This is a genomic window from Tessaracoccus zhenghani, from assembly GCF_055326325.1.
Genome location: NZ_JBUZNQ010000003.1, coordinates 456,251 through 569,895, shown reverse-complemented (window position 1 = coordinate 569,895; position 113,645 = coordinate 456,251). Strand labels below are relative to the sequence as shown.

At 68.8% G+C, this 113,645-nt stretch carries 105 protein-coding genes, 1 tRNA gene and 1 pseudogene (2 of these 107 running past the window's edge); 72 read left to right on the top strand and 35 right to left on the bottom strand.

Going from position 1 to position 113,645, the window contains the following annotated elements:
• The 3 genes from ACZK4S_RS09795 to serA form a co-directional block, all read left to right on the top strand.
• Positions 1–159 carry the end of an ATP-binding cassette domain-containing protein gene (locus ACZK4S_RS09795; RefSeq protein WP_463644103.1) on the top strand. It extends 669 nt beyond the left edge of the window, so 159 of the gene's 828 nt are visible here — the last part of the coding sequence; its start codon lies beyond the left edge, outside the window; it ends in the stop codon at positions 157–159.
• On the top strand, positions 156–929 hold the full coding sequence (locus ACZK4S_RS09790) for an ABC transporter ATP-binding protein (protein WP_143571030.1): 774 nt from the start codon (positions 156–158) through the stop codon (positions 927–929). Before ACZK4S_RS09795 ends, ACZK4S_RS09790 begins: the two co-directional genes overlap by 4 nt.
• 90 nt (positions 930–1,019) lie before the next feature.
• Positions 1,020–2,210 carry a phosphoglycerate dehydrogenase gene (serA, locus tag ACZK4S_RS09785; RefSeq protein ID WP_076063219.1) on the top strand — a complete coding sequence of 397 codons (1,191 nt, stop codon included), beginning with the start codon at positions 1,020–1,022 and terminating at the stop codon, positions 2,208–2,210.
• Here serA and ACZK4S_RS09780 read toward each other — a convergent pair whose 3' ends face one another.
• From ACZK4S_RS09780 to ACZK4S_RS09765, 4 genes are read right to left on the bottom strand one after another with little or no spacing between them, the layout of a single operon-like run.
• A complete protein-coding gene (locus ACZK4S_RS09780) occupies positions 2,211–2,999 on the bottom strand; it encodes an inositol monophosphatase family protein (RefSeq protein WP_076063217.1) in 789 nt (262 codons plus the stop codon).
• Positions 3,000–3,021: 22 nt separating this feature from the next.
• A complete protein-coding gene (rsgA, locus tag ACZK4S_RS09775) occupies positions 3,022–4,005 on the bottom strand; it encodes a ribosome small subunit-dependent GTPase A (RefSeq protein ID WP_076063215.1) in 984 nt (327 codons plus the stop codon).
• Positions 4,002–5,258, bottom strand: coding sequence for a 3-phosphoshikimate 1-carboxyvinyltransferase (gene aroA, locus ACZK4S_RS09770; RefSeq protein WP_076063213.1), 1,257 nt, complete (start codon positions 5,256–5,258; stop codon positions 4,002–4,004). Before aroA ends, rsgA begins: the two co-directional genes overlap by 4 nt.
• The gene (locus ACZK4S_RS09765; RefSeq protein ID WP_182766566.1) at positions 5,255–5,815 is read right to left on the bottom strand and encodes a DoxX family protein; all 561 of its coding nucleotides are present in this window, start codon (positions 5,813–5,815) and stop codon (positions 5,255–5,257) included. The genes aroA and ACZK4S_RS09765 overlap by 4 nt, the downstream gene beginning before the upstream one ends.
• Before the next feature lie 26 nt (positions 5,816–5,841).
• On the opposite strand from ACZK4S_RS09765, the gene ACZK4S_RS09760 reads away from it, so the two are divergent.
• Entirely contained in the window at positions 5,842–6,540 is a 699-nt protein-coding gene (locus tag ACZK4S_RS09760) for an SOS response-associated peptidase (protein WP_076063208.1), read from the top strand.
• On the opposite strand, the gene ACZK4S_RS09755 is transcribed toward ACZK4S_RS09760, so the two are convergent.
• On the bottom strand, positions 6,533–9,469 hold the full coding sequence (locus tag ACZK4S_RS09755; protein ID WP_463644102.1) for a S8 family serine peptidase: 2,937 nt from the start codon (positions 9,467–9,469) through the stop codon (positions 6,533–6,535). The genes ACZK4S_RS09760 and ACZK4S_RS09755 overlap by 8 nt on opposite strands.
• Positions 9,470–9,601: 132 nt before the next feature.
• On the opposite strand from ACZK4S_RS09755, the gene abc-f reads away from it, so the two are divergent.
• Positions 9,602–11,200, top strand: a complete 1,599-nt coding sequence (gene abc-f, locus ACZK4S_RS09750) for a ribosomal protection-like ABC-F family protein (RefSeq protein ID WP_076059345.1) — start codon at positions 9,602–9,604, stop codon at positions 11,198–11,200.
• Positions 11,201–11,281: 81 nt separating this feature from the next.
• Positions 11,282–12,709 carry a phosphoglucomutase/phosphomannomutase family protein gene (locus ACZK4S_RS09745; protein ID WP_076059342.1) on the top strand — a complete coding sequence of 476 codons (1,428 nt, stop codon included), beginning with the start codon at positions 11,282–11,284 and terminating at the stop codon, positions 12,707–12,709.
• A gap of 2 nt (positions 12,710–12,711) precedes the next feature.
• On the opposite strand, the gene ACZK4S_RS09740 is transcribed toward ACZK4S_RS09745, so the two are convergent.
• The 5 genes from ACZK4S_RS09740 to ACZK4S_RS09720 all read right to left on the bottom strand — a co-directional run bounded on the left by ACZK4S_RS09740 (position 12,712) and on the right by ACZK4S_RS09720 (position 18,112).
• Complete coding sequence (locus tag ACZK4S_RS09740) at positions 12,712–14,679, bottom strand: alpha-glucosidase (RefSeq protein WP_076059340.1); 1,968 nt, start codon at positions 14,677–14,679, stop codon at positions 12,712–12,714.
• On the bottom strand, positions 14,657–16,015 hold the full coding sequence (locus ACZK4S_RS09735) for a glycoside-pentoside-hexuronide (GPH):cation symporter (protein WP_463644101.1): 1,359 nt from the start codon (positions 16,013–16,015) through the stop codon (positions 14,657–14,659). The genes ACZK4S_RS09740 and ACZK4S_RS09735 overlap by 23 nt, the downstream gene beginning before the upstream one ends.
• 203 nt (positions 16,016–16,218) lie before the next feature.
• Positions 16,219–17,007, bottom strand: coding sequence for a putative RNA methyltransferase (locus ACZK4S_RS09730; protein WP_463644100.1), 789 nt, complete (start codon positions 17,005–17,007; stop codon positions 16,219–16,221).
• Positions 17,004–17,798, bottom strand: coding sequence for an SURF1 family protein (locus tag ACZK4S_RS09725; protein WP_076059335.1), 795 nt, complete (start codon positions 17,796–17,798; stop codon positions 17,004–17,006). Before ACZK4S_RS09725 ends, ACZK4S_RS09730 begins: the two co-directional genes overlap by 4 nt.
• Entirely contained in the window at positions 17,795–18,112 is a 318-nt protein-coding gene (locus ACZK4S_RS09720) for a DUF3099 domain-containing protein (RefSeq protein ID WP_076059333.1), read from the bottom strand. Before ACZK4S_RS09720 ends, ACZK4S_RS09725 begins: the two co-directional genes overlap by 4 nt.
• Before the next feature lie 100 nt (positions 18,113–18,212).
• Between ACZK4S_RS09720 and fabG the strand changes: the two genes are divergently transcribed.
• Genes fabG through ACZK4S_RS09690 form a run of 6 tightly spaced genes read left to right on the top strand, consistent with a single transcriptional unit; the run spans position 18,213 to position 23,434 of the window.
• Complete coding sequence (fabG, locus tag ACZK4S_RS09715) at positions 18,213–18,929, top strand: 3-oxoacyl-ACP reductase FabG (protein WP_076059331.1); 717 nt, start codon at positions 18,213–18,215, stop codon at positions 18,927–18,929.
• Between the two features lie 14 nt (positions 18,930–18,943).
• Positions 18,944–19,717: an enoyl-ACP reductase FabI gene (gene fabI, locus ACZK4S_RS09710; protein ID WP_076059329.1), complete on the top strand. Its 774-nt coding sequence runs from the start codon at positions 18,944–18,946 to the stop codon at positions 19,715–19,717.
• Positions 19,718–19,768: 51 nt separating this feature from the next.
• On the top strand, positions 19,769–20,554 hold the full coding sequence (locus ACZK4S_RS09705) for an ABC transporter ATP-binding protein (protein ID WP_076059326.1): 786 nt from the start codon (positions 19,769–19,771) through the stop codon (positions 20,552–20,554).
• Positions 20,551–21,027 (top strand): NfeD family protein, encoded by a 477-nt coding sequence (locus ACZK4S_RS09700; RefSeq protein WP_233120678.1) that lies wholly within the window; start codon positions 20,551–20,553, stop codon positions 21,025–21,027. Before ACZK4S_RS09705 ends, ACZK4S_RS09700 begins: the two co-directional genes overlap by 4 nt.
• Positions 21,028–21,053: 26 nt before the next feature.
• Positions 21,054–22,241 (top strand): SPFH domain-containing protein, encoded by a 1,188-nt coding sequence (locus ACZK4S_RS09695; protein WP_083665363.1) that lies wholly within the window; start codon positions 21,054–21,056, stop codon positions 22,239–22,241.
• Positions 22,241–23,434 carry an amidohydrolase family protein gene (locus tag ACZK4S_RS09690; protein WP_463644099.1) on the top strand — a complete coding sequence of 398 codons (1,194 nt, stop codon included), beginning with the start codon at positions 22,241–22,243 and terminating at the stop codon, positions 23,432–23,434. The genes ACZK4S_RS09695 and ACZK4S_RS09690 overlap by 1 nt, the downstream gene beginning before the upstream one ends.
• 1 nt (position 23,435) lies before the next feature.
• Here the strand turns inward: ACZK4S_RS09690 and ACZK4S_RS09685 are convergent, their stop codons facing one another.
• Genes ACZK4S_RS09685 through ACZK4S_RS09675 form a run of 3 tightly spaced genes read right to left on the bottom strand, consistent with a single transcriptional unit; the run spans position 23,436 to position 26,711 of the window.
• Complete coding sequence (locus ACZK4S_RS09685; RefSeq protein ID WP_076059322.1) at positions 23,436–24,032, bottom strand: pentapeptide repeat-containing protein; 597 nt, start codon at positions 24,030–24,032, stop codon at positions 23,436–23,438.
• The gene (locus ACZK4S_RS09680; RefSeq protein WP_076059319.1) at positions 24,025–24,996 is read right to left on the bottom strand and encodes a bile acid:sodium symporter family protein; all 972 of its coding nucleotides are present in this window, start codon (positions 24,994–24,996) and stop codon (positions 24,025–24,027) included. Before ACZK4S_RS09680 ends, ACZK4S_RS09685 begins: the two co-directional genes overlap by 8 nt.
• The gene (locus ACZK4S_RS09675; RefSeq protein WP_076059564.1) at positions 24,993–26,711 is read right to left on the bottom strand and encodes a chorismate-binding protein; all 1,719 of its coding nucleotides are present in this window, start codon (positions 26,709–26,711) and stop codon (positions 24,993–24,995) included. Before ACZK4S_RS09675 ends, ACZK4S_RS09680 begins: the two co-directional genes overlap by 4 nt.
• Before the next feature lie 26 nt (positions 26,712–26,737).
• On the opposite strand from ACZK4S_RS09675, the gene ACZK4S_RS09670 reads away from it, so the two are divergent.
• From ACZK4S_RS09670 to ACZK4S_RS09660, 3 genes are read left to right on the top strand one after another with little or no spacing between them, the layout of a single operon-like run.
• A complete protein-coding gene (locus ACZK4S_RS09670; RefSeq protein WP_463644098.1) occupies positions 26,738–27,511 on the top strand; it encodes a TrmH family RNA methyltransferase in 774 nt (257 codons plus the stop codon).
• Between the two features lie 57 nt (positions 27,512–27,568).
• A complete protein-coding gene (locus tag ACZK4S_RS09665) occupies positions 27,569–28,051 on the top strand; it encodes a transporter substrate-binding domain-containing protein (RefSeq protein ID WP_083665361.1) in 483 nt (160 codons plus the stop codon).
• On the top strand, positions 28,048–29,046 hold the full coding sequence (locus tag ACZK4S_RS09660) for a cation diffusion facilitator family transporter (protein ID WP_463644097.1): 999 nt from the start codon (positions 28,048–28,050) through the stop codon (positions 29,044–29,046). Before ACZK4S_RS09665 ends, ACZK4S_RS09660 begins: the two co-directional genes overlap by 4 nt.
• Here ACZK4S_RS09660 and def read toward each other — a convergent pair.
• Positions 29,024–29,629, bottom strand: coding sequence for a peptide deformylase (def, locus tag ACZK4S_RS09655; RefSeq protein ID WP_076059312.1), 606 nt, complete (start codon positions 29,627–29,629; stop codon positions 29,024–29,026). The two genes, ACZK4S_RS09660 and def, sit on opposite strands and share 23 nt — an antisense overlap.
• 92 nt (positions 29,630–29,721) lie before the next feature.
• On the opposite strand from def, the gene ACZK4S_RS09650 reads away from it, so the two are divergent.
• On the top strand, positions 29,722–30,627 hold the full coding sequence (locus ACZK4S_RS09650) for a tyrosine recombinase XerC (protein WP_463644096.1): 906 nt from the start codon (positions 29,722–29,724) through the stop codon (positions 30,625–30,627).
• A 1-nt stretch (position 30,628) separates the two neighbouring features.
• Here the strand turns inward: ACZK4S_RS09650 and ACZK4S_RS09645 are convergent, their stop codons facing one another.
• Together ACZK4S_RS09645 and ACZK4S_RS09640 are read right to left on the bottom strand one after the other, a co-directional pair.
• Positions 30,629–32,302: an AMP-binding protein gene (locus ACZK4S_RS09645; RefSeq protein WP_463644095.1), complete on the bottom strand. Its 1,674-nt coding sequence runs from the start codon at positions 32,300–32,302 to the stop codon at positions 30,629–30,631.
• A gap of 20 nt (positions 32,303–32,322) precedes the next feature.
• Positions 32,323–33,216 carry a M23 family metallopeptidase gene (locus ACZK4S_RS09640; protein WP_463644094.1) on the bottom strand — a complete coding sequence of 298 codons (894 nt, stop codon included), beginning with the start codon at positions 33,214–33,216 and terminating at the stop codon, positions 32,323–32,325.
• A 334-nt stretch (positions 33,217–33,550) separates the two neighbouring features.
• Here ACZK4S_RS09640 and rpsB point away from each other — a divergent pair, with 334 nt between their 5' ends.
• From rpsB to gdhA, 7 genes are all read left to right on the top strand, one after another.
• Positions 33,551–34,567, top strand: coding sequence for a 30S ribosomal protein S2 (gene rpsB, locus ACZK4S_RS09635; RefSeq protein ID WP_463644093.1), 1,017 nt, complete (start codon positions 33,551–33,553; stop codon positions 34,565–34,567).
• Between the two features lie 33 nt (positions 34,568–34,600).
• Entirely contained in the window at positions 34,601–35,410 is an 810-nt protein-coding gene (tsf, locus tag ACZK4S_RS09630) for a translation elongation factor Ts (RefSeq protein ID WP_076059303.1), read from the top strand.
• A 102-nt stretch (positions 35,411–35,512) separates the two neighbouring features.
• A complete protein-coding gene (gene pyrH / locus ACZK4S_RS09625) occupies positions 35,513–36,220 on the top strand; it encodes a UMP kinase (protein WP_233120677.1) in 708 nt (235 codons plus the stop codon).
• A 28-nt stretch (positions 36,221–36,248) separates the two neighbouring features.
• A complete protein-coding gene (frr, locus tag ACZK4S_RS09620; protein WP_076059298.1) occupies positions 36,249–36,806 on the top strand; it encodes a ribosome recycling factor in 558 nt (185 codons plus the stop codon).
• Positions 36,806–37,666, top strand: a complete 861-nt coding sequence (locus ACZK4S_RS09615) for a phosphatidate cytidylyltransferase (RefSeq protein ID WP_463644092.1) — start codon at positions 36,806–36,808, stop codon at positions 37,664–37,666. Before frr ends, ACZK4S_RS09615 begins: the two co-directional genes overlap by 1 nt.
• A 31-nt stretch (positions 37,667–37,697) precedes the next feature.
• Complete coding sequence (gene rlmN, locus ACZK4S_RS09610; protein ID WP_463644091.1) at positions 37,698–38,822, top strand: dual-specificity RNA methyltransferase RlmN; 1,125 nt, start codon at positions 37,698–37,700, stop codon at positions 38,820–38,822.
• A 103-nt stretch (positions 38,823–38,925) separates the two neighbouring features.
• Positions 38,926–40,266, top strand: a complete 1,341-nt coding sequence (gene gdhA / locus ACZK4S_RS09605) for an NADP-specific glutamate dehydrogenase (protein ID WP_076059291.1) — start codon at positions 38,926–38,928, stop codon at positions 40,264–40,266.
• 36 nt (positions 40,267–40,302) lie between these two features.
• On the opposite strand, the gene ACZK4S_RS09600 is transcribed toward gdhA, so the two are convergent.
• A complete protein-coding gene (locus ACZK4S_RS09600; RefSeq protein ID WP_463644090.1) occupies positions 40,303–40,995 on the bottom strand; it encodes a phosphotransferase in 693 nt (230 codons plus the stop codon).
• A gap of 52 nt (positions 40,996–41,047) precedes the next feature.
• On the opposite strand from ACZK4S_RS09600, the gene dxr reads away from it, so the two are divergent.
• From dxr to ACZK4S_RS09580, 4 genes are read left to right on the top strand one after another with little or no spacing between them, the layout of a single operon-like run.
• Entirely contained in the window at positions 41,048–42,250 is a 1,203-nt protein-coding gene (gene dxr / locus ACZK4S_RS09595; protein WP_076059286.1) for a 1-deoxy-D-xylulose-5-phosphate reductoisomerase, read from the top strand.
• Positions 42,247–43,530 carry a M50 family metallopeptidase gene (locus tag ACZK4S_RS09590; RefSeq protein ID WP_076059558.1) on the top strand — a complete coding sequence of 428 codons (1,284 nt, stop codon included), beginning with the start codon at positions 42,247–42,249 and terminating at the stop codon, positions 43,528–43,530. Before dxr ends, ACZK4S_RS09590 begins: the two co-directional genes overlap by 4 nt.
• Positions 43,531–43,552: 22 nt before the next feature.
• On the top strand, positions 43,553–44,695 hold the full coding sequence (gene ispG, locus ACZK4S_RS09585; protein WP_076059284.1) for a flavodoxin-dependent (E)-4-hydroxy-3-methylbut-2-enyl-diphosphate synthase: 1,143 nt from the start codon (positions 43,553–43,555) through the stop codon (positions 44,693–44,695).
• Between the two features lie 42 nt (positions 44,696–44,737).
• Positions 44,738–45,574, top strand: coding sequence for a GNAT family N-acetyltransferase (locus ACZK4S_RS09580; RefSeq protein ID WP_076059282.1), 837 nt, complete (start codon positions 44,738–44,740; stop codon positions 45,572–45,574).
• Here the strand turns inward: ACZK4S_RS09580 and ACZK4S_RS09575 are convergent.
• Positions 45,568–47,583, bottom strand: coding sequence for a spermine/spermidine synthase domain-containing protein (locus tag ACZK4S_RS09575; RefSeq protein ID WP_198928184.1), 2,016 nt, complete (start codon positions 47,581–47,583; stop codon positions 45,568–45,570). The two genes, ACZK4S_RS09580 and ACZK4S_RS09575, sit on opposite strands and share 7 nt — an antisense overlap.
• A gap of 75 nt (positions 47,584–47,658) precedes the next feature.
• On the opposite strand from ACZK4S_RS09575, the gene ACZK4S_RS09570 reads away from it, so the two are divergent.
• Entirely contained in the window at positions 47,659–49,422 is a 1,764-nt protein-coding gene (locus tag ACZK4S_RS09570; protein WP_463644089.1) for a proline--tRNA ligase, read from the top strand.
• Here the strand turns inward: ACZK4S_RS09570 and ACZK4S_RS09565 are convergent.
• Positions 49,419–50,363 carry a hypothetical protein gene (locus ACZK4S_RS09565; protein WP_463644088.1) on the bottom strand — a complete coding sequence of 315 codons (945 nt, stop codon included), beginning with the start codon at positions 50,361–50,363 and terminating at the stop codon, positions 49,419–49,421. The two genes, ACZK4S_RS09570 and ACZK4S_RS09565, sit on opposite strands and share 4 nt — an antisense overlap.
• A gap of 70 nt (positions 50,364–50,433) precedes the next feature.
• Here ACZK4S_RS09565 and rimP point away from each other — a divergent pair, with 70 nt between their 5' ends.
• From rimP to ACZK4S_RS09540, 5 genes are all read left to right on the top strand, one after another.
• Positions 50,434–50,919, top strand: a complete 486-nt coding sequence (gene rimP, locus ACZK4S_RS09560; protein WP_463644087.1) for a ribosome maturation factor RimP — start codon at positions 50,434–50,436, stop codon at positions 50,917–50,919.
• A gap of 1 nt (position 50,920) precedes the next feature.
• On the top strand, positions 50,921–51,904 hold the full coding sequence (nusA, locus tag ACZK4S_RS09555) for a transcription termination factor NusA (protein ID WP_459397527.1): 984 nt from the start codon (positions 50,921–50,923) through the stop codon (positions 51,902–51,904).
• Between the two features lie 143 nt (positions 51,905–52,047).
• Positions 52,048–53,196 carry a resuscitation-promoting factor gene (locus ACZK4S_RS09550; RefSeq protein WP_076059269.1) on the top strand — a complete coding sequence of 383 codons (1,149 nt, stop codon included), beginning with the start codon at positions 52,048–52,050 and terminating at the stop codon, positions 53,194–53,196.
• 91 nt (positions 53,197–53,287) lie between these two features.
• Positions 53,288–54,400, top strand: a complete 1,113-nt coding sequence (locus tag ACZK4S_RS09545; protein WP_463644086.1) for a baeRF3 domain-containing protein — start codon at positions 53,288–53,290, stop codon at positions 54,398–54,400.
• A 61-nt stretch (positions 54,401–54,461) separates the two neighbouring features.
• Positions 54,462–56,327: an LTA synthase family protein gene (locus tag ACZK4S_RS09540; RefSeq protein ID WP_463644085.1), complete on the top strand. Its 1,866-nt coding sequence runs from the start codon at positions 54,462–54,464 to the stop codon at positions 56,325–56,327.
• A gap of 24 nt (positions 56,328–56,351) precedes the next feature.
• Here ACZK4S_RS09540 and ACZK4S_RS09535 read toward each other — a convergent pair whose 3' ends face one another.
• A complete protein-coding gene (locus tag ACZK4S_RS09535) occupies positions 56,352–56,951 on the bottom strand; it encodes a hypothetical protein (protein ID WP_463644084.1) in 600 nt (199 codons plus the stop codon).
• A 120-nt stretch (positions 56,952–57,071) separates the two neighbouring features.
• Here ACZK4S_RS09535 and ACZK4S_RS09530 point away from each other — a divergent pair, with 120 nt between their 5' ends.
• The 5 genes from ACZK4S_RS09530 (at position 57,072) to ACZK4S_RS09510 (ending at position 62,662) form a co-directional block, all read left to right on the top strand.
• The gene (locus ACZK4S_RS09530; protein WP_463644083.1) at positions 57,072–57,317 is read left to right on the top strand and encodes a YlxR family protein; all 246 of its coding nucleotides are present in this window, start codon (positions 57,072–57,074) and stop codon (positions 57,315–57,317) included.
• Positions 57,318–57,496: 179 nt separating this feature from the next.
• Entirely contained in the window at positions 57,497–60,418 is a 2,922-nt protein-coding gene (gene infB, locus ACZK4S_RS09525; RefSeq protein ID WP_463644082.1) for a translation initiation factor IF-2, read from the top strand.
• The gene (gene rbfA / locus ACZK4S_RS09520; protein ID WP_076059256.1) at positions 60,418–60,858 is read left to right on the top strand and encodes a 30S ribosome-binding factor RbfA; all 441 of its coding nucleotides are present in this window, start codon (positions 60,418–60,420) and stop codon (positions 60,856–60,858) included. The genes infB and rbfA overlap by 1 nt, the downstream gene beginning before the upstream one ends.
• On the top strand, positions 60,855–61,733 hold the full coding sequence (gene truB, locus ACZK4S_RS09515; RefSeq protein WP_463644081.1) for a tRNA pseudouridine(55) synthase TruB: 879 nt from the start codon (positions 60,855–60,857) through the stop codon (positions 61,731–61,733). Before rbfA ends, truB begins: the two co-directional genes overlap by 4 nt.
• A gap of 32 nt (positions 61,734–61,765) precedes the next feature.
• Positions 61,766–62,662 (top strand): bifunctional riboflavin kinase/FAD synthetase, encoded by an 897-nt coding sequence (locus ACZK4S_RS09510; protein WP_143570868.1) that lies wholly within the window; start codon positions 61,766–61,768, stop codon positions 62,660–62,662.
• Here the strand turns inward: ACZK4S_RS09510 and ACZK4S_RS09505 are convergent.
• Together ACZK4S_RS09505 and ACZK4S_RS09500 are read right to left on the bottom strand one after the other, a co-directional pair.
• Entirely contained in the window at positions 62,647–63,240 is a 594-nt protein-coding gene (locus tag ACZK4S_RS09505) for a TetR/AcrR family transcriptional regulator (protein ID WP_076059250.1), read from the bottom strand. The genes ACZK4S_RS09510 and ACZK4S_RS09505 overlap by 16 nt on opposite strands.
• A 115-nt stretch (positions 63,241–63,355) precedes the next feature.
• Positions 63,356–63,835 (bottom strand): GNAT family N-acetyltransferase, encoded by a 480-nt coding sequence (locus ACZK4S_RS09500; protein ID WP_076059247.1) that lies wholly within the window; start codon positions 63,833–63,835, stop codon positions 63,356–63,358.
• Between the two features lie 217 nt (positions 63,836–64,052).
• Here ACZK4S_RS09500 and rpsO point away from each other — a divergent pair, with 217 nt between their 5' ends.
• The gene (gene rpsO, locus ACZK4S_RS09495; RefSeq protein ID WP_076059245.1) at positions 64,053–64,316 is read left to right on the top strand and encodes a 30S ribosomal protein S15; all 264 of its coding nucleotides are present in this window, start codon (positions 64,053–64,055) and stop codon (positions 64,314–64,316) included.
• A gap of 56 nt (positions 64,317–64,372) precedes the next feature.
• Here the strand turns inward: rpsO and ACZK4S_RS09490 are convergent, their stop codons facing one another.
• Positions 64,373–67,729, bottom strand: coding sequence for a bifunctional proline dehydrogenase/L-glutamate gamma-semialdehyde dehydrogenase (locus ACZK4S_RS09490; RefSeq protein ID WP_463644080.1), 3,357 nt, complete (start codon positions 67,727–67,729; stop codon positions 64,373–64,375).
• A 248-nt stretch (positions 67,730–67,977) separates the two neighbouring features.
• Between ACZK4S_RS09490 and ACZK4S_RS09485 the strand changes: the two genes are divergently transcribed.
• Together ACZK4S_RS09485 and dapB are read left to right on the top strand one after the other, a co-directional pair.
• Positions 67,978–70,194: a polyribonucleotide nucleotidyltransferase gene (locus ACZK4S_RS09485; protein WP_463644079.1), complete on the top strand. Its 2,217-nt coding sequence runs from the start codon at positions 67,978–67,980 to the stop codon at positions 70,192–70,194.
• 133 nt (positions 70,195–70,327) lie between these two features.
• Complete coding sequence (gene dapB, locus ACZK4S_RS09480; protein ID WP_076059239.1) at positions 70,328–71,068, top strand: 4-hydroxy-tetrahydrodipicolinate reductase; 741 nt, start codon at positions 70,328–70,330, stop codon at positions 71,066–71,068.
• On the opposite strand, the gene ACZK4S_RS09475 is transcribed toward dapB, so the two are convergent.
• Entirely contained in the window at positions 71,069–71,605 is a 537-nt protein-coding gene (locus tag ACZK4S_RS09475; protein ID WP_463644078.1) for a GNAT family N-acetyltransferase, read from the bottom strand.
• A gap of 82 nt (positions 71,606–71,687) precedes the next feature.
• On the opposite strand from ACZK4S_RS09475, the gene ACZK4S_RS09470 reads away from it, so the two are divergent.
• From ACZK4S_RS09470 to ACZK4S_RS09420, 11 genes are all read left to right on the top strand, one after another.
• The gene (locus tag ACZK4S_RS09470; RefSeq protein ID WP_076059237.1) at positions 71,688–73,364 is read left to right on the top strand and encodes a ribonuclease J; all 1,677 of its coding nucleotides are present in this window, start codon (positions 71,688–71,690) and stop codon (positions 73,362–73,364) included.
• Between the two features lie 130 nt (positions 73,365–73,494).
• Positions 73,495–73,803 carry a 50S ribosomal protein L21 gene (rplU, locus tag ACZK4S_RS09465; RefSeq protein WP_076059234.1) on the top strand — a complete coding sequence of 103 codons (309 nt, stop codon included), beginning with the start codon at positions 73,495–73,497 and terminating at the stop codon, positions 73,801–73,803.
• An 11-nt stretch (positions 73,804–73,814) separates the two neighbouring features.
• The gene (rpmA, locus tag ACZK4S_RS09460; protein ID WP_076059232.1) at positions 73,815–74,066 is read left to right on the top strand and encodes a 50S ribosomal protein L27; all 252 of its coding nucleotides are present in this window, start codon (positions 73,815–73,817) and stop codon (positions 74,064–74,066) included.
• Positions 74,067–74,157: 91 nt separating this feature from the next.
• A complete protein-coding gene (gene obgE / locus ACZK4S_RS09455) occupies positions 74,158–75,657 on the top strand; it encodes a GTPase ObgE (protein WP_076059229.1) in 1,500 nt (499 codons plus the stop codon).
• Entirely contained in the window at positions 75,647–76,747 is a 1,101-nt protein-coding gene (proB, locus tag ACZK4S_RS09450; RefSeq protein ID WP_076059227.1) for a glutamate 5-kinase, read from the top strand. Before obgE ends, proB begins: the two co-directional genes overlap by 11 nt.
• A 59-nt stretch (positions 76,748–76,806) precedes the next feature.
• Positions 76,807–77,415 carry an SWEET family sugar transporter gene (locus ACZK4S_RS09445; protein ID WP_463644077.1) on the top strand — a complete coding sequence of 203 codons (609 nt, stop codon included), beginning with the start codon at positions 76,807–76,809 and terminating at the stop codon, positions 77,413–77,415.
• A gap of 29 nt (positions 77,416–77,444) precedes the next feature.
• Positions 77,445–78,686, top strand: coding sequence for a glutamate-5-semialdehyde dehydrogenase (locus ACZK4S_RS09440; protein WP_463644076.1), 1,242 nt, complete (start codon positions 77,445–77,447; stop codon positions 78,684–78,686).
• Positions 78,687–78,731: 45 nt separating this feature from the next.
• Entirely contained in the window at positions 78,732–78,869 is a 138-nt protein-coding gene (locus ACZK4S_RS09435) for a hypothetical protein (RefSeq protein WP_158069036.1), read from the top strand.
• On the top strand, positions 78,866–79,534 hold the full coding sequence (gene nadD, locus ACZK4S_RS09430) for a nicotinate-nucleotide adenylyltransferase (RefSeq protein WP_463644075.1): 669 nt from the start codon (positions 78,866–78,868) through the stop codon (positions 79,532–79,534). Before ACZK4S_RS09435 ends, nadD begins: the two co-directional genes overlap by 4 nt.
• Positions 79,521–79,907, top strand: a complete 387-nt coding sequence (gene rsfS / locus ACZK4S_RS09425) for a ribosome silencing factor (protein WP_076059217.1) — start codon at positions 79,521–79,523, stop codon at positions 79,905–79,907. Before nadD ends, rsfS begins: the two co-directional genes overlap by 14 nt.
• Positions 79,904–80,500 (top strand): histidine phosphatase family protein, encoded by a 597-nt coding sequence (locus ACZK4S_RS09420; RefSeq protein WP_083665357.1) that lies wholly within the window; start codon positions 79,904–79,906, stop codon positions 80,498–80,500. The genes rsfS and ACZK4S_RS09420 overlap by 4 nt, the downstream gene beginning before the upstream one ends.
• A 54-nt stretch (positions 80,501–80,554) precedes the next feature.
• On the opposite strand, the gene hemQ is transcribed toward ACZK4S_RS09420, so the two are convergent.
• From hemQ to ACZK4S_RS09405, 3 genes are read right to left on the bottom strand one after another with little or no spacing between them, the layout of a single operon-like run.
• A complete protein-coding gene (hemQ, locus tag ACZK4S_RS09415; RefSeq protein WP_083665356.1) occupies positions 80,555–81,268 on the bottom strand; it encodes a hydrogen peroxide-dependent heme synthase in 714 nt (237 codons plus the stop codon).
• Positions 81,269–81,282: 14 nt separating this feature from the next.
• Positions 81,283–82,323 carry a ferrochelatase gene (locus ACZK4S_RS09410; RefSeq protein ID WP_463644074.1) on the bottom strand — a complete coding sequence of 347 codons (1,041 nt, stop codon included), beginning with the start codon at positions 82,321–82,323 and terminating at the stop codon, positions 81,283–81,285.
• Positions 82,320–83,606 (bottom strand): glutamyl-tRNA reductase, encoded by a 1,287-nt coding sequence (locus ACZK4S_RS09405; protein ID WP_463644073.1) that lies wholly within the window; start codon positions 83,604–83,606, stop codon positions 82,320–82,322. The genes ACZK4S_RS09410 and ACZK4S_RS09405 overlap by 4 nt, the downstream gene beginning before the upstream one ends.
• Positions 83,607–83,645: 39 nt before the next feature.
• On the opposite strand from ACZK4S_RS09405, the gene hemE reads away from it, so the two are divergent.
• The 10 genes and pseudogenes from hemE to ACZK4S_RS09355 all read left to right on the top strand — a co-directional run bounded on the left by hemE (position 83,646) and on the right by ACZK4S_RS09355 (position 93,004).
• Positions 83,646–84,653 (top strand): uroporphyrinogen decarboxylase, encoded by a 1,008-nt coding sequence (gene hemE, locus ACZK4S_RS09400; RefSeq protein WP_076059208.1) that lies wholly within the window; start codon positions 83,646–83,648, stop codon positions 84,651–84,653.
• Complete coding sequence (locus tag ACZK4S_RS09395; protein WP_463644072.1) at positions 84,650–85,939, top strand: protoporphyrinogen/coproporphyrinogen oxidase; 1,290 nt, start codon at positions 84,650–84,652, stop codon at positions 85,937–85,939. Before hemE ends, ACZK4S_RS09395 begins: the two co-directional genes overlap by 4 nt.
• A pseudogene (hemC, locus tag ACZK4S_RS09390) lies at positions 85,936–86,820 on the top strand (hydroxymethylbilane synthase); the annotation flags it as partial. The gene ACZK4S_RS09395 and the pseudogene hemC (ACZK4S_RS09390), both read left to right, overlap by 4 nt.
• A gap of 45 nt (positions 86,821–86,865) precedes the next feature.
• The gene (locus tag ACZK4S_RS09385; protein WP_369819254.1) at positions 86,866–87,573 is read left to right on the top strand and encodes a uroporphyrinogen-III synthase; all 708 of its coding nucleotides are present in this window, start codon (positions 86,866–86,868) and stop codon (positions 87,571–87,573) included.
• The gene (gene hemB, locus ACZK4S_RS09380; protein WP_527252166.1) at positions 87,570–88,535 is read left to right on the top strand and encodes a porphobilinogen synthase; all 966 of its coding nucleotides are present in this window, start codon (positions 87,570–87,572) and stop codon (positions 88,533–88,535) included. Before ACZK4S_RS09385 ends, hemB begins: the two co-directional genes overlap by 4 nt.
• Positions 88,523–89,806, top strand: a complete 1,284-nt coding sequence (hemL, locus tag ACZK4S_RS09375; protein WP_463644071.1) for a glutamate-1-semialdehyde 2,1-aminomutase — start codon at positions 88,523–88,525, stop codon at positions 89,804–89,806. The genes hemB and hemL overlap by 13 nt, the downstream gene beginning before the upstream one ends.
• Before the next feature lie 35 nt (positions 89,807–89,841).
• A complete protein-coding gene (hemC, locus tag ACZK4S_RS09370) occupies positions 89,842–91,512 on the top strand; it encodes a hydroxymethylbilane synthase (protein WP_463644070.1) in 1,671 nt (556 codons plus the stop codon).
• Positions 91,513–91,683: 171 nt separating this feature from the next.
• Positions 91,684–91,756 (top strand) — tRNA-Ala (locus ACZK4S_RS09365).
• Between the two features lie 385 nt (positions 91,757–92,141).
• Positions 92,142–92,519: a thioredoxin gene (gene trxA, locus ACZK4S_RS09360; RefSeq protein ID WP_182766509.1), complete on the top strand. Its 378-nt coding sequence runs from the start codon at positions 92,142–92,144 to the stop codon at positions 92,517–92,519.
• Entirely contained in the window at positions 92,516–93,004 is a 489-nt protein-coding gene (locus ACZK4S_RS09355) for a hypothetical protein (RefSeq protein WP_463644069.1), read from the top strand. Before trxA ends, ACZK4S_RS09355 begins: the two co-directional genes overlap by 4 nt.
• On the opposite strand, the gene ACZK4S_RS09350 is transcribed toward ACZK4S_RS09355, so the two are convergent.
• The 3 genes from ACZK4S_RS09350 to ACZK4S_RS09340 are packed head-to-tail and all read right to left on the bottom strand — an operon-like array spanning position 93,001 to position 95,491.
• Positions 93,001–93,906 (bottom strand): SDR family oxidoreductase, encoded by a 906-nt coding sequence (locus tag ACZK4S_RS09350; protein WP_463644068.1) that lies wholly within the window; start codon positions 93,904–93,906, stop codon positions 93,001–93,003. The two genes, ACZK4S_RS09355 and ACZK4S_RS09350, sit on opposite strands and share 4 nt — an antisense overlap.
• 53 nt (positions 93,907–93,959) lie before the next feature.
• Complete coding sequence (locus ACZK4S_RS09345; RefSeq protein ID WP_076059170.1) at positions 93,960–94,250, bottom strand: hypothetical protein; 291 nt, start codon at positions 94,248–94,250, stop codon at positions 93,960–93,962.
• Entirely contained in the window at positions 94,247–95,491 is a 1,245-nt protein-coding gene (locus ACZK4S_RS09340; RefSeq protein ID WP_076059167.1) for an inorganic phosphate transporter, read from the bottom strand. The genes ACZK4S_RS09345 and ACZK4S_RS09340 overlap by 4 nt, the downstream gene beginning before the upstream one ends.
• A gap of 157 nt (positions 95,492–95,648) precedes the next feature.
• Here ACZK4S_RS09340 and ACZK4S_RS09335 point away from each other — a divergent pair, with 157 nt between their 5' ends.
• The 4 genes from ACZK4S_RS09335 to ACZK4S_RS09320 all read left to right on the top strand — a co-directional run bounded on the left by ACZK4S_RS09335 (position 95,649) and on the right by ACZK4S_RS09320 (position 99,560).
• Entirely contained in the window at positions 95,649–96,344 is a 696-nt protein-coding gene (locus ACZK4S_RS09335; RefSeq protein WP_463644067.1) for a M48 family metallopeptidase, read from the top strand.
• Complete coding sequence (locus ACZK4S_RS09330) at positions 96,341–97,198, top strand: 3-methyladenine DNA glycosylase (protein WP_463644066.1); 858 nt, start codon at positions 96,341–96,343, stop codon at positions 97,196–97,198. The genes ACZK4S_RS09335 and ACZK4S_RS09330 overlap by 4 nt, the downstream gene beginning before the upstream one ends.
• A 149-nt stretch (positions 97,199–97,347) precedes the next feature.
• Positions 97,348–98,598 (top strand): L,D-transpeptidase family protein, encoded by a 1,251-nt coding sequence (locus ACZK4S_RS09325; protein ID WP_463644065.1) that lies wholly within the window; start codon positions 97,348–97,350, stop codon positions 98,596–98,598.
• A 32-nt stretch (positions 98,599–98,630) separates the two neighbouring features.
• Complete coding sequence (locus ACZK4S_RS09320) at positions 98,631–99,560, top strand: DMT family protein (protein ID WP_463644064.1); 930 nt, start codon at positions 98,631–98,633, stop codon at positions 99,558–99,560.
• Here ACZK4S_RS09320 and ACZK4S_RS09315 read toward each other — a convergent pair.
• Both ACZK4S_RS09315 and ACZK4S_RS09310 read right to left on the bottom strand, forming a co-directional pair.
• Positions 99,535–100,173: a hypothetical protein gene (locus tag ACZK4S_RS09315; RefSeq protein ID WP_463644063.1), complete on the bottom strand. Its 639-nt coding sequence runs from the start codon at positions 100,171–100,173 to the stop codon at positions 99,535–99,537. The genes ACZK4S_RS09320 and ACZK4S_RS09315 overlap by 26 nt on opposite strands.
• 28 nt (positions 100,174–100,201) lie before the next feature.
• Positions 100,202–101,101: a DUF4192 domain-containing protein gene (locus tag ACZK4S_RS09310; RefSeq protein WP_463644062.1), complete on the bottom strand. Its 900-nt coding sequence runs from the start codon at positions 101,099–101,101 to the stop codon at positions 100,202–100,204.
• Positions 101,102–101,214: 113 nt separating this feature from the next.
• Here ACZK4S_RS09310 and ACZK4S_RS09305 point away from each other — a divergent pair, with 113 nt between their 5' ends.
• From ACZK4S_RS09305 to ACZK4S_RS09290, 4 genes are all read left to right on the top strand, one after another.
• On the top strand, positions 101,215–102,138 hold the full coding sequence (locus tag ACZK4S_RS09305) for a carbohydrate kinase family protein (RefSeq protein WP_182766501.1): 924 nt from the start codon (positions 101,215–101,217) through the stop codon (positions 102,136–102,138).
• A 54-nt stretch (positions 102,139–102,192) separates the two neighbouring features.
• Positions 102,193–104,661 carry a leucine--tRNA ligase gene (gene leuS / locus ACZK4S_RS09300; RefSeq protein WP_463644061.1) on the top strand — a complete coding sequence of 823 codons (2,469 nt, stop codon included), beginning with the start codon at positions 102,193–102,195 and terminating at the stop codon, positions 104,659–104,661.
• 120 nt (positions 104,662–104,781) lie between these two features.
• Positions 104,782–105,597 carry a helix-hairpin-helix domain-containing protein gene (locus ACZK4S_RS09295; RefSeq protein WP_463644060.1) on the top strand — a complete coding sequence of 272 codons (816 nt, stop codon included), beginning with the start codon at positions 104,782–104,784 and terminating at the stop codon, positions 105,595–105,597.
• A gap of 22 nt (positions 105,598–105,619) precedes the next feature.
• Positions 105,620–107,923 carry a ComEC/Rec2 family competence protein gene (locus ACZK4S_RS09290; protein ID WP_463644059.1) on the top strand — a complete coding sequence of 768 codons (2,304 nt, stop codon included), beginning with the start codon at positions 105,620–105,622 and terminating at the stop codon, positions 107,921–107,923.
• A gap of 10 nt (positions 107,924–107,933) precedes the next feature.
• Here the strand turns inward: ACZK4S_RS09290 and ACZK4S_RS09285 are convergent, their stop codons facing one another.
• Positions 107,934–108,929 (bottom strand): Gfo/Idh/MocA family protein, encoded by a 996-nt coding sequence (locus ACZK4S_RS09285; RefSeq protein ID WP_076059148.1) that lies wholly within the window; start codon positions 108,927–108,929, stop codon positions 107,934–107,936.
• Between the two features lie 97 nt (positions 108,930–109,026).
• Between ACZK4S_RS09285 and holA the strand changes: the two genes are divergently transcribed.
• Positions 109,027–109,995 (top strand): DNA polymerase III subunit delta, encoded by a 969-nt coding sequence (holA, locus tag ACZK4S_RS09280; RefSeq protein WP_076059146.1) that lies wholly within the window; start codon positions 109,027–109,029, stop codon positions 109,993–109,995.
• A gap of 92 nt (positions 109,996–110,087) precedes the next feature.
• Here the strand turns inward: holA and rpsT are convergent, their stop codons facing one another.
• Entirely contained in the window at positions 110,088–110,348 is a 261-nt protein-coding gene (gene rpsT, locus ACZK4S_RS09275) for a 30S ribosomal protein S20 (protein ID WP_076059144.1), read from the bottom strand.
• Between the two features lie 167 nt (positions 110,349–110,515).
• Here rpsT and lepA point away from each other — a divergent pair, with 167 nt between their 5' ends.
• Positions 110,516–112,345, top strand: coding sequence for a translation elongation factor 4 (gene lepA, locus ACZK4S_RS09270; RefSeq protein ID WP_076059142.1), 1,830 nt, complete (start codon positions 110,516–110,518; stop codon positions 112,343–112,345).
• A gap of 48 nt (positions 112,346–112,393) precedes the next feature.
• On the opposite strand, the gene hrpB is transcribed toward lepA, so the two are convergent.
• Positions 112,394–113,645 carry the 3' portion of an ATP-dependent helicase HrpB gene (gene hrpB, locus ACZK4S_RS09265; protein ID WP_463644058.1) on the bottom strand. 1,235 nt of this gene lie beyond the right edge of the window, so only the last 1,252 of its 2,487 coding nucleotides appear in the window; its start codon lies beyond the right edge, outside the window; the stop codon is at positions 112,394–112,396.

Sequence of the window (113,645 nt, the reverse complement as noted above, 5' to 3'; positions counted from 1 at the left end):
GACGGACGCATCGTCGAGGAGGGGCCCATCAGCTCCGTGATCGCCCAGCCGCAGCATCCCTACACCCAGGGCCTCATCGCCTCTGCGCGCATCGATGCGGTGCCGCCCGGCGAGCGGCTCCCCTCAGTGGCGGATTTCTACCGGGTGGAGGAGGCATGAACATCGTCGAACTCCGTGGCGCAGCCGTGACCTACCGCAGGGCCCGGCGGCCGTTCGTCGCGCTGCACCCGTCGGACGTCGTGGTGGCGCCGGGCGAGCGCGTCGGGATCGTCGGCGGGTCCGGTTCCGGCAAGACGACCATGGCCAGGCTGATGCTCGGCCTGGTGCCGCCGTCGGAGGGGGACGTGCTGTTCGACGGCCGCTCCATCGTCGGCCTCCCGGAACGGAAACGCGGCTGGCTGCGGGCCTCCGCCTCCATGGTGTTCCAGGATCCGAACTCCTCGCTCAACCCGCGGATGAAGCTGCGCGACATCGTCGCCGAACCGTTGCGTTCACCGGTGCTGCGGGGGAGGGGCGATGTGCCTGAACCCTCCGTCGAGGTGGTGGCCCGGGCGCTGGAGGGCGTCGGGTTGAGCGCGGACACGTTGGACCGGTTCCCGCACCAGCTCTCCGGCGGTCAGCGCCAGCGGGTGGCGATCGCCCGCGCGCTGATCTCTGATCCCGCGTTCCTCGTGGCGGATGAGCCGGTGTCGGCGCTGGACGTCTCGGTGCGGGCCCAGGTGCTCAACCTGCTCACCGACGAAGTGCGGGAACGCTCGCTGGCGTTGGTGCTGGTCTCGCACGACCTGGCGATCGTGCGCCACATGTGTGACCGGGTTCTGGTGGTGGAGCGCGGCCACATCGTCGAGGAGGGCGCTGTCGCCGACGTGCTGGACCACCCGCAGCAGCCGTACACCCGGGCGCTGGTGGACGCCACCCTGACGTTGTAAGGGTTTCCGCCGCTCAGGACGGGGCGATTCGCTCATGGCTGATTGGACGGGCGCGACCTCCACGGGTGCGGGCGCGTAAAGTGTCCCATCGTGAAGGCACTCCTCCTTGAGAACATCCATGAAGACGCCGTGAAGTCCCTCGAAGCCAAGGGCTTTGAGGTGGAGCTCCGCCCCGGCGCCCTCGCAGAGCGCGACCTTGTCGCGGCGCTCGACGGCGTTGACTACCTCGGCATCCGATCGCGCACCCATGTCACCCGGAAGGTGCTCGACGCGGCGCCCCAGCTGAAGTCGATCGGCGCCTTCTGCATCGGCACCAACCAGATCGACCTCGAGGCCGCCACGGAGCTCGGTGTCGCCGTGTTCAACGCGCCCTACTCCAACACCCGCTCGGTCGTCGAACTCGCCATCAGCGAGATCATCGCGATGGCGCGGAGGCTGACGGACCGCAACCGCGACATGCACAACGGTGTCTGGGACAAGTCCGCCATCGGTTCGCACGAGGTGCGTGGCCGCACTCTGGGCATCGTGGGCTACGGCAACATCGGCTCGCAGCTGTCGATCGTCGCGGAGGCGCTGGGCATGCGGGTCCTCTTCTACGATGTCGCCGACAGGCTCGCGCTGGGCAACGCCCGGCGCGTCGAGAGCCTCGACGCCCTGCTGGCCCAGGCCGAGACGATCTCGGTGCACGTGGACGGCCGTTCGGAGAACAAGGACCTGTTCGGCGCGCAGGAGTTCGCCAAGATGCGCCCCCGCTCGCTGTTCCTGAACCTGTGCCGCGGTCACGTCGTCGACCTCGACGCGCTCCACGACTCGCTGGTCTCCGGGCATCTGGCCGGCGCTGCCGTCGATGTCTACCCGACGGAACCCAAGAGCAAGGACGAGCCTTTCGTCTCGAAGCTGCAGGGCCTCAGCAACGTGATCTTGACCCCGCACGTCGGTGGCTCCACGCAGGAGGCGCAGGAGGACATCGGCCGTTACGTGGCCGGCAAGATCAACGACTACCAGAACGCCGGCTCCACGTCGATGAGCGTCAACCTGCCGGAGGTCGCGGCAGGTCCGGTGCGCGAGCGTCGCATCGTGCACCTGCACCACAACGTGCCCGGCGTGATGGCCCGCCTGAACTCCCTGCTGGCCAAGCACGACATCAACATCCTGTCGCAGACGTTGTCGACGAAGGGTGCGCTGGGCTACGCCATCACCGACATCGCCGCGGCGGATGTCAACGGGCTGCTCTCCGAACTCGAGGCGCTCGACGAGACGCTGCGCGTCCGCGTGCTCTGATCAGCTGAGGTAGCTGAGGACGGCGTCGTGGAGGAGCCCGTTGGTGGCGAGTGCACCAGGGCCCTTCACGCCGTCCTCGCCACTCAGGTTCGTGAAGCGGCCGCCGGCCTCGCGCACGATGATGTCGAGCGCCGCCATGTCGTACAGTTCCAGATCCGGCTCCGCCGCCACGTCGACGCACCCCTCGGCCACCAGCATGTAGCTCCAGAAGTCGCCGTAGGCGCGGGTGCGCCATGACTCGCGCATGAGGTCGATGAATCCCTGGCCCTTGCCTGAATCGACCCACTCCGCGATGTCCGAGTAGGACAACGACGAGTCCGCGATGTCCTCCACCTTGCTCACCCGCAGTTCGGTGGCGTTGAGGATGGAGCGGCCGGTGTAGGCGCCCCCACCCAGCGTCGCCCACCAGCGCCGCCCCAGGGCGGGCGCCGACACGACGGAGGCGACGATGTGACCCTCGACCTCGAGCGCGATGAGCGTGGCCCAGACCGGTACGCCGCGCAGGTAGTTCTTGGTGCCGTCGATGGGGTCGATGATCCAGCGCCGCGGCGAGTCGCCGCTGTCGGCGAACTCTTCGCCGTGCACCGCGTCGCGGGGCCGGGTGCGTGCCAGGGTGCGGCGGATGGATTCCTCGACGGCGGTGTCCGCCTCTGTGACCGGGGTCGCGTCCGGCTTGGACCGGACCTGGAGGTCCAGCGCCTTGAACCTGCTCATCGAGAGCGAGTCGGCGTCGTCGGCCATGAGATGCGCGAGGCGCACGTCGTCCGTGAGGTCCTTAGTCTGTGCCATGGCACCACCGTAGCGGCAACCGCTAGATGAACGCCGCTTCCATCCGGCGGAAGGACGCGAGCCGCTCCTGGGAGAGCCGACCGTCGGCCACGGCATCGTCGAACGCGCAGTCCACGGCCCCTGTCTCGTGCTTGCAGCCCCGCGCACAGTCCTCGGCGAACTCCCTGAGGTCCGTGAAGGCGCCCACCAGCGACTCCGGGGAGACGTGCATGATGCCGAACGAGCGCACGCCGGGGGTGTCGATGATCCAGCCGCCGCCGGGGACCTCCATCGCCACCGCGGAGGTGGAGGTGTGGCGGCCCTTGCCTGTGAGTTCGCTGACCTCTGCCGTGGCGCGGTTCGCGTCAGGAATGAGCCGGTTCACCAGCGTCGACTTCCCCACGCCCGAGTGGCCCACGAACACAGTCACCCTGCCCTGGATGGCCTCCCGGATCTGCGTCAGGTCCGCGTCCGGCTCCGTGACGACGATGGGCACGCCGAGCGGCTCGTAGGCACGCTTCAGTTCGTCCGGCGAGGCGAGATCTGATTTCGTCAGGCACAGGACCGGCCTGATCTTGGCGTCGAAGGCCGCCACCAGGATGCGGTCGATCATGCCCGTCCGCGGAGGCGGATCAGCCAGCGCGGTCACGATGAACAGTTGATCGGCGTTGGCGACGATGGGCCGCTCGAAGGAATCCGCGTCGTCGGCGCTGCGGCGCAACACCGTGGAGCGCTCGATCACCTCGACGATGCGGCTGAGGCTGCCCTCGTCGCCGGTGACATCGCCGTCGAGGCGGACGTTGTCGCCGACGATGATGCCGCCCTTGCGGTTGATGAGGCGGCCACGCACCGCGGTGACGGGACGGCCCTCCAGCAGGCAGCGGTAGCGCCCGCGGTCCACGGAGATCACCCGGGCGACGGGGAGCGCCGAGTAGTCCGGGTGCTCCTTGGTGCGGGGACGGGTGCGGCGACGAGGCCTGTCGAAGTCCTCGACGTCGCGGTCGTGTTTGTCCCAGCGGCTGCTCAACCGACCAGCCTCGCCCAGTCCTGCGGGAAGGCCGGCATCGTCTTGGAGACACACTGCAGGTCCGTCACGGTGATGCCGGGCTGCTTCAGCGCGACCAGGGCGGCGAAGTGGACCATCCGGTGGTCGGCGTAGGTCTCGATCTCGGCCCGGTTGAGCCCGGTGCCGCCCTCTATGGTGAGGCCGTCGTCGGTCTCCTCGGCCCGGATGCCGAGCTTGCGGAGTTCCGAAACCAGCGCAGCGAGGCGGTCCGTCTCGTGGCCCCGGATGTGCGCCACGCCGCGTACGCGGGTGGTGCCCTCTGCCAGGGCCCCCAGCGCGGCGATGGACGGTGTCAGCTCCGACGCGGTGGTGAGGTCAACGTCGATCCCCTGCAGCTGCGAGGGGCCGGTCACGGTGACCTTGTCCCCGTGACGCTCGACGGTGGCGCCCATGCGTTCGGCGACCTCCAGGAACAGGGCACCCGGTTGCAGCGACTGCTGCGGCCAGCCGGGCACGGTCACCTGCCCGCCGGTGGCCGCGGCCGCCGCGAGGAACACCGAGGCGTTGGTGAGATCCGGCTCGATGGTGGTGTCGCGGGCCTGGATGCTGCCCGGTGCCACCACCCAGGTGCGCTCGTCAGGCTCGCTGACGGCGACACCCCGGTCGCGCAGCATCTGCGCGGTCATGGCGATGTGCGGACGTGACGGCAGCGTGCTCCCGGTGTGGCGGATGGTCAGCCCCTGCGGCAGCAGCGCGCCGATCAACATCAGGCCGGAGACGAACTGGCTGGACCCGGAGGAGTCGATCACCGCCTCTGACCCCAGCGACGCGGGCGGCACCATCCGGAACGGGATGGCATCCGCCGAGATGATGGCGCCGAGCTGGCGCAGACCGTCAAGTAGGGGCCCCATGGGGCGCTCCGAGGCGTGCGGGTCTCCCACGAAGGAGCTGGGCCCGTCCGCCAACAACGCGATGGGCGGCACGAAGCGCATGACGGTTCCTGCCAGGCCGCAGTCGATGTCGGCTGCACCGCGGAAACGGACCGGTGGGGTGACGCGCAGCGCGTCGCCCCGGGCCTCGAGGGAAACGCCGAGCGCGCGCAGCGCGTCGATCATCAGCTGCGAGTCACGCGAGTCGAGCACGCCGCGAAGCGTGCTGGGCCCGTCTGCGAGGGCAGCAAGAACCAGGGCGCGGTTGGTTTCCGACTTGGAACCGGGAACGATCAGTTCCCCGATGACGGGGGAGGAGGCGGAGGGAAGCGAATGGCTGGTCAAGGAGTGACAGCCTCGAGCTTCTTACCAATCCTCTTCGCCTGCTTCCGGGCCTTCCGGCTCACGTCGTTGCTCAGGGCGGAGACCTTCTTCTCCGTGACCTTGGCGGCGTGCGCGGAACGCCAGCCGAGGCTGGGCCTGCCCTGCAGGTCCTGCGTGGCGAGCACCGCGGCTCCGAGGAGGGCCGCGTTGCGCAGCATCTCCGGGCGCGCATGCTCCTTGGCCTCCTTGGTGGCCTGCTTGCCGGGCATGGAGATGGCGAGGTTCAGGACGCTGGCCTTGGCGAGCATGGCTGCGCCGAGACGACGGCCGATACCGGTGGCGAACATGGCGCCGCCCACGATCTGGACCACGCCGGAGATGCGCACCCACGTCTCGGCCTTCTCGGGCACGTAGGACGCAAGGTCGGCCGGCACGATGCGCTGCACGAGCGGGGTGAAGGTGTGGGTGAACGCTTCGGCATCTGGCGCGGTGTCGGCAGGCTTGGTGACCGCCTTGACACCTTCTGAGATGAAGTAGCTGGCGAACAGGCTTCGGGCTACGAATCGCAAGAGACTCATGGAGCAACCCTACTAGCCTTGCTGTCATGTGTGGACGGTATGCAGCGACGGCTCATCCCAGTGAGCTGGTGGAGGAGTTCGAGATCTCCTTCATCGACGAGGAGATGGCCGAGGTGGCCACGCCCCGTTTCAACATCGCACCCACCGACGTGGTGCCCGCCGTCGTCGACAGGGCGGAGGACGACGGGGTCACCAGGAAGCTGGTGCCGCTGAAGTGGGGCCTGGTGCCGAGTTGGTCGAAGTCGCCCGACGGCGGCGCGAGGCTGATCAACGCCAGGGTGGAGACGGTCGCCGAGAAGCCGTCGTTCCGGAAGGCCGCCGCCGCTCGCCGCTGCCTCCTCCCGGCCCTGGGCTACTACGAATGGCGCTCCGAGGACGTGGCGGGGGAGAAGAAGCCCGTCAAGCAGCCGTACTTCCTCAGCCCGCCGTCCGGGCTGATGGTGATGGCCGGCCTCTACGAGTTCTGGAAGGGGCCGGACGGCTGGCTCTCGACGACCACCATCATCACCACCGAGGCGACGGACGAGTTGGGGTGGGTGCACGACCGGATGCCCATGGTGGTGCCGCGCGACAGCTGGGACGACTGGCTCGACCCCGGTTTCACAGATGCGCAGGCCGCCGTCGCGATGCTGACCGCACCGCTGGACATGGGGCACCGGAAGGTGTCGCGGGCGGTGAACAAGGTGGGGACCGAGGGTCCCGAACTGATCGAGCCGGTCAGCTGAACATGACGATGTTGTTGAACACCCACTGGCTGCTCTGCGTGAACGCGTAACCGCCGGTTGCTCCGGGAGTGGCTGCGTACACCGTCGTCAGCGTGTACGAACGGCAGGCGCCGCGGCCCGTGCGGGCGGTGTCGCACTCGGTGCGCCACTGTCGGCCGCCGGAGGCGAAACCCTCCATGTCGTAGTGGGCCAGCGGGTTGGCTCCCCAGGCCGCGCGCGTCATGAGCGGCAGGTACGTCAGGTTGTTGAACGCCCAGCCGTCCCTCCTGACGAACTCCCCGTCCTCGATGACCACCACGGTGGCCCAGATGTCGGTGCGGCAGCGCTCGGTCGCGGAATAGGGCTCACACGAGGTGAACCACCGGCGGCCGTTGAAGAGGTGCGTGCCCGCCTGGGTGTAGGGGGCGGTGCGCAGGAACGGCTTCTTCGCCGGCGGGGTGGTCGCGGGGGGCTTCGGAGCGGTCGACGGGGGGCTCTGCACGACGGAGGGCGCTGGGCTGGGCTCCGCCGGAGGCGTTGGCGACGAGCTGGGGGTCGGGGTCACGGTGGGCGTGATCGTGGGGGTGGGGAGCACGGTGGGCGTCGTCGTGGGGGTCGGGAGCACGGTGGGCGTGATCGTGGGGGTCGGGGTCACCGTGGGTGTCGGCGTCGGCGTCGGGGTCGCCGTGGGAGTCGGGGTCGCCGTGGGCGTCGGGGTCGCCGTGGGCGTCGGGGTCGCCGTGGGCGACGGGACCACGGTGGGCGTCGGGGCGGGGATGGGGGCCGCCTGCTCGCCCCAGGTGAAGGCGGGGGAGGTCCAGTGCTGGACCCGACCGTCGCCGTCGGGCGCCTCTGCGGAGACCCGCAGCACGTAGTCGCCCGGTGGCGCGGACGTGGGGCCGGTCGGGGAGGCCACCATGCCGTCCCAGAAGTAGAGGGAGACCTGCTCCGAGCGGCCCATGCGGTTCCAGCTCAACAGGTTCTGGCGGCTCGCCTCGACGGGGCGGCCCAGGGCGTCGGCCCGGTAGACGGACACGACCATGCTGAGCGTGGGGTAGGCGAGATGCACGGCCACTGCGGGGAGATCGGCCGGATGGTAGGCGACGTCACCGGTGGCCGGTTGCCAGGCCGGCTTCTCGTCGAGGCAGATCGAGTCCCACCGCGACTCGCACGTGGCATGGGCCAGGGTGGTGAGGCCACGGTTCATGGAACCGAGCAGGTCGACGTTCCCGTAGTCCCCGGCCATCCCCGCGAACGGCACGCGTCGTGCCTCGCCGACATCGGGGGTGAGTACCACGAACCCGCCGTAGACCGTGCCTTCCACGCCGTCGGACGGCGCGTCGACGGTGACGGTGAGCTGCGCGGTTCCCCGGGGCGGGACCGTGATCGAGCCCCGGCCGAACGTGACGCGGGCGCGCTGGGTGCCGTACAGCAGCGTGTTCTGGGTGTTGCCGGACTGCGGGACCGGGCGCGTGGTGGTGGCATGGGCGAGGCTGGGGGTCCACGTCACCGCGGAGGTCGTCGGGTTGGAGATGGTGAGCGTGGTGGTGTGCGGGCCGTCCGTTCCCTCTCCCGCCGAGATCTTCGACGGCGTGACCAGCGCCTCAGCCGCCGCCGCCTTGTCGACGCGGAGGAGCCCAGCGCCCTGGCGCTGGATGGGGTCCAGCGCGGTCGACACCGAGGAAGAGGGGAACTGCGCCGGTGAGGCGGTGTTCTGCAGCCGGGTCAGCGCCTGCGTCGCCGTGAGACCGGGGTGGGCCTGCATCAGGAGCGCGACGGCGCCGGCCACGTGGGGGGAGGCCATCGAGGTGCCCGACATCGCCGCGTACGGGTTGCCGTCCCCGAGCGGCACGGTGGAATAGATGCCGACGCCGGGGGCGCCGATGTCGGGCTTCAGCTCGAGGTCGGCGGCCAGTCCCCAGGAGGAGAACCAGGCAGCGGGGGGAGTGGTGTTGCTCTCGAAGGCGGCGACGGCGATGACATCCCGGCCGCTGGCCGGGGCCCCCAGCGACTGGCCGAGGTTCGCACCGTCGTTGCCCATGGCCGCCACGACGATGACGCCCGAGGCCGCCAGCCGGTCCGCCGCAGCGGCCGTCGGGTACTGCGCCCAGGCCTGGAAGGACGCGCCGAGGCTGAGGTTGACCACGTCCATGCCGTCGGCCTGCGCCCGCTCCATCGCGTCCAGGATGACGGCGGTGTCGGTCCCGCCGCTGCAGCCGAACACCCGGTAGGCGCCCAGCGTGGCCTTCGGGGCCACCCCCGTCACTCCGCCGTCCGCAGCGACGATGCCGGCCACGTGCGTGCCGTGGCCGGCGCAGTCGTCGGGGCGTGCATCCGGCACGGCGGGGCCGGAACCGTAGTCGTCGCCGACGAAGTCGTAGCCGTGCGCCACCTTGGCCGAGGGGAAGGCGGTGCCGCCGGGCACGCCGTTGCCGCCCAGATCCGGGTGGTCGAGGTCGATGCCCGAGTCGATGATCCCCACCTTGACGCCCTCGCCCGTGAGCCCGAGGGCGGACTGCGCGGCGGCGGCCCCGGTCACCTCCAGCGGTGAGACCGCGCTGGGCGTGGCTGACCGCGCCTCAGGGGCGGAGACCGGGAAGACGGGATAGATGGCCCGGACGCCGGGCAGCTCGGCCACCTGCGCGATGTCCGCGGCGTCGGCCCGCACGGAGAAGCCGTTGAACAGGCTCTGGTAGGTCCGGCCGATCACCGCGTCCGGCACGGCGCGGCGCACGGTGTCGCGGAAGCTGCCCTGTTGGCGTGCGACGGCGGCCCCGCTACCGCCGGAGGTCGTCGGCTGCGAGGTGAGTTCCACGAACCACTTGGCCTCGTGCCGGGGCGTGCCGGCGGGCGCCGTCGGTTCACCGAGCGCGGGAAGGGATGCGGTCGCCAGCAGTACCGCTAGCCCCACGGCGGTGGCCGCAGCGAAGTGTCGAAGGGGCCTGCGCATGGTGGTGGTCTCCTCGGCTGGGACGCAATGACGCTGCCATTGAACAGTGACCGTCCCGGATGGCCAAACTCCACGCGACAGTTCTGCGCATCCGGTTTGGCCGATCCGGGTCCGGCGGGGAAGACTGGGCAGGTGCTGCAGGTAAAGGACGTCGAAGTGCGCGCGGGAGCGCGTTTGTTACTGTCCCCGGTGAGCTTCCAGGTGATCAACGGTGACCGGATCGGCCTCGTCGGCCGCAACGGTGCCGGAAAGACCACCCTCACCAGGATCCTGGCCGGAGAGGGCCAGCCGGCCGCCGGCGCCGTCACCCGCGCCGGTCAACTCGGCTACCTGCCGCAGGACCCACGCTCAGGCGACCCAGAGCAGCTGGCCCGTGACCGGGTGCTCGGCGCCCGCGGCCTCGACGTGGTGGTGCGCCGGATGCGCAAGGCCGAGGAGAGCATGGCCACCGCGGAGGGTCGCGTGCGCGACGACGCCATGGAGGCCTACAGCCGGGCCGAGGCCGCCTTCGTCGCGGCCGGCGGCTACGCCGCCGAGTCCGAGGCCGCCCGCATCGCGGCCAACCTCGGGTTGGCGGACCGGATCCTGGCGCAGCCCCTCAAGACCCTGTCCGGCGGCCAGCGCCGCCGCATCGAACTGGCCCGCATCCTCTTCTCCGACGCAGACACCCTCCTGCTCGACGAGCCCACCAACCACCTGGACGCGGATTCCATCGTCTGGCTGCGCAGCTACCTCCAGGGGTTCGCCGGCGGCCTCATCGTGATCTCCCACGACACGGAGTTGCTCGACGCGGTGGTGAACAAGGTCTTCCACCTTGACGCCAACCGGGCAGAGCTCGACATCTACTCGATGAACTGGAAGCGCTACCTCATGCAGCGCGAGACCGACGAGCGTCGCCGCAAGCGGGAACTCGCCAACGCCGAACGCAAGGCCGGCCAGCTGATGATGCAGGCCGACAAGATGCGGGCCAAGGCCACCAAGGCGGTCGCGGCGCAGAACATGGCGAAGCGCGCGGAGAAGCTCCTGGCCTCCGTCGAGGGGGAACGGCAGGTGGACGCGGTGGCCAAGATCCGCTTCCCGGAGCCCGCCCCGTGCGGGAAGACTCCGCTGCGCGGCTTCAACCTCAGCAAGTCCTACGGATCGCTGGAGGTGTTCACCGCGGTGGATCTGGCCATCGACAAGGGCTCCAAGGTCGTCATCCTGGGCCTCAACGGCGCGGGCAAGACCACCATGCTGCGGCTGCTCAGCGGCATGGAGGAACCCACGGCGGGCCGCATCGAACTGGGCCACGGCGCCAGGGTGGGTTACTACGCGCAGGAGCACGAGACGCTCGACGTCAACCGCAGCGTGCTGGACAACATGGTCTCGGCCTCTCCCAACCTCGGCGACACCGAGGTGCGCAAGGTGCTGGGCTCCTTCCTCTTCACCGGCGACGACGTGGCCAAGCCCGCCAAGGTGCTCTCCGGCGGCGAGAAGACCCGTCTGGCGCTGGCCATGCTGGTGGTCTCCGCGGCCAACGTGCTGCTGCTCGACGAGCCGACCAACAACCTCGACCCCGCGTCGAGGGCCGAGGTGCTCAACGCGATCAGGACCTATGCCGGGGCGGTCGTCCTGGTCACGCACGACCCGGGGGCGGTGCATGCGCTGGAACCGGACCGGGTGCTGATCATGCCCGACGGCGTGGAGGACCTGTGGACCGATGACTATGCCGAATTGATCGATCTGGCCTAGAACGTTCACACTTTCTGTTCATTCGCTCGCAATCCGGGCACTGTTCCTGGCTCATCTGATGCGCGGGTCTAGGGTGAAGTCGTGGCGAGAATCAAGTTTGGTACCGGCGGATGGCGTGCGATCATCGGCGACGAATTCATCCGTAGCAACGTTCGACTGCTGTGTGGGGCACTCGCGCAGCGCATCAGGGAAGAAGGGGCTGCGGACACCGGCATCGTGATCGGTTATGACCGCCGTTTCCTCTCGGATGTCGCCGCCCACTGGGCCGCAGAGGTGTTCGCGGGCGAGGGCATCCGCACGCAGGTGATCAAGGTGGCGCAGGCGCCCACCCCGATGATCATGTGGACGGTCAAGGACCAGGGCCTGCCCTACGGGATGGCCATCACCGCCTCCCACAACCCCGCGCTCTACAACGGCATCAAGGTGTTCACCGCCGGCGGCAAGGACGCCGACGAGGAGATCACCCAGGACGTCGAACGCCGGATGGGGCTGCTCGAGGGCGAAGGCGAGGACGCCATCGGCCACATCGCCTATGAGAAGGCACTCGACGCCGGGAAGATCACCGAGATCAACCCCTTCAACGGCTACATCGACTCCATCGTCGAGCAGGTCGACATGCTGGCGATCAAGAGGGCGAACCTGAAGATCGCCCTGGACCCCATGTTCGGGGTGTCCAAGACGTCGCTCCAGACCATCCTGATGACGGCCCGCGCAGACGTCGAGGTCATCCACGACAGGCACGACACCCTCTTCGGTGGCCGCATGCCGTCGCCCACCAGCGCGACGCTGGAGTCCCTCAAGCGCTACGTCCTCGACAACAAGTGCGACCTGGGCATCGCGACGGACGGCGACGCCGACCGCATCGGCGTCATCGACGACAAGGGCAACTTCCTGCACCCCAACCAGTTGCTCGTGATCCTCTACTACTACCTGCTCAAGTACAAGGGCTGGAAGGGCGCCGTCGTGCGCAACGTGGCCACCACATCGCTCCTCGACGACGTGGCCGAGCAGTTCGGTGAGCAGTCCTACGAGGTGCCCGTCGGCTTCAAGTGGATCTCCGGCAAGATGCTCGAGACCGACGCCATCATCGGCGGCGAATCCTCCGGCGGCCTGACCGTGCGCGGCCACATCTCCGGCAAGGACGGCATCTACGCGGCAGCGCTGCTCGTCGAGATGATCGCCGTGGTGGGCAAGCCGATGAGCCAGATCTACGAAGAGATCACCGGCCAGTTCGACCCGCACTACATGGCGGAGACCGACTTCAAGTTCCCGCAGGAGCGCAAGCCCGAGATCCTCAACACCCTCATGGTGGAGAAGAAGCTCCCCGAATTCACCGAGAAGGTCGTCCACGTGTCCTACCGCGACGGCGCGAAGGTGTACTTCGAGGACGGTTGGATCATCGCGCGCTTCTCCGGCACTGAGCCGCTGCTGCGCATCTTCTGCGAGCTCCCCTCGCAGGAGCGTGCCGAAGCCGCCTGCGAAGAGATGCGTGCCTTCCTGGGCCTCTGAGGTCAGTAGATCCGGCTGACGGTCGCCTCCCACGGCTCCATCACGGGGCCGCGGGGGCCGCCCAACACCGGCACGATCGTGCCCCGCACGTGCGGCCGCTTGATCTTGCGCCCCGTGGTGTTGCACTCGATCAGGAACCGCTGAGCGCCCAGCGTGCGCTGGTAGGCGAAGTAGTACTTCTTCTGCCGGTGGACCCACCGCAGGTCACCGAGCGTGAGGGCGCGGAACTTCCGGCGCAGCGAGATCAGCGCGCGGTGCCACGCGAACACCGAATCCGGGTCCTCCATCTGCTCCTTCGCGGAGAATCCCGGTGTGGTGTCCGTACCTGCCAACCACGCGGGGGCCTCGCTGAACCCGCCGTCGGGATCCCAGCGCATGGGAACCCTGGCGTGGTCGCGCGTTCCCGCGAGGATCTGCTTCCACGCCTCGACCTTGCTCATGCCCGCGGTCAGTAGATCCGCGTGCCGGTTGATCGACTCGACGTCGCGGAGTTGCTCGACGCCCTCGAAGGCGTGGTTGGTGGCACCCAGTTCCTGCCCTTGGAAGAGGAACGGCGTGCCGCGCATCGTGAGCTGGATGGTGGCCAGCATTTTGCCGATCGCCGTGCGCACGGCCGGGTCGGCCTCGCGGCCACCCCCGAACTTGGACAGCATCCGCGGGTTGTCGTGGTTGTCGAGGAAGACGGCGATCCAGTCGTTGGGGGCCAGGTGCCGGTCGTAGGCGCGGTAGAAGCGCTTGAGGTACCAGAGCTTGTAGTCGTAGGTGTGCCACCTGGTCTGGCCGGGGTTGTCGAGCACGTCGAAGTTGAAGATGAGGTCAAGTTCGCCGCGCCCGTAACCGCTCAGCAGCCGCCCGAGTTCCATGCCGATGCCGGGGGTCTCGCCCACCATGATGCCGATCATGTCCGGGGGCAGTGGGTCGCCGAGCTCGCCGTCGGGCAGTTTCCGACGGGGGGTTGAGACCGGCGCCTCGCGGCGGGTGAACCCCTCCCGGCGCAGCCCCCGCAGGAACTCGTGGAGGCGCGGGCCGTAGAAGTAGTGCTCCACGCCGATGAACTCGAGCAGCTCGCCGATGAACGGATGCCCGTCCGGCAGCCCCGGCTTCTTGGAGATGTAGTTGATGACGTCCAGCCGGAAGCCGTCGATGCCGCGCTTCATCCACCACGTCACGATGTCAGCGACCTCGGCGCGCACCTCGTCGTTGTCCCAGTTGAGGTCCACCTGCCCCTCGGCGAAGAGCCGCAGCGCCCAGCGTTCGGCCTCGGGGAACCAACGCCAGGCCGGGCCGGAGAAGAAGGAGCGCCAGTTGTTCGGCGGTTGGTCCGGGGAGCCCCTCTCGAGGAAGTAGTAGCCGCCGTACCTGCCGTCGGGGTCCTTCAGCGCCTTCTGGAACCACTCATGATGCGCGGAGGTGTGGTTGACCACGAGGTCGAGGATGATCCGCAGCCCGCGGTCGTGGCATTCGGCGATCAGCTCGTCGAGGTCCTCAAGGCTGCCCATCTCCTCCATGACGGCCCGGTAGTCCCGCACGTCGTAGCCCATGTCCTCGTTCGGGGAGTCGAACACGGGGGACAGCCACAGGCAGTCGACGCCCAGCTGCTGGAGGTAGTCGAGTTTGCCGATGATGCCGCGGATGTCGCCGACCCCGTCGCCGTTGGAGTCGGCGAAGGAGCGCGGGTAGACCTGGTAGAAGACCGCTTCGCGCCACCACGGCGTCGGGTCCGGGGCGCGGCCCCTGCGGGGGCGCTCCGTCTCGCTGTTGACCAGGCCGAGGATCATGTCCACCATGCCCGGACCGCTGATGGGCTCCGTCAGTTTCTCCACGACTCCGATGGGCAGGCCCGCGAAGAGGTGGATCAGGCGTCGGGGGAGGCCGGTCTGGAGGAAGAGCTTGTCCACGATGTCGCGCCCCATGGGGTGGCGGTAGAGGTCGTGGATGGTGCTGCGCTTAGTCAGCAGCTTGTAGGACATGGCGCTCCTTCACTTCTCGCACCACACGGGCGTAGAACTCTTCGTCCAGTGTGTACCTGGCCCGGAGGATGAGGTAGCTGACGGTCATCAGGATCATGGGGAGCACGAGCATCGACAGCCGGACAGTGGTGGCGCCGCTGACGCTCACGTCTGCGGCGCTGGTGGCCTCGTCGATGCCGGAGATGATCACGGTCGCCCCCACCACGCCGCTGGCGATGGCGTTGCTGAGCTTGTAGATGAACGGCTGCAGCGAGAACGTGATCGATTCGTTGCGGCGGCCGAGCTTCCACTCGCCGTACTCAACGGAATCAGCGATGAACATCACCATGAGCAGCTGGATCGCGCCCTGACCGCTGAACAGCAGCACGCCGGCCACCGCCACCAGCGGCAGCGAGGTGCCGGAGAAGAGGAACACGACGTAGCCGGCGAGGCACAGCACGGTGGCGAGCAGGTGGATCTGGCGGCGCTTCAGCACCCTGGAGACCAGCGGGAAGAGGGCGAGGGCGGCGATCTGCGTGACGCCGAGCACAGCCGCGAAAATGGGGTAGGCGCCCTCGTCGTCGAAGATGTACTTGAAGTAGTAGAGGCCGAACGACGTGGTGGTGATGTAGCCGGCCATGTAGGCCACCATCGCCAACGTGACCCACATCAGCTGGTCGTTGCGGAAGATGACGGAGAAGAGCTCGCGCAGGGGGGTGGCTTCAGGCCTGGTGGTGACCCGCTCGCGCGTGAGGATGAGGTTGACCGACTGGAACGCCAACATGATCACGACCAGTGCCACGGCCAGTACGAACCAGGCGGTGCGCTCCGAGCCGAACACGTCGGTCAACCAGCGCGTGAGCGGTACCAGGCCGACGGCGATGGAGAACAGGCCGACGTTGGCGCAGATCCTGGCCACCACACCGATGCGTTCGCGCTCCTTCTGATCACGCGTCAGCGAGGGCAGCATGGACCAGTAGGCGATGTCATTGATGGTGAACGCGATCTCCCACACCAGGTACAGGACGGTGAACAGGATCACGTAGTTCCAGCCGTCGACGCCGGTGTCGAAGAAGATCATCAGAGTGGCGATGCCCCAGAGCAGCCCGCCCCAGAAGATCCACGGCTTGAACTTGCCCCATCTGGTGTGGGTGTTGTCCACGATCACGCCCATGAAGGGGTCGTTGACGGCGTCGAAGATGCGCATCACCACGAGGATGACCGTCACGACGGCGAGCTGCGCGCCGCTGACGTCGAGCACGTCGGTGAGGTAGAACAGGAGGTACATCGACACCAGAGCGGCGACCATGTCGCGCCCCAGAGTGCCCAGGCCGAAGCCCCAACGGTTACGCGTCATTGTGGTCAACCCGGAAGCTGCCCTGGTCGGGGTCCAACGTCATGCTGCACACCCTAGTGACGCAGATGGGCCATAGACCCCGGAAAAGGGCCATGCTGCAACCCATTGGAACCCCCAAGTACCTCGAACGTAGTAGATCGAGAGCCTACCCCCACCGTTGCAGGGGCCAGGAGGGTCCGCCCTTGGTCTCTGGCCGGTGTGCCTCAGGGCCGGGTCAGGCAGAGCACCGTCACGGCGATACTGCACGTGCCCGGGGCGACCTCCGCAGGGGAACCGTGAAAGGCGTTGGGGCCCATGGCGATGAGGTCGTGCGTCTGCTCGGCAGTGAGGTCTGCGGTGCGCTCCACCGTCGTCGTGCCGGCGTCCCAGCCCGGGAAGGCGGCGGTGACGGCTTCGGCCTTGTCCTCCGGCACGTCCAGTAGCCCGTGGCGTGCCCTGATCTCGCGGAGGTGGGTGGGGAGGGGCACCACCACCACCAGCCGGCCCCCGGGCTCGAGGACCCGCCCGAACTCCGCGGGGTTGCGGGGGGCGAAAACGCACAGCAGGGCATCGACCGCGCCATCGGCCACCGGTAGCCCAGCCCAGGTGTCCGCGACGACGGCCCCGGCGCGGGGATGGACGCGCGCGGCCCGCTTAGCGGCCGCGACGGAGACGTCGGTGGCGAGGCCCTGCGCGTCGGGCAGTGCGTCGAGGGTGTGGGCCAGGTAGTACCCGGTTCCCGCGCCAACCTCCAGGACCCGCGTGGCGCCCGCTGCCGCGTCGGCCACGGCGTCGGCGATGGGGCCGAAGAGGCCGCTGCCCAGGAAGCGCGCCCGGGCATCAAGCATTGCGGGCGTATCGGCGTTCTTCGGCGCGGCGTGGCCCAAGAGGTTGACGTAGCCCTGACGTGCGATGTCGTAGGTGTGGTTGCCCGGGCAGCGCAGGGCGCCGTCGTGCCGGTTGAGTGGCTGGCCGCAATGGGGGCAGGTCAGCCAGTCGAACGGGTGCGTCATCCGTGTTGCTCGTCGGCGCGTGGCAGGTCGACAGGGCTGACGACGCTGGCGGGTGCAGCCTGGGCCTTCTTCCGCGCCTTGCGACGATCGCGGATGTCGCCCCGGATGAGCACGACCAGGCCGATGATGCCGATCACCGTGAACGCGAACCACTGCAGCGCATAGGAGAAGTGGCTGCCCTCGTCCAGCGGCGGGGGGCCGATCGGGGTGAGGCCGGACGAGTCCGCGGGGCTCGACTCGATCACCGACACGAAGCCGTTGACCAGCTCAAGACCCATGACGTCGCCGAGGACGTCGGAGTTGATCAGGCGGAGTTGGCCGTCGTGAGGGGTCATGGCGCCCACGTCGCCGCGCTGGTTGCGTTGCACGAAGCCCGTGATCGTGACGGTGCCGGTGGGCAGCGTCGGCTTCTCGGCCTCCGGTGCGGCGCCCTGGCGGGGGAGGAAGCCGCGGTTGACCAGCAGGTGGTCACCCTGGTCTGTCTCCAGCACGGCGAGGAACTCGGAACCGTAGACGCCGTCGAGCGAACGGTAACGGACCTGGAACTGCTGGGGCACGTATTCGCCCGTGGCGGTCACGCGGTACCACTGGTCGTCGTCGCCGATCTCGCCGGTCATCACGTCCGGGTAGGGCCGCACCTCCAGCGACTCATGGGCCACGACCGTCGCGTTGCGCTCGCGCCGTTGGTCGAGGCGGTCGAGCTGCCAACGGCCGAGCTGGACGAAGGTGAAGGCCAGCAGCACTCCGATCAATGTGATCGCGACGTAGCGGATGACCTGTGTGCGGGTCACGAATCGTCCTCCTCGAGGGTGCCCTTGACCACGTCACCTGTGGTGAGGGACTTGGCGTCGGCCGACGGCTCTGCGGGGGCAGGCGGGGGCGGCCGGTGGTCCACCTGGTTGGCCAGCAGTACCGCAGCGAGCGCGAGCACGGCCGCCAGCACCAGAGTGACGACCTTCCACCACCCCGGCACGATCAGGAAGGCCACGAACAGCGCCGTGCGCACGCCCATGGTGATCAGGTAGCGTTTCTGCCGCTCCGCCAGATCGAGGCTGCGACTTCGCCCGGCGCTGGTGATCAGCGCTGCGTCGTCCGTCTTGGCCATGCTTCGAGCATAGTCTCCGCCTCGCTTCGAACTCGAGTGGCGGCACGCGCGACCCGGGACACGGCGACAAGCCAGACTGCCGTCGGGTAAGTTGCTCTCCGTGGCTGAAGAACAAGGACGCGTAGTACTCATCACCGGCGGCTCCAAGGGAATCGGCCGGGCGATGGCAGAGGCATTCCGCGACGCCGGGTACCGCGTCGCAGCGACGTACCGCTCCGGCGGCGTGCCCGATGGCGTCCTCGGCGTCACCTGCGACATCACGGACCAGGGCCAGGTGGATCAGGCCTTCGACCACATCGAGGCTGAACTCGGCCCGGTCGAGATCGTCGTCGCCAACGCCGGCGTCACGAAGGACACCCTGCTGATGCGGATGTCGGACGACGACTGGAACGCCGTCATCGACACCAACCTCACCGGCACCTTCCGCGTCGTGCGCCGCGCCACGAAGAAGATGACGCGGGCCCGCTTCGGCCGGGTCATCCTCGTCTCCTCCGTGGTGGCCCTCCTGGGCTCGCCGGGACAGATCAACTACTCCTCGTCGAAGGCCGCGCTCGTCGGCATGGCGCGCAGCCTCACCCGCGAACTGGGCACCCGCAACATCACCTCGAACGTGATCGCGCCCGGCTTCATCGAGACCGAGATGACCGCCGTGCTCGGCGACGATCTCATCGCCGACTACAACAAGCGGATCCCCGCGGGCCGGCTCGGCAGCGTCGACGACGTGGCCAGGGCCGCGCTCTTCCTCGCGTCCGACGGCGCGGGCTACATCTCCGGTGCCGTGCTGCCCGTTGACGGCGGCCTCGGCATGGGTCACTGAGGAAGGAACGGACAATGGGTCTGCTCGAAGGAAAGAACATCCTGGTCACCGGTGTGACCATGCGCACCTCGATCGCCTACGCGGTGGTCGACATCGCCCAGCGGGAAGGCGCCAACGTCGTGGTGTCCGCGGCCGGTCGCGCGGTCGGCCCCGCGCAGCGCGCCGTCGGCAAGCTCGATACCGTGCCGCCGCTGATCGAACTCGACATCACGGACCCGGAGCACCTGGCGGCGCTGCCGTCCATGCTGGGCGAGCATTTCGAGGGCGGGCTGGACGGCATCGTGCACTCCATCGCCTACGCGGACCCGGAGAAGGCGCTCGGTGGCGCGTTCCTCAGCACCGACTGGGAGACGGTCGGCAACGCGATGCACATCTCGGCCTACTCCCTGCAGTCGCTGACCATGGCGGCCAAGCCCATGCTCAACCGCGGGGCAGGCGTCGTCGGGCTCACCTTCGACGCGCGTTACTCGTGGCCCTCGTACGACTGGATGGGCGTGGCGAAGGCCGCCCTGGAATCCACCTCGCGGTACCTCGCCCGCTACCTTGGCCCGGACGGCATCCGCGTCAACCTCGTGGCCGCCGGCCCCGTGGACACGGTGGCGAAGAAGGCCATCCCCGGTGCGTCGTCGTTCAACGACATCTGGGCCGAGCGGGCCCCGCTGTCGTGGGACGCCTCCGACGCGGTGCCCTCGGCGAAGGCCGTCGTGGCGCTGCTGAGCGACTGGTTCCCCGCCACCACCGGCGAGATGGTGCACGTCGACGGCGGGCTCCACTCAACCGGCGCCTGACACCGCGCGTCCCGCATCCCTGGGGATTCGTCGGCCGGTAGGGTTGGTGCCATGGCAACGGTGGCAGAACTGGCAGGCGTGACGATCAAGCGCGGCAACAATGTGCTCCTTGACCGCATCTCGCTGATCATCCACGAGGATGAGCGCTGGGTGGTCGTCGGGCCCAACGGCGCGGGGAAGACAACCCTGCTGCAGGTGCTCTCCGCACAGATGTACCCCAGCGACGGTGTCGTGGGGCTGCTCGGCGAAGTGGTCGGGGCCGTCGATGTGTTCGAACTGCGTCCCCGCATCGGGTTCACCTCACTCGCACTGGCGGAGCGGATCCCGGCGCGTGAAAAGGTGCGCGACGTGGTCCTGTCTGCCGCGTATGGCGTCCTCGGCCGCTGGCGCGAGGAGTACGACGTCTACGACGAGGCCCGGGCAGACGACCTGCTCGCCTCCCTGCGCGTCGACCAGCTCACCGGACGCACCTTCGGCACCCTCAGCGAGGGCGAGCGCAAGCGCGTCCAGATCGCCCGGGCCCTGATGACGGATCCCGAGATGCTGCTCCTGGACGAACCGGCCAGCGGCCTCGACATCGCCGGCCGGGAGGCCCTCGTCGACACCCTCTCCGAGATCTGCCTCGACGAGGACTCACCGGCCACCGTGCTGGTGACACACCACTTGGAGGAGGTCCCTGAGGGAATCACCCACGCGCTGCTGCTGCGCGGCGGTGTCGTCGTGGCTTCCGGGCCCGTCGAATCAACGCTGACCGACGAGAACCTGAGCGCCACCTTCGACATGCCGCTGGCCGTCACCCGGCACGACGGACGCTGGGCCGCCCGGAGCCGGCGATGAACGAGTTCATGGACTGGTTCCGCGACAACCTCTGGGCCGGGTGGGGGTTGCTGGCCATGGGGCTCGCGGCCGCTGAACTCCTCACGCTCGACCTGACGTTGCTGATGCTCGCCGCCGGCGCGCTCACCGGCGGCGTCGTGGCACTGGTGTTCCCGGGGCTCGTGTGGCTCCAGATCGCCGTTGCCCTGATCACCGCCGTCGCCACCCTCTTCCTGCTGCGGCCCACGCTGTTGGCCAAGGTGCGCGCCTCCAAGGGCTACCGCTCCAGCCTCGACACCCTCGTCGGCTCCAAGGGCCGCGCCACCGCCATGGTCTCCGGGATCGCCGGCGAGGTGAAGGTGGACGGCCAGATCTGGGAGGCCCGCTCCTTCGATCCGTCCATCACCATCGAGGCCGGCGAGGAGATCGAGGTCTTCTCCATCGACGGCGTCACCCTCAGCGTCTATCCCAGTAACCGCCCTCTCACGCAGTAGCCACAGCCACCATCTAAGGAAAAGCGATGCCTGACCCGTCACTGTTCATTCTCATCGGCGCGGCGGTGGTCGTCGTGCTGATCCTGGCCGCCACGCTGAAGATCATCCGGCAACAACAGGTGGCGCTTGTGGAGCGGCTGGGGAAGTTCCGCAAGGCCCTCGAACCTGGGCCGCACCTCGTCGTGCCGTTCTTCGACCAGATCCGCTACACCCTCGACATGCGCGAGGAGGTCGTCCCGTTCCCGCCGCAGGGCGTGATCACCGAGGACAACCTGATGGTGTCGATCGACTCTGTCATCTACTTCCAGATCGTCGACCCGGTGCGCGCCGCCTATGAGGCACAGAACTACCGCGCGGCCATCGAACAGCTCACCATGACCACGCTGCGCAACATCATCGGCGGCATGGACCTCGAGGCTGCGCTGACGTCGCGCGAGGAGATCAACCAGCGGCTGCGCGCCGTGCTGGACGAGGCCACCGGCAAGTGGGGCATCAAGGTCAACCGCGTGGAACTCCGTGCCATCGAGCCGCCGCCCACCATCCGTGACGCGATGGAGAAGGGCGCCCGCGCCGAGCGCGACAAGCGGGCCCAGATCCTGTTGGCCGAGGGCCAGCGGCAGTCGCAGATCCTGTCGGCCGGCGGTGACCGCGAGGCCGCGATCCTCCGGGCCCAGGGCGACCGTGAGGCCCAGGTGCTGCGCGCCCAGGCCGAGCGGCAGGCGGCCATGCTCCGCGCCGAGGGCGAGGCGCAGGCCATCACCAACGTGTTCGAGGCCATCCACGCCGGGCAGCCGGACCAGGCGCTGCTGGCGTACCAGTACATGCAGATGCTGCCGAAGCTCGCCAACGGCGACGCGAACAAGATGTGGATCGTGCCCAGCGAACTCAACGACGCGCTGAAGGGCCTCGGCCAGATCGCCGGCGGGGAGGCGCAAGACGTCCGCGACTACGTCTCGCAGGCGACCACGCGGTTCCAGGCGCCCAAGAAGGTCGACGTGCACGCGGAGATCGAGGAGCAGGCCGAGAAGGACAAGCAACGCTCGGACGAGACGGTGGAGAAGGCCATCGCCGACGCGAGGGCCCTCGAGCAGAACAAGCTCGCCAAGCGGCAGACCGGAGGCCGGCCCGCGCTGTCCCAGGCTGCCGACAACCTCCCACTGGGAGACCCGCAACACATGGAACAGCCGGCCGAGCAGACCGACGACCACCTCTGATGCGACCCATCACCGCGCTGCGCAACGTCCGCGTCCGCAGCGACGGCATCACCACGCGCGCCATCGACCTGGTGTTCGACGGCGGCCTGATCGCTGCCGTCGAGCCGGCTGCAGACCTGGATTCGGCCGGCCCCGATGAGGTGGACGGCAGGGGACTGCTGGCCATGCCCACCGTCATCAACGCTCACGCCCACGTCGACAAGTCGTGGTTGGGACTCGATTGGCAGTCCTACGGCGGGGAGGGCGGCACCGACGGCCGGATCCGCCACGAGCGGGCGCGCCGGGATGAACTGGGCATCCCCAGCGTCGAGCGCACCCGTGAGGTGCTCCAGGCGTTCGTGGAGCACGGCACCACGGCGATCCGGACCCACGTCGACGTGGACCTCGGCGTGGGGCTCCGTGGCATCGAGGCGGTGCGCGAGGCGGTCGCCGAATGGGACGGCGCGCTGCAGGCGGAGATCGTCGCCTTCCCGCAGGACGGGGTGCTGAGGCGCGACGGTGTCGCCGATCTGCTGCGCCGGGCGGTCAGGGCCGGTGCCGAACACGTCGGCGGCCTCGACCCGGCCGGGATCGACCGCGACCCCGTCGGCCAGATCGACGTGCTGCTGGGCATCGCGGCCGACGAGGGGTGTGGCATCGACATGCACCTCCACGATTCCGCGGATCTGGGCGCGTTCCAGATGGATCTGGTCATCGAGCGGGCCGCCCGCCTCGGGCTGCACGGCCGGATGAACTTCGCCCACGGTTTCGCCATCGCGCAGGTAGGGCCGGCCCGGCGCCGCGACCTCCTCCAGGCGATGGGTGAACTCGGCATGACGTTCACCACAGTGGCGCCCCTCCGCCTGCCCCAGTTGCCGCTGCACGAGTTCGCGGAGGCGGGCGTGCCGTTCGCGTTCGGCACCGACGGCATCCGCGACCTCTGGTCGCCCTACGGCACCGGCGACACCCTCGGCATCGCGTGGCAGTACGCACGGTCGTCGTCGATCGTTCGCGATGAGGACCTCCAGCGGGTGATGGACCTGGCGACGCGCGGCGCCGCGTCCTTCGTGGGCCGGGCGACGCACGACCTGGTGCCGGGTGCGCCGGCAGATGTCGTCCTGGTGGAGGCCGAACACGAGATGGATGCGCTGGTGCGGGTGCCACGCCGCGAACTGGTCATCGGCGGGGGACGCATCCTGCACACGGCGGGCTGAGTCAGTCGAACTGGATGCCGAACTGCCTCAGGAGGGCGAGGGCATCGTCGTCCGGGGTCAGGCGCAACCCCTTCGTGCGGCACGACGCCAGGTCGATGCCGTAGCCGTAGCTGCCTTTGAGGTTGACGTCACGCAGATCCGCGTCGGCGAAGCGGGCCCCGGTGAGGTCGCAGTCGGTGAAGCGGGTGCGCATCATCTTGGTCTGGGAGAAATCCACGTCGGTCAGCGAGCACCGCTCGAACACCCACCGCTCCGCGGTGGCCCGCTGGAAGCTGCTCAGGTCCAGCTTGCACTCGGTGAAGTACGGCTGCCCGAGGCCCGACGCCCCGAGTTTGCCCCAGGCGACGCCCACGAACTTGCTGCGCTCGAAGGTGCACGAGACGAACGAGGTGTTCGTCAGGTCTGCCAGGGAGAGGTCGCAGTCGACGAAACGGCACTCCGTGAACATGGCCCCGAAGAGCCGGCCCTCGAGCATCGAGGCGCCGGTGAACGTGCAGGAGTCGAATTCCATGGCCTTCAGGGCCTTGTTGCCCAGTGAGCCGGAGAAGGTCTCCTCGACGAAGACCTCGTCGTCGCCGAGATCGCCCAGGTCACGCATGGCTGTCCTCCTGTCGGTGTCGTCCGAGCCTGTTGGCCAGGACGGAACTCACCAGCAGTTGCACCTGGTGGTAGAGCATCAGTGGGATGACGACCACGCCGACGGTCGCTGTGGGGAACAGCACCATCGCCATCGGCACCCCGGTGGCGAGTGACTTCTTCGTGCCACAGAACATGATCGCGATGCTGTCCGGTCGGTTGAAGCCCAGCCGGCCCGCCAGGTGCCAGGTGAACCAGAACGTGAAGGCCAGCAGCCCCATGGTCACCGGCAGCACCCAGGCGACATCCGCCCAGCCGAGGGTGCGCCACGCGCCGGAGGCCCGCAGATCGGAGAACGCGCCGTAGACGATGAGGACGATCACTCCTTGGTCGACATACTTGAGCCCCTTGCGGTGCCGGGCCATGAAACCGGCCGTGACGAACCGCGAGAGCTGTCCCAGGATGAAGGGCAGCAGCAGTTGAACCATGACGTTGTAGATCTGCTGCATGCCGATGGACCCTCCGCTCGAGGACTGGATGAACAGCACCGTCAGCAGTGGGGTGATCACCACGCCCAACACGTTCGAGGCGGTGGCCGACACCATGGCGGCCGGGATGTTGCCGCCGGCCAGCGACGTGAACGTGATCGACGACTGCACCGTCGAGGGCACCAGGCACAGGAAGATCAGGCCGATCTTGATCGGCTCCGACAGCCACCCCTCCGGAACGGGCAGCAGCGGCACAGCCAGCAGCGGGTACATCACGAAGGTGATGGCCAGGATGGTGAGGTGGAGCTTCCAGTGCCTGATCCCGGCCACCGTCTCCTCCGTCGACAACCGGGCCCCGTATCCGAAGAAGAGGAGGAAGATCGCGACCTTCGTCACGCGGTCGAGGACCTCGGCGGCGCCGCCCTCCAGCGGCAGGAGCAACCCCAGGGCGAGGCTCCCGAGGATGGCGATCATGGTCAGGTCGAGCTTCAGCTTCATTCAGTGGTCTCCAGGGTCGCTTCGAGGCAGCCGCGCAGGGCGTTGGTCACGATCAGTCGCTCGGCTCCGAGGAGGCGGTCGACGGTGAACTCAGCTTCGCCGATCTCGTCGGCGCCGATGAGGCCGGGGTCTGCGAGGACGGCGGCCCGTTGCACTCCGTCGAGGATGCCCAGGGCGAGCGGCGGCGTCACCCACCGGCCATTCAGGAGCGCGAAGACGCTGGTCCGGGCACCCTCGAGCACCCGGCCCCCGCTGTCGAAGCCGATGGCGTCGAAGGCCCCGCGCTCCCGGGCTGCGGCCGAGGCCCGGTCGAAGTGCGACCGGTCACTGGTCTTGAACCCCGCGAGCGGGGTTGGTTCCCACGGCTCACCGCACAGGATGAGCGTGACCGGCGTGGCGACGGCTTCCAGCGCAGTGACCTCGACGGCGACCACACCGTCTGGCGCGAGGTCCAGGCTCAGCCGCCATCGGCCCCGGCTGGGAACCCCTCGCGCAGCGTCGTCGACGACACCCGCGACCGGAGGGAAGCCGAGGGCCGCGGCGGAGCGCGAAAGCCGTTCCTGATGCCGGTCTGCGAGCGGCGCGACCCCGTCGACGACGCGGATGGCCTCCCGGAGATGAACGGTGGGCAGCAGCGAGCCGGCGAACGCGGCCTTGGCCTGGCATTCGGCCCATTCGGCGTCAGCGGTGCTGTCGGCCACGACGCCGGAGCCGATGCCGAGCCTGGCGGTGTCGCCGTCGATCTCCACGGTGCGGATCGCGATGTTCAGCGTCATGTGCCAGCCGAGCGGCCCGTCGTCGGGGGCGATGACGCCCATGCTCCCCGTGTAGAGACCTCGGCGGTCGCGCTCCAGCGCACGGATGAGGTGCATGGAGGCGATCTTGGGTGCCCCGGTGATGGAGCCGCAGGGGAAGGTGGCGGCGAGGAGGCGGCCCGGCGTGGTGTTGGGGACGAGTTCCGCGCGGACGGTGCTGGTCATCTGCCACAACCGCCCGACCCTCTCCACCTCGAAGAGCTTCGGCACGTCGACGCTGCCCGGCACCGCCACCCGGCTCAGGTCGTTGCGGAGGAGGTCGACGATCATGAGGTTCTCGGCGCGGTTCTTCGGGTCGCGGCTGAGCGTGGTCGGGTGTTCGGTGACCGGTGCGGTGCCCTTCATCGGCTTGCTCAGCGCGTGGATGCCCTCGACGGCGATGAACAGCTCTGGCGACAGGCTCAGCGTCCATGGGGCGGCCGGTGCGGGCAGGTGCGCCAGGACACCGAACGAGACGGGTTGGCGCGAGCGCAGCCGGCGGTACAGCGCGCGCGGATCTCCCACGGCCCTCGAGAGGATGCGATGGGTGTAGTTGACCTGGTAGGTCTCGCCTGAGGCGATGGCCTCCTTGACCGCCTCGATGCCGCGGTCGAACTGGTGGCGGTCCACGTCATGCCCGGTGCCGGTCAGCCACGCGGGGGAGCGGGGCAGGAACTCCTCGGCATCGACGTCAGAGCGGTGGGCGAACCAGAACAGGGCGCCGCTCGCTTCACCGCCGACACCGAGGGCGGCCTCGCCCAGGTCGTACGGCAACCACGCGAAGGCGTGCAACCCCTCGCGCCAGCCGGCGTCCAACGAGGCGTCGATGGTGCCCAGGGTGACGCTGTCCGTCCGGGCGAGACCCGTCATGAGCGTCGCCCGCCCGGCGAGGGCGTCGTCGAGCAGCACGAACGGGTCCATGACGAGCAAGGCTATAGCCTGACACGGTGATCATCGAGGTGAGTGACCCCGCCGACGGGCGCCTGGCGGACTTCGTGGCCCTGCGCGATGCGCAGCTGCGACGATCCGAGGACCGGTTCATCGCGGAGGGGCTGAAGATCATCGAGCGGGCCTTCACCTCTGGCGCGCGGCCGCGCGCCTTGTTGCTGCAACCGCGGTGGCTCGAGCAGCTGGCCCCCCTGCTGGCCGCGCATCCCGACGTGCCTGTCTACCTGGGCACGGAGAAGATGATCGAGGAGGTGAGCGGTTTCCATGTGCACCGCGGTGCACTGGGCTCGTTCGACCGGCTGCCTGAGGCGCCCTGGGACGCGCTGCTCGCGGGGCGGCGGCTGATCCTGTGCGAAGAGATCGTCGACCACGCCAACCTCGGCGTGATCATGCGGCTGGCCGCCGGGCTGGGCTGGGACGGCGTCGTCGTGTCGGAGCGGAGTGCCGACCCTCTCTACCGCCGCGCCATCAAGGGCTCGATGGGCGCCTCGCTCGTGCTGCCCTGGCGGCGGATGGGCGGCGACGCGGACCTCGAGCGGATCCGCGCGGCCGGGTTCACCGTCGTGGCCTCGAGCATCGCCCCTGGGGCCGTCGAACTCGACGCCTTCGAGGCTCCAGAGAAGGTTGCCCTGATGCTGGGGACCGAGGGCCAGGGTCTGAGTCGTTCCTGGCTCGCCGCAGCAGAGCACCACGTCCGGATCCCCATGACGGACCGCGTCGACTCGCTGAACGTGGCCACAGCCGCGGCGATCCTCGCCTACCTTCTGCGCTGACCGCACGTTCGGCCCCATCGGCCGCCGAATGCCCCCCGGTGCTGGCAGACTGCGGGCATGATGGCGCTGCTGCGACTGCTGACGTTGGTGACGGCGCTGCTGCTGCTGGCCGGCTGCAGTGAACCGGAGTACCCGCGTGACCCCGAGGACACCCTGCTGCGGGCGATGGACGGTGGGCTCACCGTCGGTGTCTCGGCACACCCGCCCCACATCGACATCTCGGACGAGGGTGAGGTCACCGGCCCCGAGGCCGAGATCCTCACCGGGTACGCCGAGTCGATCGGCGCGGAGATCGAGTGGGTCGAGGGCGCCGAAAGCGAACTCATGGAGAAGATCAAGCTCGGCGAACTCGACGTGGTGGCCGGGGGCCTGACCGCGAAGTCGCCGTGGACGACGCACGCGGCCATGACGCGGCCCTACGGGAAGGCTGCCGGCCCGGACGGCAAGGAGCAGAAGCTCGTCTTCGCCACGCGCCTGGGGGAGAACGCACTGTTGTCCAGCCTGGAGCGTCACCTGATCGAGGAAGGGCTGAAGCCATGAAGGGCCGGGGATACTCCGCGCTGCCGCCGGACAAATCGGAGGCGCTGCACAAGGCGATCCGGCTGCAGTGGATCTCGCTCGTCGTGATGGTCCTCATCATCGTCGCCGTGGGCCTGGTGGCGGGCCAGTCGCAGGCCATGCGCACCGCCTTCGTCGAGGACATGTTGGCGCTGCTGCCGCCCATCGCGTTCCTGCTGGGAGTGTGGCGGGCGAGTAAGAGCAGGTCCCCGAAGCATCCCTATGGCCATCACCGGGCGATGTCGGCCGGCCATTTGGTGGCCGCCGTCGCGCTGCTGGTGTTCGGCCTGTCGCTGCTGTACAACGGCGCCAGCGCACTGGTCATGGGGGAGAGGCCCCCGGTGGGTGTCATGTCGCTGTTCGGCCAGACGTTCTGGGCCGGCTGGCCCATGATGATCGTGATGTCGATGACTGTGGTGCCTGCCGTCATCCTCGGCCGCCTGAAGATGAAGCTGGCGGAGGAACTGCACGACCAGTTGCTCTCGGCGGACGCGGACATGCTGAAGGCCGACTGGTCCACCGCGCTGGCCACCGTCGCCGGCGTCGCGGGCATCGGCTTCGGGCTCTGGTGGGCGGATTCAGCCGCCGCCATCCTGGTGTCGGCCAGCATCGTCAAGGACGGCGTGACCAACCTCCGGATCGCCGTCGCCACGCTCCTCGACGAGAGGGCCACGCCCATCGCCTCCCGGGACCCGCACCCGGTGATCGGCAAGCTGCGTCAGAAGGCGCTGAGCCAGGCGTGGGTGGGGGAGGCGGCGGTGCGGGTGCGCGACATGGGACACGTCTTCCACTCCGAGGTCTTCGTCGTGCCCGCCGAGGGCCACCACCCGGGCATCACCGAGCTCGACGCGCTGCGCCATCAACTGTGCGACACGGACTGGAAGGCGCTGGACACCGTCGTCGTGCCCGTGAAGCAGCTTCCCTCCGACATCGACGAGCCGTCCACCTCCGAGGTCAGTCCTCGCTCTGGGGCATAGGGACCGCTGCGCGCTTGGGGGAGACCGGCCAGTCGTCGGGATAGCGCCACGCCAGCTCGTCGACCTTCTTGTCCAGTTGGCGACGGGCGCGAGCGGAGAGGCGGTCGCCGAAGACCGTGCCGCCCAGGTGATCCGTCTCGTGCTGCAGGCAGCGGGCGAGCAGGCCGGTGCCCTTCACCGTGATCTCGTTGCCGTAGGCGTCCTGGCCCGTGCAGGTGGCCAGATCCGGGCGGGCCACGCTCTGGTAGCCGCCCGGGTAGGACAGGCAGCCCTCTTCAGCGGCGTCCAGGTTGCGGTCCTTGCCTTCAGGAAGCGTGACGACGGGGTTGCACACCACGCCGCGGTGGATCCTGTCGTCCGCATCAGGGCATTCGTAGACGAACACGGCGGTTCCGACGCCCACCTGCGTGGCGGCCAGACCAACTCCCTCAGCGGCCCTCATGGTGGCCCACATGTCGCGGATCAACTGGTGGAGTTCCTCGCCGAACTCAGTGACTGGTTCCGTCTGCTTGTGCATCACCGGGGTGCCCCAACGGGTGATAGGCAGAACTTTGCCGCCCTGGGTGAGATCGGCCTCAGCCATTGTGCTCCTTCAAGGTTCGGGTACGACGGACAAGTATGCCGCACCGGGTGTCGCTGGCGCGCGGCTGCCGCTGCCGGGGGAGGATGGCAGGTATGGAACTTGCCCACGGCTGGTCGGCGCTGCTCGACGACTACGCCGCGCACCTCGGCGCGGAGCGCGGCCTCAGCCCGCACACCGTGCGGGCCTACGGGACGGACCTCCGAGACCTGGCCACCTTCGCCGACATCGCGCCCGGCGAAGTGACGCTCTCGACGCTGCGGGCCTGGTTGGGCGTCATGCGCGACGACGGCGCGGCCGCGTCCACCCTCCAGCGCCGCGTCGCGTGCGTCAGGGGGTTCTTCGCCTGGGCGGTGCGGGAGGGCGTCATCTCGGTTGATCCGGCCGTCCGGCTGAAGGCTCCCAGGCGGCAACGGCGGCTGCCGAGGGTGTTGGCCACCGGTGCCGTGTCCGAGACGCTGGCCGCGGCCGAGAACCGCGCCGCCGAGGACGGCGACCCCATCGCGGTGCGCGACCTCGCGCTGGTCGAGGTGCTCTACTCGAGCGGGTTGCGGGTCTCCGAGGTGTGCACGCTCACCCTTCGCGACGTGGACCGCGAGCGTCGCTCCGTCAGCGTGCTGGGCAAGGGCGGGAAGCAACGCACCGTGCCGTTGGGGCTCCCGGCCCTCCGTGCGGTCGAGGCCTGGCTGCGGGTGCGCTCAGCAGTCAGCACACCGTCGAGCCCCGACACCGTCTTCCTGGGCGCCAGGGGCGGTGCGCTCGACCCGCGGGTGGCGAGGCGGGTGGTCCACGAGGCGACGGCGGCCGCCGGGCCGGGGGCCGAGATCGGCCCCCACGGGCTGCGCCACGCGATGGCCACCCACCTCCTCGAGGGGGGCGCGGACCTGCGCAGCGTGCAGGAGATGCTGGGCCATGCGTCCGTGGCCACCACCCAGATCTACACCCACGTCACCTCGGAGCGCCTGCGCCAGGCCTTCCGGCAGGCGCACCCGAGGGCGTGATTCAGAGCAGCGGACTGATCTGGTCGCGGACCTGGCCCCGCAGCACCTTCCCGATCATGGAGGTGGGCAGTTCCCCCACCGTGACCACGCGGCGGGGCACCTTGTAGGCGGACAACCGCTCCTTGGCCCACGCACGGATCTCCGCCTCATCGATGGGGGCCTTGGCCACGACGGCGGCCGTGACCTGCTCGTCGCCGCGCTCCTGCTTGACGCCCACGACGGCGACATCCTCGATCGAGGGGTGCTGGCGCAGCACTCGCTCCACCTCACTGGGCGACACGTTGAAGCCGCCGGTGATAATGATCTCCTTCAGCCGGTCGACGATGGTGGCGAAACCGTCCTCGTCGAGCGTCACGACGTCGCCGGTGCGCAGCCATCCGTCCGGCGTCTTCGTCTCGGCGGTGGCCTCTGGCCGGTTCCAATAGCCCTGGAACACCTGCGGTCCCTTGACCCACAGTTCGCCGGCCTCGCCGGGGCCGACGTCGCGGCCGTCCTCGTCCACCACGCGGCGCAGCGTCGAGGGGAACGGGATGCCGATCGTGCCGGTCTTGCGCGTCTCGTTGAACGGGTTGCCCATGGCGATGGGCGCGCACTCGGTGAGGCCGTAGCCCTCCACCAGGAGACCGCCCGAGACGGACTCCCACAACGCCACCGTCTCGTCTGGCAGCGTCATGGCACCGGAGATGCACCACTTCACACCGGAGAGGTCGATGCCCTTCGCCTTGGCGCCGTTGGCCGTCTTCTCGTAGATGGGCGGCACCGCGCAGTAGATCGACGGCGGGTTTTTCTTCATCTCCGCCAGCGCCATGTCCACATCCGGGCGGGGGAACAGGACCTGGTGGGCCTGTTTGTAGACGCCGAACGTCACGTAGAGCACCATGCCGAAGGCGTGGAACATCGGCAGCATCGCGTAGCTGACCTCGCGCCCGGTCTGGGCACCGTGCATCCAGGCCGCTCCCATGAGGGCATTGGCGTACATGTTGAGGTGCGTCAGCATCACGCCCTTCGGCACGCCCGTGGTACCGGAGGTGTACTGGATGGCGCCGAGGTCGTCGATGGTGGGCCGCGGGTGGGCGGGGTCCAGCGCGGGCCCGGCCAACAGCTGCTTCCAGGTGAGGTCGCCCGTGCTGCCGTCAGTGAGCTGCGCCCGCTTCTGGCGGAGCGAGGGAACGGGGAGCCCCAGCAGGAGGCGCTTGACGGTGGGGAACTCGTCCAGCAGGTTGACGCTGACCACGAGCGGCTTGGTGGAGAGGGTGCGCACCTTCGGCAGCACCCGGTCCAGGGCGATGGCGACCTTCGCGCCGTGGTCGATGAAGACCTCCTCGAGCTCCCGCTCGGTGGACAGCGGATTGTGCTCGCACACGACGGCGCCGAGGCGCAGGATGGCGTAGAACGCAACGAGGTGCTGCGGGCAGTTCGGCAGCAGGATCGCCACCCGGTCGCCGGCCACCACCCCCAGGCGCCGCAGGCCCTCCGCCGCGCGGTCGATCCGCTCGCCCAGCTGCGTGTAGGTCATGGTGCCGCCGAAGAACTCGGTGGCCACCTTGGAGGCCCCTTCGCGGCAGGACCGCTCGCACATGTCGGTGAGGGACTCGGTGGGCAGCTCGATCTGGGCGGGTACTCCCGGCTGGTAGAAGCGGGTCCAGTCAGGGGCGGGTAACGGCGTCGTGGTCATGGTGCAACGGTAGTGCTCAATCACCCGAGGAGCGTGAGGGGATCGATGAGGCCCCCGTCCTGCCAGGCCATCCAGTGGAGATGGCACCCGGTGGACAGCCCCGTGTTGCCCACGACGCCCACCGTCTGCCCGGCACTGAGCCGCTGCCCGGCCGTCACCGTCACGCGGGGGAGGTGCGCATAGGCGGTGCTCAGGCCGCCTCCGTGGTTGACGATGACCCGGTAGCCGTAGCCGCCGTGGTAACCGGCCGACCGCACCGTGCCTGCCAGGGGCAGGCTGATGGCGGTGCCGCACGGAGCGCCGAAGTCTGCCCCGTCATGCAGTTTGGTGACACCGGTCACCGGGTGGCGGCGCATGCCGTACCTGGAGGTGACGGGCCCGTCGATGGGGGCTCCACCCAGGGCCGCGGTGCGGGCCGAACTGATCGACGGAGGGCGGACGGGCACCGACCCCCTGGGAAGCAGCCGCACCACAGGCGTCACCAGATAGGCGCCGGGGTCCGCATACCGCTCCCCGTCGGTCAGTCCCCAGTGGAGACAGGCCGCTTCGTCGCAGTGACCGGCCAGCAGGGTGCCGATCCGCTGCCCGGCTGCCACGGTGTCGCCCTTGTGGGCGGTGGCCCGTACCGGCTGGTAGGTGGTGCGCCAACCGTTGCCATGGTCGATCGAGAGGGTGCCGGTGCCTGCGACCGACCCGGCGAAGCGCACGGTGCCGGCCGCGGCCGCGACGACTTCGTCGCCCGGGTACCCGGCAAGATCCACGCCGCGGTGGCCGGCCGCGAACCGGCCGACGTCGTCGAAGGCGCGCACCACCCGGCCCGGTAGCGGGGCGGTGAGGGAGAGGTCCGCCCAGGAAGGGACCGAGGCGCCGGCGATGATGAGGACGGAGAGAATGAGGGCAGACACGGTTCGCACGTCAGCACTGTGGTCAGCGCCACTGCGGAATCACCACGGCGCCGGTGGGCTGTGGACAAGTCGCGACCCGGCGTTCTCCGCGCTGGTTGACGGCGTCACCAGATTTGAGCCCGTGCCCTCCGTCCAGATAGCATGGACCCTGCAACCCGTCTGGGTTGACATCGCATGCGCTGCGCGGGGAACCGCCGGTGGCCGCGTGGTCCTTCAACCAACTGGATGAAGGTGCGGCACCGGGCGCATCAGGAGAAGGCCCCTCCGGGGCCCCATCAACCACCCGTGGACCCAGTCCACCAGATTCAGGTGCGGCAGAGCCGCACCACAGGAAGGCACGACCATGGCAGTCGTCACCACCCGCCAGTTGCTCGAGTCCGGCGTTCACTTCGGTCACCAGACCCGTCGTTGGAACCCCAAGATGAAGCGCTTCATCTTCACCGAACGCAACGGCATCTACATCATCGACCTGCAGCTCTCGTTGAGCTACATCGACAAGGCATACGCCTTCATCAAGTCCACCGTCGCGCGCGGCGGCCAGGTGCTCTTCGTCGGCACCAAGAAGCAGGCCCAGGAGGCCATCGCCGACCAGGCCACCCGCGTCGGGATGCCCTTCGTGAACCAGCGCTGGCTCGGCGGCATGCTCACCAACTTCGGCACCGTCTCGAAGCGCATCCAGCGCCTCAAGGAGCTTGAAGGCATGGACCTGACCGACACCGTCGGCTCGGGCCTCACCAAGAAGGAACTGCTGCAGCTGGACCGCGAGCGCACCAAGCTCGACAAGACCCTCGGCGGCATCCGTGACATGGTGCGCACCCCGCAGGCCGTCTGGATCGTCGACACCAACAAGGAGCACCTCGCCGTTGACGAGGCCCGCAAGCTGAACATCCCGATCGTCGGCATCCTGGACACCAACTGCGATCCCGACATGGTCGACTTCGCGGTGCCGGGCAACGACGACGCGATCCGTTCCGTCGCCCTCCTGACCCGCATCATCGCCGACGCCGTCGCCGACGGCCTCATCGAGCGCTCCTCCAGCCGTTCCGGCGAGGAGACCCCCGCCGAGCCGATGCCCGATTGGGAGCGCGAACTGCTGGGCGCCGAGAAGGCCGAGGCCCCCGCTGCTGAAGAGGCTGCCGCTGAGGCTCCTGCCGCTGAGGCTCCTGCCGCTGAAGAGGCTGCCGTCGAGGCTCCTGCCGCTGAAGAGGCTGCCGTCGAGGCTCCTGCCGCTGAAGAGGCCGCCGTCGAGGCTCCTGCCGCTGAAGAGGCTGCCGTCGAGGCTCCTGCCGCTGAAGAGGTCGCCGTCGAGGCTCCCGCCGCTGAAGAGGCCGCTGAGGCCGACACCACCGACGCCAACTGACCCAATCGATCAAGTAGACGGGATACCCCACACATGGCAATTACTGCCGCTGATGTGAAGAAGCTCCGCGACGCCACCGGCGCGGGCATGATGGACGCGAAGAGGGCCCTCACCGAAGCTGAAGGCGACTTCGACAAGGCCATTGAGGGCCTGCGCATCCACGGCTTGGCCAAGCAGGCCAAGCGCGCGGACCGCGAAGCCACCAACGGTATCGTCGCCGGCCGCGACGGCGCCCTGATCCAGTTCGCCGCCGAGACCGACTTCGTCGCCAAGAACGCCGAATTCGTCGAACTGGCAGACCAGATCCTCGACGCCGTCATCAAGTCGGGTGCCACCGACGTGGAGGCCGCCAACGCGGCTGAACTCGCTTCCGGGGCCAAGGTCGCGGACGCGGTCCAGGAACTCGGCGCCAAGATCGGAGAGAACATCTCCGTGGCCGACGTTGCGCAGTTCTCCGGTGACAGCCACGTGTACCTGCACCGTCGCGCTGCTGACCTGCCGCCGCAGGTCGGTGTCCTCGTCGAGTACACCGGTGACAAGACGCTGGCCCACCAGGCTGCGCTGCAGATCGCCGCGATGTCGCCCCGTTGGGCCAACCGCGACGAGGTCCCGACGGACCTGGTCGAGAACGAGCGTCGCATCGCCGAGGCCACCGCCCGCGAAGAGGGCAAGCCCGAAGGCGCCATGACCAAGATCGTCGAAGGCCGCGTCACCGGCTTCTTCAAGGACGTCGTGCTCGTGGACCAGGCTGCGGTCTGGGAGGACAAGAAGTCTGTGGGCGCCGCCCTGCAGGAGGGCAACACCGAGGTCGTGCGCTTCGCGCGCTTCGCTGTGGGTGCCTGATCACGCGAGCCTCAGCTCAGTGAAGTAGAGTTACGTGCGCCGCGACCCCAGTGGTCGCGGCGCACGTCGCATGTGCACGCCCCAACACACCAGGAGAAACAAGTGGGATATTCGCGAGTATTGCTGAAGCTGTCCGGTGAGGTTTTCGGCGGAGGCAAACTCGGCGTCGACGTGACCGTGGTGGCAGACATCGCCCGTGAGATCGCCGACGTGGTCCGCTCAGGCACGCAGGTCGCTGTGGTCGTCGGGGGCGGCAACTACTTCCGGGGCGCCGAACTGTCGCAGCACGGTATGGCGCGCGACCGGGCGGATTACATGGGCATGCTCGGCACGGTGATGAACTCGATCGCTCTGCAGGACTTCTGCGAGAAGGCCGGCATCGAGACCCGCGTCCAGTCCGCCATCAGCATGGCCCAGGTGGCAGAGCCCTACATCCCGCGTCGCGCGGAGCGTCACCTCGAAAAGGGCCGGCTGGTCATTTTCGGTGCCGGCTCCGGCATGCCGTATTTCTCCACCGACACCGTGGCTGCCCAGCGCGCCCTGGAGATCGGCGCCGAGGTGCTCCTCATGGGCAAGCAGGGCGTCGACGGGGTGTACGACTCGGACCCCAAGACGAACCCCGACGCGACGAAGTTCGAGAACCTCAGCTACAACGACTTCCTGACCAAGAACCTCAAGGTGGCCGACGCCACCGCCATCTCGCTGGCCCGCGACAACGGGCTCGACATGGTGTTCTTCAACCTGTCCACCAAGGGCAACATCGCCCGCGCCGTTGCCGGTGAGCACATCGGCACCCTGGTTTCGCGCTAACCACCACCCCCAGCAAAGGAGCAAGACCATGATCGCCGAGATTCAGCAAGAGGCCTCAACCAAGATGCAGCAGGCGGTGGACTTCGCGCGCGAAGACCTCTCGACCATCCGCACCGGTCGCGCGCACCCCGCTATGTTCAACAAGCTCCTGGCCGATTACTACGGCGCGCCCACGCCGCTCCAGCAGCTCGCCACCTTCACCTCGCCTGATCCCCGCTCGATGCTGATCGCGCCGTTCGACCGCAGCGCGCTCGGCGCCATCGAGAAGGCCATCCGCGACGCGGACCTGGGCGTCAACCCCAGCAACGACGGCAACGCCGTGCGCGTGGTCATGCCGCACCTCACGGAGGAGCGCCGCAAGGAGTACATCAAGATGGCCAAGCACAAGGCCGAGGAGGCCCGCGTCGCGGTGCGCAACCTCCGCCGTCACGCCATCGACTCCCTGAAGAAGCTCGAGAAGGACGGCGAGATCGGCGAGGACGACCTGTCCCGCGCCGAGAAGGCCCTCGACAGCTCCACGAAGAAGTTCGTGGAGAGCATCGACGAGGTCCTGAAGAACAAGGAAGCCGAGCTTCTCGAGGTCTGATGGCAACCGAGGCCCAGCCGAAGAACCAGTCGAGGGCGGGCCGGGATCTCCCGGCCGCCATCGCCGTCGGCGTGGCCCTGTTTGCAGGCGTCGCAGTCGGGCTCATCTGGGTTCCCTGGCTCTTCATCGCCATCGCCACTGCGGCGCTGGGGTTGGGAGTGGTGGAGGTGCACCGGGCGCTGCTGCGCAAGGGGATGAAGGCCGTGTGGCTCCCCGTGGTCATCGGCACCGTGGTGAGCGTCGCCGGCGGCTATCTCGTCTCCGTCGAGGACCTGAACATCGAACCCACCACCTTCGTGGTGATCTGTCTGGGCGCCATGATGATCGCCTCCCTGGTCGGGCGGATGGTGCGCGGTCCCGAAGGCTTCATCCGCGACATCGCGGCCAGCGCCCTGTTGATCGCCTACATCCCGCTGCTGGGCGTGTTCGTCCCGCTGGTGATGGGGGCTTCCAGCGGCCACCTGCGCATGTTGAGCGTGATCGCCGCGGTGGTCGCCTCCGACACCGGGGCCTACGCCACCGGGGTCCTGTTCGGCAGGCACAAGATGGCTCCGTCGATCAGCCCGAGCAAGACCTGGGAGGGCACCGGCGGGGGAGTCCTCGTCGCCGCGGGGATCGGCGCCGTCTGCAGCGTGTTCCTGCTGGGTTCCCCGTGGTGGGTCGGCGTGATCCTCGGGGCCCTCATCAGCATGGCGGGCACCGTCGGTGACCTCGTCGAGTCGCTGGTCAAGCGCGACGCCGGCATCAAGGACATGTCCAACTTCCTCCCCGGCCACGGTGGCATCATGGATCGTCTCGATTCCATGCTCGTGGCCGTGCCCGTCGGGTGGCTCGTCCTGCACCTCGCCCTCGGCGCCTGAGCGCCCCCTCCCACCTACCCTTGAAGGCGTCATGACTGTCAAGACCCTGCCGCTCGTGTTCGAAGCCCCCCGGCGCGGCAAGCCGCCCACACACTGGTTCGACCTCTCGCTCGAAGAGCGTGTCGAGGCCGCCCAGAAGCTCGGCCTGCCCAAGTTCCGCGCTGATCAGATCTCCCGGCACGTGTTCGACCGCCTGGAGGACGACGTCAACCAGTTCTCCGACATCCCGGCGGAGATCCGCCAGGAACTCGGCGAGCAGCTGTTCCCGAAGCTCCTGACGGAGATGACGCGGCGCAGCACCGACGACGGCACCACGGTCAAGACGCTCTGGCGGCTTCACGACGGCTCCCTGCTGGAATCCGTACTCATGCGCTATCCCCACCGCACGACGCTCTGCATCTCGTCGCAGGCGGGCTGCGGCATGGCCTGCCCGTTCTGCGCGACGGGGCAGGGCGGCCTCAAGCGCAACCTCTCCCAGGCGGAGATCACCGCACAGGTGATGGCTGCGGATCAGCAGTTGGCCGCCGGTCTGGTGCCTGGTGCCACCGGGCGCCTCAACAACATCGTGTTCATGGGGATGGGCGAGCCCATGGCCAACTACAAGGCGGTGATGGGCTCCATCCGTACGTTCCTCGAGCCTGGGCCCAACGGGTTCGGCATGAGCGCGCGTGGCATCACCGTGTCCACCGTCGGGCTGGTGCCGGCCATTCAGAAGCTCACTGCGGAGGGGCTGCCGCTCACCCTGGCCGTCTCCCTCCACGCCCCCGACGACGAACTGCGCGACGAGATCGTCCCGATCAACACGCGCTGGAAGGTGGACGAGGTCGTCGACGCGGCGTGGGAGTACGCCCATGCTACGAAGCGCCGAGTCTCCATCGAGTACGCCATGATGCGCGACATCAACGACCAGGTGGCACGTGCCGAACTGCTGGCCAAGGTGCTCAAGAAGCGCGGCGACTGGGGCTGGGTGCACGTCAACCTCATCCCGCTGAACCCCACCCCGGGCTCGAAGTGGACCGCGTCGCGCAAAGCCGACGAGAAGGCGTTCATCGAAACCCTGGAACGCCGTGGCGTGCCCGTCACGCTGCGCGACACCCGCGGCCAGGAGATCGACGGCGCCTGCGGCCAGCTCGCCGCGAGCGTCGACCAGACGTAGTTGCGTGCGCCCCTGGTGATCGTCAGGTGACCCGATGAAAAATCCGGCGCCGCTTGGTCGTAAGATCGACGCGCCAGTGTCCCAACAGGCAAAAGGAGAACCGATGGAACCCAAGCTGGAGGCTGTCTTCCAGAGCGTCGTAGCACGCAACCCTGGTGAGGCCGAGTTCCACCAGGCTGTGCGTGAGGTCTTCGAGTCCTTGGAGCCCGTGATCAAGCGGCACCCTGAGTACCTCGAGTCCAAGATGCTCGAGCGCATCTGTGAGCCCGAACGCCAGATCATCTTCCGCGTGCCGTGGCAGGACGACAAGGGCGACGTGCAGGTCAACCGCGGCTTCCGCGTCGAGTTCAACTCCGCGCTCGGCCCCTACAAGGGCGGCCTGCGGTTCCACCCCAGCGTCTACCTCGGCGTCATCAAGTTCCTGGGCTTCGAGCAGATCTTCAAGAACTCCCTGACCGGCCTGCCCATCGGCGGCGGCAAGGGCGGTTCCGACTTCGACCCCCGAGGCAAGTCCGAGGGCGAGGTCATGCGCTTCTGCCAGTCCTTCATGACCGAGCTCTACCGCCACCTCGGTGAATACACCGACGTCCCCGCGGGCGACATCGGCGTGGGCGGCCGCGAGATCGGCTTCATGTTCGGCCAGTACAAGCGCATCACCAACCGCTACGAGTCCGGCGTGCTCACCGGCAAGGGCATCGGATGGGGCGGCTCCCTCGTCCGCACCGAGGCCACCGGCTACGGCACCGTCGTGTTCGCAGATGAGATGCTCAAGACCAGGGGCGAGAGCTTCGACGGCAAGCGCGTCGTCGTCTCCGGCTCCGGCAACGTGGCCATTTACGCCGCGGAGAAGGCCGCCCAGCTGGGTGCCACCGTCATCGGCTTCTCTGATTCCACCGGCTTCGTCGTCGACGAGGCGGGCGTGGATCTCGATCTGCTCAAGCAGATCAAGGAGATCGAACGCGGCCGCGTCAGCGACTATGTCGACCGTCGTCCCTCCGCGAAGCTCGGCAACGCCGGCGGCTGCATCTGGGACGTCCCGGTGGACGTCGCGCTGCCCTGCGCCACGCAGAACGAGCTCAACCTCGAGCAGGCCGCCACCCTGATCAAGAATGGTGTCAAGGTCGTGGCTGAGGGCGCCAACATGCCCACCACCCCTGACGCCATCCATGCTCTGCAGGGAGCCGGCGTGCTCTACGCCCCAGGCAAGGCGGCCAACGCCGGCGGTGTGGCCACCTCCGCGCTGGAGATGCAGCAGAACGCGTCGCGTGACTCGTGGACCTTCGAGTACACCGAGGAGCGCCTCACCAACATCATGCGCCAGATCCACGAGATCTGCGCTGAGACGGCAGACTCCTACGACGCCCCGGGCGACTACGTGGTCGGCGCCAACATCGCCGGCTTCGAGAAGGTCGCCTCCGCGATGCAGGCCTTCGGTCTCGTCTGATCAGCCGCCACGCGGCGTGGCCGGCCTGCGGGCGGGTTACGACGAGGGGGCGAAATACAGGTCGCGGTAGCGCCGGATCCGGTCAGGGTCCGGCGCTTCGCCGTACGCAGCCCAGAATTCCTGGTCGGCACCGGGGCCGAAGTTGTGTTCGAGCGACCAGGAGGCGACGGCGAGGTCCGCCCAGCGGTCGGCGACCCCGAGGTGGCCAACGTCGACCATCCCGACGAGGCCACCGTCGTCCCCGAGCAGGAGGTTGGGCACGCAGGCGTCGCCGTGCACGATCGACAGGTCGCGGACGTCGTGTTGGTCACCCACCCACTCAGGCGCGTCGAAGAGCGTGTCCGTCGCGTCGAGCGAATGCAGTTGCGCCAGCGCCAGGGCCAGACCCCGGGCCGCGATGTCCGGCCGGTCCTGCCACTCGACGGCGGGACGACCAGGGAGACCGACGGTGACGATCAGCCAGCCGTCGTCGAGCTCCTCGTAGTCGGCCATGCGTGGGCTGGGGAAGCGGCTCGACAGCCAACTGAGGCGCTCCGCCTCGGGCTCGAGGTCGTGTGGGCTCCACTTGGCGTACAACGGCTTGACGTCGTCGGCGACGAGGCGGGCCGTGATCCCGCCCACCTCGTTGCGCCACACCAGTTCGTCGACGCGCCGCTTGTTCACGGCGGCCCACTTCGTGATGGCGAAGGGGACCGGGGTGCCGGGCGGGGGGACAGAGGCCTGAGACATGGTGCCGATCCTATGCGGCGGCCCCAGTTGTGGACAGTGGGATACTCAGGGGGTGCGCAGCATCGTTCTCCTCGGCAGCACCGGCTCGATCGGTACCCAGACCCTTGACGTGATCGCCTCCAGGCGGGAGCAGTTCCGGGTCGTGGGCCTATCGGCCTCCGGTGGCAACATCGAACTGCTGGCCCGCCAGATCATCGAGTTCGAACCGGAAACCGTGGCCCTCGCGAAGGCCAGCGCCGCGCGGGACCTCCAGCGGGCGTTGTACGACGCGGCCAATGAGCGCGGCTGGGTAGAGGGCGAGTACCGGCTGCCGAAACTCATCCTCGGCCCCAAGGCCTCCGCCCAACTTGCCGCGGTGGGCGCGGACGTGGTGCTCAACGCCATCACCGGGGCCGCCGGGCTGGAGCCCACCCTCGCGGCCCTGGCCGCGGGCAGCACCCTGGCGCTCGCGAACAAGGAGTCGCTGGTCATCGGCGGCCGGTTGGTCACCGAGGCCGCGCAGCCCGGCCAGATCGTGCCCGTCGACTCTGAGCATTCCGCCTTCGCGCAGGCCCTCCGCTCGGGCCGCGCCGACGAGGTGCGCAGGCTCATCCTCACCGCCTCGGGCGGCCCGTTCCGCGGCCGTTCACGCGACGAACTCGCGGCGGTCACGCCGCAGGAGGCCATGGCGCACCCCACCTGGGACATGGGCCGTGTCATCACCATCAACTCGGCCACCCTGGTCAACAAGGGGCTGGAACTCATCGAGGCCGCGCTGCTCTACGGCGTAGACTACGACGACATCACCGTGACCGTGCACCCCCAGTCCATCGTGCATTCGATGGTGGAGTTCCACGACGGGTCCACCATCGCCCAGGCCTCACCGCCGGACATGCGGCTGCCCATCGGCATCGCCCTGACCTGGCCCGAGCGCCTCGAAGGCGCGGCCCGCTCCTGTGACTGGACGACGTCGGCCACCTGGACGTTCGAACCCCTCGACGACGACACCTTCCCTGCGGTCCAACTCGCCCGCCGTGCGGGCCGGGCGGCCGGCACGGCGCCCGCCGTCTACAACGCCGCCAACGAGGCCTGCGTCGAAGCGTTCTGGGACGGACGGATCGGCTTCCTGGACATCACCCGGATCGTGGGGGAGTGCCTGGACGAACACCTCGCCGACGGTCACGTCGCCGACGGCGACCTCACCCTGGAGGGCGTCATCGCCGCAGACCAGTGGGGCAGGACGCGCGCCGGGGTCCTCGCAGGGGCGACCGCATGACGGTGCTGCTCACCGTGTTGTTCGCGGTGCTGTTCTTCGCGTTGATCATGGTGTCGATCGCGCTGCACGAGGTGGGCCACCTGGTGCCCGCCAAGCTGTTCGGCGTCAAGGTCACGCAGTACTTCGTCGGCTTCGGCAAGACGCTGTGGTCAGTGCGCCGCGGCGAAACGGAATACGGCGTCAAGGCCTTCCCGCTGGGTGGCTACGTGCGGCTCGTCGGCATGTACCCGCCGAAGAGGCCGGGTGCGAAACAGACGTGGCTGACGCGGGTCGCTGACCAGGCGCGCTCCTTCGAGTGGGACTCCATCCGGCCCGAGGACGACGGCTCGTTGTTCTACCAGAAGAAGACCTGGCAGAAGGTCATCGTGATGCTGAGCGGGCCCGCGATGAACGTGCTGCTGGCCTTCCTCATCTTCCTCGGCATCAACGTGTTCCACGGCACCTACCAGCCCACGCTCACCGTCGGTCAGATGTGGGAGTGCGTGGTGTCCGCGGAGCGCGAGGATCGCACCTGCACGGCCGACGACCCGCCCACGCCGGCGGTCGAAGCGGGCGTCCAGGTGGGGGACACCCTCGTCTCCTTCAACGGAGTCGCCCTCACCAGCTGGGACCAGATGGGGGACCTGGTTCGGACCAACCGTGACCGGCCGGCCACGGTCGTCGTCGAGCGCGACGGCGAGGAGGTGACCCTGCCGACGGTGGACACCGTGCTCAACCATGTGCCGGACCGCCTCGACCCGACCAAGTTCGTGGAGGCGGGCTTCTTCGGGGTGTCGCCCAACCAGGAGCTCACCAAGGCCGGACCCCTGACCACCGCGGCGCAGATGTGGGACATGACGAAGCAGTCCACCGTCGCGCTGATGAGTTTCCCGGCCCGGATCTGGAGCGTGGCCGCGGACCTGGTGACCGGCCAACCTCGCGACGTCAACTCCCCGATCTCCATCCTGGGGGCCTCCAGGGTGGCGGGGGAGATCACCACCACGGACCAACTCGGCACCGCCGACAAGGTGGCGTCCTACCTGTCGCTGCTCGGTGCGGTGAACCTGTTCGTGGCACTCCTCAACCTGGTGCCGCTGCTGCCGCTCGACGGCGGGCACGTCGCCGGCGCCCTCTGGGAGTGGCTCCGTCGCCAGTTCGCGCGGCTCCGTGGACGGCCAGATCCGGGGCCGGTCGACACCGCCAAGGGGCTGCCCGTCACCTACGCTGTGGGAGCATTTCTCCTGCTCGGCGGCCTCGTGCTGATCGCCGCCGACCTCATTTCCCCGATCCGACTTTTCTGACCAGCAGAGTAGGCTGTCGCACATGTCCGTGAACCTTGGTATGCCCCCAGCGCCTGCGCCGGTGCTCGCCCCCCGCCGCCCCACCCGGAAGATCCGGGTCGGGAAGGTCGAGGTCGGCGGCGACGCGCCGATCAGCGTCCAGTCGATGACCACCACCAAGACCACCGACATCAACGCCACCCTGCAGCAGATCGCGGAATTGACCGCCACCGGGTGCGACATCGTGCGCGTCGCCGTCCCCAGCCAGGACGACGCCGAGGCGCTGCCGATCATCGCCATGAAGTCGCAGATCCCCGTGATCGCCGACATCCACTTCCAGCCGCGCTACGTGTTCGCCGCCATCGACGCCGGCTGTGCGGCCGTGCGCGTGAACCCCGGAAACATCAAGCAGTTCGACGACAAGGTCGCCGAGATCGCCAAGGCGGCCGCCGACGCGGGTGTGAGCCTGCGCATCGGCGTCAACGCCGGCTCGCTCGACAAGCGCCTGCTGCAGAAGTACGGCGCCCCCACCGCTGAGGCCCTCGTGGAATCCGCTCTGTGGGAGGCTTCGCTGTTCGAGGAGGTGGGGTTCTACGACTTCAAGATCTCCGTCAAGCACAACGACCCCGTCGTGATGGTGCGCGCCTACGAGATGCTCTCCGAGAAGTGCCAGTACCCGCTGCACCTGGGCGTCACCGAAGCCGGTCCCGCGTTCCAGGGCACGATCAAGAGTTCCGTGGCCTTCGGCGCGCTGCTGAGCCAGGGCATCGGCGACACCATCCGGGTGTCCCTCTCCGCCCCGCCGGCAGAAGAGGTCAAGGTGGGCCTCAAGATCCTGGAGTCGCTGAACCTCCGCCCCCGCAAGCTGGACATCGTCTCGTGCCCGTCCTGTGGGCGCGCGCAGGTCGACGTCTACACGTTGGCCGAGCAGGTGACCAAGGGTCTCGAGGGCATGCAGGCACCGCTGCGCGTGGCCGTCATGGGCTGCATCGTCAACGGCCCGGGCGAGGCCCGCGAAGCGGACCTCGGCGTCGCCTCCGGTAACGGCAAGGGTCAGATCTTCGTCAAGGGCGAGATCATCAAGACCGTGCCCGAGGATGAGATCGTGGAGACCCTCCTGTTCGAAGCCCGCCGCCTCGCCGCAGAGATGGGTGAAGTCGGTTCCCCCGAAATCTCTGTTTCCTGACCGGGCGTCCTTTCTGGCCATGTTGGCCCTAGAGTTTCGCCCATGACTTCAGGGCTGACGACGATGGGGGCGGGCGACCGCGAACGGGTCGCCCAATTCCTGGCCAAGAGCCCGGTGGAGAACCTCTTCCTGAGTTCCCGGGTGGCCACCTACGGCCTGGACCGGCGCCGGCTCGGCGCCGTCTACGGCTACGAACGCGAGGGCGAGCTCACCTCCGTCCTCCTCGACGGCGGCACTCTCTTCATCGCGGGCTTCGACCCGGAGGCGTTGCCCGTCTACGTCGAGAAGTTGGGGCCCATCCGCCGCTGCACGTCGATCCTCGGCCCGGCCATTTCGGTGCTCGGCCTGTTCGTGGGCCTGGCCGAGCGGTATCGCGGTGCGTGGGGCGGCGTCTCCAACGTACGGAAGCGGCAGCCCCTGATGGTGCTGGATCACCTGCCCGAGGTCCCGCCGGACAGGCGAGTGCGCAAACTGACCCTCGACGACTACCCGAGCTATCTCGAGGCCTCGGTGCACATGTACACCGACGAGATCGGTAGCTCGCCGTTCAAGTACGGCGGCGGCTACGAGGGCTTCGTGCGCGACCGCCTCAGGCAGGGCGACGCCTACGGCATCGTCGACGGCAAGGGCACGGTGATCTTCAAGGCCGATCTCGGCCCGAAGCTCGCCGGGCAGGCGCAGCTCCAGGGGGTGTGGGTGGCTCCGCACCTGCGCGGCCGGGGGATCAGCGTGCCGGCGCTGGCCGGGATGTGCCACCTGATCATGGACCAGTACCCGCTGATCAGCCTGTACGTCAACGACTTCAACACCGCAGCCATCCGCAGCTACGAGCACCTCGGCTTCGTCGAGGTGGGGGCGCTGGCGACGGTGCACTACTGAGCCACGATCCGCCCGTCCTGTCTCGGGGCCAGCGCGAATGCCACCAGGTAGATGACGAGGACCAGGATCAGCAGGTTGCTGTACCCGGTCAGTAGCGCGGCGTACTCCAGGCAGCCACCCACGAGGGCCCCCAGCAGGTTCAGCCCGAACGCCGCACGGCCGTTGTCGGCGGCCGCGAAGCGTTTGGCGAAGGCGACGTTGGCCAGGAAGATCGGCACGAAGGCCAGCGCGACGGCCACGATCAACCGCGGCACGTACGGCAGGCCCAGCAACCATTCCGGCTTGACCACGTAGGCCAGCGCGATGGCGACCCCGATCCCCGCGAAGAGCCAGGCGAGGGGAGGGGTGCGCCACCGTCGGGTGGTCTCGACGGCCAGCAGCACGACGAGCAGCACACCGCCGAACACCAGCGCGTTGACCAGCCAGGTGGTGCCGAACAACAGCGCGAACGAGGCGATGTACTTGGTCTCCAGCAGCATGAACGCCACGCCCATGAAGAAGAGGTCCGCATAGGGACGCATGTGCCGCAACGGCCCACCCAGGGCGCGGACGGTGACCGCGGAGGCCAGCAGAATGCCGGCCAGCACCCACAGGTACGTCGCAGGGATGCCGTCGCCCCGGTAGTAGAGGAACGGTGCGTTGTCCGTGGGCGGCGCGATGCGGTCTGCGGGCAGCACGTGGTTGTCGGTGCCGCAGACCTGCGCATCGGGGTTCTTCGCGACGGTCACCACGGCCTGCCCGCCACCCAGGAGGTCGACGCACGGGGCATGCCCGAACGACTCCTGGGCGATGCCGCCGAGGCGGTCGATCAGCCAGTCCTCGCGGTAGTAGTTGTACATCGAGAAGACCCCGTCGTCGGTGAGCCGCTCCCTGGCTGAGGCGAGCGCCTCCTCTGTGAAGAGGAAGGATTCCAGGCGGATCTGTGAGGCGCCGCTGACGAGTGCGAGGCTGTCCGGCAGGGCGAAGAGGATCAGGTCGTACTTCTCCGAGGTGGTCTCCAGGAAGGCCCGGCCGTCGTTGACGATGCGGCGGACCCGTGCGTCGGAGTACGGGCGGTCCGGGTTGAGCTCGGCCCCGATCTCCATGATCCGCGGGTCGATGTCCACGGCGTCCACGTGCTCCGCCCCCTGCTTGAGGGCGATCGCCACGTCGGAGCCGGAGCCGGCGCCCACGATCAGGACCCGGCCGGGCTTCTCCGCCGCCATCCGCTCGTACGGGGTGCGGTACAACCGCTCGGCCTCGTTGAGCTTGTACTCGGCCGAACCCATGACCTGGTGGGGGATGCCGTTGACCGTGATGAGGTGGAGTGCGTTGCCGTCGGAGGAACGACCGATGTCGCGCTGGGTCACCTTGTAGTAGGGGGACCAGGTCACCCCGGGCGTGACGGTCTCGGCGAGCAGGGAACCGACGATGGCCACGCCCGCCACGATCGCCACCAGGCGGTGGCGTCCCCAGGCCAGCCAGATCAGGGCCGCCACGACCAGCACACCCCACACCACCGACGGCGCCCTCAGGAACGACAGGAGGGTGAACAGCGAGATGCCGATGATGGAACCGATGAGGTCCCACCGGTAGGCGTTGAGGTTCTCCAACTCGGCGAAACACCGGCCCACCACCTCGCCCGGTCCGGCGAGGATGGCGGCGACGAAGAGGAAGATCACCGGGAGCGCCAGCCATGCCGGAGGACCCTGGGCAGACAGGGAGGTGAAGTAGATGATGGCGTCGCCGGTGCGGTCGATGGTCACCGGGAAGGCCCACACGAAGAACACGAGCAGCGCCAGCAACACCGGCGTCCACGGCACGATGGACCAGCGCTTGCGGGCGATCAGGAAGCCGGCGCCGATGCCCAGGAAGGAGCCCAGCAGCACGAAGTTGGAGAAGTACGAGAGGTGCACGACGTTGGAGCCGAGCCAGCGGATCAGCGCCAGTTCCATGAAGAGCATCAGGGCGCTGCCCACGATGAGGCGGGGGACGGTGCTCGGGGGCTGCCCGGCCGAGAGGGTGCTCACGCGCCCATCGTGCCCGTTCCGGGAGTCATTGTGGGGCTGGATTTCGATGTCTGTCCTGATGGGTAGACTCAGCCCGTGATTTCAAAGCTCTCCTCCCTGTTCGTTCGCACCCTCCGTGAGGACCCGGCTGACGCGGAGGTGCCCAGCCACCGGTGGCTGGTCCGCGCCGGGTACATCCGTCGAGCGGCACCCGGCATCTACTCCTGGCTGCCGCTGGGCTTGAAGGTGTTGGGCAAGGTGGAGGCCATCATCCGCGAGGAGATGAACGCCATCGGCGCGCAGGAGGTGCACTTCCCGGCGCTGCTGCCGCGTGAACCCTACGAGTCGACGGGCCGCTGGACGGACTACGGCGACAACCTGTTCCGCCTCCAGGACCGCAAGGGCACCGACATGCTGCTCGGGCCCACGCACGAGGAGATGTTCACGCTGCTGGTCAAGGACCTGTACAGCTCGTACAAGGACCTGCCGCTCTCGCTCTACCAGATCCAGACCAAGTACCGCGACGAGGCACGGCCCCGCGCCGGCCTGCTGCGCGGTCGCGAGTTCATCATGAAGGACTCCTACTCCTTCGACGTGGACGACGAGGGGCTGGAGGCCAGCTACCAACTGCACCGCCAGGCGTACCAGCGCATCTTCGAGCGGCTCGGCCTCGAGTTCGTGATCGTGTCGGCCATGGCCGGCGCCATGGGCGGCTCGCGCTCGGAGGAGTTCCTGGCCGTGGCCGCCAACGGTGAGGACACCTTCGTGCGCTCGCCCGGGGGTTACGCGGCGAACGTCGAGGCCGTGCGCGTCGCGCCCCCCGCGGAGCTGCCCGTCTCCGACGCGCCCGCCATGGCCGTCTTCGACACGCCTGGCGCCGGCAGCATCAACGCTGTCGTCGAGCTGCTCAACCGTGACCTTCCGGAGCGCACCTGGACGGGCGCCGACACGCTGAAGAACGTGCTGTTCATGGTCACGGACCCCGACGGTAAGAAGCGGCCCCTGGCCGTGGGTCTCCCTGGCGACCGCGAGGTCGACGCCAAGCGTCTCGAGGCTGCGCTGGAGCCCGCCGCTGCGGAACCCTTCACCGAGGACGACTTCAAGAACTACCCGGAGCTCGTCGTCGGGTTCATGTCGCCGGTGTCCATCGACGGGGGGCGGGTCCTGGGCAAGGAGTCCTCCACCAAGATCGAGTACCTCGTGGACCCGCGGGTCGTCACCGGCACGCACTGGGTCACGGGCGCCAACGTCAAGGACCAGCACCTCACCGGTGTCACGGCCGGGCGCGACTTCACCGCTGACGGTATCCTCGACGTCGGTGACGTCCGCGAGGGCGACCCGGCGCCTGACGGCTCCGGCCCGCTGACGCTGGCCCGTGGCATCGAGATGGGCCACATCTTCCAGCTCGGCCGCAAGTACGCCGAGGCCCTCGGCCTCAAGGTGCTGGACCAGAACGGCAAGCTCGTCACCGTCACCATGGGCTCCTACGGCGTGGGCGTGTCCCGCGCGGTGGCCGCCGTCGCGGAAGCCACCAGCGACGACAAGGGTCTCAGCTGGCCGCTGGGCCTGGCGCCGTTCCAGGTGCACGTGATCGCCACCGGCAAGGACGCCGAGGTCTTCGCGGAGGCTGAGCGCATCGCAGAGGCGCTCGACGGCAAGCGGGTCGAGGTGCTCTTCGACGACCGCAAGGCCAGCCCCGGCGTGAAGTTCGCGGACGCGGAGATCCTGGGCATGCCCATCATCGTGGTCGTCGGCCGCGGCCTGGCCAACGGGGTCGTCGAGCTGCGCATCCGCGCCACCGGCGAGAAGCGCGAGGTCCCCGTCGCTGACATCGTCGAGGAGGTGTTGGCCGTCCTCTAGGCCAACCACCCTGGCCACCAGGTGAGCGCCGTGCCGGTTTCCTGCACCGGCGCCACCTGGCCGCGCATGCCGGCGCGCCACTGCGGATCGGGATCCGCCGCGACCAGGCGTGCGAATCCGTTCAGGACCTGCGTCTCCAGCAACCCCCAGCCGGCGCGGATGGTCTCGAGGCTGTCCATCGTCGTGGGCAGGTCGAACGCCGCCGGTTGTTCGGGGGCTTCGGTGCCGAGCCTGTCGCGAAGGGTGTTGCGTAGTTCACGTGCCCGGTTGAGGCGGACCAGCCCCGTGGCGTGGAGGGCCTTGTCCTGGCTGATCCTGCCCAGGCCCACACCCAGCCCGTAGATCAGCGCCCACACATGGCCCAACAGGATGGGCAGTGACGCCTCGACGGTGGTCGTCTGCAGACGCCGCACGGCGGCCTCGCCCTCCACCGGCGCGACCTCCTGGTTGCGCAGGCCGAGCACCGCGGTGGACATCGAGGCGTAACACAACCTGAGGTCCCCGTCCCCGGCCCGGGTCGCCATCTCCTCGAGCGCATCCCCGGCACGGGAGACGGCGGCCTCGAGCCGGTTGGTCGCGACCCCGGGAGCGCTCGGGGCAGTGACGGGCGCAGCAGCCACCTCGAAGGGCTCCTGGTCGATGTCCGACAGCGGGTCCGGCACAGCGAGGCGGGCCACGTGGGCGTCGCACTGCGCGAGCGCAGCGACGGCCCAGGGCTGGGCCTCCCAGTGCGGGGAGTCGGCCAGCGCCGCGACGAGTGCGCGCAGATCCGCCACCGACTGGTGCGCCAGGGTGGCCTCCGGGGAGCGCGCCGGCTCAGGCGACGGCTCGGGCAGCGCAGCGGTGCGGGTGTCCGGCCCACCGAGAATCAGCGGACTCGTGGTGCATCCCGTGATTCCGAGGGTGAGCAGCGCAAGCGCGGAGCGACGGGAGACGGACATGCGGCCAGCGTAGTGCGTGGGTATGCTGGGGCCTCACAATCAGGCGTACAACCGGATACGGAGCACCCACATGCAAGAAGCCAAGTTGGTGGCTGTCATCGAGCCAATCCTCGTGCAGCACGGGTTGGAGCTCGACAGCCTCGATGTCACCCGTATGGGCAAGCGCTCCGTGCTCCGGCTCACGGTGGATGGCGAAGGCCCCCAGGGTCGCGGCCCGCTCCTCGACGACATCGCCTCCGCGTCGCGCGCCATCTCGGACGCGCTGGACGAGAGCCCGGTGGTGGGGGATCACCCGTTCACCCTCGAGGTGTCTTCGCGTGGCGTGAGCAAGCCGCTGACCGAGGCCAAGCACTTCCGCCGCAACACCGGCCGCCTGGTGCAGCTCTGGCTGGCGGACGGCGAGATCGTCGGCCGTATCGTCGGCGCCGATGAGCAGGGCGTCACGCTCGACGTGGCCGGCTCCGAGCGCACGGTGGCTCTCACTGACATCAACAAGGCAGTCGTCCAGGTGGAAATGAACCGCCCGGTGGACGGCGACGAGGACGAGGAGAACTGACATGGATGTCGATCTGGCTTCACTGACACTCATTGAGCGCGAGCGCGGGATCGATCGCGAGTATCTGCTCAAGACGCTCGAGGACGCGCTCCTCAACGCGTACAGCAAGACCCCCAACGCACTGCGCGGCGTGAAGGTCGAGATCAACCGGAAGACGGGCAAGGCCGCCGTGCTGGCCCCCGAATTCAACGACGACGACGAGATCATCGGCTACTTCGACGACACCCCGGAGGACTTCGGCCGGATCGCCGCCGCCACTGCGCGGCAGGTGATCTTCCAGCGGATCCGCGAGGCGGAGGACGAGCAGAAGTTCGGCCACTTCTCCGCCACCGAGGGCGATGTCATCGTCGGCATCGTGCAGCAGGACCGCGACTCCAAGGCCGTCCGCGTGCTGATCAGCAAGGGCGACCAGGACAAGTTCGAGGCACTCATGCCGCTGGCCGAGCAGGTTCCCGGTGAGGACTACAGCCACGGCCGCAGGTTGCGCGTCTATGTGGTGAGCGTCCGACGCGAACTCCGCGGCCCGCAGGTGATCGTCTCGCGCACCCACCCGCACCTGGTCCGCAAGTTGTTCGCGCTCGAGGTCCCGGAACTGGGGCAGGGCGTCGTCGAGATCTGCGAGGTCGCCCGCGAAGCCGGTCACCGCACCAAGATCGCCGTGCGGTCGCTGGACCCCAACGTGTCTGCCAAGGGCGCGTTCATCGGCCCCATGGGCCAGCGGGTCCGTGCAGTGACGAACGAGCTGGGGGAGGAGAAGATCGACATCGTCGACTACTCCGAGGACCCCACGGAGTTCGTGGCCGCCGCTCTCTCGCCCGCCAAGGTGCTGTCGGTGACGGTGGTCGACGAGCAGGCCAGGGCCTGCCGGGCGATCGTGCCGGATTACCAGTTGTCGCTGGCCATCGGCCGCGAGGGCCAGAACGCACGCCTCGCGGCCCGCCTCACCGGCTGGCGCATCGACATCCAGCCGGACGTCACAGCCTGACACCTTCACCCCTCCCCATTGAGGGGACAGACCCGGCCCCTGGCTGAGAGATTCTCAGAGTTCTTTTGGAATCCTCTCAGGCAGGGGTTAATCTGTTCTCGCTGGGAATCCAGCGATCCCCGATCAGAGGACTGTTCGAACAGATGGCGAAGAAGATCTGGACCCCGGTCATCGCAGGCGTCAGCGCCTTGGCACTCGTCGGCGGCGTGGGCGTTGCCAGCGCGCTGGACAAGGACGACGTCACCATGGTGGTCGACGGCGTGGCCAAGACCATCGCGGTCCGCGAGAACACCGTCGCGCAGGTCCTCGAACTCGAGGGCATCGAGCCCGGGCCCCACGACGTCGTCCTGCCGGCGCTGGAGACCACCGTCGTCGACGGCCTCGAGATCAGCATCGCCTACGCGCGCCCGCTCGACGTCACCATCGACGGCGAACAGCGCGAGGTCTGGACCACCGCGAAGAACGTCGGAGATGCCCTGAAGATGCTGCGCCTCGACGCCGCCGATTCCAAGCTCTCCGCCTCCCGTTCCGCGGCCATCGGCCGCGAGGGCCTCTCCGTCGACATCCTCACCGCCCGCGACCTGACGGTCACCGTCGCCGGGGCTGCCAAGCCCGTGCGCCTCGCCGGCACCGTCGCCGACGCGTTGGCCGAGGTGGGCGTCACCCCGGACGCCGACGACAAGGTGACCCCCAGCCCGGAAACCGCCCTCGAAGACGGCATGGGCGTCGTATTCGTCAGGGTCGACGTCAAGCCGTCCACCAAGAAGGTCGCGGTGGCGTTCGAGAAGACCACCAGCGAATCCAGCAAGATGCTCAAGGGCGAGAAGGAAGTCACCACCAAGGGTGTGGTCGGTGAAAACCTCGAGACCTACACCAACGTCTACGAGGACGGCGTGCTGAAGTCGTCCGCGCTCGTCTCCACCGAGGTGCTCAAGAAGCCGGTGAACCAGGTGACCACCGTCGGCACCAAGGTGCCGCCCCCTCCGGCACCGGAACCCGACGCTGCCCCCGCTGACAGCTCCGAGCCGGCCTCCTCGGGAGGCTCCGGCCTCGACCTGCGCCGCTCCTCCATGTGGGACACCATCGCGCGCTGCGAGTCGACCAACCGCTGGAACATCAACACCGGCAACGGTTACTACGGCGGCCTGCAGTTCAACCTGCAGACCTGGCGCAGCGTCGGCGGCACGGACTTCGCGGCCTACCCGCACCAGGCCACCCGCGAGGAGCAGATCACCGTGGCCAACCGTCTGTACGACCAGCGCGGCCTCCAGCCCTGGGGCTGCAAGCCCTGATCGTGATTCATCCACGATCTGTTCACAGCGTCGTGCCTGCTGGGTAGGGTTGATCGTCTACGGAACCGGACCCCAACGAAAGGTAAGGCCCATGACCGAACGGACACTGCCCAACCTCGACATCGTCGACGAGGAGTTCCTCGCCCAGGCGACCATCACCGAAGGGCCGTGGGTCAGCATCCTGCTTCCCACGCAGCGCACCGGCCGCGAGACACTCGCCGCCAGATCCCAGTACGAGAACATGCTGAAGCTGGCTGAGGGCGAGCTCGCTGCCAGAGACGGGCTGGCCGAGGTGCTGCCCGCCCTGCGCGAGCTCGTCGCAGACCGTGAGTTCTGGCTCCACCAGTCGGACGGTCTGGCCGTGTACGCCGCACCGGGGGCGCTGCGCACCTTCCGGTTGCCGCTGGCGTTGCGCGAGGAGGTCTGTGTGGGCGACCACCCCAGGCTCGCACCCCTCGTGGGTGTGCTGTCAGCGGTGGGCGGTTCGTTCGACGTGCTGGCACTGTCCGCCAACCGTGTGCGACTGTTCGAGGGAACGCGCAACGCGATCGGGGAACTGTCCCTCGGTGAGGACACGCCGACGGCGGTGGACGAGGTCTTCATCGGCCGCGATCACCAGGTCCAGTTGCAGAGCTCGGCGCAGAGCCGCGGCGGCGACATGGCCAACTTCCACGGGCACGGCGGGGACAGGGACGTGGCCGCTGTGGACCTTGAGCGGCTCTTCCGCGACATCGCCACCGCCGTGGACGAGGTGCTGGGCCGGGGTGCCACCCGTCCGCTGGTCCTGGCCGGCGTCGCGGAACACGGCGCCACCTTCCGCTCCATCAGCGGGCGCAGGAACATCGTCGACGAGATGGTGACCGGCAACCCGGACAGGTTGAGCGCCCAGGAACTGCACGCACGGGCCTGGCCCATCGCGGAGCGCGCGTTGCGCGAGGACGACGCCCAGTTGGCTGACCGCTACAACGAACTGGTGGGCACGGGCAGGGCCTCGGAGGATCTGGCCGGCATCGCCACCGCGGCGGAGGAGGGCAGGGTCGACACTCTGCTGCTCCGCCGGCCGAGCGCGGCGCCGGACGGGCAGCCCCACCTGGTCGTCGACGAAGTGGATGCCGTGATCGCGCACACGCTGCGCAATTCCGGTTCCCTGGCAGTGAGCGAGGACTCGGCGGCGCCCCCGGTGCGGGCCATCTTCCGGTACTGAGAATGGCGCCGTGAACGGCGCTTTGGAGTGACACCTGCAGGCAAGTAGCATTGCTCGCTCCATGACTGTTAACTCTGAGTCCACCTCTCGTTCACCTGCCGAACGCTGGCCATGGGGACGGTTGGCCGTTCTCATGGCGCCGTTCGCGGTGCTCGGGGTCTGGCTGAAGGTGGTCCGGATCGACCGGTTCTACCCCAGCGCGGGGCTCGCGGAGAGGGCCACGAAACTGTCCTCCGACGTCGCCTTCGGCCTCTTCTGGTGTGTGCTGTGGGCCGTCACCCTCCTGTACCTCCGCCGGCCCAGGCTACGCTCCGCCGCGGTCGTGCTGGCCCAGGTGCTCACCGCAGCCATCGGCGTCTTCATGGTCGTGAACCATTCCTATGCACTGCGCACCGGCAACCCGTTGACGCCGGCCCAGATCGCGCTGGCGGTCCGCGAGGCCGAAGCCCTCTCCGGGCTCCTCGGTTCGCAGGTCGACGCCACGTTCATCGGCCTCCTGGTCGGCGTCGTCCTGTGGTCCCTGGTCGCCCCGCTGCTCCTGGGGAAGGTGTTCGCGCGCCTGTTCAAGGGCGAGGCCGGGCCCGTCACCCGACGCGTCGGCCTGGCTGGCGCGGTGCTGCTGCTCATCGCCGCCACGTGGACGGCGCCCACCGCGTCCGCCTCGTTCGCGCTGTCCCCGGCTGTGCAGTTGGCCGTCTCTCCCATCAAGGAGGCGGCCGCCTATCCGGAGGCCTTCGCCTCAGGGGCGCCGCTGGCTGATCCTGAGAGCACGCGGTTGGTGCCGCGGCCGGGGGAGCGGCACCGCAACGTGGTGGTCATCACCCTCGAGTCCCAGCGGGCCACCTCCGCCCTGCCTGAGACGCGCCAGCCTGTGACCCCGGTGCTCGACGCCCTCGCTGAGCAGAGTGTGCGTCCGGAGCGGGGCTACACCGTGCTGCCCCACACCTCTAAGTCGCTGGTCTCCATCCACTGCGGGATGGCGCCGCCGCCGGACAATCGCAACACCGAGGCCGACGAGAACGGGCTGCCGCAGCGCTGTCTGCCTGAACTCCTGGCAGATGAGGGCTACAGCACCGCCTTCTTCCAATCGGCCACGGAACACTTCGAGCGGCGCCGCGGCACCGCTGCGAACCTGGGCTTCCAGAAGTTCACCCCGGTGGACGGCATGGACAAGACCGGCTTCAGCAAGGCCAACTACTTCGGCTACGAGGACGACATCATGCTGGAGCCGGTACGCCGCTGGCTCAAGAGGCAGGACGGGCCGTTCATGCTGGGCATGCTGACGGTGACCGCGCACCACGACTACAACGTCCCGGGCTACGAACTGATCGACTTCGTGGACCGCCCGCTGATGAACAAGTACCTCAACGCCGTGCACCTGCAGGACCGCTTCGTCGGCCACGTGATCGACCTCTTCAAGGAACTGGGCCTCTACGAGGACACGGTGTTCGTGATCTCCGGTGACCACGGTGAAGGCTTCGGCGAGCACCAGCTCTACCAGCACGACAACACCATCTACGAAGAGGGCATCCGGGTGCCCATGCTGGTGCACGACCCCCGTCGGGCGCCGGAACTGATCGAAGGGCCGGCCAACCAGCTCGCCCTGATGCCCACCGCCGTCGACGCGCTCGGCTTCGACCTGGTCAGTGACGTCGAGTACCGGCCCTCGTTGTACAGCGGGGAGCCGCAGGGGCCGGTCATCGTGAGTTGCTGGGTCCGGGGGCGCTGCACTGCGGTCCTCGACGGCGACCGCAAGCTGATCCACCACTTCGGGGATCGCCGCGACGAGGTGTTCAACGTCGCCGAGGACCCGGGGGAGCTCACCGATCTGGTGACCGGGACCGATGCCGACTGGATGGAGCGCGGGCGTGAGTTGGCCGTCGGCTGGTACCTCGACGTCGAACGTTGGTACGCGCCGGAGGAGTGACCTCCGGCGCACCCGGGCAGCGGGTCAGCGACGGGGGCCGCCGTGACCTCGGACCCCGACGATCCCGGCGTCGATGGCCTTCTGGACGGCGTCGGCCTCAGACTGCGTCAGCTCGCCGTCGGTGACGGCCTTGTCCAACACCTCCTTGTCCTCGGCGGCCTGTACGGCCTGGCGTTCCTCGCGCAACTCGGTGAGGGCTTCGGTGACGCTCGCCTCCTCCAAGCCCAGTTCTTCGGCCAGCGCCTTCGCGAACGCGGCCTGGTGTTCGGCGCGCAGCGCATCGCGCTCTTCCTGCGTGTCCGGCATGGTGGTGGGTTCGGACGGCCGGGCTGCGTCCCTGGCTGTGGCCATCGCTTCCGCGAGATCGGACTCGTCAACCCCGAGCTTCTCTGCGAGCGCCGACACATCCATGCCCGGCATGCCGCTGCGGTGCTCTCCGCCGAGCCTGCCGCGCCCCTCCATGCCCCACCCCTGCGCCTGCCGCGATGGTTGGGTGCTCTCGGTGGCAGAGGTGCTGGGAGAGGGGCTGGGCTCAGTCGTCTCAGCGTTGGCCAGCGTGGCTGCGCCGAGGCCGAGTCCCGCGGCCATCGCTGCTGCGGACACTCCGGCGATGATCTTGTTCATGGGAGGCTTCCTTCCGGTGGGTCGGGCGGTGCTGCCCGATGCCCCCAGCTTCGTGAGCGCTCCTGTGGGGTGCCTGTGCCGCGGCTGGGTGGCCGCTGCGAACTTGGCTAGTCTGGCGGGGTGAATCCTCAACGCACCTGCATCGGGTGCCGCGCCGTCGACGATCAGACGACGTTGGTCCGGCTCGTCAGGCAGGGCGCCACAGTCGTCGACGGCACCTCGCCCCGCCTTGCCGGTCGGGGGGCCTACGTCCATTCCCACTGTCTGGAGCTCGCCGAGCGACGCCACGCCATCCGTCGCGCGTTCGGCGCCGGGGCCGAACTTGACCCCGCCGCGCGCTCTGCAATCCTGCGGAGTGGAAGCTGACGCTCAGGCAGGTTATGATGGTGGGCGGCCTGCGCTGTGCGCGGCCACATCGTTCAAACGCCCGGAAGGGCTACAACCAGAAGGTGGGCTGGAAGCTCATGACCACTCGATGAGAACCCAACGATGACCAAACACAACTAGGTCCGCGCCTTGGAGGTCGGGCCGCTTGAAGGAGAGTAGTGGCAAAGCCTCGCGTCCACGAGATCGCCAAGGAAATAGGTAAGACCAGTAAGGAACTGTTGTCCTGGCTGGGTGAAAACGGAGAATACGTCCGTGGCCCGTCCTCGACGTTGGAAGCACCAGTCGTGCGCCGCGTCCGGGAAGCATTCACCGCCAAGAGCGATGCGCCTGCGCAACCCAAGCAGTCCCGTCCCGCACCGAAGGCAGCGGCTCCGGCCCCCGTCGTCGAGACACACCTTGACACCCCGGTGGCCACCCCTGGCGCACCTGACACGTCGGCCCCCGCCGTCGACGAGGCGCCCCAGGCGTCCGCACGGCCCCAGGCCGGCCCGCGCCCGGGCCCCAAGCCGCCCGCGGCTGCCCCCAAGCCGCCCGCAGCGGCCCCCAGGCCTGCTGCACCCGCGGCGCCTTCCGCTCCGGCAGCACCTTCAGCACCGGCCGCACCCGCGGCCTCCGCTGCGCCCGCTCCCGCCGCTCCCAAGCGCCCGGCCGCTCCGGCGGCGCCGTCCGCCCGTCCTTCGGGCCCGGCTCCCAAGCCCGGTGCTCCCGGCCCGCGTCCCCAGGCTCCTTCGCCCGGCCCGCGCAAGCCCGGCGCACCCCGTCCGGGGAACAACCCCTTCGCCCCGTCCCAGGGCATGGGCACCCAGCAGCGTCGCGGCCCCCGTCCTGACGGCGCTCCGCGTCGTGAGGGTGGCGCGCCCCGTCCGGGCGGCACCGGCGGTCTCCCGTCGGGCGTCCCGCGTCCCGGTGGCACGGGCGGTCTGCCCGGCGTACCGCGGCCGAATCCCGCGATGATGCCCAAGCAGGCCAACCCGGCGCTCGGCCGCACAGGCGGCCGCGGTCGCCCGGCCGGTGGCCCCGGCGGCGGTCGTGGACGTCCCGGCGCTGGTGCTCCGGGTCGTCCCGGTGGCGCCGGCGGTGCTCCCGCCTTCGGTTCAGGCCCCATGGGCGGTGGCCCCGGTGGTGGCCGTGGCGGCGGCGCAGGCCGTGGCCGCGGCGGCACACAGGGTGCCTTCGGTCGTGGCGGTGGTGGCGCAGGTCGCCGTCGCAAGTCCAGGAAGCAGCGTAGGCAAGAGTTCGATCAGATGGAGGCGCCGGCAATTGGCGGCGTGCGCGTCCGGAAGGGTGACGGCCAGACCGTTCGCCTGCGCCGTGGCGCGTCACTGACGGACCTCGCCGAGAAGATTGGCGTGGACGCGGCGTCGCTCGTACAGGTGCTGTTCCACCTGGGCGAGATGGTCACCGCAACGCAGTCGGTCGCAGATGACACCCTCGAGGTGTTGGGCGCTGAGCTCGATTACAACATCGAGGTCGTCTCGCCCGAGGACGAGGACCGCGAACTGCTTGAGAGCTTCGATCTCGAGTTCGGTGAGGATCTCGGCGACGAGGACGACCTGGCGGCCCGCCCGCCGGTCGTGACCGTCATGGGCCACGTGGACCACGGTAAGACGCGCCTGCTGGACGCGCTGCGGCATTCCAATGTCGTCGCCGGCGAAGCGGGTGGCATCACCCAGGCCATCGGCGCCTACCAGGTCGAGACCGGCGTCGACGGCGCTGATCGCAAGATCACGTTCATCGACACCCCGGGCCACGAGGCGTTCACCGCCATGCGTGCCCGCGGCGCGAAGTCCACGGACATCGCGGTGCTCGTCGTGGCTGCTGACGACGGCGTGATGCCGCAGACCATCGAGGCGTTGAACCACGCCCAGGCTGCGGACGTCCCGATCGTGGTCGCGGTCAACAAGATCGACAAGGAGTCGGCGGACCCCGTACGTGTGCGTGGCCAGCTCTCCGAGTTCGGCCTGGTGCCTGAGGAGTACGGCGGCGACACCCAGTTCGTCGACGTCTCCGCGGCCACCATGCAGGGCCTGCCGGAACTGCTGGAGGCCATCGTGCTGACGGCAGACGCCGCGCTGGACCTCCGGGCCAACCCGGACATGCCGGCGCAGGGCGTGGCCATCGAAGCGCACCTCGACAAGGGTCGCGGTCCCGTGGCCACCGTCCTGGTGCACCGCGGCACGCTCCGCATCGGCGACTCGATCGTGGCCGGCTCGGCCCACGGCCGCGTCCGCGCCCTGATCAATGACCAGGGCGAGACGATGACCGAAGCCCCGCCGTCGATGCCCGTCCAGGTGCTCGGCCTGACGTCGGTGCCCGGCGCCGGCGACAACTTCCTGGTTGTCGACGACGACCGCATGGCCCGCCAGATCGCTGACAAGCGTGAGGCCCGCATGCGTGCCGCCCAGCAGGCCAAGTCCGGCCGTCGCAAGACGCTGGACCAACTGTTCGAGCAGCTCGAGAGGGGCGAGACGCAGGAACTGCTGCTCATCCTCAAGGGCGACGGTGCAGGTTCCGTCGAAGCGCTGGAAGACGCGCTCAGCGGCATCGAGGTCGGCGAAGAGGTGTCGCTGCGAGTCATCGACCGCGGTGTCGGTGCCATCACCGAGACCAACGTGTCGCTGGCCGCCGCGTCCAAGGCAGTCATCATCGGCTTCAACGTGCGGCCCACGCCGCACGCGGCCCAGATGGCAGACCGCGAGAACGTCGACATCCGCTTCTACTCGGTGATCTACTCGGCCATCGACGAGATCGAAGCAGCGCTCAAGGGCATGCTCAAGCCGATCTACAAGGAAGAAGTGCGTGGCCAGGCGGAGATCCGCGAGGTCTTCCGCTCGTCCAAGTTCGGCAACATCGCGGGCTGCATGGTCCTCGACGGCACCATCAAGCGCAACGCCAAGGCGCGCCTGTTGCGTGACGGCGTGGTCGTCTCCGAGACGACCGTGGCTTCGCTGCGGCGTGAGAAGGACGATGCCACCGAGGTCCGCGAAGGCTTCGAGTGCGGTATCACGTTGACGTACAGCGACATCAAGATCGGTGACGTCATCGAGACCTTCGAAATGGTCGAAGTGGAGCGTGACTGATGGTCGGACCCCGTAACGCGAAGCTCGCGGATCAGATCAAGGTCATCCTGGCCTCGACCATCGACCGCCGCGTCAAGGACCCCCGTCTGGGGTTCGTGACGATCACGGAGGTGCGGCTGACCGGCGATAACCGGGAGGCCACCGCCTTCTACACCGTCCTCGGCGACGAGGCGGACCGTGCGGGGAGCGCCGCGGCGCTGGAGTCTGCCAAGGGCATGCTCCGCTCCACGATGGGTCAGCAGCTGGGCATGAAGTTCACGCCCACGCTGGAGTTCGTCCTCGACGCCACGCCGGAAACGGCGCGGCACATCGAGGACCTGCTCGCCCAGGTCCAGGCCCACGACGCCGCAGCAGCTGCTGCGGCGGCCGGGAAGGAGTTCGCCGGTGAGGCGGACCCCTACCGGAAGCCGCGGGACGACGAAGACAACGAAGAAGAGTGAGTAACGCGCAACCGGCCGTCCCCTCGGGCCTGGTGATCATCGACAAAGAGTCGGGGCTCACCTCGCACCAGGTGGTCGGCCGGTTGCGCCGTCTTCTGGGTACCCGCAAGATCGGCCACGCCGGCACTCTGGATCCCATGGCCACCGGCGTGCTCATCCTCGGGGTCAACCGCGCCACCCGCCTGCTGGGCCATCTGGCCCTGCACGACAAGCGCTACCTGGCCACAGTGAGGCTGGGGCAGTCGTCGCACACCGATGACGCCGACGGCGACCTCACGGAGGTCGCGGACGCCTCGACCGTCAGCACCCCGCAACTCGAGGAAGCCCTCGCCCCGCTCCGTGGGGCCATCCTCCAGCGCCCCAGCGCCGTCTCCGCCATCAAGGTGGACGGCAAACGTTCCTATGCCCGAGTCCGCGCGGGAGAGGCTGTGGACCTGCCTGCCAGGCCGGTCACCGTCTCCCGCCTCGACCTGTCGGCGGTGCGGCCGGTGGGCGCCTTCCTCGACGTCGACATCGACGTGGAGTGTTCGTCGGGCACCTATATCCGCGCCATCGCCCGAGACCTGGGGGAGGCCCTGGGGGTCGGCGGCCACCTCACGGCGCTGCGCCGCACCCGCATCGGCGGTTATTCGCTCGACGATGCGGTGACGCTCGGCGACGAGCCTCCCGCCCTGATGAGCATGGCGGACGCAGCCCGGCTCAGCTTCCCCGTGATCGACCTGACTGAAGACGAGGCCACCGACGTGCGTTACGGGCGCCCCCTGCGTCGTCCCGTGCCGGCCAATCCCACCGGCGTCATCTCCCCGTCCGGGGAACTCCTTGCGCTGTACCAGCCCGACGAGGATGGCTCCAGGCCTGTTGCGGTGTTGGTCTGAGCGTGCCAGATTTACCCAGTGTGGAGACTTCCGTGACTGAATCCGTGGTGGTGATCGGCAACTTCGACGGCGTGCACACGGGGCACCAACAGGTGCTCGCCGAAGCCGTCCGCGACGCCGACCACCCGCTCATCGTCGTGACGTTCTGGCCCCACCCCGTCACGGTGCTGCGGCCCGACAAGGCCCCCAAACTGTTGAGCGACCTGCGCTCCCGCATCGAACTGCTGAAGCACGCCGGGGCCCACGAGGTGCGGGTCATCCAGTTCAACGATGAGGTTGCCAACCTGTCGCCCTCGGAGTTCGTCGAACGCTTCCTCGCACCGCTCCACCCGGTACGGATCGTCGTCGGCGCCAATTTCCGCTTCGGGCACAGGGCCGCGGGCAATGTGGAGACGCTGGCCAAGCTGGGGGAGGGCCGCTTCGAGGTTCGTCCGCTGCCGCTGTCCTCCATCGACGACGAGGTGTCGTGTTCCACCAGCATCCGCTCGCATCTTGCGGAGGGCGACGTCGCCGCCGCGGCGCAGCACCTGGGCCGGCCGTTCCGGTTCCGCGGCGTGGTGGTCGTCGGCGACCAACGGGGGCGCGAACTGGGGTTCCCCACCGCGAACCTGACCGTCCCGCACGACATGGCAGTGCCTGCCGACGGTGTGTACGCGGGCTGGGTCACCGTCCTGGACGAACCGGGGGCGGAGCCCATGCCGGCGGCCATCTCGGTGGGCACGAATCCCACCTTCGACGGGTCAGACCACCGGGTGGAGAGCTATGTGCTGGACCGCACGGACCTCGAGCTGTACGGCTCTGAGATCGCCGTCGATTTCGTGGCACGGCTGCGGGGGCAGGTGCGTTTCGAGGGCATCGACGCGCTCGTCAAGCAGATGGGCGCCGACGTGGAGGCCACCCGTCGAGCGCTGGCTCAACCGCCCCAGTAACAGATCGAGGCGCGCATCAGCGTCTCGTACGCCGCATCCAGATCCACGTCGTCCCCCATCAGGGAGTGGGCCAGGAGCCCGTCGAGTTCCAGCGTGACGAACCCGTGCACGGAGGACCACAGCTGGACGATGATCTCCTCGCCGCCACCGGTGAACAGATCCGCCTCGAGGCACCGCTGCACGCAGTCGCGCAGGGGCTCGACCGCGTGGCGGGTACGCTCCCGGATACCGTCCGGGGAATCACCGTGTCGTCGGCCGAACATCACCGGGTACATCTGGGGGTTGGCGAGCGCCCATTCCCGGTAGGCGCATCCCATGCTCAGCAGGTCTGCCAGTGGGTCGTCGGTGGCCCGGACGACGGTGGAGGCGACGAAGCTCTCGATCGCGCGCTCATACACGGCGTCCAGCAGCGCGTCACGGGAGCCGTAGAGCGAGTAGATGGCTGACGTCGAGGTGCCGGCCGACTGGGTGATGCGACGCAGGCTCAGTGCGGCTGGGCCCTCAAGCCCGACGATCCGGGTCGCCTTCTCCAGAAGGACCTCAGCGAGTGCCTCGTCGTGCACCTTCGGGCGAGCCATATCCCCTGCCAACCAATCCGTTGTCGTCAACCTGGCACCGGACGCCCTCCGTCGGAGTGCGCTGATGGCTGCCACACTAGTTGAGGGGAGAAGTGGCCCCACAGGGGGGTCGGCCTCAGCGCATCGTCAACGACTTCTTGTAGACGGCGTAGTGCGTGCTGGCCTCGGTGCCTTCCTCCACCTGCTGCTCGGTGTGTTCCTCCACGAACAGGTGTTCCCCCGTGGGGTGGTACTCGAGCGACACATAGAGGGGCACGGCCTTCTCGTTGTTGGGGTCCACCGCGAGATACACCGCGTCGTGGCCGGCTTTCCGGGCCTGGTCCTCGAGCCACTCGCTCAGCGCCCGTCCGGCGCCGCGCCTGCGGGCATGCGGGTAGACCCACATGTTGCGCAGTTCAGGGGCGATCTCCTCGGACGTGAGATCCAGGACGGCGGTACCGAGCAGCCTGTCCTCCTCCACGGCGACGGCGAAGAGCAGGTTGCCGGCCTCCTGCGCCTCGAAGAGTTCATCCACGAGACCGAGGTCAGGCCGGGCCTGATGCTCACGCAGGTACTCCAGGTCAGCGGCTTCAACGCGGCGTACGGTGATGGCCATGAGGGCTCCTCTGCGAACGTGGTCTGGTGCCCCCACCCTAGCGCGACAGCGTGCGGCGCACCGGGCCTGACTGCGTTAGCGGGGGGACGCACAATTAGTGTCCCACGGTGGAGCGGTGCTAAGGTAGCTCGGTTGCCGTAGATCGGCCACGGCCTAGTAAGAGCCCCGAACGCACCCGCAGCTGGGGCGCCGTGCAGCGAACCGGAAGGAGTCCCATATGGACGCCGAAACGAAGAAGAACATCATCGAAGAGTACGCGACCACGCCTGGCGACACCGGTTCGCCCGACGTGCAGATCGCTCTGCTGACGAAGCGGATCGCTCACCTCACCGAGCACCTCAAGCTCCACAAGGGTGATCACCACAGCCGTCGTGGCCTCATGCTGATGGTCGGCCAGCGCCGCCGTCTGCTGAACTACGTGGCCAAGCAGGACGTCGAGCACTACCGTGCGCTGATCGCACGCCTCGGCCTGCGTCGCTGATTTCACCAGAAGGGCCGCCAAGCTATCCGCTTGGCGGCCCTTCTGCTTTTTCCGCGTCAGAGGCGCACCTTGTCGACGACGTGGGTGGGGTGCCCGAACCGGTGGTGGGTGATGGACACCGCCTGCTCCCGCACGTAGGGGAGGAGGGCGAGCCGTCCGGGGAGCATCGGGTCGCCGTCGAAGACGCTGACGTCGATGGATCCACGCACCGCCGTGAGCAGGTCGCGGTCACCGAGGAAGCGGACCCGCCCGCGCACCGCCCGGTCGAAGTCGTCCGGAGCCTGGGTCTCGAACTCGAGGCCGGCCTCTGAGAGCACCCTCGCCAGGGTCTCCTCCGGCGCCGTGGCGAAGGAGAAGCGGGCCGGTGCCCCGGCGGCCAGGGCGGCCGAGGCCTCCCGGAGCACCGCCGTCGCATCGGCGGTCTCCACGCGCACCGTGACAGGCGTGGGGCGGTAGCGCAGCACGTTGATCTCGACGGTGAGCGCCGACGGGTCGTGCGGCACCCCGAAGACCGTGCGGGCCGCCTCCTCGTCGGAGGCGACAGCAGCTGTCAGCCGGGCCATGTCGACCCCGTGGACAGTATCCGCCCCGCGGAGCAGCCGTGCCAGGGGAGGGGTGGACACCATGGTGTCGGTGGGGCGGTGGTCGACGGCGACCGCCCGGTGGGTGCCGAAGCCCGTGAGGTAGTTCGGGCCACCCGCCTTGCCGCCCGCACCCACCGCCGAGCGTTTCCAGCCGCCGAACGGCTGGCGACGCACGACCGCGCCGGTGATCGAGCGGTTCACGTAGGCGTTGCCGGCCTGCACCCGCTCCACCCACCGCGCGATCTCGTCCGGGTCCAGGCTGTGCAGACCGGCCGTCAGACCGAAATCGGTACCGTTCTGCCACGCGATGGCCTCATCGAGGTCCTTGGCGGCCATCAGCCCCAGGATGGGGCCGAAGTACTCCACCTGGTGGTACTCGCTGCCGGGCAGCACGCCGGCGCGGATGCCCGGGCGCCACAGGCGGGTGTCCAGCCGCTTGGGTTCGAGCAGCCACCGCTGGCCGGGCTCCAGGCGCGTGAGGCCCCGCAGGAGTTTCTCACCGGGGGGTTCGGTGAGCGGCCCCATCTGCGCTGCGGGAGCGCTGGGCCAGGCCACCTTCAGGGACCGCACCGCGTCGAGCAGTTGGCTCCGGAAACGCCTGGAGCGCGCCACTGAGCCCACGAGGATGCCCAGGGACGCCGCCGAGCACTTCTGCCCCGCATGTCCGAAGGCGGAGTTCGCGAGGTCTGCCGCGGCCAGATCCAGGTCGGCCGACGGTGTGATGATGATGGCGTTCTTGCCGGACGTCTCGGCCAGCAGGGGGAGGGCGGGGCGCCAGGAGCGGAACAACTCTGCTGTCTCGGCGGCGCCGGTGAGCACCACGAGGTCGACCCGTGGATCGGTGATGAGGAGCTTGCTGACGGGCCCGTCGTCGACGATGGCCAACTGCACCAGGTCATCGGGGAGGCCTGCGCGCCAGCAGGCCTCGGCGAGCAGCGCTGCCGTCCGCCGCGACGGAGGAGCGGGCTTGAGGACGACGGCCGAGCCTGCGGCGAGCGCGGCCGCGACACCGCCCAGCGGGATCGCGATGGGGAAGTTCCAGGGCGGGGCCACCGTCGTGAGGCGGGGCGGGACGTGTTCGGTGCCGGGCACGGATTCCTGGGCCAGCGACGCGTAGTAGTTGGCGAAGTCGACGGCCTCGGAGACCTCCACGTCTGCCTGGTCGATGAGCTTGCCCACCTCGTCGCCGGCCACGGTGATGAGGTCGCCGCGCAGGGACTCCAGTTCGCCGGCCAGTCGGCGGAGTGCGGCCACCCTCTCGACCGGCGGCGTCTGGAACCAGGCCTTCCCGGCCTTCCTGCCACGTTCCAGCAGCGCGTCTACCTCGGCGGCCTCGGTGATCGTGTGGTGCTGGAGGGTGCTGAGACCCAGCGAAGGGGCGGGCAGCCGGTCGTGCAGCTCGGCGGCCCAGCGCTGGTTCTCCAGCAGGGCCGGGTTGGTGTCCTGCGCGTTGGTGAAGCCGCGCGCCGGTGCCGACCGGTCCTGGCCCGCCCAGCGCTGGGGGACGGGGTCGTCGAGGTGCCCGAGCGCGGCGCGGAACCGCCGTTCCTCCAGGTCGAGGAAGCCCGCGTCGTGGCCGAGGCCGACGGCGCCCGACATGAAGTTCTCAGGCGCCGCGTTCTCTTCGAGCCGGCGTACCAGATAGGCGATGGCGGAGTCGTACTCGGCGCGTGGCACCACCGGGACGTAGAGCCGCAGCCTGCCGACGTCGCTCAACAGCACCCGCTGCAGCGGGGTGGCCATGCCGGACAGCATCTCGATGTCCAACGCGTCGGTGACGCCGCGTGCCCTGGCGATCTCCCATGCCGTTGCGAGGGTGTAGACGTTGTGGCTGGCGGCCCCCGTGTGGAGGTACGCGCTTCGCTCGGGCGTCAGGCAGAAGTCCAGCGCGCGGAGGTAGCTCGCGTCGGTCTCCTCCTTCGAACCCCAGATGGGGTTGTCCCAGCCCCGCACCTCGGCGTTGACCCGCTCCATGGCGAGGTTGGCCCCCTTGACGAGCCGGACCTTCACCGGGTGACCCCCCGCGGCGACGTGGTCGCGGGCGAACTCGGCGAGCTCGCCGAGCAGCAGCAGTGACTCCCTGAGGTAGGTCTGCACCGCCACCCCCGCGCGGACACCGCGCAGCTCGGGTTCGGACAGCAGCGCGCGGAAGACGTCGAGCGTCAGGTGGAGGTCCCGGTACTCCTCCATGTCGAGGTTCACGAACGTGTCGTGCTCCTTCGCCAGGGCGACGAGCGGACGCAGCCGGTCCACGGCCTCGTCGACGGTGGCGCGGTGGGCGAAGGGCGCGTGCGGGCCGAGCACCGACGACACCTTGATGGAGACGTAGTCCACGTCGTCGCGCTCGACCAGTTCCATCGTGCGGTGGAGCCGGCTGGCTGCGTGGCGCTCGCCCAACACGGCCTCGCCCAGCAGGTTCACGTTGAGATCCGCGCCGCCCTTACGCAGCCGGTCCAGGGCAGGCCCGAGGGACCGGCCGAAGTCCACGACGAGGTCACCCACCACGGCGGTGAACGCGCGTCGCACCATTCCGAACGCGGGGCGGGCCACGGGGGCGACCGCCCGCAGGCCGAGCCGCAGCGGGGGTGGAAGGAAGCGGGCCGGGCGCCGGGCCAGCGCCGCCAGGTTGCCGGCGGCGACTGCGCTGTCCTCGGGCCGCAGCACGCCGTCAACGAAGTCCAGGGTGAAGCGCAGACCGCCCGGGTCCTTCAGCGCATCGCCCAGCAGGGTGGCGGCTCGGGGTTCGGGGTGGTGGCGGGCCTCATCCGCCCACCGGCGCGCGGTGGAAATGGCCGCCTCGACGAGGGTGGCCGGCAACTCAGTTGACATGCCTCATTGTTTCAAGGGCCAGTCGCAGCCGCGCCGAATCCGCCTATCTCGTGCCTGACGGCTAAGCTGTCCGGTGACAACTTCATAACAATGAAAAACAAGTTGCCGCCCAGCCAGGTGTCCGTCTGGTCCTCGGTAGTGGCTCTCGGGTGTTCTACCCCCGCGGGCCTCGATCGAAGACCGGCAGGCGCGGCGGGCAGATCCCGCCACGAGGGCGGGGCGGCAGCTCACATGAAAGGAGCCTGTCCGTGGAAGGACCAGGCATTGAATTTGCTGAGGCCGTGATTGACAACGGTTCTTTCGGCAAGCACACAGTTCGTTTCGAGGCCGGTTATCTGGCCCAGCAGGCCGATGGTTCGGCCGCCGTCTACCTCGACGGCGACACCATGTTGCTTTCGGCGACCACCGCACAGAAGACCCCCCGCGACGCCATCGACTTCTTCCCCCTCACGGTGGACGTCGAGGAGCGCATGTACGCAGCCGGCCGCATCCCCGGTTCGTTCTTCCGCCGCGAAGGACGCCCCGGTGAGGGCGCCATCCTGGCCTGTCGCCTGATCGACCGGCCGCTGCGCCCCGCCTTCGTCAAGGGGCTGCGCAACGAGGTCCAGGTCGTCGTGACCGTGCTGTCCCTCAACCCCGACGTCATGTACGACGTCGTGGCCATCAACGCAGCGTCGATGTCCACCCAGATCGCGGGCCTGCCGTTCTCCGGCCCCATCGGTGGCGTCCGCGTCGCGCTCATCGACGACCAGTGGGTGGCATTCCCCACCGTCGAGCAGGTCAACAAGTCCGCCTTCCAGATGGTCGTGGCCGGCCGCGTGCTGGCCGACGGCGACGTGGCCATCATGATGGTCGAGGCCGGTGGCACCGAGGCGACCTGGGAACTCGTGCGTGCGGGCAAGACCGCCCCGAACGAGGAGATCGTCGGTCAGGGCCTCGAAGCGGCCAAGCCGTTCATCAAGGCACTGTGCGACGCCCAGTCCGAGCTCGCGGCGAAGATGCCCAAGGAAACCTACGACTTCCCGGTTTTCCGTGACCACGAGGAAGACGTGTACGCCGCCGTCGAGGAGCTCGCCAAGGACCGCGTGGCCGAGGCCATGCAGATCGCCGGCAAGCAGGAGCGCGACGACGCCACCCACGCCATCCGTCAGGACGTGCAGGAGCAGCTCTCCGAGCGTTTCGCGGACCGCATGAACGAGGTCTCCGCGGCGCTCAAGGCGCTCACCAAGAGCGTCGTGCGCCACCGCACCCTCACGGAGCACGTCCGTATCGACGGCCGTGGCCCCAGCGACATCCGTACGCTGTCGGCCGAGGTCGAGGTCATCCCGCGCGTGCACGGCTCGGCGCTGTTCCAGCGCGGCGAGACCCAGATCCTGGGTGTCTCCACGCTGAACATGCTGGACATGGTGCAGAAGATCGACACGCTTTCGCCCGAGTCGACCAAGCGCTACATGCACAACTACAACTTCCCGCCGTACTCCACCGGCGAGACCGGCCGCGTGGGTTCGCCCAAGCGTCGCGAGATCGGCCACGGCGCCCTGGCTGAGCGTGCGCTCATCCCGGTGCTGCCCACCCGCTCCGAGTTCCCCTACGCCATCCGTCAGGTGTCGGAAGCCCTCGGCTCCAACGGCTCCACGTCGATGGGTTCCGTCTGCGCCTCCACCCTGTCGCTGCTGAACGCCGGCGTGCCCCTCAAGGCACCCGTCGCCGGTATCGCGATGGGCCTGATGAGCGAAGAGGTCGACGGCGAGACCAAGTACGTCGCGCTGACCGACATCCTGGGTGCGGAAGACGCGCTCGGCGACATGGACTTCAAGGTGGCCGGCACGCGTGACTTCGTCACCGCGCTCCAGCTCGACACCAAGCTCAACGGCATCCCCGCCATCGAGCTGCAGAAGGCCCTCCTGCAGGCCCGTGACGCTCGTCACACGCTCCTCGACGTCATGAGCGAAGCCATCGACGTGCCGGACGAGATGAGCCCCTACGCACCGCGGATCATCTCGCTGCGTATCCCCGTGGACAAGATCGGTGAGGTCATCGGCCCCAAGGGCAAGATCATCAACCAGATCCAGGAGGAGACCGGCGCCAACATCGCAATCGAAGATGACGGCACCGTGTACGTGGGCGCGGCGACGGGCGAAGCGGCTGAGGCCGCGGTTGCCCACATCAACCAGATCGCCAACCCGCACCTGCCGGAGAAGGGTGAGCGCTACCTCGGCACCGTCGTGAAGCTCACCTCGTTCGGCGCGTTCGTGTCCCTGATGCCGGGCAAGGACGGCCTGCTGCACATCTCGAAGCTGCGCGCCCTTGCCGGTGGCAAGCGCGTCGAGGACGTCGAAGACGTGCTGTCGGTCGGCCAGAAGTTGCAGGTCGAGATCTCCGAGATCGACGATCGCGGCAAGCTGTCCCTGGTTCCCGTTGTCGAAGACAACGAGGCCGAGGAAGCAGCCGACGAAGAGAACTGATCAGTAACCACCCTGATTGACGGGGGCGGGTCCGGTAACGGGCCCGCCCCTTCGTCGTCCACCGGTTGGCCGGTTGGTGGTACGGACAAATCCTCTGCTTGGATGGTCCTGACAGCCCCTGAGAGAGGTCATCATGCGAGAGATCCGAGTCGGAATTTTCGGCGTCAGCGGAAAAATGGGTAGCGAGGTCGTGCGTGCGGTCAATCGTGCGGACGACATGGCGACGTCAGGCGGCGTCGACATCAATGAAGACCGCAGCCAGGTGGGCCGGGCGGAGGTCGTCGTCGACTTCACCCACCCCGACGCGGTCATGGACAACATCCGTTGGTGCCTGGAGCGCGACATCAACATGGTCATCGGCACCACCGGTTTCACCCAGGAGCGGGTGGCCGAGGTGCGGGCGCTGGCCGAGGCGCACCCCGGAGTGGGCGTGCTGATCGCCTCCAACTTCTCCATCGGCGCCGTGCTGATGATGAAGTTCGCCGCGATCGCCGCGCCGTTCTACCCGTCGGTGGAGATCGTCGAGCTGCACCACCCGAACAAGGCCGACGCCCCGTCGGGCACCGCCACGACGACGGCGCACCGCATCGCCCGCGCCCGCGCAGAGGCGGGCCTCGGCCCGGTTCCTGACGCCACCGTGCACGACGCCGGGGCGCGTGGCGCCGTGGTCGACGGCATCCACATCCACGGCGTGCGCCTGCAGGGCCTGGTGGCCCACCAGGAGGTGTTGCTGGGTGAGACCGGCGAGACGCTCACGATCCGCCACGACTCGTTCGAGCGGGTCTCGTTCATGCCGGGCGTGCTCGAGGGCATCCGTTACGTGATGGACAACCCGGGCCTCACCCTGGAGATGGACAAGGTCCTCGGCCTCTGATCAGCCGGCGTCGGAGATGTCGGTGTGGAACCGCAGCAGCTTGATGGCGGCTGCCTCGTCCTCACCGACACCGACGCGCTGGTGGGCCCCATCGGGTGCCCAGCCGCAGCTGTTCAGGAATTGGCGCAGGGAGTCGTCGGCAGACGGCACCCACATGGTGGCCGCCTGGTAGCCGTCCTTGCGCAGCGTGTCGACGGCGGCGTTGATCAGCCGCGACCCGTGGCCCTGGCCCCGGTGCTTCGGGTCCACCACGAACTCAGCGATGTAACCGTCCGACACGTCCCGGTCCGGGTCAGCCGAGGGACCCGTGACCGCGAATCCGACGACGCCGGCCTCCGCGATGGCCACCAGCACCCGCAGGTGTGCCAGCGGCGGCTTGACGATCGCCTCGTGCCACGCCCGGGTGGCTTCATCCGCGCTCACCTCGCCAGCCGCAGCGGACAGGACCCCGCCGTCCGTCCAGGCGCGCCGCTGGATGCGGGCGATGTCGACGGCTTCCTGGGGGAGCGCGAGGCGCACGGTGTCGATGGCAGACATGCGTGCCATCTTATGGGCTGCCGGCATCGGCGCATTCACAGGTGTGGTCGGGCCTGCGGTGGGTGAAGTAGTGTTGGGGACCATGACTGAAGTGAAGACGCCACCGAAACTGGCCCCTGGCACCTTGCGGGTGATCCCTCTCGGCGGGTTGGGTGACGTCGGCCGCAACATGACGGCCTTCGAGATCGATGGCCAGATCGCGATCGTCGACTGTGGGGTGTTGTTCCCCGAGGACGACCACCCGGGCGTCGACCTGATCCTCCCCGGCCTCGACTACCTCACCGACAGGCTCGACGACATCGTGGCGCTCGTGCTGACGCACGGACACGAGGATCACATCGGCGCCGTGCCGTACCTCCTCAAGCGCCGCAACGACATCCCCGTGTACGGCTCCAAGCTGACGCTGGCCTTCCTGGCCGCGAAGCTGCGCGAGCACCGCATCCGCGAGTTCGAACTCGACGCCGTGGAGGAGGGGGAGATCATCGAGATCGGCAACTACGAATTCGAGTTCCTCGCGGTCAACCACTCCATCCCCGACGCGCTCGCCGTCGCCATCCGCACCAAGGGCGGCACCGTCCTGCACACGGGTGACTTCAAGATGGACCAGCTGCCGCTCGACGGGCGGATCACGGATCTGCGCGGCTTCGCGCGTCTGGGGGAGGAGGGCGTGGACCTCTTCCTGGTGGACTCCACCAACGCAGAGACCCCCGGTTTCACGACCCACGAGAAGGACATCGAGCCCGCCATGCAGCGGGTGTTCGAGGGGGCGAAGGGCAAGCTGATCGTGGCGAGCTTCGCCTCGCACGTCCACCGCATCCAGCAGGTGATGAACATGGCCGTCAAGCACGGCCGCAAGGTCGTCTACGTCGGTCGCTCGATGGTGCGCAACATGTCGACGGCGCGGGACCTGGGCTACCTCAAGGTGCCGGCCGGCACGCTGATCGAGATGAAGGACATCGACAAGTACCCCGCAGACAAGGTGGTCATCGTCTCCACCGGCTCGCAGGGCGAACCGCTCGCGGCGCTCAGCCGGATCGCCAACCGTGACCACCCCGTCGTCGAGGTGGGCCCCGGGGACACGGTGCTGCTGGCCAGCTCGCTCATCCCGGGCAACGAGAACTCTGTCTACCGCGTGATCAACGGCCTGGCCAAGCTCGGCGCCAACGTGGTGCACAAGGGCAACGCGATGGTGCACGTCTCCGGCCACGCTTCTGCAGGAGAACTGCTCTACTGCTACAACATCATCCGCCCCCGCAACGTGATGCCCGTCCACGGCGAGGTGCGCCACCTCATCGCCAACGGGAAGTTGGCCGAATCCACGGGCGTGCCGAGCAGCAACGTGCTCGTCATCGGCGACGGCGACGTCGTCGACCTGAAGAACGGCGTGGCGAAGAAGGTCGGCTCGGTCGACGCCAGCTACATCTTCGTCGACGGAGCCACCGTGGGCGACATCTCGGAATCGATCATGGACCGTCGCATCCTCGGCGAGGAGGGCTTCGTGTCCGTCATCGCCGTGGTGGACCTGCACAACGGCACCGTCGTCTCCGGCCCTGAGATCCAGTTCCGGGGCCTCGCTGAGGACGCCAGCGCGTTCGACGAGGCCAGGACGCGGGTCGAGGAGGCACTTCGCGACGCGATGCGCGACGGAGTCAACGACACTCAGCGCCTCCAGCAGGTGACGCGTCGGGCGCTGGGCCAGTGGGTCTCGCGACGCCTGCGTCGCCGCCCCATGATCGTGCCGGTGATCGTCACCACGTAGCAGCCCCCGACGCCGGTTTGACCCGGATCGGATGGACCGCGTAGAGTGGTCCATCGGTGCTTTGCCCCCTGGTTCATTCCGGGTTGGGCACCCGAGAAACTCATTTGAAATCCAAGAAGGTAGGTCAGTCGTGTACGCGATCGTGCGCAACGGTGGACGTCAGCACAAGGTTGCTGTTGGCGACGTCCTGGACATCGACCTGGTGTCCGAAGAGGTCGGCGGTACCGTCACCCTGCAGCCGCTGCTGCTGGTTGACGGCGACAAGATCACCTCTGACGCCAAGAAGCTCGGCAAGGTGTCCGTCACCGCCGAGGTTCTCGGTATGACCAAGGGTCCGAAGATCCGGATCATGAAGTACAAGAACAAGACCGGTTACAAGAAGCGCCAGGGGCACCGTCAGCGGTACACCCAGGTCAAAGTCACCGATATCAAGGCCTGAGGAGACTAGAGATGGCACATAAGAAGGGCGCGTCCTCGACGCACAACGGCCGCGACTCGAACGCTCAGCGTCTCGGCGTGAAGCGCTACGGCGGTCAGCTCGTCGGAGCCGGCGAGATCATCGTCCGCCAGCGCGGCACCCACTTCCACCCGGGCGACGGCGTCGGCCGCGGTGGCGACGACACCCTGTTCGCCCTTGTCGAGGGCCAGGTGGAGTTCGGTGTGAAGCGCGGTCGCCGCGTCGTCAACATCGTCACCGTCTGATCAGGTAAAACACTTCGAGAACGGCCCTCCGGGGCCGTTCTTGCTATTTTCGGAAGAACCGGTAGTCAGTTCCGGCAGATTGGAGCCCATCGTGGCTATTCCCTCATTCGTCGACCGCGTCAAGTTCACCGTGCAGGCCGGCAACGGCGGACACGGTTGCGCCTCTGTGCACCGTGAGAAGTTCAAGCCCCTCGGTGGCCCCGACGGTGGCAACGGCGGCGATGGTGGCTCTGTCATCTTCCGGGTGGACGACTCCATGTCGACGCTGGTGGACTACCACCGGCAGTCGCTGCGCAAGGCGAACAACGGTGAGCCGGGCAGGGGCGACAACCAGCATGGCGCGAAGGCCGGCGACATCATCCTCGACGTGCCCAGCGGGACCATCGTCACCGACGCGGAGACCGGCGAGGTCCTCGCAGACCTGACGGAGCCCGGTGCCGAGTTCGTCGTCGCCCAGGGCGGCAGGGGAGGGCTCGGCAACGCCGCGCTCGCCACCGCCACGCGCAAGGCGCCCGGCTTCGCGCTGCTGGGCGAGGAGGGCGAAGACCGCCAGGTCCAGCTCGAGCTCAAGGTGGTGGCCGACGTCGGCCTGGTCGGGTTCCCCTCGGCCGGCAAGTCGTCGCTTATCGCCGCCATCTCGCGCGCGCGGCCCAAGATCGCCGACTACCCGTTCACGACCCTGGTGCCCAACCTGGGCGTCGTCGTGGCCGGCGACGTGACGTACACCGTCGCCGACGTGCCCGGCCTCATCGAAGGCGCCTCTGAGGGCCGGGGTCTCGGCTTCGACTTCCTGCGCCACATCGAGCGGTGCCAGGCCATCGTCCACGTCATCGACCTGGGCACCTATGAACCGGGCCGCGACCCGATCTCCGACCTTGAGGTCATCGAGGGCGAGCTCGCCGCCCACGGCGGGCTCGAGGACCGCGTGCGGCTCATCGCGCTGAACAAGATGGACCTCCCGGACGCCCCGGATCTGGCGGAGATCTCTCGCCCGGAGCTCGAGAAGCTCGGCATGCCCATCTTCGAGATCTCCACCAAGACGGGCGAGGGCCTCAACGAACTGAAGTACCGCATGGCGGAGATCGTCGCGGCACGCCGGGCCTCGCTGCCGGAGGCCGCCGCGCCGAAGACGGTTCTGCGTCCCGAGCCGGTGGCGCGCAAGCGTGGCTCCATCGAGGAGTTCACCATCGCCAAGAAGGGCGACGGCGAGGGCGGCTTCGTCTGGCGCGTGCGCGGCGAGAAGCCCGAGCGCTGGATCCGACAGACGGACTTCAACAATGCGGAAGCGGTGGGCTACCTCGCCGACAGGCTCAACCGCATCGGCGTGGAGAACAAGCTGCTGGAGATGGGCGCCGAGGCCGGCGACGCCGTGGCGATCGGCAGCGGCGACAACCCCGTCGTGTTCGACTTCGCGCCGCAGATCGACATCGGCGCGGAGAACCTCGGCCGTCGTGGCGAGGACATCCGCCTGGATTCGGAACGGCCCTCGGTCATGAAGCGTCGGCGTCTCGATGCGGAGTACCATGCCGCGAAGGCGAGCGTGGATTACGCCGTCACCGGCATGGACCCCGAGGGCGAGGATGACGAGTAGGACAGCGGTCTCCCAGGCGAAACGTGTTGTCGTCAAGGTCGGGTCGTCATCACTGACCCTGCCTGACGGCCATCTCGACCACCGCCGCATCGCGCGGCTCGCGGACTCGCTCTCCGCACTGCACCACCGGGGCGTCCGGGTGGTTCTGGTCACCTCCGGGGCCATCGCGGCCGCCCTCGCGCCCCTGGGGCTGCGCCGCCGGCCGCGGGATCTCGAAACCCAGCAGGCTGCCGCCGCCGTCGGGATGGGGCTGCTCATCCGGCACTATTCCGATGCGTTCGCGGAGCACGGCGTCAACGTGGCGCAGCTGCTGCTGACGGTCGAGGACGTGCTGCGCCCCAAGACCTACCGCAACGCTCTCAACACCATCTCGCGGCTCTTCCGCCTCGACGTGGTGCCGATCATCAACGAAAACGACACCGTCGCCACCCACGAGATCCGCTTCGGCGACAACGACAGGCTCGCCGCCCTCGTCGCCCACCTCGTGCGGGCCGACGCGTTGGTCCTGTTGAGTGACGTCGACGGCCTGTACACCGCGCACCCGGACACTCCCGGGGCGGAGAAGATCACGGTGGTCGAGGACATCGCGGAGTTGAAGGTGGACACCTCCCGACTCGGCTCGCGGGTGGGCACCGGCGGCATGCAGACGAAGCTCCAAGCGGCGGACATCGCGACGCAGGCCGGGGTCAGCGTCGTGCTGGGCCACGCCGACGACCTGGAGGAGGCGCTCGCCGGCGCCGAGGTGGGCACCTACTTCCCGGCCCGCAGGAAGCGCCGTCCGCGCCGACTGCTGTGGCTGGCGTTCGCCGCGGAGCCCAGGGGCTGGCTGCACATCGACGCCGGGGCCAGGCGGGCACTGCTCGCCTCGAAGGCGTCGCTCCTGCCCGCGGGCATCCGTGAGGTGAAGGGCACGTTCGCAGAAGGCGAGCCGGTGGAGATCATCGGCCCGGACAACGAGCCGCTCGGCAGGGGTTTTGCCGGCTATTCGAGCGCGCAGCTGCAGGCCGAGGCCGGGCACTCCAGCACCGAGGCCGGGCACACCCGGCAGCGCCCCGCGGTCCACCGCGACGTGATGATTCTGAACGACTGAACCCCTGGGCCCGTCAGGCCGATTGGTCTAGTCCGGCGACGCGACTTAAGCTGGCAGACGTGATTGAGGTCTTCGGCTGGTTGGCAGCTGCACTGGGCGTGTCGTCCAGCATCCCGCAACTGGTCCGCATCCTCAGGTCGGGCACGAGCGCCGGCGTCTCGTTGACGCTGTGGCAGCTGGTCACCGGTAGCACCGCCGCCTGGGCCGTCCACGGCTTCCTCTCACAGTCGCCGCAGATGCAGGTGCCGAACGTGCTCCTCACCGTGGCTTCGCTGGCCATCGTGGTCTTCGTGCTGCGCGACCGCGGCGAGCCCGTCGCCCGCCACCTCGTGCTCCCCGTCGTCGCAGCGCTGGCACTCTCCGGCCTGAACCTGTGGCTGGGGCCTGTCTTCTTCGGCTTCGCCGTCCTGGTGCCGCAACTGGTGGGTCAGTTCGCGCAGTTGCGCGAACTGCTCACCGCACCCCATGTCGAGGGCGTCTCCGGCAGCTACCTCGCCCTGATGCTGCTCGTGCAGGCCATGTGGTTCGGCTTCGGGATGTTCAAGCCGGACTGGGCGCTGATCATCTGCGCCGGGGCCATGACGCTTTCCTGCGTCGCGAACCTCGCCGTCTACCTGGTGCGGCGGGCGCGCGCAGGCCGCACCGCGGACGTGGTCGCCGCCTCCTGACCCCGGAGGGCTGGCCTAGACTCTCGGGCATGGACTTTCGTGATCAGGCCATCGCTGCCCGCCAGGCGTCCGTCGAGCTCGCCACGCTGAACCGCGCCCAGAAGGACAAGGTCCTCCAGGCCATGGCTGACGCGCTGGCGGCCGCTGAGCAGGACCTGCTCGAGGCCAACGAGGTCGACGTCGCCACCGCCCGCAGCACCGGCACCGAGGAGTCCATCGTCGACCGGCTGAAGCTGACCCCCGCGCGCATCGACGGCATGGTGCAGGGCCTCCGAGACCTCGCGGCACTGCCGGACCCCGTCGGCGACGTGGTCCGCGGCTGGAAGCTCCCCAACGGCGTCTCCGTCCGCCAGGTGCGGGTCCCCTTCGGGGTGGTGGGCATCATCTACGAGGCGCGGCCCAACGTCACTGCCGACGCTGCGGGCATCTGCCTGAAGTCCGGCAACGCCGCCCTGCTGCGCGGCTCGTCGTCGGCCCTCAACACCAACCGCGTCACCATCGCCGCGCTGCGCAAGGGCCTCACCGACGCCGGGGTCACTGCGGATGCGGTGCATCTGATCGAGGGGGGCCGCGAGGTCACCGGTGAGCTGATGCGGGCCCGCGGCCTGGTGGACGTGCTCATCCCGCGCGGCGGCGCCGGCCTGATTCAGGCCGTGGTGGACGGCTCCACGGTGCCCGTGATCGAGACCGGCACCGGCAACTGCCACATTTTCGTCGACGCTGACGCCGATATCGACCAGGCGATCAGCATCCTCTTGAACGCCAAGACCCAACGGCCCAGTGTGTGCAACGCCGCCGAGACGCTGCTCGTGCACCGCGACATCGCGGACGCGTTCCTGCCCCGCGCGCTGGAGGCCCTCTCCGGCGCCAGCGTGACCGTGCACGGAGACGACGCCACCCGCGCCTACTCCGACGCCGTGGTGCCTGCCGCCGCTGACGAGTACGACGCCGAGTACCTCACGCTGGACCTGGCGACGAAGGTGGTGGACTCCCTCGACGAGGCCCTGGCCCACATCCGGGCCCACACCACCGGCCACTCCGAGACCATCGTGACCCGTTCCCGCGCCTCCGCGGACCGCTTCGCCGCAGAGGTCGACGCAGCGGCCGTCCTGGTCAACGCGTCCAGCCGGTTCGTCGACGGCGGGGAGTTCGGCTTCGGTGCCGAGATCGGCATCTCCACCCAGAAACTGCACGCCCGCGGCCCCATGGGCCTGCCCGAGATGACCAGCTCCAAGTACGTCATCGAAGGCGCCGGCCAGGTCCGCGCCTGAGCAAACCCCCCTGAACACCACCACTGATTGCTAGGATCCCCTGCCATGAACCTTCTTCTGGAGACTGCCACCGAAGCCCCACTCGTGCCGAGTTGGGTCATGGGCGCAATCGTGCTCGTGATCCTCCTGGGCGTGGTCGTCTGGCTCATCGGCTTCGGATCCGGTCGGCCCAACAGCCGGTGACGTCGACCGAACTGGGGGAGGCGCGGCTGGAGCGCCCGGGCCGCTGGCGCCTGGGCGTCATGGGTGGCACCTTCGACCCCATCCACCACGGTCACCTCGTGGCCGCCTCGGAAGTGGCCGCCCAGTTCGGCCTCGACGAGGTCGTATTCGTGCCGACGGGTGTGCCCTGGCAGAAACGGCACCGTCGGGTCTCGCTGGCCGAGGACCGCTACCTGATGACGGTCATCGCGACGGCCTCGAACCCCCGCTTCTCCGTCTCGCGCGTCGACATCGACCGCGAAGGCGACACCTACACCGTCGACACGCTCCGCGACCTCCGGGCTGAGCGTGGCGACAACACGGACCTGTTCTTCATCACCGGTGCAGACGCGTTGCGCCAGATCCTGACGTGGCGCGGCGCCGAGCAACTCTTCGACCTGGCCCACTTCGTCGGGGTGACCCGGCCCGGCGTCCCCATGACGAAGGACGACCTGAGCCACCTCCCGGAGAGTGCGGTCACGCTCCTCGAGGTCCCCGCGCTGGCCATCTCGTCCACAGACTGCCGCGACCGCGTCCGGGGCCACCAGCCCATCTGGTACCTCGTCCCGGACGGTATCGTGCAGTACATCGCCAAGCGGGGGCTGTACCCGGCCCCCATGACAGGAGTTCCTGATGACCATTGCTGACGACGTGCTCGAGCCCGTCCGGATCGCCGCCCAGGCCGCGGCCGACAAGAAGGGCCACAGCATCGTCGCCTTCGACGTGTCGGAGCAGCTGTCCATCACGGACGTGTTCCTCATCGCCTCGGCAGGCAACGAGCGCCAGGTGGGCGCCATCGTCGACGGCGTGGAGGAGGCCCTGCTCAAGGTGGGCCGCAAGCCTGTGCGCCGCGAGGGTGACCGCGAGAACCGCTGGGTGCTGCTCGACTACATCGACTTCGTCGTGCACGCCCAACACACCGAGGAGCGGCTGCTGTACAACCTGGAGCGGCTCTGGAAGGACTGCCCCCAGATCCCGCTCGACATCCACCTGCCTGAGGAGACAGACGAGGAGCTGTGAGGATCGCTCACGCCACCCGTCTGGTGCTGCTCCGGCACGGTGAGACGGACCACAACGCCCAGGGCCGGTTCCAGGGCCATGCGGACATCCCCGTCAACGACAAGGGTCGACGGCAGGCCGAGGCCGCCCGGGACCGTCTGGCGCCTTTCCACTTCGATGCTGTGTACACCTCGCCGCTCGTGCGTGCGGCGGAGACGGCCCGCATCGTGCGGCCCGAGGCTGAGCTCGTCGTCGACCCACGGTTGATGGAGATCAACGTGGGCTCGTGGGCAGGCCTCACCTGGGCCGAGGTGCACGCGCTGATGCCGGATTATGAGGCCAAGTACGCCGACGGCGTCGACTTCCGGCGCTCGCCCGAGGGTGAGACGCTCGCAGAGGTGGTGGAGCGCGGCAGACCGGCGCTGCTGGAGATCGCGGAGCGACACGACGGCGGCACCGTGCTGATCGTCTCCCACGGGCTGTTCCTCAACCGCGTGCTGCACTCGCTGCTGGGCCTCGAGGGACGGGTGCTCGGCAGCCTCACCAACGCGCACCACTCCGAAGTGGGCCACGCGCACGGCGCCTGGCGCCTGCTGGCCCACAACGTCGGCTGACCGAACAGCAAAGCACCCACGCCCGAGTGGGCGTGGGTGCTCTGCAGTTGCGGGTCAGACGCGCGGTTGGCGCTCGATCCACTGGGCCAACTCGACGCGCGGCCCGGTGAAGAACGGGGTCTCCTCCCGCACGTGGAGGCGGGCCTCGACGCCGCGCTGGTGGCGCATCGCGTCGGTGAGCCGGTGCAGTTCGTCCGCCTCGAAGGCGAGGATCCACTCGTAGTCGCCCAGCGCGAAGGCCGACAACGTCGAGGCGACGACGTCGGGGTATTCACGGCCGGCGATGCCGTGCTCCATGAGCATCTTGGAGCGGTGCTCTTCGTCGAGGTAGTACCAGTCGAAGCTGCGCACGAAGGGGTAGACGGTCAGCCAGGGGCGCGGGGCGAAGCCGGCGAAGCAGCTGGGCACGTGGGCGCGGTTGAACTCGGACGGGCGGTGCACCGCCACCACGGACCACACGGGGGAGAGGTAGTCGCCCAGCGCGCTGCGGCGCAGCGCGTGGTAGGCGGCCTGCAGCTTCTGGGGGTCCTCGGAGAGGGTCCAGACCATCAGGTCGGCGTCGGCGCGGAAGCCGGCGACGTCGTAGAACCCGCGCACGGTGACGCCCAGGTCTGCCATCTTCTGCTCGACCGACGTGAGGTCCACATCGAGAGGCAGGGGAGCGGCCAGCTCGAACACCGAATACATGGCGTAGAGCGACTGCTGGTTGATGGCCTCGAGGTCGACATCGGTCTGGTCGCGTTCGTCGCGACCGGGGTGCTTGCTCATCTCAGGTGCCTTCCTCAGGTGGTTGCTGGACGGGGCAGGCAGCACCGTCCCGTCGAGAACTGACAGATGGTGGTGTCCTCCGCTTCGCCCCTGGCCACAGCCGCGCGGAGCAGCAACTTGTCCACGAGCATCGCGACGAAACCCTCATCGGTGCCGACGGTGGCGGCCCTCTCGTAGGGGAGGCCGAGGCGCTCAGCGGTCTGCTTGCCCTCGGTGTCGAGGTCGTAGGCCACCTCCATGTGGTCCTTGATGAAGCCGAACGGCACCGCGACGACGCCGGCCACGCCCTCTTCCGCGACCTCTTCGAGCCGGTCGTTGATGTCGGGCTCCAGCCACGGGATGTGCGGGGCGCCGGAGCGCGAGCAGTAGGTGAGCTCCCAGGTGAGGGTCTCGCCGAGCGTCTCGGACGCCTCGCGGGCCACCGCCTCGGCGACCCTCAGGTGCTGGGCGTCATAGCGGCTCTCGGGCTCGCCGGTGGCGGAGGCCTGGTTCATCGTGAGCGGGATGGAGTGGGTCACGAACAGCACCCGCAACTCGCCGTCGCCGATGCGGGCCCGCATGGTGCGCACCCCGTCGACGACCGCGCGGGCGTTGGCGGAGACGAACTCGGGGGTCTCAGCGAACGGGTCGATCTTGTCGATCTGGATGTCCTTGCCGTCGCGGGCGCCCAGGAGGTCCTCGCAGTACTGGCGGCAGCTGGAGTAGGAGCGGTACGCGGAGGTGGCCAGCGCGAGGACGCGGGTGTGGCCGTCGCCGATCAGCTCGTCGACGGTGTCGCCCATGTAGGGCGTCCAGTTACGGTTGCCGATGACGACGGGCACCTCGACGCCACGGCGGGCCAGTTCGGCGCGCACCGCCTCCATGAGGGCGGCGTTGAGCTCGTTGATCGGGGACTTCCCGCCGAACAGCATGTAGTGCTCGGAGACCTCCAGGAGGCGTTCATCCGGGATGTTCTTGCCGGCGGTGGCGTTGCGCATGAACGGCAGCACGTCGTCAGGTTTGTTCGGTCCTCCGTAGGAAGCGAACAGCACTGCGCTGTAGGGCTCGAGGGTCACATGGCCTCCCTGTCGAGGGTTGAATCCAGATCAGTCACGCTCAGGCTGGTTGCCGGGCAGGAATCTGTCTCCAGGGCGTCGGCGTCGATGCCGGGGGTTTCCCCGATGCCGTAGAGCTCCGCCATGGCGTTGAGGTATTCATCCGTGCGGCCGCGTTGGGCGGCCAGCTTGGCACGGGTGGAGGGGATGTGGAGCAGGCGGGTGGCCAGCCGGCGCAGCGCCAGCGCCGCGTCGTCGTGCGACAACGGGCGGTTGGGCAGGCGGGTGACCTCGTCGTCCACGAGGCCCATGACGGCCTCGCGCAGGCCCACCACGGCGGGGTCGACGACGCGGGCGCGGAGCTTGGTGCGCGCCTCGGCGAGGCCTTCGTTGACGATCGACTGGGCGCGGCGGGTGTCCTCCGCGATGCCGGAGCCGACGGACTGCTGGATGGTGGCCAGGTCCACGACGTGCACGCCGGGCAGCGTGGCGACGGCGGGATGGACGTCGCGGTTGAGTGACAGGTCCAGGAACCGTGCGGGGCCGGTGACGTCCGCGGGGGTGACGACGTGACCGCCGCGGCCCCGGCACGTCACCACGACGTCTGCGGAGGGCAGCGCGTCGGGCAGTGATTCGATGTGGCCGATGCCGTGGCTCTCGGCGAAGTGGGCCCCGCGGCCGCTGGCGGAGTGGACCATCAGGTTGGTGACGCCGCGGGTTCGTGCAGCAGCGACCACGGCGCCCGCGTAGGAACCGGTGCCCACCACCAGCACCCGGGCTGAGGGCCAGTCCGCGACATCGATGAGGTCAAGGCCGGCGCTCACGACGGAGCGCCCGGCGCCCTCGAGGCTGGTTTCGCGAGCGACGCGGCGGGAGGTCTTCAGCGCCTCCTCGACGGCGATGTTGAGCGGCAGCGACGTGTGGCCGAGGTCCTGGGCATCCATGAGAGCGCGGCGCAGCTGGCCTGCGATCTCGCGCTCGCCCACCACCATGGAGTCGAGCCCCGCGGCGACGCGGAAGACGTGCCCGAGGGCCGCCTCACCCAGGTACAGGTCCCAGGCCGGAGGGGTGGAGAAGTGGTCGTTCAGAGCGGCTCGCAGCTGCCCCGGCGTGGCCTCGCCGTTGGTGTCGAGGATGATCTCGACGCGGTTGCAGGTGCTGAGCACCACGGCGCCGGTCACTTCCGGCACGTTGCGGAGCCGGTCGACCATCCCCTCGATGTCGGCGGCTATCCGCTCGACCTCGGACAGGCCCTGCCGGTTGTGCTGAATGGAGAAGACACGCATTGTCACAGTGAGCCTCATTCAACCACCTTTGCCCGATAGGGCAGAATCGAACCCACCATGAGTTCACTGCTTTCAGCCCTCATCGGGCAGCGTCCCGAGAAGCTCCCCGTCTGGTTCATGCGCCAGGCCGGCCGCTCCCTCCCCGAATACAAGGCCGCCCGCGTGGGCACCACCATCCTCGAGGCCTGCCTGAAACCCGAGTTGGCGGCGGAGATCACGCTGCAGCCGGTGCGCCGCCACAAGGTGGACGCGGCCATCTTCTTCTCCGACATCATGACGCCCCTCGTGCTGGCAGGGGTCGATGTCGACATCGAGCCGGGCATCGGGCCCGTGATCGAGAACCCCATCCGCACCGCCGCAGACGTCGACAGGGTCGTCGGCCACCGGATCGAGGACGCCTCGGCCATCTCGGAGGCCGTGCGGCTGGTCGTCGCAGAACTGGGTGAGGGCACTCCGCTCATTGGCTTCGCCGGCGCCCCCTTTACGCTGGCGGCGTATCTCGTGGAGGGCCGCGGTTCGCGTGACCACCTGCAGGCCCGCGCCATGATGCACGCGGATCCGGCGGCGTGGCACAGGCTGCTCGACTGGGCGGCGGAACTCTCGGGCCAGTTCCTGAACGTACAGATCGACGCTGGCGCCCGTGCAGTGCAGCTGTTCGATTCGTGGGCGGGCTCCCTCAGCCGCGCGGATTACACAGGGAAGGTGCAGCAGCACTCGGCCCAGGTGATGGCCGCGGTGGAGGGTCGCGTGCCCCGCATCCACTTCGGCGTCGGCACCCGCCACCTGCTCACCGACATGGCCGAGATCGGCGTCGAGACCCTGGGTGTCGACTACCGAACGCCACTCGACGAGGCCGCCTGGCTCGTGCCGGGGGTCCCGCTGCAGGGCAACATCGATCCCGCGATGCTCGCCGCCGGCTGGGACGCCCTGGAGGCCCACACCCGTGATGTCGTGGAGCGCGGTCGCCAGGCGCCCGCGCACGTCGTGAACCTGGGCCACGGGGTGCCGCCCACCACTGATCCCGAGGTGCTCACCGACCTGGTGGCCCTCATCCACGAACTGTGAGCGGCTCGCGCGTCGCCGTCATCGGCGGCGGTCTCGCCGGAGTGCTGTCCGCCCTCCGGCTGCAGGAAGCCGGGCACACCGTCGAACTGCGCGAGGCGGCGCCACGGCTGGGCGGCATGATCTCGCCGCTGCGGCTCGGCTCCGTCGAGGTCGACGCGGGCGCGGAGGCCTACGCCACGCGCGGTGGTGTTGTGCGGGCCCTCTGTGAGGACCTCGGTCTGGAGGTGGCGGCACCGCAGGGCACGCCGCACATCTGGTGGCGGCGTGGCACCTTCCCCATGGCTGAGGGCGTGCTGGGGATCCCCAGTTCGCTCGACGACCCCGCGCTCGCGGTCCTCGAGCCGGCTGAGTTCGCCGTCGTCGCGGCCGAAGCGCAACTCGGGCCCGAGGCCGGGGCCACGGCCATGACGGTGGGCGACCTGGTGCGGGCCCGCCTGGGTGAGGCGGCCCTCGCCAAGCTGGTGGCCCCCGTCGCTCAGGGCGTGTACTCCTTGTCGCCGGACAAGATGCCGCTCTCGGCGTTCGCGCCGACGCTGCTGGAGGCGCTCGCCACGGAGGGTTCGCTGCTCGCGGCGGTCGCGCTGGTGCGCGGCCCGGGCAGCGCCGCCGTCGAACAACCCATCGGCGGGATGTTCCGCCTCATCACCGCCATCGCGGAGCGTTTCGTCACGGCCGGTGGGAGCGTGCGCACCTCGGCGTCGGTGTCGTCGCTGCGGCGCGGGGGATCGGGCTTCCTGCTGTCGCTGCATGACGGTGAGGTGCTGGACGTCGAGCGTGTGGTCATCGCCACCCCCGCCGCGCCGGCCGGAGTGCTGCTGGGCAATCTCGGGGTCGAGATCCAGGTGCCCCCCGTCCGGACCGCCCGCTCGGCGTTACTCGCCGTGACCACACCTGCGCTCGATGCCCATCCCGTCGGTTCGGGCGTCCTGTTGGCGGAGCGCGACGACACGTTGCACGCCCGCGCGCTGACCCACTACTCGGCCAAGTGGCCGTGGGCTGAGACCGGGCAGCACGTGCTGCGCCTCAGTTATCCCGAACACATCCTGGCCACCCGTGCGGACGCCCTCCGGGACGCCTCTCGGTTCGTGGGCGTGGAGATCCAGGAGCACGAAGTGCTCGGCTTCGCGTCGGTAGGCTGGGATTCAATGCCCACCCGCATCGACGCCTCGAACCGCGACTTCATCGTGGAGACGGCGCTCGAGGCCGGCGTCGATCTGGTCGGCGCCTGGCTGGACGGCAATGGGATCGCCGCAGTGGTGGCGGGAACGACAAGAGTGGTGAGATGAAGCTGAAGCTGGGCACCAGGGGATCAGCCCTCGCCGTGGCGCAGTCGGAATTGATCGCCGACGCGCTGCGCGACCGGGGGCACGAGGTTGAACTGGTGCGGATCCGCACCGGTGGCGACGTGGAGCGCGGCTCCCTCACCCAACTCGGTGGGCTGGGGGTCTTCGCGGCGGAACTGCGTACCGCCCTGCTGGACGGGGTCTGCGACTTCGCCGTCCACTCACTGAAGGACCTGCCCACCGCGCCGGTGCCGGGCCTGAGGGTCGCCGCCATCCCGTTGCGCGCCGACGCCCGCGACGCGCTGTGCGCCCGGGACGGGCTCACGTTCGCTCAGCTGCCCACCGGGGCCACCGTGGGAACCGGGTCGCCCCGCCGCGTCGCCCAGCTGCGCGCCCAGCGGCCGGACCTGCTCTACGTCGACATCCGCGGCAACGTGGGTACGCGGTTGGCCCGCGTCAACACAGACGACCTCGACGCCGTGGTGCTCGCCGCCGCCGGCCTCGAGCGACTGGGCATGACGCAGCACATCACCGACTACCTGACCATCCTCCCCGCCCCGGGCCAGGGTGCGTTGGCCCTGGAATGCCGCACCGACGACGAGGTGTTGGCCGCAGAGCTCGCCGCCCTCGAAGACCCTGACACCAGACTCGCCGTCGAGGCCGAGCGCGTGGTGCTGGAGAACCTCGGAGGCGGCTGCGCCGCGCCCATCGCGGCCCACGGGCACGACGGCGAACTCGAGGCCGCCGTCTTCGCGCTCGACGGCCGCAGGTCGGTGACCGCCAGGGTCACCCTGAGCGACCACGCCGGGGCCATCGCCGCCGAGGAACTGATGCAGCTCGGCGCTGAGACGGTGGCGGAGCTGACCGCCTCGCGTCCGTCGCGGCTGGCTGAACTCCATGACGACTCGTCGCTCTGGGGCGGCGAGGACGTGCTGGCCGGCCTGCGCATCTTCGTGCCGCGCGCGGACACCGGAGACCTGGTGGGCGCCCTCCGCGCCGCGGGCGCCGAAGTGGTGGCCGAGCCCGTCCAACGCCGCGTGACACTGCGCCCAGAGGGCAGCTTCACCGACGCCGACTGGGTGGCGCTGACGTCGCCCGCCACGCTGGAGGTGCTCGACGAGTTGGGGATGACCATCCCCGAGCAGGCCCGCGTGGCAGCCGTCGGTGCGGCGACGGCGCGGGCGGCGCGCGAACGCGGCATCGACGTGGACCTGGTGCCGCAGGGTGCTTCCAGCGCCGCGGCCCTCGGTGAGGCCTGGCCCGCGGGCAGCGGACGGGTCGTCATCCCCGGGTCCGCGCTGTCGTCGACGGTGCTGGCAGAGGAAGTGAGACGCAAGGGCTACGCGGTGGACCAGTTCGCGGTCTACACCATGGAGCCCCTGGACGACGTGCCCGGCAAGCTGCGGGGCGAGTATGAACGGTGCCTGTTCGACGTCGTGGTGATCCTCGCGGGCTCGATGGGGCGCGCCGTGGACCAGCTGCTGGGGTGGCCGCAGGGTCTGCAGGTGGTGGCCTTCGGCCCGCCGTCGGCCGCCGCGCTGCGCCAGCTGGGCGTCGAAGTGGCCGCTGAAGCCCGCACCCAGGACGCCGAAGGGCTCATCCACGCCATAGCCAACCTCCCGAAGGGACATCGATGATCCAGTTCCGACCACGCCGCCTCCGCACCACGGCGGCCATGCGCCGGCTCGTGCGCGAGATCGAGGTGCGTCCCTCGCAGCTCGTGCTGCCCATGTTCGTCTCGGACGTGCCCGGGCAGATCTCCTCCATGCCCGGCGTGCGTCGCCACGGCAGCGACCAGATTGCGCGCGCCGCCGAGGGTGCAGTAGCCGCCGGAGTGGGCGGGCTGATGCTGTTCGGCGTGCCGGAGGACGCGGCCAAGGATGAGCAGGGCTCGCAGGGCTGGGCCGAGGACGGCATCCTGCAGCGGGGCCTGCGGGCCGTACGCGACGCCGTCGGGTCTGACACGGTCATCATGGCCGACACCTGCCTCGACGAGTTCACCACCCACGGGCACTGCGGTTTCCTGACCGCGGACGGCGCCGTCGACAACGACGCGACGCTCGCGGCCTACGTCTCGATGGCCATCGCCCAGGCCGAGGCAGGGGCCCACGTGGTGTCGCCGTCGGGGATGATGGACGCCCAGGTGGAACACATCCGGGCCGGCCTCGACGGGCAGGGGTTCCAGGACACCGCCATCCTCGCGTACGCCGCGAAGTACTCCTCGGCGTTCTACGGACCCTTCCGCGAGGCGGTCGGCTCGTCCCTGCAGGGGGACCGGCGCACCTACCAGCAGGACCCGGCCAACAGGCGCGAGGGGCTGCGTGAGGCCGAGCTGGACCTGGCCGAGGGCGCCGACATCGTGATGGTGAAGCCCGCCGGCTACTACCTCGACGTGCTCAGCGACGTGGCCGCCGCGTCGGACGTTCCCGTGGCCGCCTACCAGGTGTCCGGCGAGTACGCCATGATCGAGGCGGCCGCGGCGCAGGGCTGGATCGACCGCCGCGCCGCAGTGACGGAATCGGTGACCGCGATCGCGCGGGCCGGTGCAGATATCGTGCTCACCTACTGGGCGGAGGAGTTGGCGACGTGGCTGAAGTGAACCTGTTTGCGCGGGCGAAGGAGATCATCCCGGGCGGCGTGTCGTCGCCCGTGCGGGCGTTCGGCTCAGTCGGCGGTGACCCGGTCTTCATCCGCGAGGCCCGCGGCCCGCATGTCGTCGATGTCGCCGGGCGTGAATACGTGGACCTCGTCTGCTCCTGGGGGCCTGCGCTGCTCGGCCATGCCCACCCGCAGGTGATCGAGGCCGTCAGGGAAGCGGCCGGCCGTGGCCTGTCCTTCGGCGCGCCCACACTGGCGGAGGTGGAACTGGCTGAGGCCATCCACGCGCGCGTCCCGGTGGCGGAACAGGTGCGCTTCGTCTCCACCGGCACCGAGGCCACCATGACCGCCATCAGGCTGGCGCGCGGCGCCACCGGCCGCGACGTCATCGTCAAGTTCGCCGGCTGCTACCACGGGCACTCCGACGCGCTCCTCGCCGCTGCCGGTTCCGGCGTCGCCACCCAGGGCCTGCCTGGTTCCGCCGGCGTGACGGCTGCGGCTGCAGGCGACACCATCGTGGTCGAGTACAACGACCTCGAGGCGCTCGCCAGGGTGTTCGACACGGCGGGGGAGCGCATCGCGGCAGTCATCACGGAGGCCGCGCCCGCCAACATGGGCGTGGTTCCGCCCGCTCCGGGCTTCAACGCGGGCCTCCGCGAGATCACCGCCCGCCACGGTGCGCTGCTGATCGTCGACGAGGTGCTGACCGGTTTCCGGGTGGGTCCGGGTGGCTGGCTCGGTCTCGAGGGGGGCTACGCCCCGGACATCGTGACGTTCGGCAAGGTCGTTGGTGGCGGCATGCCGCTGGCCGCGCTCGCCGGGCGCGCGGAAGTCATGCAGTTCCTGGCCCCCGTCGGGCCGGTCTACCAGGCGGGCACCCTGTCCGGGAACCCGCTGGCCACTGCGGCGGGTCTCGCCACGCTGCGCCTGGCCGACGAGGCCGTCTACGCCCACGTCGACCGCCGCTCCCTGGACTTGCAGGCGGCCGTGACAGAAGCGCTCACCGCAGCCTCGGTGCCGCACACCATCCAGGCGGCCGGGAGCCTGTTCTCCGTCTTCTTCCGCGACGGTTCCGTCGCCGACTATGAAGACGCCAAGGACCAGGACACCCAGGCCTTCGCCCGCTTCTTCCACGCCATGTTGGACGCCGGGGTGGCGCTCCCGCCGTCGGCTTTCGAGGCCTGGTTCCTCTCGGCCGCCCACGACGACGCGGCCATGGCCCGCATCACGGACGCCTTGCCGCTGGCGGCGCGGGCTGCTGCTGATTCATGAGAGGCTAAGCAGCAATCACATCGGAAGGATCTTTCGTGAAGCTTCGGTTGGGTACGCGTGGTTCAGCATTGGCGCTGGCACGCTCCGAGATGGTTGCTGAGCTCCTCAGGGCGCAGGGCCATGAAGTCGACATCGTACGGGTGGCCACGGAGCACGTGGACACCATTCACATGGCCGACGGCTACTCCCTCGGCGTGTTCGCCCAGGAACTGCGCACGTCGCTGCGCAGCGGCGCGGTCGACGTCGTCGTGCATTCCGTCAAGGACGTCCCACTGTCCGACCGCCCTGAGGACCTCACGTTCGCCGCAGTGCTGAAGCGTGGCGACCATCGCGATGCGCTGTGTTCGCTCAGGGGCATGCCGCTGGCTGCGTTGCCGCGCCGCTCCCGCATCGGCATCACGTCGTTGCGGCGCCTCGCCCAGCTGCGCGCGCTCCGCCCGGATCTCACGTTCGTCGATGTCGGCGGCACCCTCCAGGACCGCCTGCGCCGGCTCGAGCCGGGCGACCTCGACGCCGTGGTCGTGTCGGCCGCCGGGGTGCATGCCCTCAAGGTGGAGGACCGGGTGGCCGAATACCTGCCCATCCTCACCGCACCCGGCCAGGGCGCGCTGGCGCTCGAGTGTCGCCGGAGCGACGAGGAGACGCTGGAGGCGGTACGCGAACTCGACGACGTCGAGACCCGCATCTGCATCGAGGCCGAGCGCGCAGTGCTGACGGGTCTCAACACCACCTACCTGGCCCCTGTGGGAGCCCTGGCCACCCGCCGCGGCATCCTCGGCCTGAAGGCGGGCATCTTCTCGATCGACGGCACCAAGCGCACCGTCCTGGAAATCGGGTTGCCCACCTCCGAGTACCACGCGCAGCGCACCGGTCACAACGTGGCCGAGGCCTTGAAGGCGCGCCGGGCAGACCGGTTCATCACCGCCGAGGCGCTGGAGACCGTCAAGATGACGGCTGACCACGCCGACGACTCCACCTTCATCGAGAGCTCGGAGGACGACGACCGCGTCAGGGTGCTGTTGCCCCGCCAAGAGGGGCGGATCAGCCAGGCCATGCGCGAGAACGAGTTGCGCGTGGACTGCGTGCAGCTCCAGGAGGCACGCCTGCTCTCGGCAGACAACATCATCGGCGACGCCGACTGGGTCGTCATCCCGTCAGGGCAGACGGTGTGGGCGTTGCGCGAACGAGGCTGGGACATCCCGGCGCACACGAAGGTCGCGACGATGGGCTCCACCACCCAGCGCACCGTCGAGGATTCGGGGCGCCAGGTTGATCTGAGCCCCGAAGGCACCGCCAGCTCCCAGAAGCTCGTCGAGCTGTTCCCGCCGGCCGACGGTGAGCAGCGCGTCGTCATCCTGTGCGCGGACCAGCTCTCCACCAAGCTGGAGACCGGGCTCCGCGCGAAGGGCTACACCGTCGATCGCAGCGAGATCTACACCATGGCGGACGTCGCGGAGATCGACCCGGCCCTGCGCACCCGCTGGGACGACGGGGCGTGGGACGCGGTCTTCCTCAGCCAGCCGTCGCTGGCCCATGTGTACGCCAAGACGCTCGGTCACCGCGATGACGTCCGGGTGCTCGCCTGGGACGAGGCCACTGCGGCTGCTGTCCGTGAGGAGGGCGTCGACGTCTTCGCCGTCGCCAAGTCGAAGGACACCTTCGGTATCGCTGATCTCGCCCGTCAGCTCCACAAGGCGCGCCGCTAGTCCTGTGTGCCGACGGGGAGGCTCGGAGTGCGCGAGATGGTTCCGCACACCGGGCCTCCCCGTCGATTATTCCGGGGCATCCGAACAACGAACTCCCGATTTGTAGTTCTCTCGGAGCATGCGCTAAAGTTTTTCGAGTCGCCGCAGGGCGGCAGTCGCGAAAGTGACACTGGGGCTATGGCGCAGTTGGTAGCGCGCTTCCATGGCATGGAAGAGGTCAGGAGTTCGAATCTCCTTAGCTCCACAAACTAACGGGCGTCTGGCTAGGCCAGACGCCCGTTTTCCGTTTCGCGTGATACGTAGGGGTACGTCTGGGTGCTTGAGCGAAACTGACGGTCTTCCCAGTAGGTGGGCCGACAAGGTCAGCAACGTGGGCAGACTTCGCATCACGACTCGACAACAGGCAGGCTAAGAGCCTGTGGGCCTGACATCCCCGTCGTCATGGGGACCGGCACCGGCACGTCCGCCATCAGCGACGGCGACGCCATCACGGTCGACGGGACACGGGGCCGGGTGACGCGGGGAGCGCGGGGAGCGCGGGGATGACGGCCCGGTCCTGTTCTCCGGTAGGTTTTCGTCGTCAGCGGACAGATTGGCTCCACATACCGGTGGGGGTATACGATCAGGGCATGGCAACCGTTGAAATCACCAAGGAAAACCTCGAGCAGACCATTGCCGGCAACGGCATCGTCCTCCTCGACTTCTGGGCGGCCTGGTGCGGCCCCTGCCGTCAGTTCGGCCCCATCTTCGAAGAGGCTTCGGAGAAGCACCCCGACATCGTCTTCGGCAAGGTGGACACCGAGGCGCAGCGCGAGCTCGCCGCGGGTTTCGAGATCATGTCGATCCCCACGCTCATGGCCTTCCGCGACAACGTCATCGTGTTCTCCCAGGCCGGTGCGCTGCCCGGTGCAGCGCTCGAGGAACTGATCGAGGCCGTCGAGGCGCTCGACATGGACGAGGTCCAGGCTGAGATCGCCAAGCAGAAGGCCGGCGCGGAGGTCCAGTGACCCTCCCGGTCCAGCTCCAGAGCGAGCCGCGAACCTTCACCGCCGAGCTGGCCACGTGGCCAGCTCGGCGGTGGTTCTTCGCAGTGGGCACCGCCGTGGCCACCGTGCTGGTCGTGGCAATTCCCACCGCTCTCATCCCGAACCCGGTCTTCGGACGCGAGATCCCGCCGACGGCGTGGGCCTGGCCCGTGCTCATCGTGACCTCGGTCCTCGCGGGCCTCGTCGCTGCCACCTACGTGGCGCGCAAGGACACGGCCGACGCGGAGCGGGGCGGGAAGCTGGGTGCCGCCGGGGCGTTCTTCAGCTTCTTCGCCGTCGGCTGTCCGGTCTGCAACAAGCTGGTGCTCATCGCACTGGGCTACACCGGGGCCCTGCAGTACTTCGCTCCGGTGCAGCCCTTCCTGGCGGCGGCCTCGGTGCTGTTGCTCGCCGTCGCACTGGTGCTCCGGGTGCGCCGGGAGCGGACCTGCCCGCTGCCGGCCTAGAAGACGGGGCGGCCGCCCGTGACCCCCAGCACGGTCCCGGACACGTAGGACGCCTCGAGCGGGCTGGCCAGGAAGACGAAGGCGCCGGCCATCTCGGAGGGCTGACCAGGACGCCCCAGGGGAGTGTTGAGCCCGAACTTCGGCATCTCCTCGGCCTTCTTGGTGGCCGGCTGCAGCGGCGTCCAGATCGGGCCCGGGGCCACGGAGTTCACGCGGATCCCCTTGGGCCCGAGTTCGGCCGCCAGGTTGACCGTGTAGTTGTTGATGGCAGCCTTGGTGGCCGCGTAGTCGATGAGATCCACTGACGGGTCGTAGGCCTGGATGGAGCTCACGTTGATGATGCAGTCGCCCTTGTCGAGGTAGCCCAGCGCTTGCTGGGACAGCCAGAACAGGGCGTAGAGGTTGGTCTTGAAGGTCCGGTCCATCTCCTCCGTCTTGAGGTCTGCCAGACCGCCGTCGCGCCGGGCCCACTGGAATCCTGCGTTGTTGACCAGGATGTTGAGCCCTCCCAGCTGGCGGGCGGCGTCGTCGACCACCTTGCGGGCGATGGCCTCCTCGGTGATGTCTCCCGGGAGCAGGACGCACGTGCGGCCCGCCTCTTCGACCAGCTGCTTCACGTCCTCGGCGTCGGACTGTTCCTCCGGGAGGTAGCTCAACGCCACGTCGGCGCCTTCGCGGGCGTATGCGATGGCCACGGCCCGCCCGATGCCCGAATCGCCGCCGGTGATGAGGGCCTTCAGGCCATGCAACCGGTCACGGCCGATCCAGCCCTCCTCGCCGTGGTCCGGGAGGGGCGTCATCTCGGTCGTGAGCCCGGGGGGTGTCTGGCTCTGGGCGGGGAATGCACCCTTGTCCATCGTCTTTGCCTCAGCTGCCTTGGTGATTGCGTGCAGATCAGTCATGCGTTCCAGTCTTGTTCGCACGACCGCCGGGCCAAACCCCCTCAGGGGTGGAACTACTTGGGCACGAACATCGGGTAGATGTTGTCGAAGCTCAGCCGGTAGCCCATGCCGTGCGACACGATCACGCTGATCCCCAGGACAATGGCGACGATGACGACGCCGAACGCGAATCCCGCCACCACTTTGGCGAGGGGGTGGGGTGTGTGGTCGTCCACGTTCTGGTGGGCGCCGTAGGACAGGGCCCTGATGCCGAGCGAGAAGACGGCCGGGAGACCGGCGCCGAGCAGGAGACCCGCGAGCAGGACCTGCGATGCGCCCTCAAGGGCCAGCCAGAGGTTGTTCATGCCTTGCTCCTGACCCGGCGGTGGGGCCCGGCGGGCTGCTCAGGCAGCTGCCGCTGGGTGACGTCCTCGACCCATTCGTCGTTGACGTTCTTGTGGTCGACCCTCGACTTCTGGGAATGGAGGTACATCCACCCGGAGGCGATCGCCAGGATGAGGAAGATCACGATGGAGCCGAACAGGCCGCCCAGACTGTGACCGACGAACCACATGGCGGCGCCGACGATGCCCGCGGCGGGCAGCGTGATGGCCCAGGCCATCAGCATGCGACCGGCCACCGACCAGTTGACCTTCGCGCGCTTGCCGAGGCCAGAGCCGAGGATGGAGCCGGTGGCGACGTGGGTGGTGGACAGGGCGAAGCCCAGGTGGCTGGAGGCCAGGATGACCGCCGCGGAGGACGACTCCGCGGCCATGCCCTGAGGTGCGCTGATCTCGACCAGGCCCTTGCCGAGCGTCCGGATGATGCGCCATCCGCCGATGTAGGTGCCCAGCGCGATGGCCAGCGCGCACGCCACCTTGACCCACAGCGGCACCGCTGTGAGGTCCGTCCAGGTGCCGGTGGCGATCAGTGCCAGCGTGATGACGCCCATGGTCTTCTGCGCGTCATTGGTGCCGTGCGCCAGGGAGACGAGCGACGCGGAACCGATCTGTCCCCAGCGGAACCCGCTCTCGCGGTACTTCTCCGCAACCCCCTGGGTGATGCGGTACACGAGCCACGTGCCCACGGAGGCGACGGCGATGGCGATGGCCGGCGACAACAGGGCGGGCAACACGACCTTGCCGATCACCCCGTCGAGCTTCGTGCCGTCGCCGGCCCACTTGACGCCGCTCACGCCGAGCCCGGCCATGGTGGCGCCGATCAGCCCGCCGAACAGCGCGTGCGATGAGCTCGACGGCAGGCCCAACAGCCAGGTGAGCAGGTTCCAGACGATGGCACCCACCAGGCCGGCCAGGATGATCAGCAGCAGCGACATGCCGCCGTCGCCGATCAGCTCCGGGCGCGGCGCGCCGCTGGAGTCCTGGATGTTGACCACGGCGTTGGTGACGGTCAGGGCGACCTCCACGGACAGGAAGGCTCCCACCAGGTTCAGGACGGCCGACAATGCAACCGCAACCTTGGGGGAGAGGGCCTTGGTTGCGATCGACGTAGCCATCGCGTTGCCCGTGTCGTGGAAGCCGTTCGTGAAGTCGAAGGCAAGTGCGGTGATAACGACAAGCGCTAGCACGATGAGTTCGGGGGACACCCCCCTAGTCTGCAACCATCTGGCCCTCAACACGCAATCGGGGCAGGATAATCCTCACACTCTCCAGCGTGGTGGCATCTCGGGGAAATGTCGGTGGACAACAGGGTGTCGGGGTGCTGTGCGGGGAAATGTCCCGAGGCCCTCCTACGATGTGGGCATGACTCCTCGACGTCCCCCCGCCGCGCTGCTCCAGGTGGGCAGCGTCTCGGCTGAGGTGACGTACAAGCCCATCAAGAGCCTGCGGATGCGGGTGGTCCCTCCCGACGGCGTGGTGAAGATCTCCGTCCCGCTGGGGCTGTCGGAGGAAACCGTCACGGAATTCGTGCGCAGCCACGAGCATTGGTTGCTGAAGGCCAGGCAGCAGGTCCGGCTCGCCCACCCGCCGCAGGAACCGTTGACGGATGGGGGGCGAGCCAGGCTCTGGGGCCGGTGGCATGAGGTGCGCACTGATGAGGCGGGCAGGGCGGGCGCCCGGTTGGAGGACGGCGTCCTCGTGCTGTCCGGTCCGGATGAGGACGCCCGCAGACGGGGGCTGGAGAACTTCTACCGGCGCGAACTCCGGGCCGCCCTGCCTGACCTGTTCGCACTCTGGGAACCGCGGGTCGGACGCCGTCATGCCTTGGTGAAGCTGCGGCGCATGACCTCGCGCTGGGGCACGTGCAATATCCGGACGGCCGCCATCACCTTCAACACCGCGCTGGCGGAACATCCGCCCACCGCGCTGGAATACGTCGTCGTGCACGAGTTGATGCACCTCATCGAACGCGGCCACGGCCCACGCTTCGTCGCCGGGATGGACCGGTTGCTGCCCGAATGGCGCCAGCGACGCAAGGCCCTGAAAGGTCATCCGTGAGGGTGCTGGAGGCCGCTGAGTGGCAGGAGCGGGCCGAAATCCACCGCGGGCGCGTCACCGCCGAACTGGCGGAGGTGGTGCGGCGGAGGGAACGCGGCCTCAAGCACCCCGTCGACGACTTCCTGTTCCAGTACTACAACCTGAGGCCCAGCCACCTGGCGCAGTGGCATCCGGGTGCCGGCGTCGGCCTGGCCGGGGGAGAGGCTTTCGCGGAGCGTCAGTTTTATGCGAGGACGGGACGGGTGACCGTGTTCGACGCAGCGTCCTTCCTGGCCAAGCGGGGTGGCACGGTCGAAACGGCGCACAGCCTCCTGGCTGCCGCGGCGGACAGGGCCCCGCGGTTCGGGTGCTTCGGGATGCACGAGTGGGCGATGGTCTACCGGCTGCAGGAGGGCGAGACGCGCCACCCCTACCTGAAGCTGCGCTTCGAGCCGGCGGAGGTGGCCCGGATCGTGGAGGAGGTGGGCTGCCGCTGCACGCATTTCGACGCGTTCCGCTTCTTCACCGAGCCCGCCCGGCCGCTCAACGTGCTGCAACCGACGCGTGAGACGCAGCCTGACCTGGACCAACCGGGTTGCCTCCATGTGAACATGGACCTCTACCGCTGGGCCGGCAAACTCTCTCCCGCCGTGGGTTCCGAGCTGCTGTTCGAGGCCTATCTCCTGGCGCGCGACATCCGCGAGGTGGACATGCAGGCCTCCGCCTACGACCTCGCAGACTGGGGCTACGAGCCCATCCCTGTCGAGACGGCAGAGGGGCGGGCCTGCTACGCAGCGCTGCAGCGTGGGTTCGCGGAGCGGGCGGTTCCCCTCCGACACGAGATCCTGCGGGTGATCAGGTCGCTCGAATCCTGAAGTGCGGGCAACCGACGACCGCACTGAGGCGTAATACGGATGAGAAACCCGTCCGACAGGAGCACTCCATGCACCGCCGCTTCGCGTGTCACACCGAGACCCGCCCCTCCGCGTCATACGATGCACGCGTACGAACCGCTCTTCCCCCTGTGAGGTTCACCATGTTCTCCGTGCCCAGTGCCCGGCGCTTCGCCATCGGCGTCGTTGCCGCCCTCAGCCTCTTCGCCGCTGCGTGCGCGCCGGAAGCGCTCGCGCCCCAGGCCGGGCCGGCGCCCACCGTCGCCAATCCCGGAGCAGGCGCGGTCACCGACGAGCCCGTGGTCCTGCCCGACGTGACGCCCACGGCGGAACCGGTCGTCGTCCCGGCGAAGCCGAGCGTCGTCCCGTCCGTGCCGGCCGCTGAGCCGACCACCGCGCCGAGCGCCGAGCCCCAGCCGTCTGTCGAGGTCCCTCAGCCCACCGCTGAGCCGGAGACCTCAGAGACGCCGGAGGTGGTGCCGACGGTGCCGCCCCTGCTGGCGCCCGGAGACGACTCGGAACAGGTGCGGGAACTGCAGCACCGGCTCCTCCAGCTGAACTGGATGTCGGGGAAGATCACCAGCGACTACGGCGACGCGACGCGGCTCGCCGTGGAGGGCTTCCAGGTGAAGCGTGGCCTCCCCGGCACGGGAGAGGTCGACCAGGTGACATGGGATCGACTTGTCGATATGACGCGCATGCCCACCGCAGACGAGATGCACAACGTGCTGAAGCCGGGGCCAGCCCTCCTGAAGACAGGCAGCACCGGGGATCAGGTCAAGGACCTCCAGGCCCGCCTGAAGCAGCTCGAGTGGTACCTCGGACTCGTCGACGGCCAGTACGGGCCCAAGACGGCCGAGGCGGTCACCGGCTTCCAGACCAAGCGGGAGATCCCGGTGACCGGTGAGGTGGACCAGCGCACGCTGGACCGCCTCGCGTCGATGACGCACGAGCCCACCCTCGATCAGCTCAACAATGTGGTGGCCGCCCCCGCGGAGGCCAAACTGACCCTGGACGACCGCTGCCTCCAGGGCCGGGTGATCTGCATCTCCAAGACGCAGCGGAAGCTCGCCTGGGTCGTCGACGGTGAGGTCAAGATGTCGATGGACGTGCGGTTCGGCTCCGAACTGACGCCCACGCGCGAGGGCACGTTCTCCGTGGGCTGGAAGTCGCGCAACCACGTCAGCAAGCTCTACGGCTCGAAGATGCCGTTCGCGCTGTTCTTCAGCGGGGGACAGGCCGTCCACTACTCCAGCGACTTCGCCGCCCGCGGCTACAACGGCTCCTCCCACGGCTGCGTCAACGTGCGCGACAGGGCCGCGGTGGAGGCACTGTTCGATGCGGCCAAGGAGGGCGACAAGGTGGTCGTCTACGTCGGATAATCTGAAGGTCTGACCCGACCGAAGGGACCCTCGTGATTTACCTGGCCATCGCCATGCAGGTGTGCGGCTCGTTCCTGTTCGCCAGCGGTGCCATCCTGCAGAGTCTGGGGGTCAAGAGCCAGTTCGACGCGGATGCGGTCACCTCCTCCAACAGGTTGTCGCTGAAGGGCCTGCTGAAGCTCTTCACCGTCCCGAAATGGGTCATCGGCCTGGGCCTGGTCTTCGCCGGCGCGGCGATCCACCTGACGGCCCTGACGTTCGCCCCGGTGTCGGTGGTGCAGCCGGTGGGCATCCTGGCCGTGCCGTGGTCGGTACTGCTCGCCTCGAAGATCCACAAGCACAAGATCAACGCCAGGCTGTGGGGCGCCGTCGGTGTGACGGTGCTGGGCGTGGTGGGCTTCACCATCTTCTCGTCGCAGTACGCGACGGGGGAGAAGCAGTTCAGCTTCCCGGCGATGCTGTGGTCCTTCGTGGTGGTCTGCGTGCTGTGCGCGGCCCTGTCCTTCTTCGCCACCCGGGCGGTGGCCTGGGCGAAGGCCATCCTGTGGTCCTCTGTGGGCGCCATCTTCTACGGTCTGGCCTCGGGCTTCATGAAAGCCGCGATGAACCTCATCCAGAAGCACGACCAAAGCTTCGGAAGCTGGCAGTTCCTGGCCACCGCCGCCATGATGCTGCTGTGCTACATCCTGGGCGCCTGGATGATCCAGCAGGGCTACGCCTCCGGCCCGGCCGAGATCACCGTCGGCACCATGACGACGGTGGACCCGTTCGTCGCCGTCGTGTTCGGTCTGGTGGTGCTCGGCGAGGGCATCGGGATGGGCGCCGGCCCGGTGCTGGGCATGATCGTGACCGGCGCCATCGCCGTCTCCGGTGTCACGCTGTTGTCGAAGGATCATCCCGACGCGGTGGAGGAGCGCCTGCGCGCCCAGGCTGACTTCAGCCCTTCACCGGCAGAGCGTTGAGGGCCACCCGTCCGGAGGGCGTGGTCAACACGATGGTGGAATCCGCTCTCGGCATGATGAAGGTGACCGTGCCCTCATAGGGCTGGCCCTCCCGCGCGCTGAAGGCCCGCATGTCGACGGGGTCGTAGCTCAGCCTCGTCTCGTTCGTGAACGCGAAGATGGCGAAGGCGAAGTCGCCCTGCTCCACCTCGACGCGGATGCGCAGGTCCAGCTGGTCGCCGTTCCAGGAGTAGCCGACGATCTCGAAGATGCCGTCCCCGTTGCCCTCGAACGGGATGAAGTTGCCCGTGCGCTCAGGGCTGGGTTCTGCCGTGGCGGCCGCAGAGGGGCTGGCCCCGCTCTCCGGGGAGGCCGATCCCAGGAACTGCATGCCCACGATGACGACCGCGATCACGGCCACCACGCCCAGCACGATGAAGAGTGTGGACCGGGGGCGCTTGGGAGGCTGGAGATCTTCGTACGACGGCGGCGCCGGCGGCTGCTGCCCGAACGGCTGCCGGGGGTCCCTGCCCTGTGCATCATGGAACTGCGTCGGGCGCCAGGACGGGTCCTGGCTCGCCCACGGTGAGTTGTTCCCGTTGCCCGGCGGCGGGGGCCACTGCGCGTTGCTCATGAGGGCAGCGTACTTGCCCGGGTGAAACCTATTCGTCCCATCTCTGGGGCGGGATGCCGTGCTGGTGGACGCTCGCCAGGAGCATCCCGATGGGATGGGTGGGGTTGAGGGTGGCCATCTGCTCGATGCACGCTGTGGCCTGCGCGCCGTGCCCGGACAACCATGAGGCGATGCCCAGCAGAGCGACCACCGTCGGCTGGGCGAAGCCCGGTGTCACGCGGCGGGCAGCGAGGAGGTTGTGCCAGATGACCTCCGCGGTGGACGTGTTCAGCCGGGTGGTCAGGGCGGCGGAGCGGTCCTCGTCATCCAGCAGACAGGCGAGCATCAGGCCCTCCTGCACTTCCAACGGGGTCTGGGCTTCGGCCAGTGCCTCGAGACGGGCCAGGCCCTCGGCTTCGGAGAACCCGGCGATCTCGGCAAGGGCCCGGTCGACCTCGCTCTGAGCGGGCGGCTCCCACGTCTGGACCGGGGCCACCGCCTCCTCCCGCGAGGCGTAGATGCTCACGCCGTTGTAGACGGCGTGGGCGGCCACCGGGCTGGCGTCGAAGTCGTAGGCCACGGGCCCCTCATCGTCTGTGAGGGACCAGTAGTGCGAGCCGTCGGTCACCAGCGCCTCTGCCACCCGCTCGGCGCCGAGGACGTCTGCCAGTTCCATGACCGATGCCCAGGCCAGGTCCAGATCCTTCGAATAGCCGAGCAGGATGAACCTGACGCCGTCGATGTGGGAGGTGACGTTAAACATCTGGTCCGCCACCCGGTCGAAGTGGGTGCGGAACCATTTCGCCTCGAGGCGTGAGGAGAAGCTCACCACCTTCCCCTGCATCCCGAGCAGGACGACGGAGTCAGAGGGGTGGAAACCGAACATGAACGACGGGAGGGCCAGCAGGTCGGCACGGGTGGTGCCGCGGAGGACAGGAAGCGTGTGCATGCCATTACTGTTGTCAGCGGGCTTCCGGGATCACCACGGACCCGCTTCCTTGTGGATAACCGAATGCTGAGGTCGGCGCGACGGCCCGGCGGCGGGTGGCGTAGATTGCGGCCATGCGTTTTGTGGTGTGTGGCGAAGCCCTCATTGATCTGATGCCGGAAGAACAACTTTCCCCAGCCGAGAGCCGGTGGATCGCCCGGTCCGGGGGCGGCCCGTTCAACACGGCCACCGCACTGGCCAAGCTGGGGGAGGACGTCCACTTCCTGGGTCGCCTGAGTTCGGATTCCTTCGGCCGCCAACTGCGCAGCCACCTGGAGACGGCAGGGGTGCAACTGGACCTCGCGGTCCCCACCGATGAAGCGACCTCGGTTGCCGTGGTCTCCCTCGACGTGGAGGGGAAGGCCAGCTACTTCTTCCACTTCGACCAGACGTCCAACTTCAACTGGCGCAGGGACGAGTTCCCCACCGTCGCCCCTCAGGACTGGCTGCACTTCGGTTCCATCGGCTCGGTCATCGGCCCAGGCGCCAAGCACGTCCTCGACTTCGTGCGCGGCACCGAGGCGGCCGTCAGCTTCGACATCAATGTGCGCCCCTCCACGCTGCCGGACCGCGCCGAGTACTTCGGGCTGGTTTCAGACCTGATGACGGCCGTGGGGCGCAACGGGGGCATCGTCAAGGCCAGCGACGAGGACATCGCCTGGTTGGTCGACGACGACTCGGACCCGCTGGCCTACGCGGGAGCCTGGGCCGAGGAACACGACCTGGCCATGTTCATCGTCACGCTCGGCCCGGATGGGGCCGCCGCGGTCAAGCCGGACGGCAGGGTGGTACGCGTGCCGGGCCACTCCGTCGGCGTCATCGACACCGTGGGCGCGGGCGACACCTTCATGGCGGGGTTCCTCTCCGCCTACGCCCACCACCCCGACGACGTGGCCGGCGCCCTCGACAGGGGCACCGCCGCCGCCGCGATCGTCTGCACCCGCAAGGGCGCGCAGCCCCCGACCGCCGCTGAGGTGGATGCGTTCCTGGCGATATAGTGAGTCTCCGCGCCGTCTCGGCGCGGGAATTCGTTGTGCAATCAGGAGAGAGTCGTGAGCCAAGAGGCTGTGCAGTACGACAAGGTGCAGGCCCAGGAGAAGTGGCAGGCATTCTGGGAGGAGGACGAGACCTTCCGGCCGCTGGATGACGGCAGCCGCGAACGTCGCTACGTCCTCGACATGTTCCCGTACCCCTCCGGCGACCTCCACATGGGCCATGCCGAGGCTTACGCGATGGGCGATGTCGTCTCCCGGTACTGGCGGTTGCGCGGCTACGACGTCATGCACCCCATCGGCTGGGACTCGTTCGGGCTGCCCGCGGAGAACGCGGCAATCAAGGCCGATGCGCACCCCGCCACCTGGACGTACAACAACATCGAGACCCAGGTGCGCTCCTTCAAGCGCTACGGGCTGAGCCTCGACTGGTCACGGCGCCTCCACACCTCGGACGAGGAGTACTACCGCTGGACGCAGTGGCTGTTCAACCGCTTCTACGAGCGGGGACTCGCCTACCGCAAGGACTCCTTCGTCAACTGGTGCCCGCAGGACCAGACGGTGCTGGCCAACGAGCAGGTCATCGACGGCCGCTGCGAGCGCTGCAAGTCCGAGGTCACCAAGCGCAAGCTCAACCAGTGGTACTTCAAGACCACGGACTACGCCCAGGAACTCCTCGACGACATGTCGCTGCTCGAGGACGGCTGGCCGGATCACGTGCTGGCCATGCAGCGCAACTGGATCGGCCGCTCCGAGGGCGCGCACGTCGACTTCACCGTCGAGGGCCGTGAGAAGCCCATCACCGTGTTCACGACGCGTCCGGACACGCTGTTCGGCGCGACGTTCATGGTGGTGGCCCCCGACGGCGAACTCGCCGCAGAGCTGGTGACCGACGAGCAGCGCCCCGCGTTCGAGGCGTACGTCGAGCAGGTGAAGCGGACCACCGAGATCCAGCGCCAGTCAACGGAGAACGAGAAGACCGGTGTGTGGCTCGGCGTCCACGCCACCAACCCTGTCAACGGCGAGCAGGTGCCGATCTGGGCCGCAGATTACGTGCTGGCCGATTACGGCACCGGCGCGATCATGGCCGTGCCGGCGCACGACCAGCGCGACCTCGATTTCGCGCGCAAGTTCGGGCTGCCGGTGCGCACCGTGCTCGATGTCGACGGCACCAACCCTGAAGAGACCGGCATCGCCACCGTCGGCGACGGTGCCTACCTCAACTCGGGCGTTCTGAACGGTCTCACGGACAAGGCCTCCGGCGTCGCCCGGATCACGGAGCAGCTTGAGGCCGAGGGCAGGGGCACCGGCACCGTCCAGTTCCGCCTGCGCGACTGGCTGCTGTCGCGCCAGCGCTTCTGGGGCTGCCCCATCCCGGTGATCCACTGCGAGAAGTGTGGCGAGGTCCCGGTCCCCGACGACCAACTGCCGGTCCGGCTGCCGGATCTGCGCGGCTCCGCGTTGGCACCCAAGGGCACCTCTCCGTTGGCGTCGGCCTCGGACTGGGTCAACACCGAGTGCCCCACCTGTGGTGGACCCGCGAAGCGCGACACCGACACGATGGACACGTTCGTCGACTCGTCCTGGTACTACTTCCGCTACTGCTCGCCCGGATACACCGAGGGCCCCTTCAACCCTGAAGACGTGGCGAAGTGGATGCCGGTGGCGCAGTACGTGGGCGGCGTCGAGCACGCCATCCTGCACCTGCTGTACATGCGGTTCTTCTCGAAGGTGCTGCGCGACATGGGGCTGGTCTCGTTCGACGAGCCCATGCTCCGCCTGCTGAACCAGGGCCAGGTCATCAACGAGGGCAGGGCGATGAGCAAGTCGCTCGGCAACGGCGTCGACCTGGGTAAGCAGATCGACGAGTTCGGTGTGGACGCCGTGCGTCTCACGATGATCTTCGCCGGCCCGCCGGAGGACGACATCGACTGGGCCGAGGTCTCGCCGGGCTCCAGCCTGAAGTTCCTCCAGCGCGCGTACCGCCTGGCCGCAGACGTCGACTCCCAGCCGGGCGTCGACTTCGCGCAGGGTGACCCGCAGCTGCGCAAGGCCACCCACAAAGCCATCACGGAGATCACCCAACTGTTCGACGGCGGGCGCTTCAACGTGGCTGTCGCGCGCACCATGGAGCTGGTCAACGCCACCCGCAAGACGATCGATTCCGGCGCCGGTGGCTCTGATCCCGCAGTGCGGGAGGCCGTCGAATTCGTCGCCCAGGCGCTGAGCGTCGTGTCGCCGTATGTGGCGGAGGAGATGTGGGAGCTGCTCGGCCAGCCCCCGTCGGTCGCCAACAGCGCCTGGCCCACGGCTGATCCCGCCCTCACCGTCGACGACACCGTCACGATGGTGGTCCAGATCCAGGGCAAGGTGCGCGGCAAGCTCGAGGTTCCGGCCGACATCACGGAGGAGGACGCCCTCGCGGCGGCCCTCGCCGACGATGCGGTCCAGCGCTCGCTGGCCGGCCGCGAGATCGTCAAGGTCATCGCCCGTCTGCCCAAGATGCTGAGCCTCGTCCCGGGCAAGTAGTTCCCACCCCTGACCCGGGCGCGCTGCGCCCGGGCCAGGGGGCTGAGGCCTCTGGCAGTACTTGTCCACAGGGAGGCCATCTCGTGGTGATTCGAACCTGGTTCTGACCACCATGGAGGTATGCAGCACACCGATGCGGAGGAGATGGCCCGCGCCCGGCTCGCCTACGTGAGCGCCGGCAGGCCCTCTCTTGGCGCGCCCCGGCGTGGCCTCCCCGAACCTCCGGTGCCGGAGCCTCCCCTCCTGTCGCCGCCGCTTCCGGCTGAGCGCACCTCACCCGCGTCAGCCGGGCCGACACCGGTGGCCACCACGAGCCGGGTGCCCACGTTGACCGTCAAGCACCTGGTGGTCGTCGCCGTGCTCCTCCTCTGCGGCGTGGGGGTGGCCGTCGCTGCTCTCGGTCGCAGTGCGGCGACGGAAGTGCCCATTGCGCCCGTCACGGTCAGCGCGGCCCCGGTGGAACCGTCGTCGCCCGCCCCGGTGAAGATGCTGCGGGTCCACGTTGCCGGAGCGGTCGCTGAGCCCGGCGTCGTCGAGCTGCCGGAGGGCACCATCGTCGAGGACGCCATCCTCGCAGCCGGTGGTCTGGCTGCCGACGCTGACCCGGCCGAACTCAACCTCGCCGCCCAGGTGTCCGACGGAATGCAGATCGTCATCGGTACCGTCGGGAAGCCCAAGGGCGACCTGGTGGGCGCCGAGCCTCCGCCCGCGGGGGCCGCTGGCGGTGCGGCGGCAGGGGGAGTGGTAAACCTGAACACGGCCACTGCTGGTGAGCTCGAGTCGCTTCCCGGAGTCGGCCCGGTGACCGCCGGCGCAATCATCGGCTGGCGTGACGAGCATGGGCCCTTCACTTCTGTGGAGGAACTGCAGGAGATCAGCGGCATCGGCCCGAAGACCTTCCAGAAGCTCCAGCCGCTGGTCACCATCGGCTCCTGACGGTGTGGAAGGGCTGGGGAGGGTGACTCATGACTGGCGGCTGGCTCCGCTGGCCCTGGCCACGTGGGGGGCGGCGTGGCTCGGCTCGTCCGGCTGGCGGCCCGAGCGGGAAGCAGTCATCGCGGCCTTCGTCGGTCTCCTTCTGCTGGCGGTGGTGGCCGTGCGCGGCCGTCGCGCCTGGACAGCGATGATCATCGCGACCTTCACCGTGACCCTGCTGATGTCCGGGGTGCAGAGCTGGCAGCGGCACGCGTCGCCCGTTGCTGAGCTCGCTGCCGACGGGGCGATCGGTACGGTGCGGTTGAAGCTCCTTGCCGAGGCGCAGCCGGCTGAGGGCGTCGTGATCGGCCACGCCGAACTGATCTGGGCGGAGGCCAGGCAGAAGCGGGTGGAGTCGAAGGTGCCCGTCGTCATCCTCGCGAGCGGTGCGGTGTCCCAGGAGTTGCTGGGGCTGACCGCCGGCGGCACGTACGAGGTGCGTGCCCGACTGCGTGCCCCGGAGCCGGACGACGCCGCCGTTGCGGTCCTCAGCCTGCGTGAGATCGGCTCCGAAGTGACCGGGCCCGGCATCGTCGACAGAGCCGTCAACGCCATGCGGCAGGGGTTGCGCGACGCCGTGGCGCACTCGCCGCCCCGCCAGCGCGCGCTGGTCCCGTCCCTGGTGGTGGGTGACACTTCGGCAGTGGACGCGGCGATGCGTGACCAGTTCCAGGTCACCGCTCTGACGCACCTCATGGCGGTCTCGGGCGCCAACCTCACCTTGATGCTCAGCGTGGTTCTCGCCGCGGTGCGCGGGCTGGGTCTGCGGGGGTGGAGCGTACGGGTGGCAGCGCTCGGCGGAGTGGTGGCCTTCGTTTTGATCTGCGGCCAGGAGCCCTCGGTCTACCGCGCCGCGGCCATGGGGTTGGTGGCGTTGGCAGCGATCGGTGTGGGTGCGGGCCGGCGCACCATCCGCTCGCTCTGCGTGGCGGTGCTCATCCTGGTGTGGCTCGACCCGTGGATGGCGCGTTCCATCGGCTTCGCCCTGTCCGCCTCCGCCTGCGCCGGCATCGTCCTGCTGGGGCCCCTCTTCGTCGCGGCCATCTCGCGGTGGGCTCCCCGATGGGCGGCGGAAGCGCTTGCGGTGCCCCTCGCAGCCCAACTTGCCACGCAGCCGATCATCACGGCGCTGAGCGACCAGGTCTCGGTCGTCGGGGTCCTCACCAACGTGCTGGCCGGACCCTTCGTCGGCCCCACCACCGTCCTCGGGTTCGCCGCTGCGCTGCTGTGCCCACTGCCATGGCTGGCGGCCGGCCCCGGCTGGCTGGCCGGCTGGTGCGCGCAGCCCATCCTGTGGCTCGCGGAATTCGGCTCGGTTCTGCCCACCGCATCCTGGACGTGGAAGGGCTCGGCCCTGGGTGTCGCTCTGATCACGCTCGGCTCCGCCGCACTCGCCGTGGTGCTGCTGCGGGCCCTCCGCCACCGATGGGGCGGCGTCGGGTTCATCAGCCTCTTCGTGGCGCTGGCCCTCGTGCGGCCGGTGCCGCTGGGCTGGCCGGGCGAATGGCAGGCGGTCTTCTGCGACGTGGGCCAGGGCGACGCCACGGTTCTCAACGCCCGCGGAGGCGCGGCCGTCGTGATCGATGCCGGGCCGGAACCGCCGGCCACGGTGAGCTGCCTGGAGTCGCTGCAGGTCGAGGCCATCCCCCTACTGATCCTGACCCACTACCACGCGGACCATGTCGGGGGCGCGGAGGCGCTGATCGCCCGCTACCGGCCGTCACTGGTTCTGGTCCGCTCTGGTCCCCACCCACCGTGGCTGGAGGACATCGCGCGCGAAACCGGCACCGAGGTGCGCTCAGCGACGCCGGGCGAGGTGCTGGAGGTCGGCGACGTGACGTGGCGCACCGCGTCCGTGTGGGAACCCGCTGGGGCTGCCGTCGCGGAGGCCGAGGGGGAGGGTTCCGCGGAGAACGACGCCTCCGTCGTCGGGGTCGGCTCCAGCGGCTCCCTGCGGGTGCTGCTCGCGGGGGACGCGGAGCCGGCCGGTCAGGGTGTCGCGCTGCGGGCAGCGGCACAACTCGGCGTGGACCTCGAGGCGCACGTGCTGAAGCTGCCGCATCACGGCTCCTCCCGCCAGGAGCCGCGCTTCTTCGCGGCTTCCGGTGCGGCGCTGGCGGTGGCGAGCGCCGGGGAGGGCAACTCCTACGGTCACCCGAGCGTCAGCGCCATGGACCTGGCCCGCTCCCACGGGATGGAGATCGTCCGAACTGACACCCAGGGCTCCATCGCCGTGGCGTTGGTGGGGGAGAAGCTGACGATCCGGACCGCGGCGGGAGCGGGATGAGGGGGTTGCCCTAGACGGTGGTCTCCCGCGGCTCCAGGCCGGCGGCGCGGTACATGGCATCGATGGCCCGCATCATCGCCACCGAATCGTCTGGGCCGGTCAGCACCGGGGTGCCGTTGCGGACCGCGTCGACGAACACGGCCAACTGGGCCGCGTAACTCGTGGGCTGGGTGGGCACCTCCACGGTCGTCACTCCCGCGTCGTTGGTCAGCGTGAGGGTGTTGCCGTCCTGGGGTTTCACGAAGCCCTCCACCTGGATGACACCCTTCGTGCCGGTGATGATGCAGGTCTGGCGCTCCTCGTCCTCCAGCAGCGAGCTGGAGATGCGGCCCGTGACGCCGCCCGGGAACCTCAGTTCCGCGCTGAGTGCCTCGTCGAGCCGCGGATCGTCCGACGGCCTGGCTTCCGCGGAGACGACCTCCGGCTCTTCGCCCACCACGCTGCGCACGAAGTGGAGGCTGTAGCAGCCGAGATCCATCGTGGCGCCCCCCGCGAGGGACTGGTTGTAGCGGATGTTGGAGCGGTCCGGCAGATTGATGTCGAAGTGTGCCTCGGCCTCCACGAGGTCGCCGATGGCGCCGTCGGCGATGAGCTTCAGCGTCTCCGCCATGAGCCGGTGGTAGCGGTAGTGGAAGCCCTCCATGACGACGCGGTCGGAGCCTGCGGCCCGGCGGGCGACCTCCTCCGCCTCGTCGGCGTTCGACGCGAACGGCTTCTCCACCAGCACGTGCTTGCCGGCGTCCAACGCGGCCACGGTCCACTTGCCGTGCTCGGAGTTGGGCAGCGGGATGTAGACCGCATCGACGTTGGGATCTGCCAGCAGCGCCTCGTACGAGTCATGCACGTGCCCGATGTGGTGTTCGGCGGCGAAGCTCTCAGCCCGGCCCCGGTCGCGGGCTGCGACGGCGTACAACTCGACGTCGCGATTCGCCTGGGCCGGTGTGATCAGGGCCTGGGGCGTGATGCCGGCGGCACCGAAGATACCGAAGCGGACGGGCTGATTCATGGAAGAACTCCTCACTGAGCGGAACAGACCCGAGTCTAGTGATGACGACGAGCTCCGCGCCGCGACAATGTCGCACGAGCCTGGCAGGATCAGAGGCATGACTTCGTCCCCGTTCGGCACGGCCATCCTCATCTCCGGTCCGGAACAGCTGCTGGCGCAGCGCGCCGTGGCCGAGATCAGGTCCAGGGCGTTGGCCGCGCATCCTGAGGCGGGGATCAACGAGATCCACGCCACGGAGCTTGAGGATTCCATGCTCTCGGAGGTGATCGGCGGCTCGCTCTTCTCCAGCCACACGCTGGCGGTGATCGACGACGTGGGCTCCACCCCGGCGTCGGTGGTGGACCAGCTGGTGGCCGCCGCGTCCAACCCGCCGGAGGAACTCTGCCTCATCCTGCTGCACCCCGGCGGTGTGAAGGGCAAGGGCCTCATCGACAAGTTGAAGAAGGCCAAGGTGCCGGTGGAGACGGTAGCGGCCCTCAAGCCCTGGGAAGTGCCCGGTTTCGTCGCGGCGGAAGCCAAGCGGCAGCGCATCCGGATGCAGGCTGATGCGGCCGAGGAACTGGTGGCGGCCGTGGGCCATGACCTGCGGGCCCTGGCCTCGGCCATCGATCAACTCATCGCTGATTCGGGTGCCAACGAGATCGACGCGGCCCTGGTGCGCCGCTACTTCGCGGGCCGGGCAGAGGTCTCCGGTTTCGCGGTGGCCGATGCGGTGGTCGCCGGCAACGCCACCCTCGCCATGGAGCGGTTGCGCTGGGCGCTGGAGACCGGCGTGGCACCTGTGCTGATCACCAGTGCGGTGGCCAGTTCGTTCCGCGGGTTGGCGAAGTATCTCGATGCGCAGAACAGCCGGCTGCGCGGCGCAGACCTGGCCCGCGAGATCGGGGTGCCCCCGTTCAAGCTCAAGGATTACGCCAGGGCGTCGAACACCTGGCAGGTGGGTGGGGTGGCGGAGGCCATCCGGCTCATCGCCCGCGGTGACGCGGAGGTCAAGGGCGCCGCCACGGACGCTGCCTTCGCGCTCGAGCGCATGGTCTTGGGCGTGCTGCAGCAGCGTCGTCGCTGACGCTGCACCGCCTCAGGGTACGCAAAACAGCGCCTTGACGACCGAGGGCCAAGGCGCTGTTGAGGAATCAAACAGCAGCTAGAAGTGCTGGATCAGATGGCGTTGACGGCAGTCGCGATGCGCGACTTGCGGTTGGCAGCCTGGTTCTTGTGGATGACGCCCTTGCTCACGGCGCGGTCGAGCGCGCGGTTGGCCACGACGAGGAGCTCGGCAGCCTTCTCAGACTCGCCCTCGGTGACGGCGGAGCGGACGTTGCGGAGGTGGGTGCGCAGTTCGGACTTGACCGCCTTGTTACGGAGACGGGAGATCTCGTTGGTCTTGTTGCGCTTGATCTGGGACTTGATATTCGCCACGGGGCAGGCCTCTTTACGGATTAAAGGGGGGTGTACTCGGTCATGCGTTTGCACGCGACGCTCAACCCTACCTGAGTTCTGCGGCGCGGGCCAAATCGGTCGCATTGTTCAACGTCCCGCACTCCGTGAGATGATGGCCTGTCTCTGTCCACCAACGAGGAATGTTGATGCCCGCACCCCGACCAGGCAAGACCGATCCGGCAATCATCCGGAACTTCTGCATCATCGCGCACATCGACCACGGCAAGTCCACCTTGGCCGACCGCATGCTGCAGCTGACCAAGGTTGTCGACGGCCGGCAGATGCGGGCCCAGTACCTCGACCGCATGGACATCGAGCGCGAGCGCGGCATCACCATCAAGTCGCAGGCCGTGCGCATGCCGTGGACGAAGAATGGTGAGGAGTACATCCTCAACATGATCGACACCCCTGGCCACGTGGACTTCACCTACGAAGTCTCGCGGTCGCTGGCCGCCTGCGAGGGCGCCATCCTGTTGGTCGACGCCGCCCAAGGCATCGAGGCGCAGACGCTGGCCAACCTCTACCTCGCCATCGAGGCGGACCTGCAGGTCATCCCGGTGCTGAACAAGATCGACCTGCCCAACGCCAACCCGGAGAAGTACGCCGCGGAGATCGCCGGCATCATCGGCTGTGACCCCTCTGACGTGCTCATGGTCTCCGGCAAGACCGGTGTGGGCGTCCCCGAGCTCCTCGACGCGGTCGTCGAGCTGATCCCCGCCCCCGTCGGCGACCCCGACGCCCCTGCGCGGGCCCTCATCTTCGACTCGGTCTACGACACCTACCGCGGTGTGGTGACCTACGTCCGGGTGGTCGACGGTGAACTCGGCTTCCGCCAACGCATCCGCATGATGTCCACCCTGGGCACCCACGAACTGCTCGAGGTGGGCGTCATCTCGCCGGATCCCGTGAAATCGGACGCCATCGGCGTCGGCGAGGTGGGCTACCTCATCACGGGCGTGAAGGACGTGCGCCAATCCCGCGTCGGCGACACCGTGACGCTCGAGGCGCGGCCCGCCACCCAGGACCTGGGCGGCTACCGGCACCCCAACCCCATGGTCTACGCCGGTCTCTACCCGGTGGACGGCGACGAGTTCAACGAACTGCGCGAGGCTCTGGAGAAGCTCCAGCTCAACGACGCGGCCCTCACCTACGAGCCCGAAACCTCCGGTGCGCTCGGCTTCGGTTTCCGCATCGGCTTCCTCGGCCTGCTGCACATGGAGATCGTCCGCGAACGGCTGGAGCGCGAGTTCAACCTGTCGCTCATCTCGACCGCCCCCAACGTGGTCTACCGCGTGGTGATGGAGGACGGGTCCGAGCACACCGTGACCAACCCCTCCGAGTACCCCACGGGCAAGATCGCCGACGTCTACGAGCCGGTGGTGCGCGGCACCATCCTCACCCCGGCCGAGTACCTAGGCACCATCATCGAGCTGTGCCAGAACCGACGGGGGGTCCAACTGGGCCTCGACTACCTCAGCGAGGACCGCGTCGAACTGCGCTACAAGCTGCCCCTGGCCGAGATCGTCTTCGACTTCTTCGACGCCTTGAAGTCACGCACCAAGGGCTACGCGTCCCTCGACTACGACCCCGCCGGCGAGGAGACCTCCGAACTGGTGAAGGTCGACATCCTGCTGCACGGCGACCCGGTGGACGCCTTCTCGGCGATCGTGCACAAGGACAAGGCGTACACCTACGGCCTGGCCATGGTGGCCAAGCTCAAGGAACTCATCCCGAGGCAGCAGTTCGAGGTGCCCATCCAGGCCGCCATCGGCTCGCGCGTCATCGCCCGTGAAACCATCCGCGCCATCCGCAAGGACGTCCTGGCCAAGTGCTACGGCGGCGACATCTCGCGCAAGCGCAAGCTGCTCGAGAAGCAGAAGGAAGGCAAGAAGCGGATGAAGATGGTGGGTCGCGTCGAGGTCCCCCAGGAGGCATTCGTCGCCGCACTGTCCACCGGGGAATCCAGCGCCAAATAAGCCCGCGCCCTGAGGGTTCGCGGAGAACGAGTGAACCTCACTCACCCGTCAGCTGCGCCGCTTCGTACGCGACGTGGCCTGGGCGGTCCACGGATCCTCCGGCCACGGGTGCTTGGGGTACCGGCCCCGCATCTCACCGCGCACCTGCGCGTAGGGGCCGGACCAGAACGACGCCAGGTCGTCGGTGACCGCCAGCGGCCTGCCGGCGGGGGACAGCAGATGGAACAGGACGCGGGCCCGGCCTGCCGCGATCGTGGGCGACTCCGCCAACCCGAAGCACTCCTGGAGCTTCACCGCGCAGACCACCGCCGCGTCGTCGTCGTGGGCCGGGTAGTCCAACCGGATGGTGGAGCCGCTCGGCACGGCGAGCCGCTCGGGAGCGAGTTCGTCGAGGCGGGTGGCTTCCCGCCACGGCACCAGCCGGCGCAGCGGGGCGGTGAGGCTGATCCCCGAGAGGCGACCGGTGCGGGCGGCGTCGGCCAGTTCGAGGCCGAGCCATTCGTCGAGGCGGGTCAGCAGCGCCGCGTCCGACACGTCGGGCCACGGTGCGCCCAACCGCCGGTGGAGGAAGGCGAGGCGCCGCCGGAGCCGGTCTGCGGTCTCCGACCAGCCGATGACAGCCAGCCCCTTCTCCTCGATCACCTGCCGCACGGCCTCGGGCCCCAACTCTCCGGCGGACACCGGCGTGGACGTGAGTTCGATCGCGCCGAGCGCTGTCACCCTGCGGGCCCTCAGCCGGCCGTCGACCAGCGTGCCGCGCACTTCGTCCAGCAGCAGGTGGGCGGCCGCCGCCCGCGCGGTCCGCTCGTTGATCGGCGCCCCGGACCGGACGACAGCACCAGTGCCCGCCGCGCTGGCGCCGGCGGCGCGCGTGACCTCGGCCACGGCCAACCATTCCTGCTCCGCCAGTTCCCGTGGCGCGGCCGCGCGTGTGCCGGAGGCCAGCAGATGCGAGGCGCCCACCTTGCGGGCGACACGCTCGGGGTAGGCCAACACGACCACCGCCCCCGGGAGACCGCCGGAGCCCGGCGTGGCGTCGACCAGCCGCTCCAGGCGGTCCGCCTCTGCCCGCCAGCGCCGCGACTCCGGCGCCTCCCCGCGCCGCAGCCCTCGGAGCGCGACGGTGAGGTCACCGCCCAGGTCGAGTGCGACGGCCGCCACCATTTCGGCGGCCACCCGGCTCCCGACCTGGGGCGCGCCGTCCACCAGCGCCCGCGCCCATCGCGGCGCGGCGGGAATGTCGGCCAGCCTGCGCCCGTGCGCGGTGACCCGGCCGTCGTCGTCCACGGCGCCGAGCGAG

Coding starts and splice junctions, on each gene's coding strand:
- ispG (WP_076059284.1), top strand. CDS start 43,553: ATGTCCGTGAACCTTGGTATGCCCCCAGCGCCTGCGCCGGTGCTCGCC.
- ACZK4S_RS09295 (WP_463644060.1), top strand. CDS start 104,782: ATGCAGCACACCGATGCGGAGGAGATGGCCCGCGCCCGGCTCGCCTAC.
- hemQ (WP_083665356.1), bottom strand. CDS start 81,268: ATGAGCAAGCACCCCGGTCGCGACGAACGCGACCAGACCGATGTCGAC.
- ACZK4S_RS09305 (WP_182766501.1), top strand. CDS start 101,215: ATGCGTTTTGTGGTGTGTGGCGAAGCCCTCATTGATCTGATGCCGGAA.
- hemE (WP_076059208.1), top strand. CDS start 83,646: ATGAGTTCACTGCTTTCAGCCCTCATCGGGCAGCGTCCCGAGAAGCTC.
- ACZK4S_RS09535 (WP_463644084.1), bottom strand. CDS start 56,951: ATGAACAAGATCATCGCCGGAGTGTCCGCAGCAGCGATGGCCGCGGGA.
- ACZK4S_RS09730 (WP_463644100.1), bottom strand. CDS start 17,007: ATGACGCACCCGTTCGACTGGCTGACCTGCCCCCATTGCGGCCAGCCA.
- nusA (WP_459397527.1), top strand. CDS start 50,921: ATGGATGTCGATCTGGCTTCACTGACACTCATTGAGCGCGAGCGCGGG.
- ACZK4S_RS09780 (WP_076063217.1), bottom strand. CDS start 2,999: ATGGCACAGACTAAGGACCTCACGGACGACGTGCGCCTCGCGCATCTC.
- ACZK4S_RS09550 (WP_076059269.1), top strand. CDS start 52,048: ATGGCGAAGAAGATCTGGACCCCGGTCATCGCAGGCGTCAGCGCCTTG.
- ACZK4S_RS09475 (WP_463644078.1), bottom strand. CDS start 71,605: ATGTCTGCCATCGACACCGTGCGCCTCGCGCTCCCCCAGGAAGCCGTC.
- trxA (WP_182766509.1), top strand. CDS start 92,142: ATGGCAACCGTTGAAATCACCAAGGAAAACCTCGAGCAGACCATTGCC.
- ACZK4S_RS09645 (WP_463644095.1), bottom strand. CDS start 32,302: ATGACCACGACGCCGTTACCCGCCCCTGACTGGACCCGCTTCTACCAG.
- rpsO (WP_076059245.1), top strand. CDS start 64,053: ATGGACGCCGAAACGAAGAAGAACATCATCGAAGAGTACGCGACCACG.
- ACZK4S_RS09490 (WP_463644080.1), bottom strand. CDS start 67,729: ATGTCAACTGAGTTGCCGGCCACCCTCGTCGAGGCGGCCATTTCCACC.
- rlmN (WP_463644091.1), top strand. CDS start 37,698: ATGACTGTCAAGACCCTGCCGCTCGTGTTCGAAGCCCCCCGGCGCGGC.
- ACZK4S_RS09760 (WP_076063208.1), top strand. CDS start 5,842: ATGTGTGGACGGTATGCAGCGACGGCTCATCCCAGTGAGCTGGTGGAG.
- ACZK4S_RS09615 (WP_463644092.1), top strand. CDS start 36,806: ATGGCAACCGAGGCCCAGCCGAAGAACCAGTCGAGGGCGGGCCGGGAT.
- ACZK4S_RS09665 (WP_083665361.1), top strand. CDS start 27,569: ATGATGGCGCTGCTGCGACTGCTGACGTTGGTGACGGCGCTGCTGCTG.
- rimP (WP_463644087.1), top strand. CDS start 50,434: ATGCAAGAAGCCAAGTTGGTGGCTGTCATCGAGCCAATCCTCGTGCAG.
- ACZK4S_RS09315 (WP_463644063.1), bottom strand. CDS start 100,173: ATGAGCAACGCGCAGTGGCCCCCGCCGCCGGGCAACGGGAACAACTCA.
- lepA (WP_076059142.1), top strand. CDS start 110,516: ATGCCCGCACCCCGACCAGGCAAGACCGATCCGGCAATCATCCGGAAC.
- fabI (WP_076059329.1), top strand. CDS start 18,944: ATGGGTCTGCTCGAAGGAAAGAACATCCTGGTCACCGGTGTGACCATG.
- ACZK4S_RS09350 (WP_463644068.1), bottom strand. CDS start 93,906: ATGACTGATCTGCACGCAATCACCAAGGCAGCTGAGGCAAAGACGATG.
- ACZK4S_RS09680 (WP_076059319.1), bottom strand. CDS start 24,996: ATGAAGCTGAAGCTCGACCTGACCATGATCGCCATCCTCGGGAGCCTC.
- rsfS (WP_076059217.1), top strand. CDS start 79,521: ATGACCATTGCTGACGACGTGCTCGAGCCCGTCCGGATCGCCGCCCAG.
- ACZK4S_RS09695 (WP_083665363.1), top strand. CDS start 21,054: ATGCCTGACCCGTCACTGTTCATTCTCATCGGCGCGGCGGTGGTCGTC.
- frr (WP_076059298.1), top strand. CDS start 36,249: ATGATCGCCGAGATTCAGCAAGAGGCCTCAACCAAGATGCAGCAGGCG.
- ACZK4S_RS09755 (WP_463644102.1), bottom strand. CDS start 9,469: ATGCGCAGGCCCCTTCGACACTTCGCTGCGGCCACCGCCGTGGGGCTA.
- ACZK4S_RS09435 (WP_158069036.1), top strand. CDS start 78,732: ATGAACCTTCTTCTGGAGACTGCCACCGAAGCCCCACTCGTGCCGAGT.
- tsf (WP_076059303.1), top strand. CDS start 34,601: ATGGCAATTACTGCCGCTGATGTGAAGAAGCTCCGCGACGCCACCGGC.
- proB (WP_076059227.1), top strand. CDS start 75,647: ATGACGAGTAGGACAGCGGTCTCCCAGGCGAAACGTGTTGTCGTCAAG.
- ACZK4S_RS09470 (WP_076059237.1), top strand. CDS start 71,688: ATGACTGAAGTGAAGACGCCACCGAAACTGGCCCCTGGCACCTTGCGG.
- ACZK4S_RS09650 (WP_463644096.1), top strand. CDS start 29,722: ATGGAACTTGCCCACGGCTGGTCGGCGCTGCTCGACGACTACGCCGCG.
- ACZK4S_RS09720 (WP_076059333.1), bottom strand. CDS start 18,112: ATGGCCAAGACGGACGACGCAGCGCTGATCACCAGCGCCGGGCGAAGT.
- ACZK4S_RS09690 (WP_463644099.1), top strand. CDS start 22,241: ATGCGACCCATCACCGCGCTGCGCAACGTCCGCGTCCGCAGCGACGGC.
- ACZK4S_RS09540 (WP_463644085.1), top strand. CDS start 54,462: ATGACTGTTAACTCTGAGTCCACCTCTCGTTCACCTGCCGAACGCTGG.
- ACZK4S_RS09500 (WP_076059247.1), bottom strand. CDS start 63,835: ATGGCCATCACCGTACGCCGCGTTGAAGCCGCTGACCTGGAGTACCTG.
- ACZK4S_RS09405 (WP_463644073.1), bottom strand. CDS start 83,606: ATGAGGCTCACTGTGACAATGCGTGTCTTCTCCATTCAGCACAACCGG.
- ACZK4S_RS09440 (WP_463644076.1), top strand. CDS start 77,445: ATGGACTTTCGTGATCAGGCCATCGCTGCCCGCCAGGCGTCCGTCGAG.
- ACZK4S_RS09765 (WP_182766566.1), bottom strand. CDS start 5,815: ATGAGTCTCTTGCGATTCGTAGCCCGAAGCCTGTTCGCCAGCTACTTC.
- hemB (WP_527252166.1), top strand. CDS start 87,570: ATGATCCAGTTCCGACCACGCCGCCTCCGCACCACGGCGGCCATGCGC.
- ACZK4S_RS09600 (WP_463644090.1), bottom strand. CDS start 40,995: ATGTCTCAGGCCTCTGTCCCCCCGCCCGGCACCCCGGTCCCCTTCGCC.
- def (WP_076059312.1), bottom strand. CDS start 29,629: ATGGCTGAGGCCGATCTCACCCAGGGCGGCAAAGTTCTGCCTATCACC.
- ACZK4S_RS09565 (WP_463644088.1), bottom strand. CDS start 50,363: ATGTCCGTCTCCCGTCGCTCCGCGCTTGCGCTGCTCACCCTCGGAATC.
- ACZK4S_RS09335 (WP_463644067.1), top strand. CDS start 95,649: ATGACTCCTCGACGTCCCCCCGCCGCGCTGCTCCAGGTGGGCAGCGTC.
- ACZK4S_RS09660 (WP_463644097.1), top strand. CDS start 28,048: ATGAAGGGCCGGGGATACTCCGCGCTGCCGCCGGACAAATCGGAGGCG.
- ACZK4S_RS09705 (WP_076059326.1), top strand. CDS start 19,769: ATGGCAACGGTGGCAGAACTGGCAGGCGTGACGATCAAGCGCGGCAAC.
- holA (WP_076059146.1), top strand. CDS start 109,027: ATGACTTCGTCCCCGTTCGGCACGGCCATCCTCATCTCCGGTCCGGAA.
- ACZK4S_RS09590 (WP_076059558.1), top strand. CDS start 42,247: ATGACGGTGCTGCTCACCGTGTTGTTCGCGGTGCTGTTCTTCGCGTTG.
- ACZK4S_RS09545 (WP_463644086.1), top strand. CDS start 53,288: ATGACCGAACGGACACTGCCCAACCTCGACATCGTCGACGAGGAGTTC.
- ACZK4S_RS09735 (WP_463644101.1), bottom strand. CDS start 16,015: ATGACGCGTAACCGTTGGGGCTTCGGCCTGGGCACTCTGGGGCGCGAC.
- rbfA (WP_076059256.1), top strand. CDS start 60,418: ATGGTCGGACCCCGTAACGCGAAGCTCGCGGATCAGATCAAGGTCATC.
- ACZK4S_RS09700 (WP_233120678.1), top strand. CDS start 20,551: ATGAACGAGTTCATGGACTGGTTCCGCGACAACCTCTGGGCCGGGTGG.
- dapB (WP_076059239.1), top strand. CDS start 70,328: ATGCGAGAGATCCGAGTCGGAATTTTCGGCGTCAGCGGAAAAATGGGT.
- ACZK4S_RS09580 (WP_076059282.1), top strand. CDS start 44,738: ATGACTTCAGGGCTGACGACGATGGGGGCGGGCGACCGCGAACGGGTC.
- ACZK4S_RS09675 (WP_076059564.1), bottom strand. CDS start 26,711: ATGGACCCGTTCGTGCTGCTCGACGACGCCCTCGCCGGGCGGGCGACG.
- rpsB (WP_463644093.1), top strand. CDS start 33,551: ATGGCAGTCGTCACCACCCGCCAGTTGCTCGAGTCCGGCGTTCACTTC.
- ACZK4S_RS09740 (WP_076059340.1), bottom strand. CDS start 14,679: ATGTCCTACAAGCTGCTGACTAAGCGCAGCACCATCCACGACCTCTAC.
- ACZK4S_RS09285 (WP_076059148.1), bottom strand. CDS start 108,929: ATGAATCAGCCCGTCCGCTTCGGTATCTTCGGTGCCGCCGGCATCACG.
- rpmA (WP_076059232.1), top strand. CDS start 73,815: ATGGCACATAAGAAGGGCGCGTCCTCGACGCACAACGGCCGCGACTCG.
- gdhA (WP_076059291.1), top strand. CDS start 38,926: ATGGAACCCAAGCTGGAGGCTGTCTTCCAGAGCGTCGTAGCACGCAAC.
- ACZK4S_RS09310 (WP_463644062.1), bottom strand. CDS start 101,101: ATGCACACGCTTCCTGTCCTCCGCGGCACCACCCGTGCCGACCTGCTG.
- ACZK4S_RS09345 (WP_076059170.1), bottom strand. CDS start 94,250: ATGAACAACCTCTGGCTGGCCCTTGAGGGCGCATCGCAGGTCCTGCTC.
- ACZK4S_RS09505 (WP_076059250.1), bottom strand. CDS start 63,240: ATGGCTCGCCCGAAGGTGCACGACGAGGCACTCGCTGAGGTCCTTCTG.
- ACZK4S_RS09790 (WP_143571030.1), top strand. CDS start 156: ATGAACATCGTCGAACTCCGTGGCGCAGCCGTGACCTACCGCAGGGCC.
- ACZK4S_RS09685 (WP_076059322.1), bottom strand. CDS start 24,032: ATGCGTGACCTGGGCGATCTCGGCGACGACGAGGTCTTCGTCGAGGAG.